This is a genomic window from Endozoicomonas elysicola, from assembly GCF_000710775.1.
Taxonomy (GTDB): Bacteria; Pseudomonadota; Gammaproteobacteria; order Pseudomonadales; family Endozoicomonadaceae; genus Endozoicomonas; species Endozoicomonas elysicola.
In genome coordinates, this window is sequence record NZ_JOJP01000001.1 from 2,000,343 (window position 1) to 2,090,367 (window position 90,025).

General features: G+C 46.8%; 75 protein-coding genes, 5 tRNA genes and 2 pseudogenes (1 of these 82 running past the window's edge). 48 read left to right on the forward strand and 34 right to left on the reverse strand.

The window, feature by feature from the left end:
- From nhaA to hemA, 4 genes are all read right to left on the reverse strand, one after another.
- A protein-coding gene (gene nhaA, locus GV64_RS08495; RefSeq protein WP_020580514.1) for a Na+/H+ antiporter NhaA crosses the window boundary here: on the reverse strand, positions 1 to 392 show its 5' end (the start). Its footprint begins 784 nt before the window's first position; only the first 392 of its 1,176 coding nucleotides appear in the window; its start codon is at positions 390 to 392; its stop codon lies off the left edge, out of view.
- Between the two features lie 194 nt (positions 393 to 586).
- The gene (gene prmC / locus GV64_RS08500; RefSeq protein WP_020580513.1) at positions 587 to 1,441 is read right to left on the reverse strand and encodes a peptide chain release factor N(5)-glutamine methyltransferase; all 855 of its coding nucleotides are present in this window, start codon (positions 1,439 to 1,441) and stop codon (positions 587 to 589) included.
- 3 nt (positions 1,442 to 1,444) lie between these two features.
- On the reverse strand, positions 1,445 to 2,530 hold the full coding sequence (prfA, locus tag GV64_RS08505) for a peptide chain release factor 1 (RefSeq protein WP_020580512.1): 1,086 nt from the start codon (positions 2,528 to 2,530) through the stop codon (positions 1,445 to 1,447).
- A gap of 48 nt (positions 2,531 to 2,578) precedes the next feature.
- Positions 2,579 to 3,898, reverse strand: coding sequence for a glutamyl-tRNA reductase (gene hemA / locus GV64_RS08510; RefSeq protein ID WP_020580511.1), 1,320 nt, complete (start codon positions 3,896 to 3,898; stop codon positions 2,579 to 2,581).
- A 496-nt stretch (positions 3,899 to 4,394) separates the two neighbouring features.
- Here hemA and GV64_RS08515 point away from each other — a divergent pair, with 496 nt between their 5' ends.
- The 6 genes from GV64_RS08515 (at position 4,395) to GV64_RS08540 (ending at position 11,004) form a co-directional block, all read left to right on the forward strand.
- Positions 4,395 to 6,227: a tetratricopeptide repeat protein gene (locus GV64_RS08515; RefSeq protein WP_020580510.1), complete on the forward strand. Its 1,833-nt coding sequence runs from the start codon at positions 4,395 to 4,397 to the stop codon at positions 6,225 to 6,227.
- 99 nt (positions 6,228 to 6,326) lie between these two features.
- The gene (lolB, locus tag GV64_RS08520) at positions 6,327 to 6,950 is read left to right on the forward strand and encodes a lipoprotein insertase outer membrane protein LolB (RefSeq protein ID WP_152553972.1); all 624 of its coding nucleotides are present in this window, start codon (positions 6,327 to 6,329) and stop codon (positions 6,948 to 6,950) included.
- 87 nt (positions 6,951 to 7,037) lie between these two features.
- Positions 7,038 to 7,982: a 4-(cytidine 5'-diphospho)-2-C-methyl-D-erythritol kinase gene (gene ispE / locus GV64_RS08525; protein ID WP_020580508.1), complete on the forward strand. Its 945-nt coding sequence runs from the start codon at positions 7,038 to 7,040 to the stop codon at positions 7,980 to 7,982.
- Positions 7,983 to 8,054: 72 nt separating this feature from the next.
- A tRNA-Gln gene (locus GV64_RS08530) sits at positions 8,055 to 8,129 on the forward strand.
- A gap of 156 nt (positions 8,130 to 8,285) precedes the next feature.
- Positions 8,286 to 9,227, forward strand: coding sequence for a ribose-phosphate pyrophosphokinase (locus GV64_RS08535; protein WP_026257966.1), 942 nt, complete (start codon positions 8,286 to 8,288; stop codon positions 9,225 to 9,227).
- 436 nt (positions 9,228 to 9,663) lie between these two features.
- On the forward strand, positions 9,664 to 11,004 hold the full coding sequence (locus GV64_RS08540; RefSeq protein WP_020580506.1) for a sodium/glutamate symporter: 1,341 nt from the start codon (positions 9,664 to 9,666) through the stop codon (positions 11,002 to 11,004).
- A 25-nt stretch (positions 11,005 to 11,029) separates the two neighbouring features.
- Here the strand turns inward: GV64_RS08540 and GV64_RS08545 are convergent, their stop codons facing one another.
- Positions 11,030 to 11,338 (reverse strand): PadR family transcriptional regulator, encoded by a 309-nt coding sequence (locus tag GV64_RS08545; RefSeq protein ID WP_020580505.1) that lies wholly within the window; start codon positions 11,336 to 11,338, stop codon positions 11,030 to 11,032.
- Positions 11,339 to 11,392: 54 nt separating this feature from the next.
- Between GV64_RS08545 and GV64_RS08550 the strand changes: the two genes are divergently transcribed.
- The 4 genes and pseudogenes from GV64_RS08550 to pth all read left to right on the forward strand — a co-directional run bounded on the left by GV64_RS08550 (position 11,393) and on the right by pth (position 14,322).
- Positions 11,393 to 12,088, forward strand: coding sequence for an ABC transporter ATP-binding protein (locus GV64_RS08550; protein WP_081622003.1), 696 nt, complete (start codon positions 11,393 to 11,395; stop codon positions 12,086 to 12,088).
- A pseudogene (locus tag GV64_RS08555) lies at positions 12,085 to 12,890 on the forward strand (ABC transporter permease). The gene GV64_RS08550 and the pseudogene GV64_RS08555 overlap by 4 nt, the downstream one beginning before the upstream one ends.
- 193 nt (positions 12,891 to 13,083) lie before the next feature.
- Positions 13,084 to 13,701: a 50S ribosomal protein L25/general stress protein Ctc gene (locus GV64_RS08560; protein ID WP_020580501.1), complete on the forward strand. Its 618-nt coding sequence runs from the start codon at positions 13,084 to 13,086 to the stop codon at positions 13,699 to 13,701.
- Between the two features lie 21 nt (positions 13,702 to 13,722).
- The gene (gene pth / locus GV64_RS08565; RefSeq protein WP_020580500.1) at positions 13,723 to 14,322 is read left to right on the forward strand and encodes an aminoacyl-tRNA hydrolase; all 600 of its coding nucleotides are present in this window, start codon (positions 13,723 to 13,725) and stop codon (positions 14,320 to 14,322) included.
- Positions 14,323 to 14,351: 29 nt separating this feature from the next.
- Here the strand turns inward: pth and GV64_RS08570 are convergent, their stop codons facing one another.
- Positions 14,352 to 15,353 (reverse strand): D-alanine--D-alanine ligase family protein, encoded by a 1,002-nt coding sequence (locus GV64_RS08570; protein ID WP_081622002.1) that lies wholly within the window; start codon positions 15,351 to 15,353, stop codon positions 14,352 to 14,354.
- A 352-nt stretch (positions 15,354 to 15,705) separates the two neighbouring features.
- Positions 15,706 to 16,932 (reverse strand): hypothetical protein, encoded by a 1,227-nt coding sequence (locus GV64_RS08575; protein ID WP_020580498.1) that lies wholly within the window; start codon positions 16,930 to 16,932, stop codon positions 15,706 to 15,708.
- 415 nt (positions 16,933 to 17,347) lie between these two features.
- Here GV64_RS08575 and trpR point away from each other — a divergent pair, with 415 nt between their 5' ends.
- The 7 genes from trpR (at position 17,348) to GV64_RS08610 (ending at position 20,891) form a co-directional block, all read left to right on the forward strand.
- Complete coding sequence (trpR, locus tag GV64_RS08580; protein ID WP_020580497.1) at positions 17,348 to 17,620, forward strand: trp operon repressor; 273 nt, start codon at positions 17,348 to 17,350, stop codon at positions 17,618 to 17,620.
- Between the two features lie 68 nt (positions 17,621 to 17,688).
- A complete protein-coding gene (locus GV64_RS08585) occupies positions 17,689 to 18,951 on the forward strand; it encodes an amino acid permease (RefSeq protein ID WP_020580496.1) in 1,263 nt (420 codons plus the stop codon).
- Positions 18,952 to 19,100: 149 nt separating this feature from the next.
- A complete protein-coding gene (gene ychF, locus GV64_RS08590) occupies positions 19,101 to 20,192 on the forward strand; it encodes a redox-regulated ATPase YchF (RefSeq protein ID WP_020580495.1) in 1,092 nt (363 codons plus the stop codon).
- Between the two features lie 174 nt (positions 20,193 to 20,366).
- Positions 20,367 to 20,443: transfer RNA gene (locus tag GV64_RS08595), tRNA-Met, on the forward strand.
- Between the two features lie 105 nt (positions 20,444 to 20,548).
- Positions 20,549 to 20,623, forward strand: a tRNA-Gln gene (locus GV64_RS08600).
- Positions 20,624 to 20,703: 80 nt separating this feature from the next.
- Positions 20,704 to 20,780, forward strand: a tRNA-Met gene (locus tag GV64_RS08605).
- A 36-nt stretch (positions 20,781 to 20,816) separates the two neighbouring features.
- Positions 20,817 to 20,891, forward strand: a tRNA-Gln gene (locus GV64_RS08610).
- 34 nt (positions 20,892 to 20,925) lie between these two features.
- Here the strand turns inward: GV64_RS08610 and GV64_RS08615 are convergent.
- Entirely contained in the window at positions 20,926 to 22,143 is a 1,218-nt protein-coding gene (locus GV64_RS08615; protein WP_020580494.1) for a dipeptidase, read from the reverse strand.
- Positions 22,144 to 22,499: 356 nt separating this feature from the next.
- On the opposite strand from GV64_RS08615, the gene GV64_RS08620 reads away from it, so the two are divergent.
- On the forward strand, positions 22,500 to 23,252 hold the full coding sequence (locus GV64_RS08620) for a hypothetical protein (protein WP_152553973.1): 753 nt from the start codon (positions 22,500 to 22,502) through the stop codon (positions 23,250 to 23,252).
- 164 nt (positions 23,253 to 23,416) lie between these two features.
- Positions 23,417 to 24,994 carry a hypothetical protein gene (locus tag GV64_RS08625; protein ID WP_020580492.1) on the forward strand — a complete coding sequence of 526 codons (1,578 nt, stop codon included), beginning with the start codon at positions 23,417 to 23,419 and terminating at the stop codon, positions 24,992 to 24,994.
- A 39-nt stretch (positions 24,995 to 25,033) separates the two neighbouring features.
- On the opposite strand, the gene GV64_RS08630 is transcribed toward GV64_RS08625, so the two are convergent.
- Positions 25,034 to 25,510 carry an Lrp/AsnC family transcriptional regulator gene (locus GV64_RS08630; RefSeq protein WP_020580491.1) on the reverse strand — a complete coding sequence of 159 codons (477 nt, stop codon included), beginning with the start codon at positions 25,508 to 25,510 and terminating at the stop codon, positions 25,034 to 25,036.
- 450 nt (positions 25,511 to 25,960) lie between these two features.
- The gene (locus tag GV64_RS08635; protein WP_033402518.1) at positions 25,961 to 27,457 is read right to left on the reverse strand and encodes a carotenoid oxygenase family protein; all 1,497 of its coding nucleotides are present in this window, start codon (positions 27,455 to 27,457) and stop codon (positions 25,961 to 25,963) included.
- Positions 27,458 to 27,603: 146 nt separating this feature from the next.
- Between GV64_RS08635 and GV64_RS08640 the strand changes: the two genes are divergently transcribed.
- The 3 genes from GV64_RS08640 (at position 27,604) to brnQ (ending at position 31,566) form a co-directional block, all read left to right on the forward strand.
- A complete protein-coding gene (locus tag GV64_RS08640; RefSeq protein ID WP_020580488.1) occupies positions 27,604 to 28,380 on the forward strand; it encodes a TSUP family transporter in 777 nt (258 codons plus the stop codon).
- Between the two features lie 93 nt (positions 28,381 to 28,473).
- The gene (gene cls, locus GV64_RS08645; RefSeq protein WP_020580487.1) at positions 28,474 to 29,940 is read left to right on the forward strand and encodes a cardiolipin synthase; all 1,467 of its coding nucleotides are present in this window, start codon (positions 28,474 to 28,476) and stop codon (positions 29,938 to 29,940) included.
- A gap of 294 nt (positions 29,941 to 30,234) precedes the next feature.
- Positions 30,235 to 31,566: a branched-chain amino acid transport system II carrier protein gene (gene brnQ, locus GV64_RS08650; protein WP_020580486.1), complete on the forward strand. Its 1,332-nt coding sequence runs from the start codon at positions 30,235 to 30,237 to the stop codon at positions 31,564 to 31,566.
- A gap of 127 nt (positions 31,567 to 31,693) precedes the next feature.
- Here brnQ and GV64_RS08655 read toward each other — a convergent pair whose 3' ends face one another.
- A complete protein-coding gene (locus GV64_RS08655) occupies positions 31,694 to 31,984 on the reverse strand; it encodes a PA4642 family protein (RefSeq protein ID WP_020580485.1) in 291 nt (96 codons plus the stop codon).
- 311 nt (positions 31,985 to 32,295) lie between these two features.
- On the opposite strand from GV64_RS08655, the gene GV64_RS08660 reads away from it, so the two are divergent.
- The 3 genes from GV64_RS08660 to GV64_RS08670 all read left to right on the forward strand — a co-directional run bounded on the left by GV64_RS08660 (position 32,296) and on the right by GV64_RS08670 (position 38,090).
- The gene (locus tag GV64_RS08660; protein ID WP_020580484.1) at positions 32,296 to 33,609 is read left to right on the forward strand and encodes an amino acid permease; all 1,314 of its coding nucleotides are present in this window, start codon (positions 32,296 to 32,298) and stop codon (positions 33,607 to 33,609) included.
- Between the two features lie 431 nt (positions 33,610 to 34,040).
- Positions 34,041 to 35,762: a hypothetical protein gene (locus tag GV64_RS08665; protein ID WP_160171779.1), complete on the forward strand. Its 1,722-nt coding sequence runs from the start codon at positions 34,041 to 34,043 to the stop codon at positions 35,760 to 35,762.
- 231 nt (positions 35,763 to 35,993) lie between these two features.
- Positions 35,994 to 38,090 carry a hypothetical protein gene (locus GV64_RS08670; RefSeq protein ID WP_020580482.1) on the forward strand — a complete coding sequence of 699 codons (2,097 nt, stop codon included), beginning with the start codon at positions 35,994 to 35,996 and terminating at the stop codon, positions 38,088 to 38,090.
- 103 nt (positions 38,091 to 38,193) lie between these two features.
- Here the strand turns inward: GV64_RS08670 and GV64_RS08675 are convergent, their stop codons facing one another.
- Positions 38,194 to 38,751: a hypoxanthine-guanine phosphoribosyltransferase gene (locus GV64_RS08675; protein ID WP_020580481.1), complete on the reverse strand. Its 558-nt coding sequence runs from the start codon at positions 38,749 to 38,751 to the stop codon at positions 38,194 to 38,196.
- Between the two features lie 493 nt (positions 38,752 to 39,244).
- Between GV64_RS08675 and upp the strand changes: the two genes are divergently transcribed.
- Both upp and GV64_RS08685 read left to right on the forward strand, forming a co-directional pair.
- On the forward strand, positions 39,245 to 39,871 hold the full coding sequence (upp, locus tag GV64_RS08680) for a uracil phosphoribosyltransferase (protein ID WP_020580480.1): 627 nt from the start codon (positions 39,245 to 39,247) through the stop codon (positions 39,869 to 39,871).
- A gap of 23 nt (positions 39,872 to 39,894) precedes the next feature.
- Complete coding sequence (locus GV64_RS08685; protein WP_020580479.1) at positions 39,895 to 41,184, forward strand: uracil-xanthine permease family protein; 1,290 nt, start codon at positions 39,895 to 39,897, stop codon at positions 41,182 to 41,184.
- A gap of 129 nt (positions 41,185 to 41,313) precedes the next feature.
- Here GV64_RS08685 and GV64_RS08690 read toward each other — a convergent pair whose 3' ends face one another.
- Both GV64_RS08690 and GV64_RS08695 read right to left on the reverse strand, forming a co-directional pair.
- Positions 41,314 to 41,658 (reverse strand): STAS domain-containing protein, encoded by a 345-nt coding sequence (locus GV64_RS08690; protein WP_020580478.1) that lies wholly within the window; start codon positions 41,656 to 41,658, stop codon positions 41,314 to 41,316.
- A 515-nt stretch (positions 41,659 to 42,173) separates the two neighbouring features.
- Positions 42,174 to 43,685, reverse strand: coding sequence for a PhoPQ-activated protein PqaA family protein (locus GV64_RS08695; protein ID WP_026257963.1), 1,512 nt, complete (start codon positions 43,683 to 43,685; stop codon positions 42,174 to 42,176).
- 186 nt (positions 43,686 to 43,871) lie between these two features.
- Here GV64_RS08695 and GV64_RS08700 point away from each other — a divergent pair, with 186 nt between their 5' ends.
- Positions 43,872 to 44,912, forward strand: a complete 1,041-nt coding sequence (locus tag GV64_RS08700) for a threonine aldolase family protein (protein ID WP_020580475.1) — start codon at positions 43,872 to 43,874, stop codon at positions 44,910 to 44,912.
- Positions 44,913 to 45,045: 133 nt separating this feature from the next.
- On the forward strand, positions 45,046 to 46,473 hold the full coding sequence (nhaC, locus tag GV64_RS08705) for a Na+/H+ antiporter NhaC (RefSeq protein ID WP_020580474.1): 1,428 nt from the start codon (positions 45,046 to 45,048) through the stop codon (positions 46,471 to 46,473).
- A gap of 46 nt (positions 46,474 to 46,519) precedes the next feature.
- Here nhaC and GV64_RS08710 read toward each other — a convergent pair whose 3' ends face one another.
- From GV64_RS08710 to GV64_RS08725, 4 genes are all read right to left on the reverse strand, one after another.
- On the reverse strand, positions 46,520 to 47,524 hold the full coding sequence (locus tag GV64_RS08710; protein WP_020580473.1) for a phospholipase A: 1,005 nt from the start codon (positions 47,522 to 47,524) through the stop codon (positions 46,520 to 46,522).
- A 130-nt stretch (positions 47,525 to 47,654) separates the two neighbouring features.
- Complete coding sequence (locus GV64_RS08715; protein ID WP_020580472.1) at positions 47,655 to 48,932, reverse strand: hypothetical protein; 1,278 nt, start codon at positions 48,930 to 48,932, stop codon at positions 47,655 to 47,657.
- Positions 48,933 to 49,275: 343 nt separating this feature from the next.
- A complete protein-coding gene (locus tag GV64_RS08720; RefSeq protein ID WP_081622001.1) occupies positions 49,276 to 50,607 on the reverse strand; it encodes an MFS transporter in 1,332 nt (443 codons plus the stop codon).
- Positions 50,607 to 51,026, reverse strand: coding sequence for a nuclear transport factor 2 family protein (locus tag GV64_RS08725; protein WP_020580470.1), 420 nt, complete (start codon positions 51,024 to 51,026; stop codon positions 50,607 to 50,609). The genes GV64_RS08720 and GV64_RS08725 overlap by 1 nt, the downstream gene beginning before the upstream one ends.
- 398 nt (positions 51,027 to 51,424) lie before the next feature.
- Between GV64_RS08725 and GV64_RS08730 the strand changes: the two genes are divergently transcribed.
- Together GV64_RS08730 and GV64_RS08735 are read left to right on the forward strand one after the other, a co-directional pair.
- On the forward strand, positions 51,425 to 52,798 hold the full coding sequence (locus GV64_RS08730; RefSeq protein ID WP_020580469.1) for a hypothetical protein: 1,374 nt from the start codon (positions 51,425 to 51,427) through the stop codon (positions 52,796 to 52,798).
- A gap of 107 nt (positions 52,799 to 52,905) precedes the next feature.
- Positions 52,906 to 53,571: a metallophosphoesterase gene (locus tag GV64_RS08735; protein ID WP_020580468.1), complete on the forward strand. Its 666-nt coding sequence runs from the start codon at positions 52,906 to 52,908 to the stop codon at positions 53,569 to 53,571.
- A 101-nt stretch (positions 53,572 to 53,672) separates the two neighbouring features.
- Here the strand turns inward: GV64_RS08735 and GV64_RS08740 are convergent, their stop codons facing one another.
- Positions 53,673 to 54,341, reverse strand: a complete 669-nt coding sequence (locus GV64_RS08740; RefSeq protein ID WP_020580467.1) for an NAD(P)H-dependent oxidoreductase — start codon at positions 54,339 to 54,341, stop codon at positions 53,673 to 53,675.
- Between the two features lie 159 nt (positions 54,342 to 54,500).
- On the opposite strand from GV64_RS08740, the gene GV64_RS08745 reads away from it, so the two are divergent.
- The 3 genes from GV64_RS08745 to GV64_RS08755 all read left to right on the forward strand — a co-directional run bounded on the left by GV64_RS08745 (position 54,501) and on the right by GV64_RS08755 (position 56,045).
- On the forward strand, positions 54,501 to 54,884 hold the full coding sequence (locus tag GV64_RS08745) for a winged helix-turn-helix transcriptional regulator (RefSeq protein ID WP_020580466.1): 384 nt from the start codon (positions 54,501 to 54,503) through the stop codon (positions 54,882 to 54,884).
- A 35-nt stretch (positions 54,885 to 54,919) separates the two neighbouring features.
- A complete protein-coding gene (locus tag GV64_RS08750; RefSeq protein WP_020580465.1) occupies positions 54,920 to 55,408 on the forward strand; it encodes an 8-oxo-dGTP diphosphatase in 489 nt (162 codons plus the stop codon).
- 163 nt (positions 55,409 to 55,571) lie between these two features.
- Complete coding sequence (locus GV64_RS08755) at positions 55,572 to 56,045, forward strand: Hsp20 family protein (protein ID WP_020580464.1); 474 nt, start codon at positions 55,572 to 55,574, stop codon at positions 56,043 to 56,045.
- A 3-nt stretch (positions 56,046 to 56,048) separates the two neighbouring features.
- On the opposite strand, the gene GV64_RS08760 is transcribed toward GV64_RS08755, so the two are convergent.
- Positions 56,049 to 56,864: a TatD family hydrolase gene (locus tag GV64_RS08760; RefSeq protein WP_020580463.1), complete on the reverse strand. Its 816-nt coding sequence runs from the start codon at positions 56,862 to 56,864 to the stop codon at positions 56,049 to 56,051.
- A gap of 178 nt (positions 56,865 to 57,042) precedes the next feature.
- Here GV64_RS08760 and GV64_RS08765 point away from each other — a divergent pair, with 178 nt between their 5' ends.
- The 3 genes from GV64_RS08765 to GV64_RS08775 all read left to right on the forward strand — a co-directional run bounded on the left by GV64_RS08765 (position 57,043) and on the right by GV64_RS08775 (position 58,782).
- Entirely contained in the window at positions 57,043 to 57,471 is a 429-nt protein-coding gene (locus tag GV64_RS08765) for a hypothetical protein (protein WP_152553976.1), read from the forward strand.
- Positions 57,472 to 57,686: 215 nt separating this feature from the next.
- The gene (locus GV64_RS08770) at positions 57,687 to 58,184 is read left to right on the forward strand and encodes a hypothetical protein (RefSeq protein ID WP_160171780.1); all 498 of its coding nucleotides are present in this window, start codon (positions 57,687 to 57,689) and stop codon (positions 58,182 to 58,184) included.
- Positions 58,185 to 58,230: 46 nt separating this feature from the next.
- Positions 58,231 to 58,782, forward strand: coding sequence for a copper chaperone PCu(A)C (locus GV64_RS08775; RefSeq protein WP_081622000.1), 552 nt, complete (start codon positions 58,231 to 58,233; stop codon positions 58,780 to 58,782).
- Between the two features lie 107 nt (positions 58,783 to 58,889).
- Here GV64_RS08775 and GV64_RS08780 read toward each other — a convergent pair whose 3' ends face one another.
- Positions 58,890 to 59,282, reverse strand: coding sequence for a DUF2750 domain-containing protein (locus GV64_RS08780; RefSeq protein WP_020580459.1), 393 nt, complete (start codon positions 59,280 to 59,282; stop codon positions 58,890 to 58,892).
- A 123-nt stretch (positions 59,283 to 59,405) separates the two neighbouring features.
- On the opposite strand from GV64_RS08780, the gene GV64_RS08785 reads away from it, so the two are divergent.
- The gene (locus GV64_RS08785) at positions 59,406 to 59,870 is read left to right on the forward strand and encodes a methyltransferase family protein (RefSeq protein WP_020580458.1); all 465 of its coding nucleotides are present in this window, start codon (positions 59,406 to 59,408) and stop codon (positions 59,868 to 59,870) included.
- Positions 59,871 to 59,987: 117 nt separating this feature from the next.
- Here the strand turns inward: GV64_RS08785 and GV64_RS08790 are convergent, their stop codons facing one another.
- Positions 59,988 to 63,584 carry a PI-PLC domain-containing protein gene (locus GV64_RS08790; RefSeq protein WP_020580457.1) on the reverse strand — a complete coding sequence of 1,199 codons (3,597 nt, stop codon included), beginning with the start codon at positions 63,582 to 63,584 and terminating at the stop codon, positions 59,988 to 59,990.
- A 226-nt stretch (positions 63,585 to 63,810) separates the two neighbouring features.
- On the opposite strand from GV64_RS08790, the gene GV64_RS08795 reads away from it, so the two are divergent.
- Positions 63,811 to 64,398: a hypothetical protein gene (locus tag GV64_RS08795; protein WP_152553977.1), complete on the forward strand. Its 588-nt coding sequence runs from the start codon at positions 63,811 to 63,813 to the stop codon at positions 64,396 to 64,398.
- Between the two features lie 203 nt (positions 64,399 to 64,601).
- On the opposite strand, the gene GV64_RS08800 is transcribed toward GV64_RS08795, so the two are convergent.
- From GV64_RS08800 to trhO, 6 genes are all read right to left on the reverse strand, one after another.
- Positions 64,602 to 65,432, reverse strand: coding sequence for a hypothetical protein (locus GV64_RS08800; RefSeq protein ID WP_152553978.1), 831 nt, complete (start codon positions 65,430 to 65,432; stop codon positions 64,602 to 64,604).
- 515 nt (positions 65,433 to 65,947) lie between these two features.
- The gene (locus GV64_RS08810) at positions 65,948 to 67,894 is read right to left on the reverse strand and encodes a hypothetical protein (RefSeq protein ID WP_020580453.1); all 1,947 of its coding nucleotides are present in this window, start codon (positions 67,892 to 67,894) and stop codon (positions 65,948 to 65,950) included.
- Positions 67,895 to 67,977: 83 nt separating this feature from the next.
- Positions 67,978 to 68,403 (reverse strand): DUF4345 family protein, encoded by a 426-nt coding sequence (locus GV64_RS08815; RefSeq protein WP_020580452.1) that lies wholly within the window; start codon positions 68,401 to 68,403, stop codon positions 67,978 to 67,980.
- 292 nt (positions 68,404 to 68,695) lie between these two features.
- Entirely contained in the window at positions 68,696 to 69,280 is a 585-nt protein-coding gene (locus GV64_RS08820) for a TetR/AcrR family transcriptional regulator (RefSeq protein ID WP_020580451.1), read from the reverse strand.
- Positions 69,281 to 69,468: 188 nt separating this feature from the next.
- Complete coding sequence (locus GV64_RS08825; protein WP_020580450.1) at positions 69,469 to 69,663, reverse strand: DUF4250 domain-containing protein; 195 nt, start codon at positions 69,661 to 69,663, stop codon at positions 69,469 to 69,471.
- Between the two features lie 105 nt (positions 69,664 to 69,768).
- Positions 69,769 to 70,797 (reverse strand): oxygen-dependent tRNA uridine(34) hydroxylase TrhO, encoded by a 1,029-nt coding sequence (gene trhO, locus GV64_RS08830; RefSeq protein ID WP_020580449.1) that lies wholly within the window; start codon positions 70,795 to 70,797, stop codon positions 69,769 to 69,771.
- A gap of 142 nt (positions 70,798 to 70,939) precedes the next feature.
- Here trhO and nfsA point away from each other — a divergent pair, with 142 nt between their 5' ends.
- The 7 genes from nfsA to GV64_RS08855 all read left to right on the forward strand — a co-directional run bounded on the left by nfsA (position 70,940) and on the right by GV64_RS08855 (position 77,509).
- Positions 70,940 to 71,677, forward strand: coding sequence for an oxygen-insensitive NADPH nitroreductase (nfsA, locus tag GV64_RS08835; RefSeq protein ID WP_033402558.1), 738 nt, complete (start codon positions 70,940 to 70,942; stop codon positions 71,675 to 71,677).
- A gap of 122 nt (positions 71,678 to 71,799) precedes the next feature.
- Positions 71,800 to 71,961 (forward strand): hypothetical protein, encoded by a 162-nt coding sequence (locus tag GV64_RS25505; protein WP_020580447.1) that lies wholly within the window; start codon positions 71,800 to 71,802, stop codon positions 71,959 to 71,961.
- Positions 71,962 to 72,023: 62 nt separating this feature from the next.
- A complete protein-coding gene (locus GV64_RS08840; protein ID WP_020580446.1) occupies positions 72,024 to 73,229 on the forward strand; it encodes an MFS transporter in 1,206 nt (401 codons plus the stop codon).
- Positions 73,230 to 73,356: 127 nt separating this feature from the next.
- The gene (locus GV64_RS08845; protein ID WP_020580445.1) at positions 73,357 to 74,697 is read left to right on the forward strand and encodes an amidohydrolase; all 1,341 of its coding nucleotides are present in this window, start codon (positions 73,357 to 73,359) and stop codon (positions 74,695 to 74,697) included.
- 82 nt (positions 74,698 to 74,779) lie between these two features.
- Positions 74,780 to 74,917 (forward strand): hypothetical protein, encoded by a 138-nt coding sequence (locus GV64_RS25225; RefSeq protein WP_020580444.1) that lies wholly within the window; start codon positions 74,780 to 74,782, stop codon positions 74,915 to 74,917.
- Between the two features lie 24 nt (positions 74,918 to 74,941).
- Positions 74,942 to 76,306 (forward strand): nucleobase:cation symporter-2 family protein, encoded by a 1,365-nt coding sequence (locus tag GV64_RS08850; RefSeq protein ID WP_152553979.1) that lies wholly within the window; start codon positions 74,942 to 74,944, stop codon positions 76,304 to 76,306.
- A 309-nt stretch (positions 76,307 to 76,615) separates the two neighbouring features.
- Entirely contained in the window at positions 76,616 to 77,509 is an 894-nt protein-coding gene (locus tag GV64_RS08855) for a LysR family transcriptional regulator (protein WP_020580442.1), read from the forward strand.
- Positions 77,510 to 77,588: 79 nt separating this feature from the next.
- Here GV64_RS08855 and GV64_RS08860 read toward each other — a convergent pair whose 3' ends face one another.
- On the reverse strand, positions 77,589 to 78,293 hold the full coding sequence (locus GV64_RS08860) for a phosphorylase family protein (RefSeq protein ID WP_020580441.1): 705 nt from the start codon (positions 78,291 to 78,293) through the stop codon (positions 77,589 to 77,591).
- 426 nt (positions 78,294 to 78,719) lie between these two features.
- Here GV64_RS08860 and GV64_RS08865 point away from each other — a divergent pair.
- A pseudogene (locus GV64_RS08865) lies at positions 78,720 to 79,736 on the forward strand (MFS transporter); the annotation flags it as partial.
- A 471-nt stretch (positions 79,737 to 80,207) separates the two neighbouring features.
- Here the strand turns inward: GV64_RS08865 and GV64_RS08870 are convergent.
- From GV64_RS08870 to GV64_RS08880, 3 genes are all read right to left on the reverse strand, one after another.
- A complete protein-coding gene (locus tag GV64_RS08870; RefSeq protein ID WP_020580439.1) occupies positions 80,208 to 80,609 on the reverse strand; it encodes an SMI1/KNR4 family protein in 402 nt (133 codons plus the stop codon).
- 81 nt (positions 80,610 to 80,690) lie between these two features.
- Positions 80,691 to 82,073: a DEAD/DEAH box helicase gene (locus GV64_RS08875; RefSeq protein ID WP_020580438.1), complete on the reverse strand. Its 1,383-nt coding sequence runs from the start codon at positions 82,071 to 82,073 to the stop codon at positions 80,691 to 80,693.
- 8 nt (positions 82,074 to 82,081) lie between these two features.
- Positions 82,082 to 83,443, reverse strand: a complete 1,362-nt coding sequence (locus GV64_RS08880; protein ID WP_020580437.1) for a DEAD/DEAH box helicase — start codon at positions 83,441 to 83,443, stop codon at positions 82,082 to 82,084.
- Positions 83,444 to 84,626: 1,183 nt separating this feature from the next.
- Here GV64_RS08880 and rsuA point away from each other — a divergent pair.
- Complete coding sequence (gene rsuA, locus GV64_RS08885; RefSeq protein WP_020580434.1) at positions 84,627 to 85,328, forward strand: 16S rRNA pseudouridine(516) synthase RsuA; 702 nt, start codon at positions 84,627 to 84,629, stop codon at positions 85,326 to 85,328.
- A gap of 58 nt (positions 85,329 to 85,386) precedes the next feature.
- Here the strand turns inward: rsuA and metG are convergent, their stop codons facing one another.
- Positions 85,387 to 87,444: a methionine--tRNA ligase gene (metG, locus tag GV64_RS08890; RefSeq protein ID WP_020580433.1), complete on the reverse strand. Its 2,058-nt coding sequence runs from the start codon at positions 87,442 to 87,444 to the stop codon at positions 85,387 to 85,389.
- A gap of 122 nt (positions 87,445 to 87,566) precedes the next feature.
- The gene (locus tag GV64_RS08895) at positions 87,567 to 89,783 is read right to left on the reverse strand and encodes a hypothetical protein (RefSeq protein WP_152553980.1); all 2,217 of its coding nucleotides are present in this window, start codon (positions 89,781 to 89,783) and stop codon (positions 87,567 to 87,569) included.
- Between the last annotated feature and the right edge of the window lie 242 nt (positions 89,784 to 90,025).

Genomic DNA, 90,025 nt, shown 5'->3' on the forward strand with positions numbered 1-90,025 from the left:
GCAGGTATGGCCCATCCTTTGATGGCAGTTGGATCTGTGTAATTGAAAGCCACATAAAAAAGGGCTGGAATCAGCATTCCACCAATAGCGCCGATGCCTGGTAGCATGATTTGGGCTGGAGAGCTGAGCTCGCCCTGAAGGACTTCCTGCTTTACTTCAAGGCCGATTAAGAGGAAAAAGACCGCCATGAGGCCATCGTTAATCCATAACAATAATGGCTTGTGAATATCCAGAGGCCCTACGGTAAAACGAATAGGTGTGGATAGAAGAAGGTCGTAGTACTCCGCAAAAAAAGTATTTGCGGAAAGCATCGCCAGGGCGGCGGCAATAAAAAGCAGTATGCCGATGGCATAGTCCTGCTGTAAAAAGCGATGTAATCGTCTGGCAAGCATGTTTTCTCCTGGTGCCCGTAGCTAACCGCCGTAAAGAGTTGTTATGCCCGAATTTATGATTAAAAAGTATACATTGGCATAATGGGCAAAAAATGACACCCAGTCTATATGTACTGCATGTCACTTGGTATTAAGGGGTACTACTTATGACGGCAGCATGGGCGCCACCTGTAGGGTGGGAGGGTATTAACGACCTATGTGGGCTTTTGTGCAAGCGAAACGCGATCATGTCCTGCCAGATCAACCTCGGTGCGAATCTGGGTGAATCCCTCTAAAGTCAGGATGTTTTGCACTGCTTTACCTTGGTCGTAACCATGCTCCAGCAGTAACCAGCCTCCAGGCTTCAGAGTCAGAAGTGATTCGCTGGCGATTGTGCGAATGTCATCCAGCCCGTCACTTCCGGAGGATAGTGCGGTCATGGGTTCATAGCGAACATCCCCCTCGTTCAGGTGGGGGTCATCATTGCGTATGTAGGGAGGGTTGCTGACAATCATGTCTATGGAGGCTTCAGACAGTGGGCTGCACCAGGAGCCTTCCATGAAATCAACATTGCGGATTCCGTTGCTGATGGCATTTTCCCTGGCAACGGCCAGTGCCTCGGCACTCTTATCGATTGCAGTGATCTTCCATACAGGGCGCTCTTTTGCCAAAGCCAGGGCAATGGCTCCGGTTCCCGTGCCTAAGTCTACGACTCTGATTCCGGATACCTTCTCTTTAGAGAGATTTGGATCAAGCGCCAGTTCCACCAGAAGCTCGGTGTCCGGCCTAGGTATCAATGTTGCTTCGGTAACTTTCAGCTGCAGACTCCAGAACTCCCTGAAGCCTGTGAGATAAGCTACAGGAACGCCCGATTTACGTTGTTCAACAAGGTCTTGAAAACTGGTCAGTTGTTCTGTGGTTAACAGTGCTTCAGGCCATGTAAAAAAATAGCTTCGTGGCTTATTAAGAGTGTGCGCCAGCAGTAGCTCTGCATCCAATCTTGGGGTTGGGCTGGCAGAAAGCATGCGTGATGCTTCTGCCAGAGATGAGTCTATACGGGTATTGCTCATGAGTTATTCGCCGGCCAGGCTTGCAAGCTGTTCTGTCTGGTGTTCCTGAAGCAGCGGGTTTATAACAGGATCCAGTTCGCCCTCAACAATTTCGGATAATTTATACAGAGTCAGGTTGATGCGATGGTCTGTGACTCGTCCTTGTGGATAATTATAAGTGCGAATACGTTCAGAGCGGTCGCCGCTGCCTACAAGGCTCTTGCGGGCATCGCTGATCTCTTTGGCGGCTGCGCTATCCTGGGCATCCTGTAATTTTGCTGCCAGCCAGGACATGGCTTTGGCTTTGTTTTTATGTTGAGAGCGCTCATCCTGACACTCAACAACAATGCCGGTTGGCAGGTGAGTGATTCGAATCGCGGAATCGGTGGTGTTGACGTGCTGACCACCGGCCCCAGATGAGCGGTATGTATCGATTCGCAGGTCTTCTTTACGGATTTCAATGGCTTGTTGTTCATCCGGTTCTGGCATGACCGCAACAGTGCATGCAGATGTATGTATTCTTCCCTGTGATTCGGTTTCTGGAACCCTCTGGACACGATGTGCACCGGATTCGAACTTCATTCGCCCATAGACATCACTGCCAATAACACGGGTGATGATTTCTTTGTAGCCACCGTGCTCTCCATCACTGGTGCTGATGACTTCAATTCGCCAGCCGCGTTTTTCAGCATATCTGGAGTACATTCTGAACAGGTCCCCAGCAAAAATGGCCGCTTCATCGCCGCCTGTACCGGCACGGATTTCCAGAAATGTATTCAGGCCATCCCGAGGGTCTTTGGGAAGCAACAGCACTTCCAGACTTTTTTCCATATCTGGCAGTTGTTCTGCAATGCTCTGTAGCTCTTCCTGGGCCAGCTCAGTCATATCCGGGTCACCTTCGGCCATCATGGCTTCGGCTTCAGACTTATCGCTGAGGAGTTGGTCATACTCTTTGAAGGCTTTTACCACGGATTCCAGTTCTGCGTATTCCTGGGAGAATTTTCGGAATTGGTCCTGGTTGCCAATGACCCCTGGGTCGCTTAACAGTGCGGAAAGCTCTTCAAAGCGTTCGCTGAGGTTTTCCAGCTTTACGAGGATGGACTCTTTCATGATGTCTGCAAAAGGTTTCTGTATAATAAAGGTGGACTCAGAACGTGATCAGGCGTCCTGAGTTGAGTCTGTTTTCTGGTTGCTATCCAGACCCAGAAGTTTTTCTGCCCATTCCAGTTTTTCCTGCTGCCCCATGGCTGCTGCATTTTTCAGCTGGACACTGGGCTGATGCATAAACTTGTTAGTGAGAGAGCGGGCAAACTGTTGCAGCACTTCTTCCGGGTTAGCACCTCTGGCCAGCCATTGCATTGCTTTTTCCAATTCCTGATCACGCATGGCTTCGGTGCTCTGACGGTAGTTGCGCAGGAGGTTGACTGCGTCAAGTGAGCGCATGCGCGTCATGAATTCAAACGTATCAGCCTCTATCATGCGCTCAGCCTTGCGTGCAGCATCTTTTCTTTGTTGCAGGTTGTCTTCAATGACATCCTGTAAGTCATCAACGGTATAGAGGAAAACATCGGCCAGCTCACTGACCTCGGGCTCAATATCCCGTGGAACCGCAATATCCACCATGAACATAGGCTTATGCCTTCGCTGCTTTAACGCCCGCTCAACAGCTCCTTTGCCAAGAACCGGGATGGGGCTGGCGGTAGAGCTGATGACGATGTCACTTTCATGCAGTACCTGCGACAAATCAGAGAGAAGCACCGGTCGACCTCCGAAACGATCGGTTAGAAGTCTGGCTCGTTCCAGGGTCCGGTTAGCCACAATGATATTCGATACTCCTTGCTGGCAAAGGTGGCGGGCGGTGAGCTCAATGGTTTCACCGGCACCTATCAGTAAAGCAGTATTTTCACTGAGGTCGGAGAAAATCTGTTTTGCCAGTCGGGTTGCTGCATAAGCAACGGACACGGGTTGCTCATTGATGGCAGTTTCAGTTCGAATCTGTTTGGCGGTGGTAAAGCTGTGTTGAAACAGACGGTTCAGTGCCGGGCCGGCAGTATCTGCTTCCTGAGCGCTGGCGTAGGCAGACTTGAGTTGTCCCAGGATCTGGGGTTCGCCCAGAACCATTGAGTCGAGTCCACAAGCGACACGCATCAGGTGGCGTATAGCCTCCTGGTCGTAAAAAAGGTACGCGTGCTCTGCCAGCAGATTACTGTTGGTCTGATGGCTGTTGATTTGATGGTAGTGGGTTAGCCAGTCAATCAACTTGCCGTAGTACATCTCAATAGTTTCAGCTGCAGAGCTGTGGAGTGCACAATAGATTTCGGTTCGGTTACAGGTAGACAGGATGGCAATTTCTTCAATACCAGTATGAGATCTGGCGCTCTGAAGTGCATCAGGTAGCTGGTCAGCAGAAAAGGCAACCTGTTCCCTCAATGTGATTGGTGCTGTCCTGTGATTGATACCGGCGGTAATATACCCCATCAGACCTCTGTTGCTGTCCTGGTTCACTGCTACTATAGATTGGCTGCCATACAGGCAGCTCAGCTTTAATTAGAAAATGTCTCTATGGGATTTTCCCGGCTCAGGGTTAAATATGCCTGACATTTTCTGCTCATGGCTGCTAGAGCGTTTTACAAATCCTGCTCATGGTTTTCCTGGCTTGTTGCCATATCCGATACCTCAATCGCAGCCGACAGATTCAGACTCTGACCAAAATAGGGAGAGATAATCTTTCAGAAGGTTGCTGGATTGATAGGTGTTTCGGCCGATCAATTCTGCAATGGAAAGCTTGCAACTGCAAACTCTCTTCATGTTTTTTTAAAGGATATTTTGCACAGTTTGTTGGTCTTTGGTGAGGGGTGGCTCTTTTTTTTGCTCAGGTTGTTTGGGCATGAGATCTATATCTGCTTATCAATTGGAATGAATCCATAGAGCGACTGCATTTATCAACCAGATAAGGGGAAAGGGCATACCATCCATGACCAGAATGACCATCAGGGCTGAAACTGTTAAAAAAGGGGCTGAGGCTCTTATAAAAAACTGTAAATCACTTCCTGTTGCCTTTGCTTTTTTTCTTTTTGGTTGCGCCAGTCAGAATGTTCAGCAAGAAGCTGCTGTGCTGGATGTTGGGACGGCTGTTGAAAATCAACAGGTTCAGGAAAAAGAGCCGGTCACTCCATTTGAGGCTGAGACGCTTTATGACTTGCTGGTAGCTGAAGTGGGGGGGCAGCGACAGCGTTACGATCTGGCGCTGGGGAATTATTTGAAACAGGCTCATAAAACCCGGGATGCCGGTGTCGCTCAGCGTGCTTATCAGATCGCTGTTTTTGTTGGTGCAAGACAGGCTGCACTCGATGCATCATTGTTATGGATTGAATTACAGCCAGAAAACCTGGATGCATTGCATGGTTCAGCCCTCGAACTGGTTTATGCAGGTCAGTTTGATAAGGCTTTTGAGCAGATGAAAACGCAGCTCTCTTTGGGTGGGAGTCCTGGTTTTGATGTGCTTGCCAGCGCGGCGGGCAGCTTGAGTGGAGAAAATGGTCAGGAGGTCCGGAGCCATCTTATCAGGCAGTTTGATGCGCTTATACCGGTATATCCAGACTTTCGTGTGATACCGCTGGGTAAGGCGATTCTTCTGCAGCAGGCTGGGGAATATGAGTCAGCCCTGTCTGTGGCTGATCAGTTATTGAAAAAGGATCGTGATTTTGTCCCTGCCATGATGGTAAAAGGACGTGCCCTGAACAAGCTGAAACGTGATGCCGAAGCAGAGGTGATGCTTTCTGAAGCGGTTCAGCGGCATCCCGGTAAAAACCGGCTTCGATTGCTGTATGGCAGGGTTCTGGTTCACGCGGGGAAGCTGGATCTGGCAAGGAAGCAGTTTGAAGTTCTGCTTGAACGTGCTCCTGAGGAGAGTGACATTGTATTATCGTTAGCGCTGATTACATTGGAAAATGGCATGGAGCAGGAGGCTGAAGAGTACTTTCAGCAGCTGTTGGCAATTGGTGAACGAAATAATACGGCTCATTACTATCTTGGCCGTTTAGGTGAAAAACAGAAAAAGTATTCAGAAGCAAAAGAACATTATCTCGCGGTTGGTCCGGGGAAGGAGTTTATGGCTGCGCAAGTAGCGATGACCCAGATGCTGGTTGAACAAGGTAAGCTGGATGAAGCGCTAACTCATGTTGGTGAAGCAAGAAATCGCAACCCGGCACGAATGGAGTCTCTTTTTCTGTTGGAAGGTGAGCTTTTGGTTAATGACCGTCAACTCAATAAGGCACTAATGCTCTTTGAGCGGGCGCTGAAAACCAATCCTGAGTCGGTAAGCCTTCTTTACTCAAGAGCAATGGTTTATGAAAAGCTGAACGACCTTGTAGGGTTGGAAAAGGATTTGCGCTTTATTCTGGAGTTTGATCCGGAAAATGCTGCTGCTTTGAATGCCTTGGGTTATACCCTTGCTGACAGAACTGATCGTTATAAAGAGGCTGAAGCTCTTATCTTGCAGGCTTATGGTTTGAACAGTGAGGATCCGGCTATTCTGGACAGTATGGGATGGGTGCAATTTCGCCTTGGAAATTTTGAGCAGGCAGAAAAGTATTTGAGGATGGCATACACTCAGTTTCCTGATGCTGAGATCGCTGCGCACCTGGGTGAGGTTCTCTGGGTCAAGGGAGAGCGTGAAGCGGCCAGATCTTTATGGGCAGAAGCTCTGCAGAAAAGTCCGGACAGTCAGATATTACAGGATACGATGGACCGCCTGACAGGGGCTGGTCTTGAGGATCAATCGGAAACGGTCAGTACAGCACAGTAATTTTTACTATGAAAACGTCGCTATTTCCGGCACTGTGGCTACTTTCATGGTTCGGGGGCTGCGACACTTTCCGCTTATGGTTGCTTGGTGTTCATTGGTATGGATGTTAATAAATCCTTTTTTGGGTTAAAAGTTTTACTGGCTCTGTCATTTTTTATCCTTGCTGGTTGTGCTTCACGATCCGTTGATACGGACGGGAAAGTGAGCGATGAAGAGAAAGAGTTTCGCTGGAAATTCCACCGTGAGCGCTTGAGTCAGCTTCAGGTTTGGCAAATGACTGGGCGTCTTAATCTCAGGGTGCCGGGGCGGTCGGGTACAATGTCCCTTGACTGGCGGCAGCAGGAGGATCACTACAAGCTGTTTCTTGATGGGCCTTTTGGTGCTGCGATTGCGCGTGTGTCGGGAGATTCGGGAGGGGTAACGGTTACTGCATCGAATGAAACCCGCTATGGCCCATCACCTGAAGTACTTCTTTATTCTCTTACCGGGTTGCAGTTTCCAGTCAGTAATCTAAGGTATTGGGTCAGGGGGCTTCCGGCTCCGGGCAGTAATGCTCTGATTCAACTGAATAATCTGGGTTACCCTGAAAAAATTGAACAACAGGGTTGGACGGTTGCTTATCAACAATACGGGCTTAGTAAGTCATTACGATTGCCTGCAAAGTTGAAGGTTACCCATGGCGATGTCACCCTGAGCTTTATGGCAAACAGCTGGCAGTTTTAGGGGATTTCTGGACTTTCCCCGATAGGATTTAATTAAGTCATTATTACAGGCTTTTTAGCATAACAATGTTTTTCTGGAGTCTTCTGGATGCTGACAGAATTGGTGTTGCCAGCCCCGGCCAAATTGAATCTGTTTCTTCATATTATTGGTCGTAGATCAGATGGCTATCATAATTTGCAAACACTTTTTCAGTTTCTGGATTTTGGTGATCGACTGACGTTTGTCTTAAACAATTCAGATGTCAGTCTTGCTTCCGATCTCGATGGTGTGGCTCCAGAGGAGAATCTGATTGTCAAGGCGGCTCGCCTTCTTCAGCAGGAGACCGGGTGTCAGCAGGGAGTCAATATTCTTCTGGACAAACAATTGCCTATGGGTGGTGGTCTGGGTGGGGGGAGCTCAAATGCAGCGACTACCCTGTTGGGGCTTAATGCGCTGTGGGAATTGGGCCTTACTATTGATCATCTGGCGGAACTTGGCTTGAGGCTGGGAGCCGATGTTCCGGTTTTTGTGCGTGGGCATAGTGCTTTTGCAGAAGGGATTGGTGAAGTTCTCACGCCGGTAGAGCCCGAGGAAGGCTGGTTTCTTGTCGTTGTTCCGGATGCGCAGGTTAATACTGCCGCTATGTATGGGCACAGTGATTTGACAAGAGATTCATTGCCGATTAAAGTCTGCGCCGCTCTTGACGGAGAGGGCGCTGTTCTTGATCAGGTTTCGCAGCAACAGCGGCGAAATGATTTCGAGCCTCTGGTTCGCGCACTGTATCCCAAGGTTGATAAAACGCTCTCTCTGTTGGATAATCTCGCAGATTCAAGCATCGGGCGGGCCATGATGAGTGGTTCGGGGGCATCAGTATTTGCCCGGTTTGCCAGTCGCGAACAGGCGTTAGCGGCACAGGCTGAACTGTCTCTTAACGTTTCTCGTCCTGAGATTGCGGATGACACATCAAAGCTACACAGCTTTGTGGCGCACGGTATTAATCGTTCGCCGCTGCATACAGCTTTGCAGCATGCAGGTTACCCCGTGATGGAGTAACGCTTGCAAATTTTTTGATGTTAACTACGATAAGTCGGCCTGGATTGTGCACGGATTGATAGAGAGATTTACTGGGGTGTCGCCAAGCGGTAAGGCATCAGGTTTTGATCCTGACATGCGGGGGTTCGAATCCCTCCACCCCAGCCAGCTCTTTGTGCAGAGTTTTATGCGTGTACCTTGTTATACCGAAAGCAATTCCCTCGTGTCGGCTTATGCTAGATTATCAGACAGTTTATTGTCTGACTCCCCTCTTTGTAATCGATTTTTCCACCTACGCCCAGTATCCAAGCAAGGTAATTTCCCGTGTCGAAAATGATGGTGTTTGCCGGCAACTCAAATCCGGATTTGGTTCATAAAGTTGTCAATCACCTGCATATCCCACTTGGCAAGGCTTATGTTGGCCGCTTCAGTGATGGAGAATGTGCCGTAGAAATTCAGGAAAATGTTCGTGGTCGGGATGTATTTATCATCCAGTCAACCTGCGCGCCGACCAATGACAACCTGATGGAATTGCTGGTGATGGCCGATGCCATGCGTCGTTCTTCCGCTGTACGTGTTACTGCTGTGCTGCCTTACTTTGGTTATGCCCGTCAGGATCGTCGTCCCCGCTCCAGTCGTGTGGCTATCAGTGCCAAGGTGGTTGCGGATATGATTGCTGGTGTGGGTGTGGATCGTGTGTTGACGGTTGACCTGCATGCTGACCAGATTCAGGGCTTCTTCGATATTCCGGTTGATAACGTTTATGGCTCACCAATTCTTCTCGATGACATTGAGCGCCGTGATTACAGTGATGTAATGGTGGTGTCCCCTGATCATGGTGGTGTGGTTCGTGCTCGTGCAGTAGCCAAGCGTCTGAACTCTGATCTGGCCATTATTGACAAGCGTCGTCCAGAAGCGAATAAGAGTGAAGTTATGAACATCATCGGTGATGTTTCCGGGCGCACCTGTATTCTTGTTGATGATATGGTGGATACTGCGGGCACGCTTTGTCAGGCAGCAGCAGCATTGAAGCAAAAAGGTGCCAAGGCGGTTTACGCTTATTGTACGCACCCAATTCTTTCCGGACGTGCACTCGAGAATGTTGCAAACTCTGAGCTGGATGAACTGGTCGTTACCAATACTATTCCTCTGAGTCCTGCTGCACAGGCGCTTGATAAAATTCGTCAGCTGGATATGTCTCCTCTGCTGGCTGAGTCTGTGCGTCGCATCAGTAATGCTGAATCTATCAGTGCGATGTTTCAGTAAGCTCTGAGCTAGATCATTATTTAAAAAGGCACTCAGAAATGAGTGCTTTTTTTTCACCTGTATGTTTACCCTTTCATTGTTTCCATTTACCGGTACCTGAATCATCTATTCTGAGTTTATCTGGATAGTGTCGTATGTGTAGTTGAAAGCCGTTGCTGGATAGGGGTTCTTGGCTTTGGTGGAGGCTCTAGTGCGTGATTTTGTCTTGGTTCTTGTCTTGAGTTGAGCGAAGTCTAGGTATTAATCGCGACGTTATAAAATGGCCAGACTGTTATTATGACGGAGTTAAATCTTTTCGGCCTTAATTCAATCTAAGGCTCAGTCTGGGATCCCATGGCCAGGCGCTCGGTCACCTGCTTTGGTGGCATCACTTATTTCAGGCGTGTGTTTTTCCGCGTTCTGCAATCATACAACTCAATTCTATAAGGACAGTTTAATGACAGAATGGGTCATGCTGACTGACTTCGCCCTGGCGGGTGTTCTTTTGCTTGCTGGTAAGGTTCTGCGCGTCTATTGTCCACCGATGCAGCGTATTTATATGCCTGCAGCAGTTCTTGCTGGCATATTCGGATTGGCACTTGGTCCATCCGGTACTGATATTCTTCCCTGGAGTCAGGGATTTGCTTCAAATGCAGGTATGCTGACCGCAGCGCTATTTGCTGCACTGGGTCTTGCTACCGATATTCCTTCCCCTAAAAGTATTGCTCAACGGGCGGGAAGCTTATGGGCTTTCAACCAGGTTGCAACCGTTTCTCAGTGGTTATTTGCTGCCATGCTGGGATTGTTTCTGGCGACGTTTATTTGGCCGGGCCTTAATCCTGGTTTTGGGCTTGTATTGTCTGCCGGTTTTATGGGGGGGCATGGTACATCAGTGGTGGTGGGTAATATTTTTGGAGATCTGGGTTGGAGCGATGCCTTAACGCTCGGCCTGACTTTTGCTACTGCCGGGATATTTGTATCGATTACGGTCGGTATGCTGATCTTGCAGCTGGCTCTGAAGCTGGGTTTGATTCGCAACTTTACCTGTTTTGATAAGATGGATGACTATCAGCGTAAAGGTTTGATTGCTCCAGGAAAGCAGCAGGCGGTCATGAAGGAAACACTATCGGCTTTATCAGTGGACTCATTTGCTATTCATGTTGCACTGATTGCGGTTGTAACTGCCTTTGCTTATCACAGTGCCAATTATCTCTCATCATTTTCTGACCAATTGCAGATACCTAATTTTGTCACTGCCTTTATTGGTGGAATGCTGGTTCGAAGTATTACCCGGTATACGGGGGGTAGCAGATACCTGTGTGATAATGTTTTTAACCATGCTGGCGCGACGACAACGGATTTTCTGATTGTGTTTGGTATTTCTGCGATTCAGATAACCATTTTGGCAAATTACCTGCTGCCCATGTTGGTTCTGCTTGTCGGTGGAATTTTATTTACATTATTTTTAGTACTTTGGGTTGCCCCGAGAATGCTTGGGGGTGATTGGTTTGAAAAAGGGATCTTTTCCTGGGGGTGGTTAACAGGCACGGTTGCCATGGGGATTGCCTTGCTGCGAATTATTGATCCCAAAATGAACGGTACTGTGTTGGATGATTATGCCATTGCCTATGTTCCCGGCAGTATCACTGATGTGTTCATTATCTCGTTGATGCCCGTAGCCATGGTGTATGGTTATTATGCAGAGGCGGTGGCCGTTGCCTCTGTTTATCTCCTGGTTGTATTGGCTGTTTGGCGATTTCTGTTGTGCAGGTCTGCAGGAAAATTGGCCGTCGAGTAAAAAGCGGTTGGCAGCTGCTGTGTATTCAATCTTCCATTTTTTTTGCCAGCTCCTGAATTTTTCCATTGGCTTCAGATAATACTTCCTGTCCCAATAGTGTGATGTGGTAATACTTGCGCTGTCGACCATCAGTGACCGTAACTTTTTTTGTGATCAGCCCTTCTTCTTCCATTTTGTGCAGAAGAGGATAGATGGTTCCGGGGCTGATTTTGTACCCATGGTCGTTCAGGTGCTCGATCAGCCAGGCACCGAAAAAAGGTTCCTGGTTTGCATGCCTGAGAATATGTATCTGGATAAAGCCCAAAAAAAGTTTTCTTAATATCTTTTCTTTCATAAGAGATTCAAATAACGTTCACAAATATCGACTTCTGATATTTGTGTGAGCCCCATGAGTGAGCCAAGAGTGCTTTGTCAGTTTAAAGGGGGGTGTGTAGGGGGTACCCGGATGCCTCTGCTCTCTGGTGTGGATTTAACCATAGAGGTGGGAGAAAGTCTGGTCTTTCATGGTCCCTCCGGGGGCGGGAAAAGCACATTGTTGAAGGCGTTGCTGGGTGGGCATCATGTGTGCAGGGGGGAGTACTGGTTTCAGGGGCAGCTGGTTAATGAGTCGGTGCTTAAAGCATTAAGGCGGGTGGTTGCGTATATCCCCCAACAGCCTGAGGTTGGTAAGGAAACGGTGCTTGATTATCTCAGGCGCCCTTTTGGTTGGAAGGCCTGGGGTGGAAGTGCCTTTGATCATGATGTTGCTGGTTATTGGTTTGCCCGTTTTGGTCTTGATCAGGAGATACTTTCAACGTTCAGTGACAAATTATCAGGAGGGCAGCGACAGAGGATCTCTATTATTCGTGCTTTGATGACAGGGCGAAAGATTCTGGTCGCCGATGAGCCAACATCGGCTTTGGATGATGAGGCCTGTCGGCAGGTCGTTGATGCGCTGTTGTTGTCCAATGAGTTTACCGTTATTTCAGCCTCCCATGACTTTCGCTGGATTGATCATTGCCAGCGCCGGGTGCTGGTGGCCAATGGCAGGGTTGGTGAATTTAAGGGGAGTACTGAAGATAATAAAAAGGTGGGCATCGTATGAGTGGAAGTGGTGCTGTCGGTTTGGTTCAGTTGGCGTTGTTTTATAGTGTTCTTCTGCTTCCCGGAGCCTTGTTGTGGTGGCTTGGTCTCAGAGGGCTGGTTAAAGGGCTTGCTATTGGTGTGGCTCGGATGACGTTGCAGTTGGGGCTTATTGGTATTTATCTTAAGTTTCTTTTTGATCAAGATAGCCTGTGGCTTAATGCTGTCTGGCTTTTGGTTATGCTAACTATTGCCAACCTTCATATCTTAACCAGGGCGAAAATGTCCAGGGGGCATCTGTTCTGGATTTCTCAGTTCAGCCTTTTGGTGGGCGTTGGACTGGTTCTTGGAGGAATGATTCTGGTTGTGCAGCCAGAACCCTGGTATCAGACAAGATACCTTATTCCACTGGCGGGAATGCTTCTTGGGAATTGTCTGACAGGAAATATTCTGGTGCTTGAGCGCTTTTACAGTGCTGTCAGCGAACGGTATGAGCAGTTTATGGCTGACCTGCTATTAGGTGCCAGCCTTTATGAAGCATTGCAGCCTTTTATTCGCGATGCGTTGCAGGCTGCCTTGAATCCGGTGGTGGCCACGCTGACAACCCTGGGGTTGGTAGCTTTGCCGGGTATGATGACAGGGCAGATTCTGGGGGGGCGGAACCGTTTGAGGCTGTGATTTATCAGATTATGATCATGCTGGGTATAGCCAGTAGTATGGTGATTTGTGCAGTGTTGAATATTTTGCTGAGTATTCGGGTTGCATTTGATGGCTATGGGCTATTGAATCGTTCGGTGATGTTGCAGGAGTCTGTCCGGTATTAGTGGGGGTAATGCTTTTTAAATGAATGGTATTCAGTAAATACCCAGTTCGATGCGGGAAACTTATTTTGCTTTTTAACGTCATGCCGGTATGATATCGCACCTTTGAATCCCTTTGTGGGGTTCTGTTTGAAGCTCTTTTAAAGAGCACTATCGTGCCTGGTCGCAAGGCGGCGATAGGTTATTGGAGATAAACATGTCTGAAGCAATCGTATTAAACGCAACAGCGCGTAAGGATATTGGGAAGGGTGCGAGCCGCCGCCTGCGTCGTGCTGACCTGGTGCCAGCTATCATCTACGGTGGTGAAGCAGAGCCTGTTCAGATCACTCTGGAAGGTAAAGCTATTCGTAAGGCTCTGGAAGTTGAAGCTTTCTACTCTCAGGTACTGACTCTGACTGTTGACGGTGCCAAGCAGCAGGCTATCCTGAAAGACCTGCAGCGTCACCCTGCTAAAGAGTTTGCCATGCACATGGACTTCCTGCGTGTTGATGCAGACCATGAAATCACTACTCATGCTCCTCTGCACTTCCTGAACGAAGAAGAGTGTGTTGGTGTGAAGGCTGGTGGTGCTATCGTACACAACCGTGTAGACATCGAAATCAAGTGTCTGCCAGGTGACCTGCCTGAGTTCATCGAAGTAGACATGGCTAATGTTGAAGTGGGTGGTCACGTTCACCTGAGCGATCTGACTATTCCTGCTGGCGTTGAAGTTATCGCTCATGGTCAGGATCTGGATATTGCCAGTGTTCAGGCTACTCGCGGTGCTTCTGACGAAGAGTCTGAAGAGTCTGCTGAAGAAGCTGGCGAAGAGTAAGCATAAGGAGGCGATGGCATTATGGCAAAATCTTCGGAACAGTCGATTCGACTGGTTGTGGGGCTGGGAAATCCTGGAGCACAATATGAAGACACCCGTCATAATGCCGGCTTCTGGTACGTTGAGCAGTTAGCAAGAAGCCATGGTGCGATCTTGCAGCCGGAGAAAAAATTCTTCGGCATGGCTGCTCGACTACAAATAGGTGGACAGGAAGTTCGCCTGCTTAACCCCACAACCTTTATGAATCGAAGTGGTCAGGCCGTTGGTGCTATGGCAACTTTCTTCAAAATTCCTCCTGAATCCATTCTTGTTGTCCATGATGAGCTTGATCTACCTGCCGGGGTTGGTCGGCTGAAGCAGGGTGGTGGCCATGGTGGTCATAATGGTCTCAGAGATATCATTTCATCCCTTGGTAATAGTCGTGAGTTTTTGAGGCTCCGTCTTGGTATCGGTCATCCGGGAAATAGCAAAGACGTGGTTAACTATGTGTTAACCAGACCTTCTGTCGCTGAGCGGCAAAAAATAGATGCCGTTATTGATGAATCTATTCGCGTTACGCCTGAAGCTTTGAACGGCAAGCGATCCAAAGCTGTGCAGGAATTGCATACTTTTTCAGCCTGAGAGGCTGCTTTTGATTTGAATAAAACCGGTTACTGAATTGATATATTCAACTCAGGGATTGGCCAGTATTCATTTTTATCAAACTGTTTTTCTTTTCGAAGCATGGCGTGATCAATCAGCCTGCATATCAGCGCTTCAAATTCTATTCCGGCATGCCTTGCTCCATCAGGAAACAAGCTGGTTGGTGTCATGCCCGGAAGGTTGTTGATCTCTGAAAAGATTGGCTCCCCGTCCTGGGGCACAATAAAGTCTGATCGACTGATATCCCTGCAGCGAACCAGCTGGTGAGCCTGTAGGGCTATTTCCTGTACTCTTTTCTTCTGCTCGTCAGAAATGCGGGCGGGGATAATATGCTCACTGAGGCCGGGGGTGTAACGGTGGGTATAGTCGTACCATGCATTATCGGGCGTAATTATTTCTGTGGTTGGAAGTACTTGTGTGGTGTCCAGCTCTAGTACACCGGCTGTGACTTCTTTGCCATGAATAAATGTCTCCACAAGCAGCTGCTCATCCTTTTCAAAGCCACTGCTGAGTCGTTCTGTCAGCTCCCTTTCTCCTTGAGCAAATTGAATACCGATGCCAGACCCCTGGGCAAAGGGCTTTATTATGACCTTTTCGCCCAGGGTTTCGAGGCAGTGAGTGACGGACAGGTTTAAGGGGGCCTTTCGGGATACAACGCAATCTTTTGCCATGGGAATGCCTGCCGCTTGCAGAATGCGCTTGGTCGTAACTTTATCGAGAGCACAGGCGCTTCCCAGAACTGTTGAGCCAACATAAGGGATGCCCATGACTTCAAGAAGCCCCTGAAGACATCCATCCTCCCCCATTGGACCGTGGGCAACAGGAAAAACTACATCAACCTGATGATGGATCAGGTTGGCTGGAAGCATTCCATCCAGTTCAAGTGTCACCACTTTTTGGTAGTTTTTCTCTAGCGGAAGGCTTATGCGCCCGGCTGAAAGTCTTGAAACATTGGCTTCAGGGGAGGGGCCTCCACAAACTATTCCCACAGTTATATTTCTGTCTGGCATCTAGTGATCCGCAAGCTTAAGAATACAATTCATCAAATGTAGTTGTTTTTGCAGTCCTGCATATTGTTAATTACTTTTCCGTTACATGAAGGCATTTCATGTAACAGGTGGGGTTAACAACCCCTATTGCGGTAGACATTAAGCATCTATCCGATAATTTATTTGTGTGCTTCGTGGTTCCAATTCAAGAACGGCAGCACGTACCAATCAATATGTCCACACCCGTTAATAAAAGCCACAAAATGAGGACAGGACCAGTGGCAGCAAGCAAAACATCCTTAATGTCTACCCTGGGAGGGTTACCAACTGGCTGGATGTATGTCCGGTTGATAACACTCCTCTAAAACAACCCCTAATAGTCAGTTGTTGCCCAGCGATAGAATCCCTTGGCTAAAATGAGCCCTAGTCCAAACTTTATGGCGGTATAGACGTAGGGAGAAGATGAAGTAATCCAGTTGCCAATAACATAAATGACTGTGGCTGTAGTCACTATTTCTACGGTTGCCAGAAGGCCTCCTGCAGCACCCGTCATGCCGGGAATGCTTTTCATGCCAAGGGTATGGCTGAGGGTTCCTGAAATCGGGCTTGTGCCCTTCCAGAGTTTGCTGACGTATGGGTGCCTCTGTGCATAATCAGGAAGGTCGTACAGTGATGGAAATTCACTGATCAGTTCCCAGTCATTTATAAGGGCCTTGAGGTGGTGCTGTCCATTGATAAGCGTGATGAGTGCGACAGGCTGTGCATCAAATTTCTGGTTGCCATTATTTTCTTCAACAAGCTGTAACTGTCTGGCGGTGTCAATGAGTTGAGTTATGTTATCGGAGTCTGGCTCAGCTTCTGTTTCTTCATTATAAAAGTGCATCTGGTTTCTAAGCAGTAGAGAGCTGGAAGCCGCATAGTCCCCTTCGGCGTCGAGATTACTTTCAGCTATCGTTGCAGTGGAGATATCTGTTGGTATTGTCGCCGCTCCTCTTTTGCTCAGAGAAAGAACAGCAACTGTTGGTTTGGGATTGATCACTCCATTTTCTATTTTGTGGCATAGAAGAGCATCAACCGTTGAGGTTCCATCGAAATTCAGCTCATTGAGTACTCTGATGATTCTTGGAGTAGCTAATCTCGCTTGTTGTCTGGCTTCGTCATCTTCAGTGTCGCTTTCTGGTTCCGGTTCTGGTTTGTTCTCTGGAATTAGAGAAAGGTGAGAAATATTTTTAATACGCTGATCGTGACAAAAATAATTGTTTGATGTTTGTGAGGCTTTTTCAGGTAAGACAATAGGGGGAGAGCATGGATCGATAAAATAATCAGCAGGAGCAAGGACTCGATCATTTCCAATGAGAATACCTTTAGCCATTCTTTTTTCTCTGGCCAGGGTGGAACCAATGCAGTGGTCAAAGTGAATGGTAATAACGGGTGGTGCATCGGAGTGTTTTTCAAGGGTGTATCCTGTGGCTCCGAAGTATGAAAATTGATGCTCACTGGTTTCTATTGGGAGGGTGCTGTCTTCTCCAGTTGCGGTTAGAGGAAAAGTTGCCAGTGTAAGTATCGCATTCAAAATGACGGTTTTAATAAATTGATTCACAGGATTTTCAACCTTTGGTTGTAAGAAAAGAGCTAGGGAGATGCACCTTTCAAAATTAAGAAGGCTTGAAGGCATGTGCTGGCCACAAACCGCTTTTTAGTGATTAGTTTTGGGCATTGATCGCTTGGACATCTTTTTGTACGAAAAATTCGATTCTTCGAGTCAACATGGCTTATTGATGTCTCATTGCATTCTTGGGGAGGGATGTGCGGTCTGGCGTAAAAAATGCCGCAATGAAGGCATAGGGGCATCCTGATGTGCTGAGCACGCAATGAAACGTCACAGGCCCTGGTAAATAAAGTCTGAGCTTCTGATTATTTTAGATGCAGTTGTTAGTATTTTCCGTAATATCGGTAATGTCTGTACTTTTGTACTGTTACATCAGTACAGGTGTTTCGGATGAATTGAACAAGGCATGAAAACTGAGTCCTGGTTTCAGGTTGTCAAACTGCTGAAGGAGCAGCAGGGTGTGGATGCGCTCCATGAGGTTATGAGGGTGTTACTGACTCAAGAAGAGCAGGATGCAATAGGTTCAAGGCTGGCCATAATGCGAGCCCTGCTTTCTGGAGAAGAGTCTCAGCGAGAAATTGCCAGGCGAATCGGGGTGAGCATCACCAAGGTGACCCGTTGTTCCAATTATCTGAAAACATTATCTGATACCGAAATGGCAATGATTGAACAAATCTAAATAGCCAGAGTCTTTATTAAAACAGCCTTGAGCGAACGAAAAAGTTCCATAAAGCAGTAGGAATAATAATGTCTGAAGCAGTTATAACGGAAAGTTCTGCGGATTCTGCCGGGAAGCAGGGTTCAGTCCTTGGAGGAACAGTGATTGTTGCTGGAACCGCGATCGGTGCTGGCATGTTTTCACTACCAGTAGCAACCAGTGGTCTCTGGTTTGGCTACTCTATGCTGCTGATGGTCTTTACCTGGTATTGCATGTACAGCGCTGCACTCTATCTACTTGAAGCCAACCTGCGTTTCCCGCTGGGAGCGAGCTTTGATTCTATTGCCGAGGGAACCATTGGTTCTATTGGGCGTGTTGTTAATGGCGCTTCTGTTGCCTTTCTCTGTTATATCCTGACTTATGCCTACATTTCCGGTGGTAGCTCCATTATCACCTATTCGCTGGAAGCGTTCGATGGAGTGTCTCTGTCCCCCCCTATGGCCAGCTTTGTTTTTGCCCTGGTCCTGTCTGCTATCGTAGTGACTGGCACCCGCGCGGTTGATCGTGTCAGTACGGTGCTTATTGGTGGGATGGTGATTACCTTCCTGTGGAGTATCAGTGGTTTGTTGAGTAATGCCTCTTCAGATTACCTGATGCCAGGCTTGTCATTTACTGAGGTATTCCCTTTCTCTTTTGGCGCGTTGGGCTTTTTGACGGTCAGCTTTGGTATGCAAACTGCGGTACCCAGTATTACCCGTTACCTTAATAAAGACGGCCAGAAGGTAAGGTTTGCTTTGCTGGTTGGTTCTTTGTTGGCTCTGGCATTTTATGCCCTGTGGCAGTTCAGCTTCTTTGGAAACCTGCCCCGTGAGGCGTTCCCGGCCATCATCGCTGCCGGAGGCAATATTGGCGATATGCTCGGTGCTCTTTCAGAAAGCGGCCTGAATATGAACCTTTCGTCTGTGCTGCAGTGGTTTGCCAATATGGCAGTAGCCAGTTCGTTCCTGGGTGTGGCGCTGTGTCTGTTTGATTACATTGCAGATCTGTTTGGTTTTGACAACAGTTTTTCCGGTCGTTTAAAAACAGCTGCAATCACTTTTATTCCTCCAACCCTGTTGGGAGTGTTTCTGCCCAATGGCTTTATCACGGCTATCGGGTTTGCGGGGCTGGTACTGGTCATTTTCTGTATTCTCTCCCCGGTTGTGATGGCCTGGATTGGTCGCCAGAGAGGTGAAGAGGGATATCAGGTTCCGGGTGGTATTTTGAGAATGGCACTGATCTTCCTGTTTGGTATTGCTGCCATGGTGCTGGCAGGTCTGGACCTGGTGGGAGTCCTGCCAAAGTTCGGCTAGTTCTTATTCAGGCTTGAATATATTGAGCGCCCGAAGATGGATTCTTGGGGCGTCTTTTGTCATATTTCCAAAATAAAAGTTCTGAAATTTTTTCTTCCAGTCTTTATAATTCGCTTCAATTAGATATTTCAGAAGCGAGCAGAAGCGCTATGGGTTTCAAATGTGGCATCGTTGGACTGCCAAACGTTGGTAAGTCAACGCTCTTTAATGCCTTAACCAAGGCGGGTATTGATGCAGAAAACTTCCCTTTCTGCACCATTGAGCCCAATGCCGGTGTTGTTGCTATGCCAGATCCCCGTCTGGATAAACTGGCGGCAATTGTTAAACCTCAGCGAGTGTTGCCGACCACAATGGAGTTCGTGGATATTGCGGGTCTTGTGGAGGGTGCTTCCAAGGGTGAAGGGCTGGGTAACAAGTTTCTGGCGAATATCCGTGAGACGGACGCTATCGCACACGTTGTTCGCTGTTTTGTAAATGACAACGTTATTCATGTGGCGAATAAGATTGATCCACGGGCTGATATTGAAATTATCAATATGGAGTTGGTGCTGGCTGATCTTGAAAGTTGTGAAAAGCAGCTGCAGCGTGTTGCCCGTTCCGCCAAGGGGGGGGACAAGGACTCAGTGGCCCAGAAGGCTTTGCTGGAGAAAGTGATTCCGCATCTTGAGTCGGGTAATCCGGTCCGCTCTCTGGATATGAGTGATGATGAGCGGAAGCTTGTTCGTTTGTTCCACCTGCTGACCATCAAGCCCACAATGTATATTGCCAATGTGGATGAGGATGGTTTTGAGGATAACGAATATCTTGATACTGTTCGGGAAATTGCAGCTCAGGAAGGCGCTGTGGTTGTGCCGATCTGCAACAAGCTGGAATCCGAAATTGCTGAACTGGATGATGAGGAGCGAGTAGAGTTTCTGGCAGATCTGGGTATGGAAGAGCCTGGTTTAGATCGTGTCATTCGTGCCGGGTATGAGCTGCTTGGTCTGCAAACTTATTTTACTGCTGGCGTGAAAGAAGTTAGGGCCTGGACTGTTAAGGTCGGTGCAACAGCGCCACAGGCTGCCGGCGTCATTCATACTGATTTTGAGCGCGGCTTTATTCGTGCTGAAGTGACCAGTTATGATGATTTCATCAAATATAATGGTGAGCAGGGCGCAAAAGAAGCAGGTCGTCTGCGTGTAGAAGGCAAGGCTTATATTGTTCAGGATGGTGATGTTATGCACTTCCTGTTTAATGTCTGATAGCCAGTTATGCGGTAAAAAAAGGCACGTTAAAATACGTGCCTTTTTTCTTTTGGGTATTGAAAAATAGCTGTTGGTATTTTGTCGTTTATTGAGAATTAAATCTGTCGGGCTTATATGCTTTTTGCTTGACAGTCTCGGGTGAAATCACTAAAGTGCGCACCATCTTTCGGCGGCTAGGTAGCTCAGTTGGTTAGAGCACAGCACTCATAATGCTGGGGTCGGCGGTTCGAATCCGCCCCTAGCTACCATCACTTACTTATTGATAAGTTATGTGATGGTTGCTAAATCGAGTTTTCGTATAGTAGCATCGAAGACATTGTAAGAGCGAAGTGTTTATTGTTCGCTTGTTTTGCTGGGGTGTCGCCAAGCGGTAAGGCATCAGGTTTTGATCCTGACATGCGGGGGTTCGAATCCCTCCACCCCAGCCATCATCTCTTTGTTGTGACAAAGGCTGGCATGTTTCTTGACATGAAGGATTTGAATCACGACAATAGCGATCCGGTTTTGTGGCTAGGTAGCTCAGTTGGTTAGAGCACAGCACTCATAATGCTGGGGTCGGCAGTTCGAATCTGCCCCTAGCTACCACTAATCCGGTTATTAGTATCGCATAAAGAGTGAAATTGGGGTGTCGCCAAGCGGTAAGGCATCAGGTTTTGATCCTGACATGCGGGGGTTCGAATCCCTCCACCCCAGCCATATAAAACCTTCCTGAGAAATCAGGGAGGTTTTTTCATGTCTTTATTTTTTCTTCCGGAAGATGTTTCATCAGAAACTTCTGAACGTTCTCTCCCATTACTTTTCTAATCTCTGTTTCAGAGAAGCCTTTCCTGATCATCAACTCTGTCAAAATAGCCAGTTCAGAAGCATCCAGACTGACCTTTGTCCCTCCATCAAAGTCTGAGCCCAGGGCAATATGATCCTCTCCCGCCAGATCAATCGCATAACGCAGGGTATTAACAATGCCTTCTGGAGATGTGTCGCAAATAGCATCCCAAAAGCCGATGCCAATTAATCCACCTTTCTCTGCAATACGCTGGATCAAGTCATCTGAAATATTGCGGGGTGAATCACAGGTTCCAAGAATACCAGTGTGAGAGATCACGACAGGATGCTTTGCCAGTTTCAATACTTCATCAACCACAGACTCTGAGGAGTGAGCCAGATCGACGATCATATTCAACTCTTCCATTCTAGCCAGTGCGCGGCGACCAAACAGGCTCAGGCGAGAACCGCTGACACCGTGCAGAGAACCCCCTAGGCGGTTATCGAAGAAGTGGTGCAGGCCAATCATACGGTAACCGGCATCATAAAGGCCTTTCAGGTTATCAAGATTGCCCTCAAGGGCATGGGCTCCTTCCAGCGCAAGCAATCCTGCAACTTTCTGGCTACCCTGCTGGCGTAATGCTAAGACAGCTTCCAGATCAGCCTGGCTGCGAATGATTTTCAGATCTTCCGGGCTGCTCTGTTCAACCTTATGAAGCTTTCTGGCTTGGTAGAGCGCTCTTTCATAAAGGCTATTCCAGGTGGCTGGTGGCCAGGCCTGGATCATGCTAAGCATGGTTATGCCATCAGCCGCATCGCTTTCATTCCGGCTGTAATTCTGGCCTCTTGGTGATTTGGTCGGAACTGCAAATGTTTGTACGGCAACATTTCCTTGCTGAAGTCTTGGAAGATCGACATGTCCATAACTGGCTTTCTGGCTCAGGTCTCGATTCCATAGCAGGCTGTCGGCATGAAGGTCTGCAACGATCAGCTGCTGATGGAGGCTGGAGGCTTTCTGTGAGATCGGGTAAGGGGAGTGAGCGCTGACAATATTCGTACCCTTTTCAATGGCTGCAGGAGCAAAGATCAGAGTGAATCCGATAGCAACAATAATGAACGTGGAGGAGATCGAGAGTGTGAGCTGCCAGCCCCTGCTAATGCGACGGTTGTGATGTTCTTTCTTCATAGCCTGAAGCCTGTATACGACAGATTGTTATTTTTATAGGTGATGTCAGGATGCGGAGTCAGTTTATCAGTGGGGCGCTGCAGAGTGCCAATAGAAAAACGGTTTATCTGATTAATTTTTTCTCTATAGCGGGCCTGGGCTTTAGATTTATAGGAGATATTAAAAGGCGGTTTTTAAATATCGAAATACACTGATGATTGTGCGTAATTCTCAATCCATTCGGTTGGAGTCGTATGATGCTGTCAGCCTTATCGCAAAAAAAAGTAGTCTGCTCTATCGCTTTTCTGTGTTCGCTTGTGGTCTCAAGCGTTTTTGCAGATCATCATGATGTTGTTCCTTTTCAGCAAAAGGGAGGTATGACGTTATCGGATAGGTTTGAGGCTCTGCAAAAGATCAGGCTTGCAGAAAGGTCATCGGATGGCACTGAAGAGCTTTTTTTGGTTCAGGGGCCTGACTACACTAAAAGGCTTTTTGTTGACAGTGGCAGTTTTGTCGCTGTTTCTCAGCATGTAGATCAGCAGGCGACGGAAGATGTTATCAATTCAACGCTGTTTGCTCAGCTGGCTGCCAGCCATGACTATGATAAAAATACCCAGCTGGTCCAGTGGTATGGACGGTATACCGATGTCATGAGCATTCAGGGTTGGGATATCAGTGATTTTGATGAAAGTTCACTCTCTTCAGCCTCTACTGACCTGAGTGTCAGTGAAGTGATCTTTGATATTCTAAAAGCAGCGCTCAAAGATCCCTCTGAACAGGCAATGGTGAATGCAGCTGTGGGCGCATTAAAACAACTGGAAAAGGAAGGGGCTTTTATTTCACTGTTTAACCACTCTGCCATTGGTGCAAACCGGGCGAATTTTCAATCATCCTTTGTAACCCGTGATAAACATGGCCTGGTGAGTATGAATCTGGGCTATTTAGTAGTTGGTTTCAAGGATATCAGCTCTACCATTCTCTTTCTTCGTGTTAAGGAAGGTGAGTCCTGGATAAAAAGCCATAGTGAAACGGTAAAGCTGGATTATGACGTTTTTAACCAGATACGTGATCAGATTATCGAAAAGCTGGGTGATAATGCGCGGTCTCAAGTAGCAGGTATTGATCTTTAACTGATTGAAATCCTGCTATTTATTTGTGTGTCTACTGGGTCTTTGTAAAAAATGGGGGGGTATTTTGTTCCTTGGTACTAGTTTAGGAACTTTTCCAGACTGACTGAGTCACATAATTATGGATTTATAAAATTATAAATAACTGTTTCAGGAGGTATTGACCGATGAACCCGGCAGCATCAGGATTTAATCCGCATCAATATATTGAGAATAAAATTAACAACGATGGTTGGTACATAACTCATAATACGTTGCAGACGCTGAATGGGGATACCGTACTTGTTGGGAGAATGGGTAGGGTCTCTGTTGTAAGTCAGGTTGACAGACGGAATGCTGGGGGGTGTGAAGCGGTAAAAAAAGCAGTACATATTGCCAGCAGGATTATATCGCGGCCAAATGCAGGAGCTTCAGGGGCTACTGGTACTGGTGTGGCAGCAAGAGGTCATTCAGGCTCTGCTGGGGCTGGATCTGTTTCGGGAGCATCCTCGGCAGCCGTTTCAAGAGGGGAGGTTACCACTGTTTATGTTCCTTATAAAGATAAGACTCCACAGCAAACCAGTGGGATACTTTTAGACGAGATCAAACGTAATGTGACAGGCGGTCGCCCATGTTTAATTGTCTATTCGGCGGGAAATATGGGACCTTCTGCAATTGACAGTGCCCATCATAATCCTCATATAAGTGCTGTTCAGGGGCAAGGTGCTCACGCCGTGATGCTCCAAGCTTTGTCTGGCCTGATGAACTCTTGTTCTGGTATGTGGTATCAAGCGTATGCAGATAAAATTCTTGCAGCTCCAGTTTCAGTTAGGAGTGATACGACGAGATACGATGTTGACAAAGCTATTAATTATTTAAAGCAAAAAAAGGATGAAGGCTATTGCATTTTATTGATTAAGAATGAAGATTGCAGTGTTGAATTCCCGTTTTGTTATGGAATGAAAAATCGGCGTATTTCATCTGATTTTGATGCAAGGATCGTCCAACAAGTTCAAAGAGAGCTAAAGTCTTTGTTAAATAACAATGGCCCTGTGGCTGGAGTAACTTCTGGTTCTCATCGTCAGGGGGCTTCAGGGAATAGCTCTCTTGATACACTTGGTCGAGATTTCAGGGCTGGAAGAGCCGGATCTGTAGGGGGCGATGACCTGCCTGTTCCCAGTCGTCGCCCCAGGGTGCGTCGTCTGGTTCGTGTTCCATCTTCCAGTAGTAGTTCCTCAGCCTCGAGGAGTAGTTCTCCAGCCTCGAGCAGCAGTTCTCATGCCACGAGTTCTTCTCTCCCAATTGCTCAAAGCCTGGGTATTAAGCCTAAGCCTATGTTTTGGAACAATCCTTCTAAAATTAAAGTCTTTGATGATGACCATAAGCATGTAAATGCTGTGAAGACTGGGGAGGCTCAAAGAATTCTTGGTGATGTGATCAAGCATGGTTGGTTAAGAGTTGTTCCAGAGAGTGAGCTTAAACATACTGATGAAATGGATCCGTTTTCTCAGGACCCTTTTAAAGAATGCTTATTTGGGGAGGTTTTAGCCTATCAGGTAAAACAGGGAAGTGATATTCGAAACTATTATATTAAAGCGGGTGATGTTGTTGGGTCGCTGTCTAGCCTATCAGAGCTTAGAGACTATTCTGGTTTGTTCTACCACATGTTCAGATGTCCGTTAACCCGTCAAATAGTTGCTTGTTCAGAGAGTGCTGACGATAAGGCTGTGGCGGGTCAAGATGCAATTCAGTTTGATGACAATTAATAGAGGTTTGTCTATTTCTGACCGTTTTTCTATCAGGCCTTACGGCCTGAGATGATTCAGCGGTAAAGCTGTTTTTCGAATTGGTTGCCGGAGAACAAAACTGGAATGTACACCGGTAACCCCCTGAATTCGTGTCACCTTATTAAGCAAAAAATCCTGATAGTAATTCATGTCAGGAACCATCACTTTGACCATATAGTCTGCTGATTGTCCGGTAATCAGCAGACATTCAATCACTTCATCATAACTGTCGATGGTTTCTTCAAAGTGCTCAAAACGTTCTGGTGTATGCCTGTCCATGCTGATGTGGATCAGGACAGTGAGACTTAGTCCTAGTTTATCGGGGTTCAATAGGGTGACGTGGTCTTTTATCAGTCCTGACTCCTCCAGCTGCCGAACTCTTCGCAGGCACGGAGAGGGGGTCAGCCCAATCAAGTCAGCCAGGTCCTGATTACTGATACTGGCATTCTTCTGCAGCTCTTGAAGTATACGGATATCGTAGCGATCGAGCTTCATGATATTTTCTTTTATTAGTCAGTTGATTTCTGGCAGATTATTGCGCTTTTTCGGTCTTTTATCCATTAATTCGCAATCTTTTGCCAAGCCGGTTTTTCTATAATTATCTCGTAGTCAAAAGCGTTGCCAAAAGTGACGCTCAGTCATCCCGGTCACAAGCTGATGATGAAAGAAGTGTTCCCAATCAGGAATGCTAATCAGGAAAACCCACAAGGTTTGATGGTGTAAGAGCAGAGAGCGTATTAACAGGCTAGGTGTTATGAGCTCAAAAGAGATTACGAACCGCTGATTATCTGGGGAGATGATCAGCGGTTTTTACTATATACGTCGCTTTTCAAGTTACTACTTTGTTGGCTGCATTCGCTCACTGGAGCGCCAGCTCGGCCTGGCTGCATAGCAACGTGAAATCCATTGGGTATACATGAAGGGTGTGTATCCGGATTGCCTTGGTTATCTTTTATCTGACCATGTGCCATGAAATGATAAGGGGGTGTGGTGACGTAAATGGATAAGAGCCAGTGGGCCTGCACTGACATGTGTGGCGTTCAGTATGGCAATAAAGCTTTTTCCTGTGTCGCCGTTCAGGGCCATTGAGAGTAGAAAACCTCTGTTTTCTGACATTCCTTCCGGTACATATATCGCCTCGCCAACATGAACCTTTTCACCGAAGTCATACTGATCCTGAGCACCGGTGTTTAAATCAATCCGGGTAATGCCACTGTGAAAAAACTGGCCGGGAGCGCCAAAGGTGGCGTAGCCAAACTGACATGCCAAGCCACCCAGTTTTGGATGGATAATGGGAAACTCAATATTTCCGTCGGTAATGAGTTCTTCCCTGAGTGTTGCCCGTTGCAAATTAATGATGTAACGGTAGGCCATGCCTGAGTGGTAAGTTCGGGTACATCTCCCCTGCATAATGGCCTTCATCTGTGGGTCCTTGCCGATAAAGTGGTCAGGTGCGTCATAGGCAATAAAATCAGCAATGATTTCACTGCCTTTTTCCCAGGCATTGAAGCTGTGCCACATAAATCGTGCCGGTGCCGGGAAGAATTTTACCGGTTGTCCGGAATCCCGGGGGATAACAATGATCTGATTGCCAAGGGCAGGGCTCCATTTCAGGCAATCGGTAAAGCTATACAGCCCTGCCAGCATGGGGAGTGGGTTAAACTCGATGGCATGGAGATCAATGATCGTAAAATGCTCAGTTGCAAAAAAATCATGGATATAGCAATCCCGCGGCATTGATACTTTTCGATGGTCGATCACTCGTCCGTTGGGAGATCTCACAATGATGTCCACGGAAGGAGCCAGTCCATGGCTCCAGCTAATAAATGTCCAGTTTCCGGTAGTTCCGGATTGTTTGGCATGAGCCTTCAGGTATATTGCTCCTCCTTTTGGTGAAATACGATGTTGCCCCATATCTTCCAGTGAATCAGGGTTTAGAGCGAAAGGTTGTCCCACTTCGTCATGGGCCGTCAGAATGCCATCCATCAGATAGGTTGTTACACCGGCCTGGGAGAAGGGAGGAGTACCGGGAAAATTCTCCCAAAGTTCTGGTGCCAGCGTTGTCCATGTTGGATAAAGAAAGCGTCCGGTAGCCTGCTCTCTGAGATATTTTGGGGTTCTTACAAAGTGATTGCGGTAGCGAGCCTTGCCATTCATCAGGTCTATTGCCTGAATCATGCCGTCACCATCCAGTATGTGCTGCTTTCTATAACCGGCACGTTCAAACAAACCAGGGCCATTTCTATAAAGTGTACCTTCCAAAGAGGTGGGGATTTCCCCTTCAATCTCTGCCTGGTAATCGTGCTCACCAACAAGGCTGACTCCCAGCAGAGCCTGCCATGGATATTCATTGGCCAGTTGTGTGGCAAGGCATGGAGAGGTGGCTGAGGCCAGAGCCATCAGTCCAAGAGATTGAATACAGTGCCTGCGTGTTATTGCCATTTCTATCCGGTGGGTCAGGAGGTGTGCGTATTACAGATAAGTAGATTCCACTGAGTGTTGAGTCAATTTTGCCTGAATATTTTTTTCTGGACGTTCTATTATTACGCCTCCACGAATCATCACCCTTATATTTGCAAGGATTGACCTTGGACGCGACCATCACACTGGAACTTGTCATTCTTCTTTTTGCCGTGGCCACGGCGGCCGGTTTTGTTGATTCTATTGCCGGGGGTGGCGGGCTGATTGCTATGCCGGCTCTTCTGGCTGCAGGGCTTTCGCCTGTTCAGGCGTTGGCGACCAATAAACTCCAGGGAACCGGAGGTACGCTTTCCGCGAGTTTTTACTTTATTTCCAAGGGAGCAGTGAACCTCAGGAAAATGCGTCTGGCAATAGTCATGACCTTTATTGGCAGTATGCTGGGGACGCTACTGGTACAGAAAATCGATGCGGGGGTTCTGGAGCAGGCAATTCCATTCTTGCTGATCGGCATTGTCCTTTACTTTCTATTTTCTCCTCGGCTGAACAGTGACCAATCACGACAGGTGATCTCTCTGTCGGTGTTTTCATTCACAGCTGCAGTGGTGATTGGTTTTTATGACGGATTTTTTGGTCCCGGTACAGGCTCGTTTTTTACCATTGCCTTTGTGAGTTTACTGGGTTATTCCATCACCAGCGCCACGGCTCATACCAAGCTGTTGAACTGCATCAGTAACATTGCCTCTCTGTTATTTTTTATTATTGGCGGACATGTGGTCTGGACGGTTGGCCTGGTCATGATGCTAGGGCAGATTATTGGTGCCCGGCTTGGTTCCACAGTGGTGTTGAGTCGAGGCCAGACATTGATTCGTCCCATGATCGTCTGCGTTTCTCTGGCAATGACCGCCAAACTTCTTTGGGGGAATTATGGACATTTGTTGTATTGAAAGGCATCTTGTCTGAAACCATTGTCTCTTTTTTTGCCTGCTGAGGTTACCTGCTCCCAGTTATCCTGGCAGGAATGTTCGGAACCTAAGTGCATGGAAACAACCTGGTATAGCTGGCTGTTTGGTGCTGCCTATTTGGGTGCCATTGTTGCGTTTGCGATTGTGGTTATCATGACTCGAAGGCCTGTGGGTGTTTCCCTGGCCTGGCTGGTGTTGTTGTTTGCTCTGCCGGTAGCCGGGTTTGTTCTTTACCTTTTGTTTGGTTCACCTCGTCTTGGCACCCGGCGTCTTAAACGCATGCGTGCACTTTATCCAGACTATGCTCAGTGGTATCAACACCTGTCCCGGATTATTTCAGATAGCGAACCATCTCGCTGTCCGGTCACTTCTCACAATGGTATTTTCTCACTGGCGGAAAAGAGCATGAGTGTTCCCCTTTTACCGGGTAATCATTTGCAGCTTTTTTCAGGCTTTGAAAACATTATCGACCACCTTCTGCGTGATATAGAAAGTGCACGCCACAGTGTGATTATTGAGTTCTATATCTGGGAGCCAGTCGGACGTGCCAAGGAGGTGGCGGACGCCGTCATCCGGGCTGCCAGACGAGGAGTGGATTGTCTGGTTGTATTGGATAATGTTGGTAGTCGGGGCTTCTTGAGTGGTATCTGGGCACGCCGTTTTCGTCTGGAAGGGATCAGTGTGACGGCTTCGATGTCGGGTGGCCCATTCCGAATGCTGGTGGAACGCATAGATATTCGCAATCATCGGAAGATTCTGGTTGTGGATGATCAGGTGGCCTGGACCGGAAGTTTTAACCTGGTTGATCCATCTCTATTCAAACAGGATGCCAAGGTAGGTCAGTGGGTGGATGCCATGGTTAGAATTGATGGGGTTGCTGCTCATGTGCTTGGTGCCATAGTCCAGTGGGATAAAGCGCTGGAAACCGGGCAGGGTCATCCATCATTCAATCGTCAGTATGAATATCCTTCCGCAAAGCACCGTGGGCGAGAGGGTGCGTGTGTTCATGTTCTGCCATCCGGTCCGGACGTAGACCGGGAAATGTTGCAACAGGTTCTATTGGCGGCCATTTATGAAAGCCGTGAAGAACTGCTGATCAGTACACCTTATTTTGTTCCGGATGAGTCATTGCTGACGGCATTGAAGTCAGCGGCGATGCGTGGTGTTGATGTACAGTTACTGGTACCCGCAAAAAATGACTCAAGAATGGTTCACCATGCCAGCCGTTCCTACTATCTGGAATTACTGCAGGCGGGGGTCAATATTCAGCAGTTTAATGGGGGGCTGTTGCACACCAAGTGTGTTCTGGTGGATCGTGAGACGGCGCTATTTGGTACTGTGAACCTGGATATGCGAAGTGTCTGGCTGAACTATGAGGTAACGCTGATTGTCTATGACGATGGGTTTGGTCAGCAGATTTTTCATGTGCTGCAGTCGTATATGAAGCAGGCTGAAGCAGTGGATATCAACCGTTGGACTCAAAGGCCCTTTCGGAGGAAGTTACTGGAAAATACCATGCAACTGTTAAGCCCGCTGTTGTGATTCGATCCTGGGCATAGGGTTGATAGTGATTACTATTGACGTTATGCGCTTCCTGCAGAAAATGTTTCTTTATTATCGTTTAAATCTCAATAAATCCTGTCTTTTTATTATTTTTAGGTGAAAGCACTGATACGGCTAAAGTCTTATCTGTGAAATAAAGGTTACCCTCAGGAGGCCCGATATTCAGCCTCTTTAAGCTCACTTCTAAAAAATATTCTTCCTGATTATTGGCTTAACTGTTGTCGTATGGTTAAGCCGTGGCTTTCCGGGAAGAATGGGTACAGGGGACTGGTTTTGCCGCAGACGTTAAAAACCACAGACATCATCGCTACGGGCCTGATGACTTTCGCTCTCTTTCTGGGAGCTGGAAATATTATCTTTCCCCCATTTCTGGGGCACATGGCTGGAACTGAGCTGATTGTTGCAATGCTGGGATTCCTTCTGACTGGTGTTGGTCTACCATTGCTGGGTGTGATTGCCTGTGCCCGTGCTGGTGGCGGTCTGGAAAAGCTGACGGCAATATTTCCTCCGAAGGTTGCCTTAACGTTTGCTGTTGTACTTTTCCTGGCTATCGGACCTCTGTTCGCCTCACCAAGAACTGCAGTGGTCTCTTATGAACTTGGTTTGCTGCCCTTTATGAGTGGCCCCAGCACACTTTCACTGGCTCTGTTCTCTGTCGCTTTCTTTGCCATAGCGCTCTACCTGGCGTTGTTCCCTGGCAGGTTGATCGAGACGGTAGGCAAACTGATCACACCACTGCTGGTGGTTGTTCTTGTTGTTATTGCCGTCGGTGCTTTCCTTTTTCCCCAGGGAGAAGCGGGTGCTGCCACTGAATCCATGATCAGCCAGGGCTTCTTTAATGGTTTCCGTGAAGGCTACCAGACCATGGATACACTGGGTGCTCTGGTGTTTGGTGTCGTTATTATTAATGCCATTCAGAATAAAGGCGTTACCGACACGCGACAGGTTGCGCGCTATACATTCATTGCCGGTCTGATTGCTTCTGTAGGGTTGTCACTGGTGTACCTGGTGCTGGGTTACATCGGTTCCACCAGTCATCAGCTGGTAGCGGCTCCGCAGAATGGTGCAGAGATCATCAGCCTGTTTGTTAATGCTGTATTTGGCTCCTGGGGTAAGGTGGTACTGGCGATCACGGTTATTCTGGCCTGTTTGACGACAGCTATTGGCCTGCTCAGTGCCTGCGGTGAATATTTCTCCCGAGTCTTTCCTGCTTTGAACTATCGCAGCTGGGTTATTCTCTGTGCTCTGGCCAGTGCTTTGATTGCTAATGTTGGATTGAATACCCTGTTGAAAGTGACCATTCCAGCATTGTTGATTATCTATCCTGTAGCCATTGCCCTGATTATGGTGACATTGCTGAAATCATGGATGGGAAACCCGAAACGGGTAATGACCTGTGTCCTGATTCCGGTGGGGCTGATCAGCATCGTGGAAGGCTTGCACGCAGCCGGCCTGTCTTTTGTTGGGCCTGCTTATGATTTACTTGCTTACCTGCCATTGCAGAAGGAAGGTCTGGTATGGTTGTTACCGGGCGTTCTGGGTGGTGTTCTGGGTATGCTGACATCTGTACGTTCTTCAGACGTAGCAAAGCCTGTTCAGGGGTAACATCCTCTACATAGCTATGAGTGAAAAGTGCTGTTCACTCAGAGCTGTGAAAGTGGCTACAGAACCCGAAAAAGCAGCATAAAAGTATCAGGCTACCTGAGTATTAATTCAGGTAGTTTTTTGGTTGTTAATGGACGCTGATGTCAGTAAGCACTTTGAGGTATGGTTCTCCATGTTGATGGTGAACGATGATTTCAGCCAGTGTTTTTCCATCACTGCCTTTTGCATTCAGGCTAAAACCTGCTTCCAGAAAGAATGGTACAAAGCGGGCAAAATCATCCGCTCTCAGGAAGCGATAGGCTCTTAACAGAATGTGATGATCTCGACTGCAGCCAGCTGTTGGTTGCAAGGCCAGTAACGCTTTCAAGCGCTCATCGGTTAATTCTTCTCCAATGACTTTCTGTTTATCTTTCTTCATGGCTTATTTCACTGCTCAGTTTTTTATGAGTAATGTGCGGCGTATGGCCTGTCAAGAGGCTGCAAGGTTCTCCATTGTACTGAGTAGACGATAAAGATATATAACCTTAATAGGATATTTTGAGATTAAAATAAGCAAAAAAAGCATAAGTGATGTTTCTAACTATCCGGTGATGAGCGTAAAGGGGAAAAAAAGGGGGGCAGTTAAAAACATATCAATTCAGTCACCATGACTATAATAGTTGCTGTTAAAAAGGAATTTTTGAAATTACTGCCTGGATAGCACCGATTTACCAGCAATTTGGGTGATATATGTCGGATGGCTCAGTAGACAGTCTTGAAAATCTGAAGTCTATGCAGAGTAAGAAACCAGATCAGGCTGCTGAAATGCGATGGACTTCCAGAGATACTGGCTGGATGCTGAATTTGTTTGGTACGGCGATTGGGGCTGGTGTTCTATATTTGCCGATTACTGCTGGTTCAGGTGGCATCTGGCCACTGGTGATTATGGCCGTTTTGGCAGGGCCAATGGTCTGGTTGGCTCATCGCAACCTTGTTCGTTTCTGTCTCTCTTCTACGAATCCGGAAGGCAATATTACCAGTACGGTTAGAGAGCATTTTGGTGAACGAGCAGGCCGATTATTGACCCTGGCTTACTTTCTTTCTGTTTATCCCATATTGCTTTTGTACGCGATTGGTATCACCAATGTCGCTATCAGCTACATGGAGCACCAATTGCACATGATACCGCCGGACAGGTGGTTACTGAGCTTAGGGTTGGTGAGCCTTCTGGTTCTGGCAATGCATGCTGGTGAGGGGTGGATGCTTCGATCGGTGAAAATAATGGTTTATCCACTGGTTTTTACCCTTGTGGCAGTGTCTCTGTATTTGATTCCCCAGTGGAATGGTGCTGTTTTTGATCAACCGGTCGATATTAAAGATTCATTATTAGTGCTTTTTATTGCAACTCCTTTGCTGATATTTTCTTTTAATCACTCGCCCGCATGCTCCTCGTTTGCTCATGCTTATCAGCGCTATTTTGTGGACAGCAGAGCTTGTCACAACAAAACGAGCCAGGTTTTAAAGCGGAATACCGTGTTGTTACTGGTAGTGATCCTGCTGTTTGTATTCTCCTGTGTGCTGAGCCTTACACCACAGGAGCTATTGCAGGCTCGGGAAGAAAATGTGCCTGTACTTTCTGTGCTTGCTTATCGATCGGACAATATGATCTTCTCCATCATTGCTCCCATCATTGCATTTCTGGCCATCGCCAGTTCATTCTTCGGGGTGTATCTTGGCGCCCTGGAAGGGCTTCAAGGTTTTATAACTCAGCAGTGGGTCCGTCATAATATCCATCGTCCATTACCTCATGGAGCTGTGCATAGAGGAAGTATTCTCTTTATTCTTCTGACATGCTGGGTGGCGGGTTATGCAAACTGGGATGTCATTGATATGGTGGAGATGCTGGTTGTACCGGTGCTGGCGACTATTCTCTATCTGATGCCAGTTTATGCTTTTTATCGTGTTAAGTTACTGAAACCATTTAGAAGCCCTCTTTTAGATGCCTTTATTTTCCTGGTTGGATTGATGGCTATCACCGGTTTTCTGGTGGGTAAATTGATTTGACTTTTTTTTGACGTTTGATGATTTTTTTAACTAAAACAATGGATTGTTTTCATAAGTTAACCAGTTATTGTTTCCTGCCTGCTTTTATTGTCTTAACCCCCCAGTCTGAAAGCTAAAATTGAAGGATAACCCGGCAAAAGGATTTTTTGGGGGATACAATGTCCGATGGAATGGGTGTTAGTGGTGGTTCAAATGTGCAATTTCAACCACCCGTGGATGCAGGAAATACTCAGTCTGCTGAGCAGGTGGGTAAATCGTCAACGGGTAGATCAATCTCGCCTGTTGAAGTAAAAAACACTGAAGGCTTAATCAGAACCGAAGGAAGTGAGAAGCATGGCTTTAAGCATTCTCCGGTAAAAGCATTGGCTAACAGAGTTATTCAAAAGGTTCATCAGCTCGGAAAGACCTGGGTGTCGGCCAGTGATTCTCAGTTGGGAAGGCTTGATCAAGTTAAAGATCAGAAAGTGAGTTCTGATGCAAAGACTGCGGCTACATCTCATAATGCCCTGGTGACTGAACTGAAGAGTTTAGAAGCAAAAGTGGCTCTGCTTGAGACTAAGGTGTCCTCTTTCAAAGAAGAATTTGGCGCTGCTACAAAATTTATGGATAAAAAACATCCAGGCTCATCAGATTTTCAGAGAGGAAAATCATTTGTTATTCCTAAGGCTGGCCTGGGTAGTGAACGTATAACAATTACTTCGCCAGATAAATCGACCAGAAAAGAACAGGTGCAAGATCTCCACAGCATGCTGAAAAGTGATCCTGGCGTTAAGGCTCGTTTCAGTGAACATAATCAGAATAAGCATAATCTCAAAGTCACTAAAGAGCTGATAGCTGAGAAGAAAGAAGAGTTATATCAGTCCCAGAAACAAACCAAGTCTGCGCTCAGTAAAGCTGAAAGTCAGCTATATAAAGAACAGAAAGCAGAGCTCAAAGCAACGCGAGATGCAGCTAGAGAACAGGTCAAACAAGGTTATGAATCCCAGAGGGATGTAAGGAAACAGGGCTATCAGGAAACCAAGCAGAATCTTCGTGCAGAATACGATAAGAAGCACGATGCGAAGGTTAAGGTAAGAGATCTAAAGGATTCAAAGAAGCAAGAGATCAAGGATCTGAATAAACAGATCAAAGGCTCAGAGAGCCGGCTTGGTAATTTAATGGCCAAAGCGGCCAAGAAACTTATGCCTGATGCGCAAAAAGATGCGGTTTTTAATGAATCAACCGCTGCAAAAGAGAAAATGAGCGCAACAAAGGATCCTTTAATCGCTAAAAAAGCTCAGCTTAAGCAGGAAAGAAAAGGTCTGAAGGCACAAGAGGCAAGTCTTAAGGAACAGCAGAAAAGTATTAACGATGAACTCTTTGATCAAAGAGAAAAACTCAAAGGTGCTAATGAATTTCAGGGTATAATGAAGGATGTTTTTGGGAGAAATATGAAGGTTGGGAGGCAAGCTTGGGGAGATCTTGGAAAACTGAAAGGTAAGAGAAACCAAGGCCTTGATCAGATAAAAGAGGATTATAAAGCGAGTAAGGCAGACGCTAAGAAAGCTAAAAAGCAGAATAAACAAGCCCTTAAAGATCTGGCCAGGGGTAAATTAAAAGAGTCTACGGACGCCAGACAATCGATGGGAATGCGTCCGGTCTTTCAATTTCGCGGAGATACAATTTTACAGAAGTTCAGTGATAATGCTTTTAAACAGGATCAGGAATGGAAATCTGATATTTCAGCCTTAATACAAAATGGGCAGACAAAAGAGCTTCGGTTGGTTGAAAATACACTTCTAATGTGGACCGCAGATCCTGAAAATTCGGGTGATTACACTGAAGCTCTTGAATTTATTCAAGGTCAGAAAAGTGCCGTCCAAAGTGCCCAAGGGGCAAGAACCGATGGTGTCTCTCCTTCAGCACCGGATGTTTCCTTAGTGGAGGAAACTCGTGGAGAGAGTATTGTTCAAAACTTTCGCCAGAGCTTTTATTCTGGCAATCTGGAAAATCAATGGAAAGCTGATATTAATGAACTAATTGATAATGGTGACTTTAAGAGTCTTGATATCGTTGAAGATGCTCTAAAGGAGTGGGGAACACGCGATGGCTATGAGGATTTCAGTCATGTGCTTGAATTTATTAGCGATCAGAGAAAGAGCAGGTCTCCCTAGAAATTAACTGAATGTATTTCAAGTAAATAAAAAAGCCCCTTGATAGGGGCTTTTTTATTTACTTAAAGTGGTTTGACTGTTTTTTGACAATTTTAAATTTTCAAATAAATCATATGGTTGTAATTGTTTTTGGTTTTCTTTGTTTTTTTGATCAAGCTTTTTAATGTTCTAAAGAATTGCTGGCTAGTATTAAAAGTAATCTTAATCCAAGGAGTGGAAGGAGTCGTAAATATGAATGTTTCAGGTAATACAGGACGTATTGATCAGAGCCAAACTCTACCGTTTGCTGTAGATGCAGATATTGTTAATCCGGAAGAAGGGTATCTGAATGGAAGCAAGGTTACCGTTCAGGCTATTGACCCAGATAAATATGTTGGTATCCAGGTTTCTACAAAGAAGTTTGCAGAACTTCCTAAAAGTACCAGACCTGTAAAGGTTGCCTTTAAAGATTTTCGTAAGTGGCTCAGAAATTGTCGCCCGGTTAAGGCCTTAGAGCATTTGTTGATGGGCAAAGGCAAGAGAATGGCGAAGAAGCAGAACTGGGGGCCAATCTCTAACAAGCAAGCGGAAGCTGCTTTGAAAGCCACTAAAAATCCTTTTGAACAGGAAACACTTGCAACAAGTATCAAGCAGTTTAATACAGACCTGAGACTGCTTGATCAGAAAAAAATGGATCATGATCGTTTCAAAATTGAAAATGATGAATTCAGGGAAAAGTATAAAACTATATTGGCTATAGCTGATGGGGATCTGACCTCTGCACGTATCGACTTACGTGAGGGTTTAGTCATCGTTTTACCGCCTGCTACTGCAGATGGTGATCCTCAGTGCGTACGTCTGGATAGTAAGTCATTGAGAGTTCGCAAAGATGCTGCGAATCAACTGGCTGAAACATTCAAGAGCAGTGATGCTTACAAGCAATATGACAAGAGCAAGGATCGTGTTTATAAGCTTGAGGCTGAGCGTGAAACGTTGAAGGCATCCCTGACCACTCAAGCCAAGGAACTCAAAAAAGCACACAAGGGGCTTATTAAAGAGAGAGTGAAGGGCGACCAGCAAAGAGTGGCTGTTGAGCATAAGCAACAGAAGACGAGAGCTACTTACGACATGAAGGTTGCTGAAGTCAATTATACTTCACAAATGAACGCCAAAATTCAAGCTAAAGTCAGTGAGGCTGATGCTCTGAGGCAACAGATAACTGGCTTTCAAGATCGTATTGGTGACAGGGAAGCAGATGTTGCCCAGGATCAGGCTTCCGTGAAGCGTCTGGAAGCGGGGATACGGTTCGCTGAAACTGGTGAATCTACTTTGGATGATGATATGCAGTCCATGTTTTTGAGCAAGGAAGGCATTGCTAAAGCCAGAGAGGATAAAAATTCACTGATTGGTGCTATTGAGCAAAACCAGCAAGAGCTTACAACCTTGTATGCAAACTTGAAAGAAGCTGAAGGTAAATACAAGCAGGCTTTAAAAGACGAAAAAGCTCTGCATGCGGAGAAAGATAAGGAGTTAACTGCTTTAGGTAAAGATCGCAAGAAGGTTGAAAAGCAGTATGACGATATGGCTGTGAAAATGAACAAAGCGCTTGAGACAGATGCTAAGACTGAACATAAGGCGGCAGCTGGAGTGTTCAGTGGCTCTGGATCAAAAGAGAAAGCAGCAGCACGGAAAGCAGCTAACCAGCCGAAGAGTGAACAGCCAGGGGAAGAGGCTGTTTACATGGATGGTCAAGAAGCAGTTGATCGTATTAATAAAGGTCAGGAGGAGCTTGTGCAGATAGCTGGTAAGGTTGCTCAGCGAGGTAAGCCAAAGCAGGAGCACCTTTACCCCGTCGAGGAGTTGGAGCAACTTAAGCGCGAGTACGGACCAACTGTTGACGAAACAATTGAAGGGCTGGCTGCAGACAATAAGGCGGCGGAAAGCGTAGTTGCTAAAGCCAAAGCAAGGACTGATGCCTTGAAAACTGAAAGGTTGCAAAAGGAGGCGCAGGAGGATGCAAAAGCTATGCAAGCGCTCGAAGAATGGGGGAATAGTCCAGTTTCTTCTCCAGAAAGTAAGGATATGGAAGAGCTTGCAGAGTGGGCGGCCAGACCGCTTACTCCACAGGAGCAGGCTCGGGCTGAAGCAGCTCGTTCAGAGAAGCCCAAAAAGAGTCGGAAGCAGAAAGTCGCGAGTGCATTCAAGAAACTGGATCCTAGAAAGAAGTCTTCCAAATCTGAGCAGCCAGACCTGATTGATCTGAGATCTGATGCAGAGCGGGCGCAGGCTCAAAAAGTAGCTAAGACTAAGGAAAATGTTGCCAAGGCACAGAAAGGTGGAAAAAAGTAATCCTATAGTTTGGCTATGAATGGGGGGCGGGAAACTGCCCCCTAAAATAAAAAAGCCTCCAATTAATTGGAGGCTTTTTTATTTGGAAGGCTTTGCAGATTTGTCAGTGGCCTTTCAGGGCATAAATGCCATTGGCATTCCGCCAATAGCCTTGGTAATCCAGACCATAACCAAAGATATAGCGGTCTTCGATTTCCAGACCGGTAAAGTCAGCTTTCAGACCTGGACGGGCTTTTCGGTCATGCTTTTTATCCACCAGAACAGCAGTCAGAACGCTGGCAGCGCCTTCTTCTTTACAGAAGTCAATAATGGCATCAAGGGTATGGCCTTCATCCAGAATGTCGTCGATAATCAGAACGGTTCGGCCCTTAATGCTCTGGCTTGGGCGAACTTTCCATTCCAGGCGACCGCCGGTCAACTGATCCCGGTAACGGGTTGCATGCACGTATGAGGCTTCCAGAGGGAACTGCATATGAGTGAGCAGCTTACCGGTAATGACCAGTCCACCGTTCATAACGCAGAACACCAGAGGGTTGCTGTCAGCCAGCTTCTCGGTGATGCTGTGTCCCATGGTAGCGATGGCGTCTTCAATCTGCTGCTCGTTATAGAGACAGTCGGCTTCTTCCATCACTTGCCGGATATGGTCGAGATCAACAGACATGTTTTGCAAACCCTGATCGTATGATTGGCTACCGTTCACTCTAATGAGTCGACTTATTTTGGAGGTCGGACATTCTGGAGTTCGGCATTCCATTTCTGGTCAAAAAACCATTTCGTGCTCTCCTGGAGAACGAAAAACAGTTTTCACGAATAACAAAGCAGGAAAAAATACCGTTCTTATCCCCAATGGGCAAGTGAAAACTACACGGTCATGATGGTTGTAAAAACCTATGGGCAGGTCAGACATCCTGTGGGACAATATGAAGGTTTAGGCTGCGCCACTGATTTATGGGGTTCATCTTTTCGTGAAAATGAAGGTGAGTCTACAGGTATAGCAACGGACTCAGTAGTAGGTTGCATTATACCATCTTCAGCAAAAGCGATAGTTGAAAGCTTTTGAATGATTGTTTTCTCTATGAGTTCTTCCTCAGAAACGTTTTTATCTCAGCCATTCACTTTCTTTGATCAATTCTCCATCATAGTTGAGGTCATGCATGAGCGTACAGGAAATCAAGCATCCGCTGGTACAACACAAGCTGGGACTGATGCGTTCCCACGATATCAGTACCAAGGGGTTCAGAACCCTGGCCAGTGAGGTTGGAAGCCTGTTGACCTATGAGGCAACTAAAGACCTTGAGCTGGAGGATACTGATATTGACGGTTGGAACGGCCGGGTCACGGTTCAACAGATCAAGGGTAAGAAAATTACCATCGTGCCCATTTTGCGTGCTGGCATCGGTATGATGAATGGCGTTCTGGATATGATTCCTAATGCCAAGGTCAGCGTGGTGGGTCTCTATCGAGATGAAGAAACGCTGGAACCCGTGCCTTACTTTGAAAAGCTGGTCAGCAATATTGATGAGCGTATTGCTTTGATTCTGGATCCTATGCTGGCAACCGGTGGCTCCATGCTGGCCACCATTGATATGCTCAAAAAGGCAGGCTGTAAGGAAATTCGCTGCCTGGTTCTGGTGGCTGCACCAGAAGGCATTGATAAAATTCAGTCCGCTCATCCGGATGTGAAAATTTTCACGGCGTCTGTTGACCAGGGGCTGAACGAAAATGGTTATATTATTCCGGGTCTGGGTGATGCCGGTGACAAGATTTTTGGTACAAAATAAATAACGTATAGGGATATCCAGAAATGAATCATTCAGCAGAGTTGGGGGAAACTCTCAATTCAGAGATGTCGCTCTGGCGGCAGGCACTGATGGGAGGGCAGATGCTGTTTGTTGCCTTTGGTGCATTGGTTCTGGTACCGCTGTTGACTGGACTGGACGCCAATGTGGCGTTCTTTACCGCTGGTATTGGTACACTGATTTTCCAGTTGGTTACCCGTCGGCAGGTGCCTGTTTTCCTGGCATCCTCTTTTGCCTTTATTGCGCCTATTACCTTCAGTATTCAATCCTGGGGGCTTGCCGCCACGATGGGGGGGATTATGGCGGCGGGCCTGCTTTATGCGGGGCTCAGTATACTGGTAAGACTGCGTGGATCTGGCATTCTGTATCGCCTGTTTCCTCCCGTGGTGGTTGGACCTGTAATTATGGTGATTGGTCTGGGCCTTGCTCCCGTTGCTGTTGGCATGGCAACGTCGCCTATTGAAGGATTGATTTCTGCGGATCAGGCTCTGTTTCTGGCGGCTATTTCTCTGCTGGCTACATTGCTGGTAGCCACCATGGCGGGTGGTATACTGAAATTGATTCCCATCATATGTGGCATTGGAACGGGCTATATTGCTGCTGTCATTATGGGCGTTGTGGATTTTCAGCCACTGATTGATCGTCCGTGGTTTGCTATTCCTAATTTCACTACTCCGGAGCTTAACTGGAATGCAGTGCTTTATATGATTCCAGTGGCGATTGCTCCGGCGATTGAGCATATTGGTGACATGCTGGCGATCAGTTCGGTGACCGGAAAGAAATATCTGGAAAAGCCAGGGCTGAAAAATACACTGTTGGGTGATGGTCTGGCAACGACAGCAGCCGGTATGCTGGGTGGTCCACCAAATACTACGTATTCCGAAGTGACTGGTGCGGTAATGCTGACCAAAGCCTACAATCCGGTCATTATGACCTGGGCGGCAGTGATTGCTATTGGTGTCGCGTTTATTGGTAAGATCGGTGGTTTCCTGTCTACAATTCCGGTTCCGGTAATGGGGGGCATCATGATGCTGCTGTTTGGTTCCATTGCTGTTGTGGGACTTAATACCCTGATCAAGGCAAGGGTTGATCTCAGTCAGCCACGTAACCTGGTGATCGTCTCACTTGTTCTGGTATTTGGCATCGGTAATATGGGGATCTCACTGGGTGAGTTCTCTCTGAAAGGTGTCAGCTTATGTGCTTTAACTGCGGTTATTTTGAACCTGCTGTTGCCTCATCGTTCAGGTGAAGATCGTTATCAGTCTTCTGAAGTGGGTAAAGAAGAACCGGTGTAAAGATTCGGTTTAACGCTAAGAGGTCGTCTGAAAGACTGTCCTTAGTAGTTACGTAACTTCTCAGGCGTTTTCCAATAAAAAAGCCGGTATTGAAAATCAATATCGGCTTTTTATCCTGTTCTGGGCTGGCTATGCAGGCTGTTGTTGCTGTTCTGCATTTTGAGCCTGAGTATTCATTTGTATAAAGTGAGTAATGCCGCTTAGCTCCATCAGTGAAGCAACATCACTAGATACGTTGTAGAGTGAAAGGTAGAAATGTCCTGCCAGCTGAACCTGGCAATGGAGAAGCAGGTTCAACCCATCACTGTTAATACTTTTTAATAAGGTACAATCAAGAACAATGTGGTTGTTATTGATTCTTGTTGCATTCCCTAAAGCATTCTCCAGTATTTGAATGGTACTGGTATTAATATCACCATCCAGCATCAGTAACGTGTAGTTTTGATAGCTTTCGAGATTAATGGTTAATTCCATACTTCTTCTCCCGGCTTCGTCCCTTAAGTTGGAGGAATATTAAGGGAGTGGGGACTGGTTTTGCATAACAGTCTGGTTATCAGGTCTGACAACCTGTCAGGGCTGTAGTTCATTTCTGGCAGGTGGCTTTTACTATTAGGTATTTCTAATCTATTGAAATATAGGGTTTTTAATTGCCTCTTTGTTATCATTCCTGTCAGCATTGTTATTGGAAATAAAGAGCCGTTCCCATAAGATTCTCTAAATCGTATTTAATGTAATGAAAAGGATGTCATTATGTTAGGAAGAATTCGAACAGGCGCTCAAATAATGATGACAGTGGTGAGTTTTATGGGATGCTATGAGGCAGGGATTGCATCAGAGTCAGTACTGGCTGCCCAGTACCGCAGCTTAACCCATCGATACGATACCAGAAGGCGCGATCACGAGGCTGAGCTTTCAGACTCAGCTTAAACTACGACTAAAGTCGGTGTTTATTGGTTTGTCTGCAAAACATTACCATGGTAGCCCAAATATTATTCCTCTGGGTTCAATGCTTTCTTATTTCCGCTTGCCGTTTTATCAGGGTAGTCATCCGGTTGGACAAATACCCGGGTAGTAAATACCAGATCTGCAAATGGGGCATTGTTAAAATGCATTTCAATAAAGCTCGCAGTCCAGCCTTTTTTATCTTGTGGCAGTTTGAGGTTACTGTTGCAGGTTCTGTCATGACATTTAAATTTCACCTTGGTACGAGTATAAGCAGAAAGGTCTTTATTTGATGTTACTCTGCGAAAGTCCCTTCCTGATGAATTAGTGGCCTGCCAGAGCCAAGCCTCTTTTGGTCGCCTTGACGTATTTATGTAGAGAGACTTTCCTTCCTGCTCCCATGTAACTCGGGGCAATGATCGACCTTGAAGAAAAGCACCGTAGAAAGATTCGGTCAAATCAGTGATTAAATGTGCGCTATCATAGTTGATATAATGTCCCTGATTCGGCAGAACTCTCATCCATTTATCTCCTGGTAATTTGTCAAAAAACACTTTGTTGGTATCGGGTGGAATGAAGTGATCTCCGGACGCAGTGACAAAGAACTTGGGAATTTTGAGAAAACGTTTGTACTGATAAGGATCAACGATAGAAATTAATTGATCCATTTCAGGTCTTTCGAACAGGGCTTTGAGAGGAAGGTAAGGTGATATAGCAGGGTTACCTTGTGGATAAACATTGAAAATATGATCAATCATCTCTTTCAAGTTCATAAAATCGGCAACCTGAGGGATTAAAGCCACGATTCGACTATCCTGAGTGGCAGTTAGAGAGGCTGTCCAGCCTCGCTTTGATGCACCAGCAATGACGAAATCTTTGATGGCTATTTTTTGCCGCTGCAGAATTTCTTCGCTGGCGTTCATACCGTAAATTGCGGCTTTCACCATAGGAAGTCGCAGAGGCCAGTTGAAATTTTCCTGCGGGTTATTCAAAAACTGCTTCCAGGTAAAAACGATCAGATTATCTTCTTTTAATGGAGGTGTATCTTTGAACTGTAGAAACTGGTTTGGTATATCTTTCAGGTCAATAACAATGGATTTTGTTCGAGCGGCTATTCGGGCAAAATCCAGCTCAGGTTCTGTGTTGATTTGCTGTAACTCGCCGGATGTGTGAATAATTCCACCATTGATGTATAACAGTGCTGTATTGTGCTTCAATTGATGAGGCTTAAAGATGGTTAATCGATGTTGCCATAAAGGGAAATCAACGGAAGCTTTCTCTCCCTGCTGCCAACGAAGGGAGACCAGGTCAGCATAGATGATGTCCACCTCTGTGGATAAGTCTTTATGCGTGACTTTTTTTGAAGAGGTCTGGGTTATAGTCCATCCGGAATCTGGCTCTTCTTTTATAAGGTAGCAGGGAAGAACGTGCTCCATATGATTGGTTAGCCACTCATTATTACACTGTAAGGGAGGTTCCCTGAGATTGTTTTCGGCTGATACATCCACAATGGAGATCATCTGGGTGCATATGAACAACCAGCGTATTATTTTTTTCATCGCATTATATTGCTTGCTAACTCGATCAAGCGGAATGTTAATAATTTAATTTTATAAGATAGCTTATTTTGATCGAGGCAGCTGGACACATATATCCGGTCTCTGGCTATTTGCTCATGATCCGAGTTTAAGTAATATTGACTGTTTCTCATATCAATTATAGATAGTAGGCAGGTCATAAGCGCCATGGCTCGATTTTTTACCAGTGATAATGCTTCGGGCGTCTGTCCGGAAGTGATGAATGCTTTGGTTGCCGCAAATATTGGTCATACTGGAGCCTATGGCAACGATGCCATGACCCATGAAGCCGTTGATATGATCAAAAAGGCTGTGGGAAAGCCTGCAGAAGTTTTCTTTGTTTATAACGGAACGGCGGCTAATACGCTGGCTTGCAAGGCAGTCCTGCGTAGTATTGATAGCATCATCTGCCCCGATAGCGCCCACATTGTGACTAACGAAGTGGGTGCTCCGGTGAATGCTACCGGTAGCCGGATGATTACGGTTACGTCTACCCATGGAAAAATAACGCCAGAGCAAATTCGCAAAGCCAGCCAGGATGAAAGCTGGTGGGGGATGCACGCAACCCGTCCAAGGTTGGTGAGCATTTCCCAGTCTACCGAGTGGGGAACGGTTTACTCACTGAATGAACTTGCAGACATAAAAGCAACCTGCACAGAGCTGGGCATGTTATTGCATGTGGATGGCTGCCGTATTTACAATGCTGTGGTGGCTCTTGATTGCTCCCTGACGGAAATGTGTGAGCACATTGATATTCTTTCGCTGGGTGGAACTAAAAACGGGTTGATGTTTGGTGAAGCGCTGGTCTTTTTCAATACTGAAGCTGCAGATGGTTTTCTGCATTTAAGAAAACAGGGCCTTCAGCTTCATTCAAAAATGCGTTTTATCAGTGCCCAGTTCAAGGCGCTTTTTACCGATGAGTTATGGAAGAAAAACGCAAGTCAGGCCAATCGCATGATGAACCTGCTGGTCGAAGGTTTGAGCGAGTGTCCGGATATTGAACTGGTTTGTCCGGTACAGACTAATCAGGCCTTTTTCTCAATACCCACAGACTTTGCTGTCCAGTTACAAGCGGTTAAAGACTTTTATCAAAATGGACCTCAGCCTGATGTCTATCGAATGGTCACCTCATTTGATACCACTGAAGAAGATGTGAGTTTTTTTGTTCGTGAAGTGATAGCTCTGAATGAGCAATGGCGAAAAGTTTGATCCCTGTGCTATGTATCGTCATGACAGTGAACGTACATAGCATGCTCCGGCAGGTGCAGTGATGCGTACAAACCGCTGCTATTGTTTTCTCTGTTTCTCAGGGTAGTTGACCCCGCCCCAAAGGAGTTTTGGTTTGACTGTATCGACACAGCCAGAAGCGTCATGGAAAGAGCCCGGTTTTCTCCACGCTTTTGCTACTCTCGCAGGTATTATCAGCGTCATCAGCATTGGTCTGTTTTTTCTGGAAGCAAGTCTGCACAGTCTGATTTTGATCTCATTATTGATTGCGTCTGTCAGCGCTTATTCACTGGGTTATGATTTCCGGTCAATTCGTGATGCCATGAATTCTGGTATTACCGGTGCACTCACTGCAATCTACATATTTATTTTGATTGGTGTGCTGATTGCGGCCTTTATTCAAAGTGGCACACTGGCAACGCTGATTTATTACGGTATTGAGTTCGTAAGCCCAGCAATCTTTTTACCAGCCGGCTTGATTCTCTGCAGTTTAATGTCTCTGGCAACCGGCTCCAGCTGGGGAACGGTTGGCACTGTTGGTGTTGTTCTGATGGGGATCGGAACGACGATGGGGATTCCTGCTCCACTGGTTGCTGGTATGGTGATTTCCGGTGCCTGCTTTGGCGATAAAATGTCGCCAGTGTCTGATACGACGAACCTTGCTTCCATGACCACAAAGGTTGACCTCTATTCTCATATTCGGAGTATGCTGTTTACCACAGGGCCAGCTTATATTCTTGCCCTGGTTATTTTCTCCCTGATGGGGTTTGGTTACGCAGACAATCAGTTGCCTGCTGAGCAGCTGGCCGCCATGCAGACGGCCTTGAGTGATACCTTTACGATTAATCTGCTCACCCTGTTGCCTTTAGTGGTTATGCTGGTGCTCAGTACGGCTCGCGTAGCAGCAGAGCCCAGCATGGTGATGGCATCTGCTGTTGCTGTGCTTCTGGCTATTTTTATGCAGGATCAGAGCCTGACGACGGTGCTTAACAGTCTCTACGGTGGGGGCAGTGTGCGTACTGGTTTGGAGAGTATGGACTCACTGCTTGGACGAGGAGGCATAACCTCGATGATGTGGACGCTCTCATTATCTCTGATGGCCTTGGCATTAGGTGGTATTCTTGAGCGGGGTAAATTTCTGAGAGTTCTGGTTCATACGGTTGTTACCCGAATAAAAAGAGCCTCGACTCTGGTTGCTACCACTGTTATTGCCTGCTTTACCGGAAATATGACCATGGGTGAGGCTTACATGTCTATCATATTGGGTGGTCAGTTGTTCAGTGATGCCTATGATCAGAAAGGAGTTGATCGTCGTGTGCTTTCGCGTTCTCTGGAAGAGGGGGCTACACTCACAACAGCTCTTATTCCATGGACTACCGGAGGTGCATTTTTTGCCTCGACCCTGGGCGTTGCAGTGATTGAGTATGCGCCCTGGGCTCTTTTGAACTGGTTTAGTCCGGTGCTTGCCATTGTATTTGCCATGTTGGGCTTCGGTCTGTTTCGCAAAGAGCCAGAGCCTCAACAAACCAGCCCTGCAGTGTGATGCTCACCTGAAAGGGAAGAGCCTTTCTCTTCCCTTGTCTACTGGTCTATAGCCAGTCGGTCAGCATAACTCCAACACTCAAGCGGTTGGCGCTGTCGTTGTAATCAATCAGGCTTTCTCCATAACCATTAAAATATTGAATATAGCCCCTGAATCTTTTGTTGATTGGAAATGACCAGTCCAGTTGCACAGCTCCCTTATTATCACGTCTCAGATTATTTCTTAATGTCATGCCCAGGTTGTGTTCCTGAATCTGATACCCAAGATGAAGTTCACCGTGTCCCATGTATTTTTCAATATCGGGATTATCATCACCTTTGGAGCTGTTTTCCTGACCGGGTTCCTTTTCTGGCTCCGGAATTCGCCACCAAGGTTTAATACTGACGGCAAAGTTGTCTCGGGAAAAAATGAACTGGGCGTAAATTCGGTTCCAGCTACGGGACAGTTCACCGCTACGGCCATTTGACTGGTGCGTTATACCTGCAGCAACACCATTCAGATCAAACCCCCAGAGCTGGTATTCAGTGGGAAAAACCATAAACACTTCCGGTTCATGATTGGTCTCACGAAATGGCGCGGAGTTACTGTTATAAGCCTGCCACCAGGAGGTATTGGTGTAGGCCACATAGATGTCACCATAACCATTGAACACACCCTGGGCCAGTGGAGCCTTCACACTGAGCTGAAACTTGATTTCGGTACTGGAGAAGTTATCAATATTCTGGACTTCAAATGGCGTTTCATTGGGGCTTTTATTGTAGGAAATGGGTAGAAGGTAGTTAGGCCTGTGGGGAGTGATGGCAAATCGGTTGTCCAGCGTTTCTTCTTCTTCCTGAACCCGCTGTTCAACGACACTCTCCACTTCTACAGGTTCCTTTTCAGTACTTGTTTGGCACTGTTGACGGATCTCTGCCAGCGTAAGTGAATCATCACCCTCTTTGAGTTGTTTGAATAAACAGTCTTCATAAGTGTCAGAGTAAGCAGTTACTGGGAGCAGGCACAGTGTGAGTACTGAAAGAACAGTACCTTTTTCCCGGGTCAAAGATGTCATTCTGAAACCTTATATTTATTATTCAAGGCAGTGTATGTATTTGTGTAATTATTATCAGGGCATGGTTGTGTGATTACAATAAAAGAGTTAGTCCGTTTCTTGCGCACCCCTCCTTTAGTATAAATGTTGGTTAGAGTGCAGTTTTACTCAGTTTTTCTGTTAGTAGTGTCGTTATTACTTTTTCTGGAACATTTGGGATCTCTTCATCGTTGCCGGCACTCTCTGCTTTAAGAATACCTAAATCAAGTTCGTCGTCTCCATGGGGAATTTCCTGTAAGTTAGTTGTGAATTGGATATTCTGCTGATCCACTCTTTCTTTGCACTCATTCAGACATTTGAACCAGTGACGTGGGTTCGTGACAGGGCTATTTTCGCTGCCTTCAAAGTACGGACAGCCGGCAACATTACTACGAATGACACAGGGAACCCCATTTTTCCGTACTGAGACAGTGATTTTTGATGCATCACCTTCATCCCGGGTATGGTGAACATTAAATCCAGCTTGATAGTCTGGGTTTGCCCGCTCCCAGCAGGCAGTTAAGAAAGCAGACGTTGTCTCAAAAAGAAGTTGGTTTCTAAATAACCCAAGTTGTCCATTTAGACATACAGGTAACTGCAGGGATAACTCATCATCCTGTCCCTTCCAGGCAATACTAAATTCTACATAAAGGTTTGATGGAGAAAACTCGTGAGAATTTCCAGTTGGGTACATATGAATTGCTGGCATAAACGGTCCAACATCCATGCCTAACTCGTTGAAGCACTCAGTCATTACCGTTAAAACTTTCATTTGCTTTTCAATATCAACCTGATTTGTAAATATCTCTAACCACTCAGTTAAATCTAACTCACATAAACTAGGCTCCGTTACTCCTAGTCTATCGAGTTGACTTTGCTCTCTGATAAAGAATGCTTTCAACTGTCTTATATTGTCCACCCACTGCTCAAAGGTAAGATCTTCATTTTCCTCTGGATTAATAAAATTACTAAACACCTGTTCACAGTACTCGGTAAATTCTTGCTTATCATCGTCAGGTACTTTATCAAACTCCTCCTTAAAGAAGTTAAAAAACTCTTCTACAGCACCAATATTTTCAAGAAAAAGGCTTGAGCTATCCGATTCATGCTCATTATCAAGGCTTTCAGGATGGGGATGGTCTGGTTGGCTCATTTTTACATCCGGGTTTTCAAGTACATCAATGCTATTAGCCTCAATATGAGTATTGTCAGAGAAAGTGACCCCTTCCAGTTTTTCAGAAAGCCCTTTTGTTGGTATAGGATCGTCCACAGAACTTTTCCGAAAACCAAATGCCGTTTCTGCCTGCTCATTATGCTCTTTTAGAGGCTGTGTTGGCTCTGGGTTACTAACAACAAATCCGGATTTGCCACTCTGGTTTGTGGATTCCATATTCTTTACCAAATTTTTTTATTAAACCTGAGTTTTGGACAGCCTTTTGCCTTGTCGGTTTCTTAGGAATCAGAAAAGCCTGGAATTTGGAAAAATACCCTGTATTAGAGGAGAGAGTGAAGTAATTTTCTGATTAATATTTTTATTAAGGCTTTGATAAATACATCAATACTAAAGATATTAATATCCCCCAGGCTTCTGAGGGAAAAGTATCAACTGATTTCTTCAAAGTCAGAGCCTATTTATCCTAATCTGAATAATGTCGTCTAAAGTATGAATGTCAGGGGGGCTTTTCTTAGATGAAACTGATTAATTTCTCTCCCCCTGTAATTTAAAAGACGATTTACTGACTGGACTTGGTTTCGTCAGCCTCATTATCAGTAACCAACTGAACATTTGGCCAGGGAATAAATAAGGCTATCAGGCTGATTACCGCAATGATAGAAAGATAAATAGCAGGCCCTGATGAATTATCAGAGTATTTAGCTAACAGTGTTGATGTAAATGGCGCAATACCACCGAAAATAGCAAACCCTATATTGTAACAGGTAGCAATGCCTGTATAGCGAACTTCTGTTGGAAAGAAGCTGATCAGTAGTGGTGGCAAAGCTCCTGATGCTGTTGCAGCTAAAAGTCCGCAGATCAGCATGATCTTATTAAGCTCTGCTGCAGGTGAAGAAAAGTACTGGAATGCAGGCCAGGATATAGTGGCAATAACAACCGCCATAACCCCAAGAATAAGCTTGTGATTAACCAGGTCAGATAGCATCCCGAAGATCAGGCATAATGGTGAAAGCATCAGGAATGCCAGAGTGGTGTGCCAGGCAACCGCTTCTCTGGGAAAGTTCAGTAAGGAAGACAGGTAGCTTGGCATGTAAATGCTATAGATGGTTACGGTTGCTCCGCACAGCCCAATAGTCATGAATCCGCAGATAACCCCACGGGTATGTTGTTTAAACAATAGAACGATGGGAATGGAGGCTCGTGCCTTGGTCTGGTCAAGAGCTTCAAATAAACCAGACTCAGAGAAGTGCTTGCGGATATGGTAGCTGATAACTCCGAGGGAACCTCCAATCCAGAACGGAACGCGCCAGCCCCACTCCTTCATATCATCAGGGTCAAGATACATTTCCAACATTCCGTGGACGAATGTACCGAAGGATATGCCGATCATGATTGCCAGAAAGAGGATGCCTATGACCAGCCCACGCCTTTCTGGTGTGCTCTCACTGAGGTACGTAATCGCACCGGGAATTTCCCCTCCAAGGGAAAAACCCTGAAGCAATCGCAATGCGATCAGCATCACTGGAGCTGCTGCTCCAATACTGTCCCATCCGGGGAGACACCCCATCAATGTGGTCGTCAGTGCCATCAGAAAAATGGAAAACGTAAAGGTTTTTTTGCGACCATAGCGGTCACCAAAGTGACCAAAGACAATGCCGCCCAATGGGCGGGTAAGATAACCAATGGCAAAGGTGGCAAAGGTACTAAGCAGTGATGTGATATGGTCTTCTGAAGGGAAAAAATTCTCGGCAATATAACTGGCCATCAAGCCATATATCAGAAAATCATAGATCTCCAGCATCCCCCCCAGTGATACAGAGCATGCCAGCCTATATTGGCTAGAAGATGCAGTGATGCATCGTTTAGATGGTTTGGATTTTGTTTGAGTCATCAGTCAGGTAAAAAGTGGGTGGGTGAAACATGCAGGTGATTAATAAACCATCGATCGTTGTGCTGTTTAAACAGATGGGTTGCCCGCAGGGATTGTTCTTCTTCGAGCTCCTCTTCTCCAAGCCTCCTCAAAGTGGATAGCACCCAGAGACTGCCGGACACGATGGTGCTTTCATCAGCATAGATGTCTTCAACCCGAAAGTTGACAGATTGGATATCAAATAACCTGAACAGTTCTTCGTACCAGAGCGTTAACTGGTCTATTGACGTAATGGTATCGCCCTCAGCATTCCAGAAAAGCAGGCTGGAATCACGATTGTAGTGACTAAGGATTGCGTCCAGGTCTTTACTGCAATAGCTGTGGGCTATTTCTGAAAAAAACTGATCAACCAGGTTAGCGGCGAGGTCGAGGTCAGCCATGGCTGTCTTCCCCCTGTCAATTTATTCAATGTCAAATGGTTATCGGGGTTGAAATATCGATTAAGAATAGCCCCCGTTTTGATAGCTGTTCTGAAAAATATGCGACGGTTATGGGAACTGGTTTACAGGGGCTCTTGGGCGAGTGGAGGGAAGTTATATATCTTTACGGAATAATGACGCTTTCATGTGGCTGACTAAACCAGCAGCATCTATCTTTCTTAGCATCCCTGAGGCCTGTTGCTGCAAGCTTTGGAGGCAGATATTGGCGTTAGCCATGTACTTGCAGATGAAATAAATCTATCGACTGCTTGTCTCATGGCTTGGAGGCTTTTCATTCCAGGACGGTCTACTCACCTTCTGTTTCCGGTCAGAGCAACTTCCAGAAAAGAAAACTCACCATGAGAACAAAGACCTTACCCTGGGTTTCACTGCTATTGCTGCTGGTGGCCAGCCTGTCGATTGTGGCTGAAAACCGACTGGATCCCATAAGGCTGTATATCCAAAAGCATTTTGCTGGTCGTCTGGAGATTACCCAGGAACAGATTGAGCAACTCTCATGGGTACTGGACAACCCGGTATTCACACCTGAGTTGTCCACACAGTCACCTTCGACGTCAATACATCGTGAGGTTCCAAGGGCTCTGTCCCGCTTGTATTGTCTGCAGCTGCTAAGAGCCGGATCACATGACGCTTATGAGGCGTTTGTGGCTCCCCAGACTAACCCTGAAATACCCAGGCTAACCGAGCCATCTTTCCGACAGCTTTCCAGAGAGATTGCCAGACTGGACTCAGTCTCTTATGAGGTTCTCCGGGCTGCAGCTATTCTTGACGCCGTCACACTCTCTCCGGAAGCGCGAAAGCGGGCTGGCAAAGTACTGGATAAGCCTGTTCCTGAAGATACCATGGATTTTCTCTCTGTAACTGCGCCATACGCAGATAAGATTTACCCGCTGGCACACTCGATTATTACAAAAGATCCCGAGGCGGCCCGGTTGTTTGACATTGTCTACCTGCCGCATAGCCATCTTCGCCATATGATGTATAACGAAGGCTCGCTGTCCATGTATACCGTGCTTAATACTGGAATACAGAACAAGAGCATCAGCCGCGCTGATCTGAATCTCTGGTATGACCATTGGGTGGTGAATATTGCGGGGTTCCGTGGCCATTCAGATCCGATGGGGTCAGTTTATTTAACCCAGAATACCTGGCGGTCAATGAATCAACTGAAGTTACTGCTGGATAGACTGTTCAGAGAGCCGAAGATGAACCCTATGCAGGTATACCTGCAAAAGCGGGGTCAATGGTTGCACCTGAATACATTGACCAGGAATCCCAATGAGTTTCTTGCCCTCGCTTCTCTTGGGGCTATGGCAAGGCTGTTCACACCTGCTGAGGGAAGAGCCTTGTATACCAGTTTTAAAAGCCTGCCCGAGAATGAGCAGAAGCAGTGGATTCAGTACAGCAGGAAGCAGTTAACTACTTTGGGTACGCCATCCCCGACTTATGGTCCAGCTGTCTATGCCAATGCGATTGCTGTCGCAGGGTTACCAGAAACGGTTCGTAAAGTACTGCCAGTTATGCTCAGGGTTTATGAAGAAGCGGACCGGATGAGGGCAGAGGGCCGGTTAGCTGCTGATATACCGCTGTCTTTTCGGGAACTGGCCCAGGAGCCGATGCTGGGCAATATTTTGAGCAGTTACCGGCAATTTACAACCTCAATCAACCCGGATGATGGAGTAGCTAAACTAGTAATGAGAGAAGAGCCCTAGGGCCTGTTGACAAAAGGTTCCAAACTCAGTGGTTCGTATAGTTAACAGAGCCTATGTTGACTTGTATATACAGACTTTAACTCTAATCAGAAATCCAGGGAGGATTTATGTTTTACCAGCATTTTCGCCAGAATGAAGTCGGCCGTGATTTTGTTATTGGTGATTTGCATGGAATGCATGATCTCCTGATGTCGTTACTGGCCAAGGTTGGTTTTGACTGGGAAAAGGACCGTTGTTTCAGCTGTGGAGACTTGATTGACCGGGGGCCGGATTCTGAAAAATGCCTCTCTCTCATGGCGGAACCTTGGTTTCACTGTGTTCGTGGCAATCATGAGCAGTGTATGATTGAAACGGTGCGGCATCCATCCTCACATGAGATAGCAAAGTGGGTTCTCTGTGGTGGGCGCTGGCACCTTCAAGTGTCTTCAGAAAAAATGAAGAAGTATGCTGATAAGGCGTCTGAGCAGCCAGTACTCATTTCTGTTGACCTTGCTGATGGCAGAAAAGTAGCCATTTGCCATGCTGAGTACCCGTTGCCAGTCTGGGCTCCGGATCAGGTTGAGTCTGATCCGGATTTAGTCTGGGCTATACAGTGGTCGAGAAATCGGATTCAAACCAATGATGACTCGTTGATTGAAGGTATTGACCACGTATTCTGTGGGCATACCATTGTTGATCAACCAGTCACCTTGGGAAATACTCACTTTATTGATACAGGCGGATTTGAGAGCAACCATCTGACGTTGCTCTGCCTCAGTGATCTTTCTAGGTGACTAAATAATCTTCTTAGAGCTGGTTTATGGCCTATTGCGAATAGCGAAAAAGGGGCGTTTTATCACTGTTTGCATCCCGCAGAAAGATCATGAACAGGCTATTAGTGCCACTCGACAACCGCTTCCTGTCGGTGGCGAGTTTTTGGGTAAGGCTCGTTTTCCCGGTAACCAAAGGCGACCATCACACTGACGCCAAACTCACTCATATCCAACAGGCCTTCCTGCTCCATTAGTGGCTCCAGCTTTTCACGATCGAAACCTTCAATCGGGCAGGAGTCAATACCTATTTGAGCGGCTACGCTCATCATATTGCCGAGTGCGATATAAGTCTGTTTGCAGGCCCAGTCAAACATGGCCCTGGGAGATTCGGTCAACCGGAAGTTACTGTTTTGAAAGTCACGATAGAACTCGCTGATCATATCCACAACATCTTCAGGCAGCTGTTTAACATTACGCATATGGTCCAGGATATATTCAGACTCATAATGCATGCTGTTTTCTTTGCGGGCTAGAATAATGACAAAATGACTGGCAGTTGGTAGCTGTCCCTGGGCTCCCCAGCTGACGGTTTTGATCTTTTCCCTTAAATCCGGATTCTGGATTACCAGGAACTTCCAAGGTTCAAAGCCAAATGAGCTGGGAGAAAGCCGTCCGGCTTCCAGAATGAAATCAAAATCCTCATCGGATATTTTCCGGCTTGCATCAAAGCTTTTGCAGGCGTGACGGAAGTTGAAAGCATCCAGAATTTGTTTACGCAGGGCAGTATTCATTGTTCAGACCATATACAACAGTAGTCGAGAGCTGCGCATTCTATTGGTGTCAGGATAAAATAGAAAGAAAGCACAAAAATGATAGGTAGTATATTGAATTGTGTTTAAGTATCAATTTTATACCATTAAATAGCTTTATCGACATCAGGAGTATCAGGGGTGCGGGGAGAACAGGAATATCTGGCAGGTAGTAAGCCATGCCCGGTGGAAGTGGCTCAGGAAATTATTGGGGGCAAGTGGAAAGGAGTGATTCTTTACAAGCTGCTTGAGTCTGGCTGTCTGAGGTTTAGTGAGCTGAAAAGACGTCTGCCCCGGATTACCCAGAGAATGCTTACACTTCAATTGAGAAGTCTTGAAGAAGATGGACTGGTTCTTCGAACGATTTATCCGGAAGTGCCTCCGAGAGTTGAGTACCGGTTGACGGAGCTTGGTCAGACTCTCAAGCCGGTTATTGATGGTTTGATGGCTTGGGGGATTCTATATGAGGAGGTAACCCAGACTGAAGGAACTGCTGTAGCAAAGGGTGAAGCTGCGATATGTTAACAGAACCTAATGCTGATTCAGGCAGGAAAATATTAATGCAATCATTGCGGGACATTGACTGGGATTCCTGGCAAGGAAAAGACCCAGCTACGCTGACGTTTATCATTAAAGGCGGGCAGATCCTGTTGATTCGGAAGAAGCGAGGGCTGGGTGCCGGAAAAATAAATGGTCCGGGAGGGCGCCTTGAACCGGGTGAAACCATGTTGGAGTGTGCCATCCGTGAGGTTCAGGAAGAACTTTGTATCACCCCCGTCAACCCGAAGTTCTGTGGTGAAAGTTTATTTCAGTTTACCGATGGTTATTCCATCCACGTTCACACGTATATGGCCGATGATTTTGAAGGTATCCCGGCTGAAACCGAGGAAGCCATCCCGCTTTGGTTCCCGCTTGATGGCATTCCTTACGAAGAAATGTGGGCAGACGACATTATCTGGCTACCTGAGATGCTGAAAGGGCATCAGTTCAAGGGACGTTACCTCTTTGATGGAGACCGGATGCTTGATCATCACTTGGATACTTTTTAAAAAGTTGGTTATTTTGACAATCTTTTAACAAGAGAGGGGTTGGAATCAGAATAAACGTACATATATTGAAGTTAACAGTGGCTCAAAGGAGCACTGTTAACCAAGGCTTGTTCATTGTGAAAAGCCATTGATATAAACCTATTGCTCGATTGAGGATATGGTAATGCGTACTTTTGATTTTGATTTCACCCCGCTGTACCGTTCTGCCATTGGTTTTGACCGTGTTGCTCATTTGCTGGAATCCATGAATGCCAGCCATGCACAGGTGACCAAAAATAATGGCTACCCGCCTTATAATATTGAACTGCTGGATGATAACGAATACCGCATCACCATGGCCGTTGCCGGCTTTGCAGAAGATGAACTGGAGATTGAGACCCGTGAAGGTGTTTTAATTGTTCTGGGCAAGAAAAAGACAGATGAAACTGAGCGAAAATATCTCTACCAGGGAATTGCCGAGCGTAATTTTGAACGCCGTTTCCAGCTTGCAGATTATGTCCGTGTAACTGGTGCAACCATGGACAATGGCCTTCTGCATATTGACCTGGAGCGTGAAATTCCAGAGGCGATGAAGCCGAGAAAAATTAACATCGGCCAGAACAAGCTATTGGAAGCGGAAGCAGCCGAAGGCGCTTAAACGTTATATGTTGAATAGTGTACGACAGTTATGAGAGGTGGCTTCTGCCACCTCCATCAAAGAGATACCTCTTAGCTCCGCCAGACACTCTGCAACGTGTTCTACCCTTCCTGGCTCATTCCTTTGTCCCTGATAGCCATTCAATGGCATATCCGGCGCGTCTGTCTCAAGCACAATACTGCCAATTGGCAGGGTGGCTGCCAGGTGTCTTGTTTTGCTGGCTCTTGGGTAGGTTATGCCGCCACCGAACCCCAGCTTAAAGCCCAACTTCAGGTATTCTTCTGCCTGTTGTTCACTGCCTGAAAAGGCGTGAATAATCCCGGCGCTTTCGGGCTTGAATCTTCGCAGTACTTTCAGAATATCGTCATGGCTTTTCCGGCTATGAATAATCAGTGGCATTTGATGCAGGCAGGCCAGTTCAACCTGACCAGTAAACAGAGCGAGTTGTTTGTCCTTTGTCTGAGGCGTCATGTTTCGGTCAAAAAAATCCAGGCCGGTTTCTCCTATGGCCACAACCCTGACGGGACGTTTTTCCAGCAGTTTGCCCAATAGATCAAGGTGCTTGAGATTATGCTCAGAAATAAACCAGGGGTGGATACCAAGGGCCGTTACAATGCTTACAGGGCTCTCGTTTGAAAGGACTTCTGACTCATTGATCAATGAGAGCCACTCGGTGTGCTTTGTGGCAGGAATACAGATGTTGCTCACTCCCTTTCTGGCCGAGCGGTTCAGCACCTGTACACGGTCAATATCGAAGTCTGAAAAATTAAGATGGCAATGGCTATCAAATAGAGACAGCTGATCGTTCCCTTGTAGCACGGTTCATTGTTCCCTTAATAGGCTGTAATTTATACAGAATAACAGTTTGCCAATTACATCCTCAGAATACTCCAGCTGTGTACATAAATACTTCTAAAAAAATAATCAATAGTATGAAAAAGCACTGGCAGGATGAGTGACCTATTATTTATCAGACACTAGACTTGAGGTATATAAAGTGAACGAGGACTTAACCACAGCTGAGCCTTGTGGAGGCTTAAATCATTTTTTAGGCCACTGGGAGCGCCTCCATAAAGAACCATCTGATACCAGAGGATTAATAGAAATCTATATATCGGGCACCAGAGGTAGTGTCTCGCATCCATTGCATCAGGTCAGAGTAACCTTACATTTTCAAGACCCTGATAACACACTTTCTTCTACGATTCAGGCCATCGGGACTCAGTTTAATGACTGGAATCATGCTTCTGACAGGCCAGTTGTGCTTGGACTGAATTTTTACGATAACGGCTACTTGGGAGAGATGTATATCATGGTCATGCCAGATAACCCGAAAAAAATGGGGTTGGACTGGGGGGCCAGAATTCCAAACAGTAACCAGCCCGGTTTCTATCAAACGAAAGTAGAGTTAAACAAAGTGGCATAGATGTTTTGTTGTTCTCCACGATTAAGTCATAGCAACACTCATTGCTATGAATTTGTACTTTTGGGGGGATTTTACTTCGTCAGAGGCTTCTCTCAAGAGATTGGGAAGGTGGATGGCATTTTGGGAACGGGTACTTAATATATTCAAAAGCGGCTAGGAAAGCCTATAATCCTGCTCAGAAAGTCAGGAATTTAATTCTAAAAATGATGAAAAACGTGTCAAAGCACTTATCCCAGTTTCTCCTCTCGATAGTACTATTGCTCGGCTTACTGCTGGTATTTTATGTATCACGTTCGCTGAACAAGAGTGAAATGCCTGTCGATAAGGAGGCGTTTCAAACCGTCAGTTACTGCAACACATTTAAAGGGTGCCAGACCAGGGTAGGGGAAGGTTCAATAACATTGAGCATTCTGCCAGCATCGATGCCGACGGGGCAGCCACTGGATATTAGAACAGACATTTCTGGGCTCAATGCTGAAAAAGTCAGCATGGAATTTGTTGGCCGTGATATGCCGATGGGGTTGATGCCATTCAATTTACAGAAACAGTCTGGACATGCCTCAGGCACTGACCTGTATACTGGTACCGATAGTATCACTTTTTGTACAACTGATAGCAAAATGGTCTGGGTCGCCAGACTGAAAATTGAAACCAGAGAAGCAGTTCATACCATTCTTTTTGAACTGGACAATATAGAAGCAAACTCACAGTAGATTGCTATTCTCCCATAATACTTCTAATGACGAGTGGAGTTGAGTAATGGAAGGTGGAACGATTTTGTATTCCAGAGTAGTCAGGATTATGCGAACAATCGTCAATAGTGTGATGGCTTTGATGGTGCTATTAACTGTGCACACTGCTGTGGCTGCACAGAATGACCACAGTCATTCGCATTCTCATGCTCACTCACAAGAACACTCTAAACAAGAGTTGCAGTTACTTAATGCCAGTGCTCGTGCTACCAAGCCCGGGATGTCCTCATCGGCTGCTTATATGACCATCAAGAATGGTACTCATGAGGCTGTTCAGATTCGGTCATTAAGCAGCCCAGTTGCCAAGAAAACAGAGCTCCACACCACAGAAATGAACAATGGCATGATGACAATGCGCCGTGTGGATAACGTTACCATCAAGTCAGGTGATAAGCTGGAGCTAAAGCCGGGCGGCTATCATGTGATGCTGATGGGGCTTAAGAAGCCCATAGCCACCAACAGTAAAGTGCCGGTGACCATTACCTTCAGTAATGGCGATAAGAAGACTGTCATTGCTCATGCAACGGATGAGATCAAAGGCCAGCATATGGCGCATTGAGTAGCAGAAGCTACTTCCTTGTAGCTCATTACAAAGGTACAGAACCTATGTGTTTCTGTACCTTTCTGTTTAATAAGAGCGCCATCTATAGAGCCAGTCTAATGGGCTTATCCCTGCTCCAGCTCACCCAGAATGGCTTCCTTCAATTCAGAAGGTGCCACAACAAGGCCTTCTTCTTCATCAACTGGAAATACAGCCAGCATGGTGTTATCCCTTTCGAGCCCGGGAGTCCAGCGCTCCAGCCACACTTCCAGAGTAATGGCTTTTGGCTGGCAGTCAGACCAGTCATCCACTGCCCAGGCTTTGGCGAAATCAGGATGGGGCCAAATGGGCAGACACTCTTCACCATCACTGGATGACAGCTCTACCCAACCCTCCGGGCTGTGCAGGCTCCAGATCTCTTCCCAATCAGCCACTTTTTTCAAGAAGTAGTCATAACGCTCATGGTCAGCCAGCTTCTGAATGGATTCGAACTGTTTGTCGTTGAGTTTGTAAGTCATCAGTCATCAACGCTAGTGCAGTAAATAGTGGTGGGAGTGTATTACCTGCGTAGGATTGAAAGCAAATGGTGCTGTAGAATGGTGTTCTAAATTCTGGATAAAAGATAAAACAAGGAAAATCCCGTGAAAAGCCTTGAACTGAAAATCCCCCCATTGCTACTGGTTTTACTGTTTGGGGCTGCCATGTGGCTTGCCAGAAAGTATATCTCTCTGGGGTTTGATCTGAGTCGTGAGATTCGGTTGGGGCTTTTTATACTGTTTTCCATGCTGGCATTTGGTGTGGCATTGGCCGGAGTGATGAGTTTCAGAAAACAGAGAACTACGGTTAACCCAGTCAATCCTGAGGCGGCATCATCCCTGGTAATTAGTGGTATCTATCAGTATACGAGAAACCCCATGTACCTTGGGTTTGCTATTTTTCTAATTGGCTGGGGGCTTTGGCTGACCAATATTGTGTCAATTGCATTGATTCCATGCTTTATCCTTTACATGACCCGTTTCCAAATAATGGCTGAAGAAAGGGCGTTGGAAGCGCTTTTTGGTGAAAGATTTCTTGTTTATAAGCAGTCTGTAAGACGTTGGCTCTAGGAGACTGTCCGAGAATAGACAGTCATCCCGGTTTGGGCGCTATTCTTGGGCCTCCTCCTGGAGGCGGTTCGTGAATAAGTCCCGATATAGCTTTGTACCGTACCGCTCCCAGATATTTTACTTTTTTTTCTGTTTGGGGTTGGCAGGTGATGTATCAACCGCTTTAGCGGTGAGAGGCTGTGCTGTAGGTGTGTCCGCCAGCATATTCGTCCAGCTGTCAATCATGCCAACCAGGCTATTATGGGCTGCTATTTTTTCCTCATCCTCTCCCGGGCCATTATCCATGAGGTCTGTCAGCTTTTTGGTAAAGACATTCCGCTCATGAACGGCTACGCCTTTTGATACTCCCAGGCCTATTCCCAGAACTCCGGCAGCTACACCGAGCATAGGGAGAAAGAAAATACCACTGAACGCTCCAATCAGTGCCAGTTTGAGGGTGCCAGATCGCCCTTCTGCAAACGTGTCGTTATGGGCAAAGTCCCCAACCCGTTTGATGGCGTAATGCTTCAGCAGTGCTTTTAACGCTTCAGGATCTTTTCGAACCTCAGCAAAGTTTTGCTTGGGCTTTTGCTCATTGGCAAATGCTGTGACGTCTTTCAACCATTCCTTTTTCGCAAAGCCACGTAAATAATACTCAAGTTTTGTTTCATTACCTGGGAGTGAGAATGCAAATGAAATCTCTTTGTTGGTACAGCCCGGCTTCAGACCAAGGTCTTTAATCACTTCTGTTCGGTTCTTTTTAAGGAATCGCTGAAAAGCAGTATCCCCAAACAAACCCAGTTTTCTTTTCTGTTTTCTGCCATAGTCTGGGCGCAGGACTTCTGATGTGGTTTGGGAAAGGTTCTGTAATTTACTGCGACGATCCCGGAAGTTCATGGCTGCAGAAAGAGCGACAAGTACCCCGGTAATAGTGGCGCCAACTCCCATTGCAGCGGTTCCCAGGGCGGGCATTCCGTACTTGCTCATTCCACTGGCCCTGGCAACTAGACTGGTGCTCAGCATCACGGTACTGGCTTTTAACAAACGTTCACCTTTCTCACGGTCAGTAACCATACTGGACAACAGTTCATCGACATCACCACTGCTTTTGGCACAATTTGCAATTTCGCTGTTCATGGCGTCGACCCGCTCTTGCAGCGCCTTGAGGACCCCGGGGTTATTAAAGGCTTCATCGATAGCCTTGCCCAGACGTTTACGGTTGCCAACGGTTGCCAACAGCGTAGCAACTGTCCCTGTTCCAGCTACACCAGCAGACACGCCACCAAATGCAGGCATCAATGGTGGAAAAAGCATACCCAGGGCCAGTGCCGAACCAGTTAAGCTGACTGTAGCACTGGCTCCCGCCATGATGGTGTCTTTGGTCATGGTTTTCAGCTGATTCTTTTTATAGAGGCTCTTCACTTCTTCAAGTGTTATTTTTTCCCCCAATGGTTTGCCCGCGTGCTTCTTACTGGTTTTTCGTTTTTGCAGAATTGCCGTCAGCTCCATGGCCTTAAGATGGCCCGGCATCAACTTGTCCTGATTTCGTATTTTCTTTTCATTCAGGAACCCCTGATAGGCACCGCCGGCAAGTGCCAGGGCTGCAGTAGCCCCTGCTGTGGCTGTTCCAAAACCTAACAGAGCTGATTGAAAGGCTTCGTCGCTTTCATAAAACAGACCCATTAACTTCAGGTCTGGGTTCAGCGCCAGCCCATCACGGTCTTCCGGTTTGAAAAAGCGGGGGTCGTTTGGCGATACCTGGTCAAGAGAAACCCATTTCCCTCCCGGGGTATTCATGATTTCATCAATCTGGTCGGTGGTGATATGAGGTGCGATATCGTCCGTTGAGAACTTACCGAACTCAAGGTCCATATCGATACCGTGCTCCATAATCGTCCGGTCTTCCCAGACACTGTCCAGCTGCAGGTTATGAAAGCCAACTTCGCCGCTACCGGCTTCGATAAAACGGGAGTGGTCAAAGTCCACGACTTTGAACCCCTCTGCGCGAATTTCTTCGATCGTTGGAGCACGACCCAGTTTGGATACCATATTGCTGTATTCATAAGAATCCAGTACGGCATCACGTCCAAAGGCATTTTCCAGCGCATCCCAGGGCAGGTTTCCCCGGTTTTCAAAATTCAGGAACAGTATTTCATCATGGTTGCCTGGCTCTTCCAGCCAGTCATTCATAGTCTCCAGTACATTATCCAGTTTGGGAATATTGTCATCGCTGACGGTAGCGTCGAAGATTCCACCGTGGTTGATGACGATTTCACCATTATGATTATGCAAATCAAGATCAAACCCCCGAATCGGGGTTTTGTCCAGCATATCCTCCAGATCTATATTTTGGTTGGTAGCAAGTAGTGGCAATGATCCTTTACCAGGAACCGCCTCAGTGTTGTGTGCGGCGAATATTTTTATTTGATCGATAGGTATATCTTTAGGAGAGATGTGATCAAACATGCTTGGATCATGGGGTGGTTGCAGTGCGCTGGCAGCCGCAACACTCGCTCCTGATGCTACGGCACCTGCTACAGCGCCAGCAAGTAATCCTTTTTCGAGTTTCTGATTACCTGCAGGTTCTTTAAATGCTTTGGCGGCGCGGGTGCTCTGGATTTTTTCGGCGAGTTGTTGGTTGAGTTGCTCCCTTTTTTTTGGAAACTTATCTTTTGGTATTGCTCGAAAGGTGGTTTGTCTGTCTTTCATTGAGTCAGGCGTGAACTTTTTCTCGAACCGCATAAAAACATCATCGGTGATGTCTGTAATTCGTCTCTCAATGCAATATTCCAACAGCTTTTCTTCTTTTCCTTTAGACAAATAAATAAGTTTAGGTAATTGGGTACTCTTGATTTCCTGGTTGAGCTTTTGGCTGAGTTGTTGGTCCAGCTGTTTCAGTTTGTTTCTGAATGTCTCTTTAGTAATAGGGCCTCGGAGAGCGGTTTGCCTGTCGTGCATTGAGTCAGGCTTATATTGTTGATCAAACTGTAGATAAACACGTTCAGTAATTTTTGCAATTCCTTCGTCAATGCAATATTGCAACAGCTTTTCTTCTTTTCCCTTAGGCAAAAATATACGTTCTGGTAATTCTTGTTTTTTCTGTTGTATTGGCTTTGGGTTTTGAAGATTATGATTCAGTTGATCAAGGCGCTCATGAATATCTTCAGGGCTATAAAGAGGAAGTTCAAACAGAGAAGCCTGTGTAAATAATCGATCTATATCTTCTTTTGGGTTTAAGGCATCGTTTTTTTCTTGATTCAACGAAAGGTAATCATCAAGCGTTACAGTCCGGCCCTCTATGACTGCAATATCCCTCAGTTCCTGAACTAAATCATCCGTCCAGAAGAGTGGCACATCAAGATGGCTTTTGTCACCAGAAGATGCTTCATTGATGAAGCTTTCTGCATTCTTGCAATAATTGCGGGTAAATCTGTCATCTTCAGAGATGGCACTATCAACAGAGCTTTCTGATGTGATCGATGCCGTGTCAGAGAACTCATCATCAGGTGATATTGAGGTTGTATCAGTTCCATAACCGTCGTCACTCAATGAGGAAATACTCCGCTCTGAGAGTTTTCTGCCCAAAGGTTGACCTGAACCGTCTGCTCTCTGGTATGGCTCACCAACCTTATGTGGTGCTAATTTTTTCCCATTTTTATACGCTGCTTGGTTTGTTTTTTTGGGGTTTACATCAGCTGGCAGATGTTGAACACCTTTTTCTGGCTCAATATTCACGGTAAACCTTCCCTGGTTGTGATGAATTTATATTTCGGCTGTCATTACGAAGTACTTATATCCAGTAATATTACGCTCTTTGCCAGAGGCTAAGTCAGTGACTTTATGTCAACAGAACCTAAGGCTAAGAATCTGACTGGTCTTGCCACAGTAATAGCGGTTATAGTCTACCCTCCTGTTTTATAAGACTGTTTTGTGATCTATGAAGTTATATGGTGCACCGCTGATGGCTTTTCTGTTGGCGGGTTTGGTTCTGGCAGCCAGAGAATTTTGCCCGTTCTGGCCCACCATGGCCTTCATGGAAGAGATTCTTTTTTTTCTTTCTGGGTTGATTGCAGGCATTCGACTGCCTGATCTGGATTTGTTGACTCCGGGGTTGTCCCATCGTTCTGCAATTACGCACTCCTGTATACCAGCACTTCTGTTTTGGGCTTTTGGTTTCTCACCCATTGCTGCAGGTCTGGCCTTAGGAATAGCCTTTCACCTTTCTTCTGACCTTCAGCCTAAAGCCTGGACTGGCGGGGCTCTGATTAAGTTCCCCCTGTTGGGCAGTATTGGGATGCTTTCGCCATTATGGCTGATTGCTAATGTGATTGGCTGTCTGGCTATTTTTATGGAGATGGTTTCCGGTGAGCCGATCGATGCCCGACAGATGATTCTGGCTCTGTGTGTTCTGGGAGCTGGCTGGTATTTTCTGCAGGAGGAAAAGCGACCACTGTTGCCATTGATGACCCTGGGGTTTGCTATTTTACTGGTTCATGCGGTTAGAGGCGGGACGTTATCTGTGAAGCTGGTGTGGCAGTATTTTGCATAAAGCCAGCTACTGATTTGTATCAGGGCTGGGGTGCCATTTAAAAAATATAATTTCCTGCCGGATATCAAAGAGGCTGTAACCGGCTGTTGCACTGTGAATCAAGGGAACTATTTGAATACTCTCTGTCACAGCTGGCCATAGTAGGGATGGTGACTATTTCACTGAGTTTCATTGATAAATACTATAACTCACCCCTAAATATATTAATTAAATGCTCTTGTAATTGGAAAGCATCGGCGTGAGGGTAACGGAGAGAAGGCGCCTGCATATGAGATATTGGTACCGAAGGAGGATTTTCCTGAGCTACTTGTTGTTTCCCAGAAAACAGCAAAAAGGTTATCTTTTTCATGCAAGCTATTAAAATCGCTGACGGCTTTTTTCAAAGCAGCAGCACCTGCATTCCAGTTTTCCATATCACCCTCATGTGGAGGGGAATTACCTGTCAGTATTGCAACAGCATGGGCTTCCGGTTTTAATTGCTTTCCAATTCCTTCCATGAATTGCAGTACTTTTCCCATTGGAATCCCACCACAGGTTTGCTCCTGACCAAAGCAGGAACATAAGACGGCTTTACCAATGATGAGTTGGTACTGCTTTTTTAACAGATGCTCCTGGCAGGCATCAACAATACAAAGGTTGTCTAATTGTCTGTATTTAATTCTGCTGCCATTCCAGCTGTGTACTGGTTCATAGCTTTCATCAATGGACCAGGCTGGTTTATCGGTTTTAATAATTTTCAGCTTACGAGAAGTATTATCTGCAATAGTCTCAGCGCTGATAGTACTTCTCAGAACCCTGTTTGAATCAGAAATCATCCACACCTTGGCGATTTTGTTCTTATCAATGTAAGAACATAGATTACCAATATGAGGTATTGTGAAATCAATGGGGGGAGCGATTGTTTTTTTTTCAATTTCTTTACATTTCCGAGTGTGCCTTTGAAATGCAGTGTACCTTGCATATCCTGATGACGGTGCAGTCTCTGTGTGCCCAGTTTCAGTCATAAGGGCGTATCTAAGATAGCTTCTTATCATAAATATCCATATTATTTATTTTATTAGATAGATCTGATTTTTTACTTTTAGTTCCTAAGTGCCAATTTTATTAATGCTTGTATATCCAATCGCCAATGACCCACAGTCATTAGCGAACTGATTATTCAGTGATTGGTAGTGAAAATAGGTTTTATGGAGCTGTTGCTCACTCTTGTTTACTGATATCCATCTCATCACACAGCTATTCCGGCGAGTTGCAGGTAAATCTGAGCTTTTCATTAACAATACCCAGAAGAATAAAAGGGTTGGGATGTTCGAATTCCATGATGGTTCTCCGCTCAAACCAACCTTTAGAACATAGCGTAGCCAGAGGGTATTCACCATTTCGAATGAGACCAGTTGAATACCCAAAGGGGGGAGAGACAATTGAACCAGATTCCTTTACAAGTCGTTCGACGCGCTGTGAGTGCATGTGCAAAGTGCCGTTCATAGTTCGTAGCATGCTGTGCTGCTCTCTGCTTATGTGGAACAAATATACCGCATATTTTGCGCCTTTATGGCCTTATCAGTTCAGGTTTGAATTCATAGAATTCAAGGCCAGCCCGCTCGGATAAATTGCACCAGGTTGATGTGGCAAAATATATTCTATTGCCGAGTTCTTCGGCATTCCGTATACCGTTTACACAGGGGTTGCCAAAGCCATTATTCGTGAGCGTATGTGGGATACCATCATTATCAAAATAGATCAGGTCTCCACCGGCAATAAACTCGTGGAGCCTGCCATTTCGTGTCATTTCTTCTCTTGCCCAGCTAAACAGGCTGGATGTCGGGCTGGTATCCCGGAAATGATCCCAGAATGGAACGGGAACAGAAAAACCAGGATAGAGCAGCATACGACTGGAGTCGGCTTCTGCCAACAGGTCGTGAACACCACTGAAGGCATCAAACAAGCCCCAGAAAAGGCGGCCGTCTTTGCTGAGTGATGTCCAGGAGTAGATATTGCCGAGATTTCCCATTCCGGCTTTGCCAAAGAGGGGCTTTACCCCCATATTGTTGGGTACGCTTTGCCACTTACCGTGTTCATTGGCGACTTGAAAATGCTCGTAACCGTAGAGCAGCTCAGGCTCTGTTTCTCCTGAGGCCATTTCATCCAGTTGCTGGAGGGGGATTCGAAAGATGGAGGTTGCACGCCACTGGTTTTGTAAGAAGGTCTGCTCTTGACTCCGGGTTTCTGTAAGCTGATTGTAGAGTTTGCTGTCCGCTATTTTGAAATGGCTGTGCCCTGCCTGAGTCCCCTGGTGATAGGTGCCAAAATACAATGTGTCATGATGGATATTGACGGTTCCCCACTTTGCGCCCCACCGACCTTTCTCATCAGGATCATAGCGATCCATACTGAAAATGATTTGGAACTGCATTGGACTTTCTGAGGTCCAGCCGCCCATCGGTATTTCCTCGGATAGCAACATAACCGACTCCTGTCGGTTATTGTCCCTTACGCCTGACTCCGGGTCATACAGCAACGGGTGCGCAGCTGATGACATAATCAGGCGTTCTGTTCCATCGACATGGGTAAACTGAATGAAGTCGCCAATCATACCAAAACGGTGGTTGAGCACTGGGGCGGAAACCACATCCCAGCCAGCCCCTTCGCCATTGAGCGTTTCACGATAGTTTCCTCCCTTGAATGGGTCTTCAGGTGTGCCAACCCAGCGCAGCATCACGGTAGACCCATTGCCATTCTGGGTCATGCCGGTTTCAGCACCCAGAATGGTGTAAAAGCCAGCATTCCCATCCGCGTCTTTAAGAACCTTGAAACGTCGTGTTGTATCTCCCTTGATATCCCGATAGCCAAGGAATGAACGTTCCCGGGCATTAAAGACCAGCAGCCTGATCCAACCCTCTCCACCTTTATGCAGGTGATGGCCGGCAAAAAATACCAGGTCTTTGTAGGTTCCAGCGGCGCGGAGTCCCATGATGGAAAAGAAGGACATTTCATCATGAGGCTCGAGAGCCTCTTTGAATAACGCACCTCCGGCGGTTAATGTATGTTCATTCACCAATTCACGCGTACCGCGTTCAAAGTTATAGATGTAGATCTGTGATTGACTGGACAGTACGCTCTGCGGTGAGCAACCGGTGTATGTGCTCTGGTAGGTACTGAGATAAAAAGGGTAATCCAGGTTTTGTACCGGCCAGACACACCAGCCCTGTGAAATGGTGCCAACCCAGACTTCCCGGTCATCGTACGTTGTGGTTGCCCATGGATAGGATGCATTTCGTTTTGCCTGAAAACCCTCAGGCATCTGGCTTATCCAATCTACACTGGCATCTTGAATATTATTACCGCTGGTGACACTGTCGAAGGCTTCATCAATAGGTGATCTGGCAGAGAGTTGAAATGGACCATCAACAGCATTCGGAATGCTAGCCTCTGTTCCAGAAGGACTGACCAATAAGCAAAGTGTCAGATAGGTGAGCAAAACCGTATTTAATTTCATGCTGTGTGACTTTTATTATTGTAAAAATGGCATTATCGATACTGGTTGAAACGGGAAAACCTGTTTCTTTGATCAACCTGTTTTCAACTGGATGCTTGGTATCGCCCGCTTGCTTTGTTGCTGGTGGTTTGACCCGAGAGTGAGTAAAGCCATACCAGCCCTGATATTCCCGCAAATAATTCATAACCCAGTACTCCCAGGGTGTAAGTAGTAAAACTGTCGTCTATAAACAGGCCGTAGGTTCGACTGAGCGCAAGGCAGGAGCCAATAACTCCCAGGGCATAGACGAACGACTTAAAGAAGCGTGGGTTAACAAGTGCATGAAGGGCCATCAGTCCCATGGCCAGCTGAAAGCCACCGTACATGGCCCTCATATCCGTTTCCCCGCTGGGGTGCAGGCTTTTAACGCCAATAATGTCTGTGACCAGAAAGGGGGCCAGTGTGCAGGCTAATCCCCACGGCGTCCAAACAGCGATATTGAAAATCAGATAGAGCGTTTTTTTATTCATAGTATTGTCCGTGTTTTTTTTAGTGTTGTTTAGGTTCTGTTGACATGAGGTTCCTTTCTCAGCTTAAGCCAGAATGCTTCTGGCTAGGCGCAAGGACGCAGGAATACTCACGTCTTTCAAGTTCTTGCAACAACGGCAGAAGCATTCTGGCTTGAGTCCGTAGGGTGGCTCGTAAAGCCGCCTTCCAGCTTCGTTGAGCTGGTTTGATGTAGAATCACTACACCTTCACCAGCCCGCCTCGTGGAATACGGCTTTACGAACCACTGAGCTTGGAACCTCATGTCAACAGAACCTAGGTTCTGTTGACTATTGCAGGCACCAGCATGGTTTCCAGGAATTGCCTCAGGGCTTTTTCATCATTAATGAACTGCGCTGGAAACGTCATAAGAGAGAGTGTTACCCGGCAAATCAACTCAGTGGCCATCTCAAGGGTTACATCGGGGCGGATGTTGCTTTTATCTTGCTCACGCTGAAAAAATGGCTCGATTATCTTTATTGTCATTGGTCGGAACATGTCCGGTGTCAGCCTGAGTTTGCTGTTTACATCGGACTGTTGGTTCTCAAAAAGGAGTTGAAAGACCGGACGATTTGATCTGCCACGCATAAAGAAAAGAATACTGTCTACCAGTGTGCTGGCCAGGTTGTTGTGGTAACGCATGGCCTGCTCACATTCCGTTAGACGCTCACCAGCATCTCGAATGAGTACCTGGTGTAACAGGTCGTCACCGTTTTTTATATATCGGTAGAGAGTCGTCCGACTGACATTACCCTTTCTGGCAACATCATCCAGTGTCGTTCGGTTAATCCCCTTTGCAAGATAGCAGGCCATGGCACTATCCAGTATATGGTGAAAGGTTTGCTGCGCCTTTGGGCTCATTATTGGCTGGAACTCTAACTATCAGGTAATGCAGATAGTGTATTTTCTATTTATTGTTTCTATATCCTCCAAAGATATTACAAACTTTCTTTTTTTGTAATATTTTTGGGAAGGTTGAATAGGGGAGTCGCAATATTGGGAAAGAGGAAAGAGCTTATTGGCAAACAACAAGCTCTAAAGAGCATCTGTTAGTCTTGAACAAACTGATTATTGAGCGGCTGATAGTGAAAACGGATTTTATGAAGCTGGCTCTCGATTTCCTGTTTGCTCATGTCCATCTCATCGGCCAGCTGATCCAGCGAGTTGCAGGTAAGCCTTAGCTTTTCGTTGACGATACCCAGAAGGATAAAAGGGTTGAGATGCTCGGGGTGTTCGAGTTCCATGGTGACTCTCCGTTCAAGTCAGCTGTTGATAAAAAATATCACCCTCTTCATTGCCCAACGAGGGTGGTATTTTTAGTTCGTGGCTGCCCTTAAACCATAGCTTAGCTAGTCAGTTTTGCCTGCCTGGGTTTTCAGCTGCTGTTGCCGGCGTTCGTCTTCCTTTACCTGACGACGGTGAACAACGGTTTCGGCAACCTCTTCCCCCATATGGGCTTCACCTCGAGATCTGGCCAACTGCATCTGCTTTTCACGCTCCATAAACCGCGCTTTCTGCTTTTCGGTCAGCCTGTCAAAACAGTGTGGGCAGCTGACCCCCTGTTGAAACTTTTCACTTTGTTTATCTGCTTCAGTAATCGGCAGGCGACAGGCGTTGCACTGGTCGTAGGAACCCGGCTCAAGGTCATGGTTAACTGTCACCCGGTCATCAAAGACAAAGCATTCGCCTTCCCAGAGTGACTCCGCCTTCGGTACTTCTTCCAGGTATTTCAGGATGCCGCCTTTCAGGTGGTAAACCTCTTCAAAGCCTTTTTCCTTGAGCAGGGCAGTGGACTTCTCGCAGCGTATGCCGCCAGTGCAGAACATGGCCACTTTTTTATGAGCCCCGGGATTCAGATTGGTGTCAACGTATTCCGGAAACTGCCGGAAAGCCTCCGTTTTTGGGTTGATGGCGTGCTTGAAGGTCCCGACCTGTATTTCGTAATCGTTCCGGGTATCCACAACAATGACATCCGGATCACTGATCAGGCTATTCCAGTCTTTGGGGTCGACATAGGTCCCCACGACTTGCTTAGGATCGATGCCTTCTACTCCCATGGTGACAATCTCATTCTTGAGTTTGACCTTGGTTCTTTTGAAAGGCATCGATGCGCTCAGGGATTCTTTGAATTCAATGGGGTTCAGGCGGGTATCCTGATTAAGCCAGGCCAGCAGTGCATCAATGCCTTCCCGGGTACTGGCTACGGTGCCGTTAATGCCTTCCTGAGCCAGCAGCAGCGTTCCTCTGACATGGTTTGCTTCCATGGTTCTGAGCAGGGGTTCCCGCAGGCTGGTGAAATTCTTCAGGGTAACGAATTTATAGAGGGCACAGACCACAATGTGGGCGTCTGTTTGAGCATCTTTTGGAGAGTGAGTCATTGTCTTTATTGTCCTTTAATCAGCGATCCGGAGCGTAAATCCAGAGCCAGGCTGGGAAGTCTAGCAGAGGCTTAAAGCCTTGAAAAATCGAGCCACTGCTATGATATTGCAGAATAATAATGACCGGATGAAGAATAACACCATGACTCAACCCGTACTTGAACTGCTCCGATCACACCGCTCCATTCGCAAATTTACTGAGCAGCCGGTTGAAGAGAGTTTGTTAAGAGACTTAATTACCGCAGGGCAGAGCGCTGCCACATCCAGTAACCTGCAGGGCGTCAGTGTCATTCGGGTTCGAAATCCTGAAACCCGCAGAGCAATGGCTGAGCTGGCGGGTGGGCAGGCCTATGTGGAGGAAGCTGCCGAGTTTCTGGTGTTCTGTGCCGACCTGAACCGATCTGGCTGGTGCTGTGAACAGTCGGGCAAAACCATGGCAGACGGTATGACCGAGCATTTTATTATTGCCACGGTTGACGTTGCGCTGTTTGCCCAGAACGTTGTAGTTGCTGCTGAGTCAGAAGGGCTGGGTATCTGTTATATCGGAGCCCTGCGCAATGACCCGCAACAGGTCAGCGATTTGCTGGCATTGCCGGACAATGTCTATCCCGTCTTTGGGCTCTGCCTGGGTTACCCGGATCAGGATCCGGAGTGTAAGCCAAGGCTGCCGTTGGATGCGATACTGATGGAGGAGCATTACCAGCCGGTCAATGCTGAGCGAATGGCTGAATACGATGAGACCATGAGAACTTATTACCAGCGGCGAACCGGAGGTAAGCTGGATCGGGTCTGGTCCCAGGAGATGTCAGCCTTGCTGGGTAAAGAATCCCGACCTCATATGAGAGAGTTTCTGGAGAAAAAAGGGTTTAAGATGCGTTGACCTCGAACAGTCAGCACAGGTAGGTATATGCTACATCCCCGGGTGAGCCAATTCGCAATGGTTTACCCATACCGGTAGCGATAGACTGCGCGTCTTTTTTAATCGCTGCCGGCTATTCCAACATGTTCTCTCAATCCATCCGGGCTCAGCTCTGTCGTATGACATTGCTGCTGGCCGTAACCCTGCTTGTGGTTCATAACACGCCCGGCCTGATTGATCTGCTGGCAGGTCAGGCTGCTTCTTCTGGCTGTCATCAGCACTCAGATACCTCATCCAACCCTTAAACTGACTGTCAGGGATTCTTACGCATTGCTGGATTCCCTTACTACTGAATATTGAGACCTTTATGAGTATTTTCCGGTTTCCCCTACTAGTATGGCTGGGTATAGGGATTCTGATTATCTGCCTTGGCATACGTCAGTCGTTTGGTATTTTCATGCTGCCGGTTTCAGAGCATTTTGGTACCGGCCGGGAATTTTTCAGTTTTGCCATTGCATTGCAAAATCTGATGTTCGGCTTGTTTCAACCTTTTGTTGGTATGGCGGCGGATCGCTTTGGTACTAAAAGAGTGGTTTTCCTGGGTGCGATTGCCTATGCGCTTGGACTTTATCTGACGTCTATTGCAACGGCTCCGGGCATTCTTTACCTCTCCCTGGGGACACTGGTTGGCCTTGGGCTGAGTGCCACCAGTTATGTGATTGTGCTGGGTGCCGTTGCCAAGGTGGTTCCGGCAGAACACTCGGCCAAGGCATTTGGTTTGACGACGGCAGCAGGTTCGTTCGGTATGTTTGCCATGATACCGGGTGCCCAGTACCTGCTGAGTGAATTTGGCTGGCAGCAGGCGCTGGCGGTGTTTGCAGCACTTTGCTCAATCATGGTGGCTTTTGCCCTGTTTATGAATACGGCAAGAGGGCAGCAGACGTCGACTCAATCAGCACAGCCTGAGCAAACGCTGAAGCAGGCACTGAAAGAAGCGTTTGCCCACAGAGGCTACTGGCTGATACATGCCGGCTTCTTTGTCTGTGGTTTCCATGTGATGTTTATTGCCACACATCTGCCCAGCTATCTGGCCGACAAACACCTGCCGGCTTCCAGTGCCGCCATGGCGCTGGCTTATGTTGGCATCTTCAATATTTTCGGTTCTTACTTCTGGGGTGTGATGGGTGATCGTTTCAGTAAACGACATGTGATGTCAGCACTGTATCTGATGCGTACGCTGGTGATTGGAGCCTTTGTTGTTCTGCCGGTAACGGTGGATACCGCCGCTATATTTGGTGCAGCGATTGGCTTCTGCTGGTTGGGCACGGTGCCACTGACCTCCGGGCTGGTTCGACAGATCTTTGGTTCCCGCTATATGTCGACATTGTATGGGCTGGTATTCTTTACCCATCAGGTGGGCAGTTTCCTGGGCGCCTGGGCTGGTGGAAGAATCTACGACTTTACCGGCTCCTATGAACCAATCTGGTGGTCTACAGTGGCGCTCGCCTTTCTGGCAGCACTGATTCATTTGCCGATAGATGACAGACCTGTGGTTCGACTGGCAACCGCATAATAACTCATGCCTGTGAACCTATCGGCCCAGCCGATAGGTTCTATCAAATCTTCACAAGAAATATCGTCAATAATCCCTTCCGACTTTTCCAATAAAGCTGAATAACAACGTGGTATCGGGGGATTCTATGTTAACTGAGCCAATGCAGGCAGACATCGCCATCACACAGGCTTATGTCCTGCCCATGAACGGACAGCAGCCGATCCAGAATGGAACGGTATTAATAAACGGTCAGAAAATTTCCGCCATTGGCGCTTCCGAGACACTGGGCAACTGGCAGGCCAACCGGGTCATTGATGTGGCCGGTAACGTGGTGATGCCCGGGTTTGTGAACTGTCATACCCACATCGCCTCTAATATCCTGCTCCGCGGCTTGAATGAAGATGCCAAGCTGTTTGAATGGCTTCAGTTTATGTGGAAGATGAAAAAGAATTTTGATCCGGAAATTCTTTACTGGGCGAGCCTGGCGGGACTGATTGAGATGACCCGTTCCGGGATGACCTGTTTTAATGAACACTTTGATGCCTATATTGTTGAGCCTCAGATTGAGGCCCTAAAGACACTGCCACTGAGAGCAACCCTTGGCTATGGATTTGCCGACAGGGGCCTGTACAGTGACATCACGGAAAGCTCCTGGAAGATACTGGATACTTTTGCCGAAAAGGTTGAGTTGCATCACCGCTCCCAGGATGGACGGCTGGAGCTGGCGCTATCCCCGCATGCCACCTACTCCTGCACCGAGAAGATGTGGCGTCTGAACCGGAAAGTGGCTGATGAGTTGAATGTTCCAATTCATACTCATCTGGCTGAAGGGGTTCAGGAGCTGAAGTTTGTCGGAGAAAATTACGGCACAACGCCTACCCAGTGGCTTGCATCGCTTGGCGTTCTGGGTCCTGATGTGACCCTGGCGCATTGCACAAAACTCAATGCCGAGGATATACGGCTGCTGGCTGATACTGGCGCGCATGTCGCTCACTGCCCGATCAGCAATGCCAAACTCTGTTCAGGAAATATGCCCATCAGGGAGATGCTGGAAGCCGGTGTCCAGATTGGCCTGGCGACCGATGGTCCTGCCAGCCATAACACGCTGGATATGTTCCAGGAAATGAAGTTCGCGGCCATTATTCATAAAAATAACAACACCAACCCAGAGTTACTGCCACTGCAGCAGATGCTGGAAATGGCGACCTGTCAGTCTGCCATTGCCATGAATCGAAATGAGACCGGCTATCTGGCCGAAGGTCAGGCGGCAGATATGATTGTGGTGGATATTCATCGCCCACATACCACCCCGGTCTACAACCCGGAAGCTGCCCTTGTCTATTCCAGCCGTGCAGATGACGTCGTGCACACCATCGTTGATGGCCAGATCCTGATGGAAAATAAACAGGTCGTCGGGATCAATGAGCAGGAGGTAATGACTGAGCTGAGAAAGCGTGCACTGGCACTGAAAGCCCGAAGCCTTTAGGAGGCCGTCCGAGAATAGCGCCCGTAGCGAGGATGGCAGAAAAAGGATTTTTTAGACCAATGTGCTGCCACCGCACGACTGCATGGATGCAGGAGCTAGAGCAACGCAGGAGCAGTTGCCGGTAGGGCAGTCTATCCTCGGTCAGCCTCCTGGGTCTGAAGTGGTGATTGCATCCACTGGGGAAGTGTCTGGCTATTGCATCTCCAGTGGTGACGTATAAATACGCTCATAAGAGAGAACAAGCATGTTTAGACAGAGAGTGAGTAAGCAAGAGGCAGTACGCCCTGTAGAACAAATGCTACCCCCTGGCCCATCGACGGCACTGGCTATCCAGCATTTGCTGGCTGCATATGCCAGTCTGGTGGTGACCCCCATGGTCATTGCCGGCGCACTGGGCTGGTCCTCCAGTGAGGTGGTCTTTATGATCAGTGCCTGTCTTGTAACCAGTGGTATCTGCACCATTATTCAATGCCTTGGTATTGGTGTTGCCAGAAACCATATTGGCATCCGTCTCCCGGTTGTTCAGGGTACCACGGTCGTCACTATTCCTGCCTTGATCATGATCGGCTCCAGTTATGGTTTTAATGCCATGTTCGGGGCAACCATTGCTGCAGGTGCCTTTACCTTTCTGATTGCGGGATACTGGAGCCAGTTATTGCGCTTCTTTCCTCCCGTGGTGACCGGCACACTGATCACGGTGCTTGGGGTATCCCTGTTGCCCATTGCCGCCATGTGGGTGGGAGGGGGAAAAGGTTCCGGTGCTCAGGAGGTTGCCATGGACGATTTTGTGCTGGCAGCATTCAGCATGATACTGGTTGCCACCATCATGATGTGGGGCAAAGGTGCGTTGCCACGTGTTGCCATTCTGATCGGTGTGATTGCCGGCTCGATTCTGGCGTTTCTGATGAGAAAAATCAGCTTTGACGGCGTCGCCAGTGCAGAATGGTTTGGTATTGTGACCCCGTTTGCCCTTGGGTTACCGGAATTCAAGCTGGCCGCCATTATCAGTATGTTACTGGCAATGCTGGTGACCATGATTGAATCCACCGGGGGGTATATTGCCATTGGAGAAGTTTGCGAAAAACAGGTGGGACCTGAAAATATTGCAGCGGGCCTCAGGGCAGAAGGCCTTGGCACGATGCTTGGCGGGATTATGTGCTCCTTCCCCTACACGACCTATTCACAAAATACCGGGGTCTTGAGGGTTTCTGGTGTGCGCAGTCGCTGGGTGGTGGCATTATGCGGTGTTTTCCTGATTGTGCTGGGTATCTTTCCCAAGCTTTCTGCCCTGGCGGCCTGTGTCCCTCTGCCGGTGCTGGGAGGTGCATCCATGGTATTGTTTGGCAGCATTGCCTGTACCGGTCTGAAAATCCTTGGTCAGGTGGATATGGACAATAAAAGCAACCTTCTGATTGTTTCTATCAGTCTGGGTTTGGCCATGCTCTCCATTACCAACCCGATTTTCTTTAACTTCCTGCCTGGCAGCTTACAAATGTTGCTGAACAACCCAATCACTCTGGCAGGTGTTTCGGCCTTGCTGCTGAACTACCTCTTTAATATTTTCCGACAGTCAGCGAATCACAGTGCGCCGTTAGTGGCTGATCTCTAAACTGGGATATATTCCGGCTCAATCGCTGTCCCTTTTCCTCATGCGCTGTGCATGGGTAAAAGGGGCATTGCAGCAACTGACGTACGTCAGAGTAACGGTATTGATAACCCACTATTCTTGCCAGCCAGACCTTTAAAACCAATGTGCTGATATACCCGTCGCCTTTCAAGTTGCTACTTTGTTGGCTACGTTCGCTCATCCCGATCACTTACGGTTTGTGAGCTCACGGGGCCTCGCTTACTTGTCTGTCGGCGCGTAGCAACTTGAAATCCTTTGGGTATAGCCACTCCTAACGGCTGGGGAAAAGAAATGGCATTGACGCTGGATCAGCTGTTAATCATAAAAACAGCGGCAGAATGTGGCTCCTTTTCAGCGGCAGCCAGAAGGCTGGGAAAGGCCCAGTCAACCGTATCGTCGACGATCTGCAATATTGAACGGGAAGCGGGGGTTGTTCTTTTTGAGCGGGGTAGTAAGTTTCTGGCTCTGACATCGGTTGGTCAGGACTTATTGAAGCACATCAACAATATCATCAGTCAGGCTAATAACCTTGAAGGCAAGTTAAATGCCTGTGCTGCAGAGATTGAAGATAACCTGTCCATTATTATTGATCCTGCAATCCCTTATACACTCGTTGCACCGACGGTTCGGGCATTCTGTGAGCAGTTTCCTTACGTAAACCTTCACATTGAAAGCATGAACCTGAATGATGCTTTGACCAGTCTCCACAATGGGAGGGTAAAGCTGGCTCTGTTGATTACGCTTCCGAATTATCCCACCGATATTGGTTTTTGTCGGCTGGGGACATTACAAATAGCGGAAGTTGCCCATATTCATCACCCACTGAGTCAACTGTCGTCAATCTCTTTTGCAGACTTAAGTAATTATCGTCAGCTGGTGTTCAGTCCCCACGGCGATAATCTGATTACCTCAGAATACCTTCGCTCTTCCCAGCGCATTTATATTGATAACTACACTACGTTGATCCAAATGACACTGGCGGGGTTTGGCTGGTCCATCCTGCCCAGGCCGATTGTTAATGACTATGTTGCCAGAGGGCAGATGGTAGAACTGCCATTGGAGTCTTACCCTTATACGAAATGGGAGGTGGGGGTAGACCTGTTATGGAACGTAAGAGCGCAGCTTGGACCTGCTGCTGTGTGGTTGAAAGAAATTTTTTCTACCCAATTTTTTCACACAAAGTGAAGAGAGTATTCAGTTAAGTTTCATTTTAAGGGGAGGATTTGATGCAGATGTTACTGCATCAAATCAGTTTTCCCCTGTACTAATCGATATTGGTTAATACTTTGATCAGCGTTTCACTCAGCTTGAGACTGGCCCGATTGAGATTCTCCAAAAACTGTTCTACATTATCCAGCTCAATATCGACATGGTCAGTAACCGATTTGATTGGGAAGAAATCAATACCATAAAGACTGGCCACTGCTGCAACCGAAGCACACTCCATCTCTTTTGCCATGCCCCGGTTCTGCTCAATGATTTGTCGGTCGACTTCTGGCATGTCCAGCGAATTACCGGTCGTTACCACCCCCAGTTTATGGGCAACGCCCTGAAAATAGTCAGGTTTGTACGTGACAGGATGATGGCCGGTTGCAAACTCCGAAAACCCTTCCATAGGCACCCGGTGGTCATGATACACCACGGGCTGGTCGGAAGTGATGATATCCGCGATGTCAGCATCGGCTGAAAAAGCACCACAGGTTCCCGCATTAATGATCAGATCCGGAGCAAACTCAAGAATGGCGGATTGAGTATTCAGAGCAGCAAACTCGGTGCCTATTCTATCGACACCATACTCACTGGATTTCCCATTGAGTGAGATGATGATCTCTTTACCCTCAAACTCACCTTGAAAGCGCGGGAAATTACCCCGAAGCGTGTGACTGTCTGCCAGGGCTGTTAGTCCAAGCTTCTCTATAACTGGTTTGGCCTCGGCTTCCATGGCCATAATAATCAGGATTCGTTTCATAGGGTCTCTATATACAGGGTACTCATTATCCGTACTATTTTAATACAAAATTACTTTTAATCGACTCTTGCTGAAGTGACTCTGTATATTCTCATTATGATAGTTATGTTTTTTATATTTTATTTCTGTTTTACAGCCAGTTATATGATTAATAATAACTTTGATAAAAATGCCATCAATAATTATTGTTTTATTTAAATTAATTAAAGAAAAATAATAGGTCAGGTATTAATCAGTTTTTCTCTATTTCATTTTTTGTTGAGAGTAAATTGATTTGTTGATTTGCCATTATTTTTTTGCGTTAAATCATTTTAATATGGATCAGTGGTTGTAAGTTATTTAAAAACGATTCAAGGTTTTTCCTAAATATCCTATTTGTTTGTCTGTTTCCTATACGTGCATGAAGTCCTAAAAGGGGAAGGTCACATGGGTAAATTGGATAATCTGGGTGGCCTGAGGGCGTGGATAATATGGAGCGTTACAACCCTCTACGTGATTACCTGCTTTGCAATATCAATCGCATATGGAGTAACCAGTACCTTTATTGCCAAAGACCTGGGCTTGTCCTTAGCCCAGGTCGGTATCATCGCTTCTACTTACACTTGGGCTGTTGCCGGTGTACAGCTGTTTTCCGGATCACTTCTTGACCATCTTGGTGTTCGTATTCTTCCTATTGTGAGTGTTTTCACGGTTCTGGGTGGGCTTGCATTTGCTAATGCTTCTTCTTTTGAAATGTTGGTTCTGGCTAATTTAATGCTGGCGATTGGAGGTGCTTTTGGATTTGTTGGTGCCGGTGTTGTCGGAGGAAAATGGTTTGGTTTAAAACGTTTTGGAATCATGTTTAGTCTGGTTCAGGCAGTGGGTGCCATTGGTTCGTATTTTAATCAGAATGCCATTCGCTATACCGTTGAAACCTTCGGATGGTCTGCAAGTTTAAATGGTTTAGTGGTTTTGATTACGGTCGTTTCTGTTCTTATGTTTATCTTTATCCGCGAACCAAGGCTGGAAAACAGCGAGCCTATTGTCTGGCCAGGGTTAAAAAAACTGGTGTCACAGGTGGCCCTGTGTATGGGGCGTGTCATGATCAGGCCCCGCTTGTGGTTAAACACCATTCATGCTGGCATGATTTTCGGCGCACATATGGCCGTGTGCCTGGTATGGGGTCCCATTTTTTTAACTAAAGTTGGAATGTCTCAGCCTGAGGCTGTGGCTATTTCATCTTTTGCCTTTGTCGGGATGTTGTTTGGCTGCCCTTTCTGGGTGTGGCTCTCTGAACGAATCCGGATGAATCGTCCCATCACTGTGATTTCAGCCATCTGTCATGCGTTGTCATTACTGTATCTGATCACCAGACCTGAGTCTGCTGGCTCAATGACCTTTTTTATTATCGGTTTCTTTTCTGCCGGTACGGCCATGAATTTTCCCATTGCCCTGGCTCTGGTTCCTGCGAAACTGATTGGCGCGGCCAGTTCTCATGTGAATACCATGCAGTTTTTCTGGACTGGCGTATTGATGGCTGCGCCCGGATTGGCACTCTCCGGTACTGGGTTCTGGGCATTTCTGGCGGGCACCGGAGGCATTGATGCTGGCAATCCATCCCTTGCGGATTTCCAGTCCTCCATGATGTTAATTGTCTTTGCTGTTTTAGTGGGTGCGGTGGCTGGGTTATTGACGAAAGAGTCGTTTAATCACAGGCTGGTTGATGCTGAACCGGAACCTGCATCCATGCCAGCCTGTGGTAGCAGGGAGCTGGTTTGAAGGACGATCTCGGCGTAGGTCGTTAGCAGATTACGTTTTGCCCTCGTTCCCACGCAAAGCGTGCGAACGAGGTTTTCGGAGGGTTTTGGAACAACCGTCTTTGCGGGAATGACAGTGGATGATATAAATCGGGATTTAAGGCTTTTGTCTGGACTATCAGCTTTCCATCCACACATCCCTGACCCAGAGCCAGATAGAAGGCCAGCTGTCGTCAGTTACTTCACCATCAGCCCAGCGAACGACCTCGCCTTCTTCTGAAATACCATAGTATTCGCCATTATGTTCACAGATAGGAATTAATTCTCTGGGCAGTCCCTCAGCCCAGGCGTTGGCAGCCACTTCTGGAAGGTAGGTGTGAGAGTGTGGATCGGTGACTGTTACGGGCTCAATTGAGCCATAAATAACATCACTGACTTGAAGCAGAAACTCTCTGAGCTCATAGGGCAGTGAGATCAGGATTTGCTCTTCTACCTCAACCAGTTGGTCTTCATCGGGTAGCTCCAGAGGAACAGCAACATCCAGAGCCCGTTCTCGAAGTTCATCAATGACATCTTCCATCGTATGCGACCTTATCACTCATTTTTCAGGAGCTACGTAAAACTTGTAAGGCTGCCCCCCGGACAGCCTTACAAACGCGACTCAAGACTTGCGTTTTTTTCCAGAGAAAGTTGAAGGCCTTTGTTTTCCTTTGGCGGCAGCACCAAAAGGTTTTCTGGCTCTCTCTTTCCCACTGTCTTTGCTGCTTTCTTTTGCAGAGCCAGGGCGTTTTCCTGTCTGACTCTTTCTAAATGTTTTTATAGCAGGCTTTCCAGCTTTGAGGTCAGGTTTTGACCGCTTTTTTCGGGTATTACTGAGAGGTTCAGTGATATCCGCTGCCCGCACTTCGCCATTTTCAAAGTAAGGAAGAGGCTCAATTTCCAGTGGCTTTTTAATCAGTTGCTGGATGCTGGTCAGTAACTTCTTTTCTTCCGGGTTGACGAGGGAAATAGCTCGGCCAGCTTGTCCAGCACGACCGGTCCGACCAATGCGGTGAACATAGTCCTGTGGCACTTTAGGCAGGTCATAATTGATGACCAGCGGTAGCTGCTCAATATCCAGTCCACGAGCGGCAACATCTGTAGCGACCAGAACATTGAAGTAATTGTCTTTAAAATCTTCCAGCGTACGAATACGCAGGTACTGACTTTTATCGCTGTGAATGGCCTGGGCATTGATGCCATCTTCTTCCAGTAATTCAGCAATTCTGTTGGCCGCTTTCTTGGTGCGGACAAAAACCAGGGCTTTTTTCCATCCACCGCCATTAATCAAGTAGCTGAGAATCTCTGGTTTATCCTGCTGGTCGACGGGATAGAAGGATTGCAAGACCGTTTTGGCTGCAGAATTCGGGTTTTCCAGTTCAACTTTTACCGGGTGGCGCATGAAATCATGAGCCAGCTGTTTAATATCTTTTGAGAAGGTGGCGGAGAACAGCAGGTTCTGGCGCTTTACGGGTGCGGTTTTCAAAATACGTTCAATATCTTCCCGGAAACCCAGATCCAGCATTCGATCCGCTTCATCCAGTACCAGAATTCGCAAACTCTCCAGACCAATATGTTTTCTATTGATCAGATCAAGCAAACGACCCGGCGTAGCAACCAGTACATCAACCCCTTCATTCAGAAGCTGAAGTTGTTCGTCAAAATCCACACCTCCATAAATGGCTGCGGCTTTAACGGAAGTATGTTTGCCGTAGGTTTGGAAGCTGCTATGAACCTGAATAGCCAATTCACGGGTAGGCACCAGTACCAGTGCACGAATAGCTTTACTGGCACGCATATGGGCAAGACGGTGGAGAATAGGTAAGGTAAATCCAGCCGTTTTACCGGTACCCGTCTGAGCCGATGCCATCAGGTCACGACCAGTCAAGGCCATGGGGATGGCTTTTGCCTGAATTGGGGTGGGTTGTTGATAGCCTGCCTCATGGACAGCCTGAAGCAGTGATTCATCCAGCCCAAGAGCGGAAAAAGGGGTGTTGTTACTCATGTTAAATATTACTTCCTGCGCTTGGGTGGTTCGAAACCAGAATCAATCGCTGCTGTGGTTACGTGTGTGGTGGTCGAAGGCTGAGGGGCGTCAGCCGATGTACGGCGTTTACCTACGTTCTTTTTAACCCGGTGACGCTGTTTCTCACTGGCGCCTTTTTTAGCCGGGTTTTTTTTGTCTGATTTTTTCTTACCGGCGGCTTTGCCAGAGCTTTTCAGCTTCTTGGGACCTTTGTAACTGCCAATAAGTTCTTTGATGGTGCGCTTTTCAAATCGCAGTTTAAGGTAGCGCTCGATGCTGGACATCCGGTTCCATTCATCCGGCCCGATCAGGGAAATGGCCAGACCCTGTTCTCCACCACGACCGGTGCGACCAATGCGGTGTACATAGTCGTCGCCGTTACGGGCCATTTCCAGGTTGATCACCAGCTGTACGCCTTTGATATCAAGCCCACGGGCGGCAACATCAGTGGCAATCAGAATGTTGATAGCGCCATCCGTCAGAAGACGCATAACATGCTTGCGCTCACGCTGATCCATGTCACCGTGCAAGATACCCGCCCTCAGCCCTTTGACCCGGATTTTTCCGATGAAGGTATTGGCCTGGGCTCTGGTGTTGGTGAAAATCAGTGCCTTTTCGTAGGTTTCATTTTCCAGCAGCCAGATCAGCAGTTTTTCTTTATGAGCCGTATCATCTGCCAGTAGAATCTGCTGGTGGATATTCTCATGTTTATCCCGGGCGGTTTTCAGGGTTATCCGGGTTGGGTCGTTGAGTACTTCTTCTGCCATTTTGCCCAGTTGGTTGCCGGTCAGCGTGGCAGAAAACAACAGTGTCTGGCGTTCTTTACGGCAGTCATTGGTAATGGTCAGAACGTCGGCACCAAATCCCATGTCCAGCATTCGGTCCGCTTCGTCCAGTATCAGATACTCCAGGTCGCTGAAGTCATGGTTATTGTTTTCCATGTGTTCGATCAGGCGACCTGGTGTTGCAATCAGGATTTCCGGGTTTTTCCGCAGTGTGTTGATCTGATGGCGGAAGTCTTCGCCACCCATAATAAGGCCCGCTTTGATGTAGGTATATTGAGCCAGTTTTTCACACATCTGGAAAACCTGCAGGGCGAGTTCTCGAGTAGGTACGAGAATCAGTGCACGGGTGGCTGAATGAGGAGCAGGGTGGCTGTGCATATGATTGAGCATGGGCAGCAGAAAGGCCGCTGTTTTGCCGCTGCCTGTTTCGGCACTGACCATTAGATCTTTACCAGCCATGGCCAGTGGCAGGGTTTTCTCCTGAACTGGCGTGGCTTTATCGAAACCCAGTTCAGTCAGGGCTTTTTGCACCCGTTCATGCAGGGCCAGTTCAGAAAATAGCAATGGGAAGTTCCTCGACCATAGGGGGGAAATACGATTTTATGTGGAAAGGGGTAAATGGTGGTGCATTCTATGACTGATTATATGAAAAGCCAATATTTATTATTTAAGGGTCCCCTTCGTGGTGAGTATATGGCAGCTTTTCATATTTAATCCAAAAGTTAATTTTCCCTGTGGGGTGATGAACTTTGAGAATATCAACGTGTTTTATCAATGAGATGGCATAAATTTTTTCATTTCGGTCATTCTGAATTGAACGGATTATTTAAGAATTAGGTATAAATATGTTTGAGGTTAAGTTAGGTGACGAATTCGGTTGGCTGTTCTATCTCGCATGATTTATTAACTGTTGATTCTGGATCGTTGTAACGAAATTTAGAAAATACTAATGTTTGTAAAGATATATTTCACTTTTATCAGGCTGTGAAAATTAATAATCCCCAGCTGTATGAGGCCTATTTTAAAATAGTGATCTAGATCACGATGAATCAAAAGGAGTTGAAGATAGAGATGTAAGGCTTAGGCTAGATGAAATTCTACCTCAACTAACTAAAAGGGATGAAGTATCTGAAATAAAGAAGCTTGGCTCTGAGTTGGTTCTCTTGGGGCAGGTGAGTTCTGGAAGTTATTTCGGAAGGATAAAAGTTACAGCTCTTAGCAGCCCAGTCAAATTGTTGAAACCAGCAGAGCAAGAGGGAGATATTAATTCTAAGCCTATTTTGGAAAGATCCATTTAGAGAATTGAGGATTTAATCCCTGATGATCATAAAGCATAAGCCAAATTAATTTTTAAATGTGGCTTATGTTTTTTTAAAGAAGTCATATTATCAAGGCACTATAATCGCTTGGCAGTATGGTTTTTTATATTCGGTTTATCATTATATATGATGATAAACTTGGTAATCACCTTAATAAAAAGGTGCCAGCTCTCATTACAGCTTAATCATTCCTGCTAAGTTTTAGCTGATCATCTCTCTGCTTAAGCATCGTAGAGAGGAACCCTTGTAGATAAAATTGTTGCAGGAACGATAGATGCTTGAAATTGCTATGCTGCATCAGGTTCAAGGTATCTGCCTCTATATTGGCAGAACATTAAGTGATAATCAGGAAGTCTTATTGGTTTTTTTAAGTAGTTGTTCTTTAAATTTGGTATTACTATCTGCACTTTTCACACAAAGCTGTCTCTATGCGTCTGGATAAATACCTCTGCGAAAGTACCGAGCTCTCCCGTGCCAATGCAAAAAAGTGTTTGCATCGTGGAGAAGTCACCTGTGACGGTATTGTGGTAAAAAACAGTGCTTTCAAGGTGTCAGATGACTGTGAAGTCCGCCTGCTGGGAGAGCTGGTTAAGGCCCGTGGGCTTCGCTATATCATGCTCAACAAACCGAAAGATACCCTCTGCTCTAATGTGGATGAGATATATCCATCGGTGCTCTCTTTACTGGATATTCCCAAAGCCTTCTCACTGCATATTGCCGGTCGGCTGGATGCGGATACCACCGGTCTGGTGCTGATTACGGATGATGGACAATGGTCCCACCGACTGACGTCACCCGTTAAGGTCTGTGGTAAGCGCTACCGTGTACAGTTGGCTGATCCTCTACCAGAGGCTCAGGCCGCAGAGCTGATTGAGCTATTTGCCACTGGCATTGAGCTGAAAGGGGAGAAGTCGCTGACCAAGCCTGCACTTCTGGAGATTCTTTCACCCACAGAGGTTTTGCTGACCATTACTGAAGGTAAATATCATCAGGTAAAACGTATGTTTGCTGCCATTGGTAATAAGGTGATTGGCCTGCATCGTGAGCAGGTAGGCGTTATAGGGCTTGATTCGTCTCTTAGGCCCGGAGAGTGGCGGTATCTGACGCAGGATGAAATTGATTCAGTCTGATCGTTCTGGAGACAAAATAAAAAAGCCCCGGTGAAGGGGCTTTTTTATGGGGGAGTTATTACATCACGCGCATGCCTGGCTGGGCACCTTCGTGGGGCTCAAGAATCCACAGGTCCTTGCCGCCCGGTCCTGCCGCCAGCACCATGCCTTCGCTGACACCGAACTTCATTTTACGGGGCGCGAGGTTAGCGACCATGACCGTATGTTTGCCAACCAGTGCTTCCGGGGCATAGGCAGACTTGATGCCGGCAAATACATTACGAGGTTCCGCTTCACCAATGTCCAGAGTCAGGCGCAGCAGCTTACCTGCACCTTCGACCAGTTCGGCATTCACGATCTTTGCGATACGCAGATCCACCTTGGCGAAATCATCAAACGCAACTTCATCGGCAATGGGGTCTTTTTCCAACCACTCTCCAGAAGAGGTGGGCGAATTACCTTCATTTTTATTGGATGATTCCATCTGGGCGAGCACCTCCTTGCTGGCTTCAATCATAGCCGCTACTTTATCGGCTTCCACGCGGGTCATCAACGGTTCAAACTTGTTGACGCTGTGATCCAGCAGCAAAGCTTGGCTGTCCTGCCAGTTCAACGGCGTTACATTAAGAAACGCTTCGGCTTTCACTGCCATGGCTGGCAGCACCGGCTTCAGGTAGATCATCAGTAAGCGGAACAGGTTGATACCTGTGCTGCAGATGTCGTGCAGCTCCTGATCCTTGCCTTCTTCTTTGGCAACCACCCAGGGCTTCACTTCATCAATCCAGGCATTGGCTTTATCTGCTAGGGCCATGATCTCTCGCATGGCTTTGCCAAACTCACGACCTTCATAGCAGTCAGCAATTCGACTGGCTGCTTCCTGGAACTCTGTGGTCAATTCAGGCGCAATATTATTGGCAGAGAGCTTCCCATCAAAGCGTTTCTTGATAAAACCTGCATTCCGGCTGGCAATATTCACCACCTTGCCCACCAGGTCCGAGTTCACTCGCTGGATGAAATCATCGGTATTCAGGTCCAGGTCATCAATACGACTGGATAGTTTGGCGGCGTAGTAATAGCGCAGATATTCCGGGTCGAGATGCTCCAGGAAAGTGCGGGCAGTGATAAACGTGCCACGGGACTTGGACATCTTCTCGCCATTTACAGTCAGATATCCGTGTACATTGACACGGGTCGGCGTCCGGTAGTTGGCACCGTGTAACATGGCTGGCCAGAACAGGCAGTGGAAGTTAACGATGTCCTTGCCAATGAAGTGGTGTACTTCACACTGGCTGTCTTTATTCCAATATTCATCAAAACTCAGGTCATCACGGCGCTGGCACAGGTTCTCAAAAGCGGCCATGTAGCCAATTGGCGCATCCAGCCAGACGTAGAAATATTTACCGGGTTCACCGGGAATCTCAAAGCCGAAGTAAGGTGCGTCACGGGAGATATCCCAGTCCTGCAGGCCCACATCCAGCCACTCTGCCAGCTTGTTGGCAATCTCGTTAGAGAGGGTACCCGAACGGGTCCACTGCTTCAGGAAGGCATCAAAATCAGAAAGTTTGAAGAAAAAATGCTCACTCTCTTTCTCAACAGGAGCTGCTCCAGAAATAGCAGAGCGGGCATTTTTCAAATCCGCTGGAGAATAGGTAGCACCACATGCTTCACAGTTATCACCGTACTGGTCATGGGCTCCACACTTGGGGCAGTCACCCTTGATATAGCGATCCGCCAGAAACATTTTCTTTTCCGGGTCGTAAGCCTGGACAATGTTGCGGCTAACAATATGGCCTTTTTCTTTCAGGGCCAGGTAGATGGCTTCAGAGAGTTTGCGGTTCTCTTGTGAGTGGGTGGAGTGGTAATTATCAAATTCCACATAAAACTCACCAAAATCCCGAACCCGCTCAATGTTAATACGGGCCACGGACTCTTCAGGCGTGATGCCTTGCTTCTCGGCATGAAGGCTGATGGCGGTGCCATGGGCATCGTCAGCGCAGACATAGGTGCACTGATTTCCAAAAAGCTTTTGGAAACGAACCCAGATATCAGTCTGGATGTATTCCACCAGATGGCCCATATGCAATGGGCCGTTGGCATAAGGCAGGGCACTGGTGACAAGTATTTTGCGTTGGCTCATTCGATTCTGTCTTGACGGTCGGGTAAAAAAACGGGAATGCGCCATTATACAAACTGTCCATAGGAAAGCCTATTCGGAACAGTCCCGCTTTTTACCCTTATCAGAGGTTTTAGGAATTATATTTAAAGACTGGTTGTTTCTGGATCCTCCCCTTCCCCTGCATGGACTGCTGCTTCTCCTTCTGATTCTCTAAGTGAGGTAATTAGGCTTCTTGCTATTTGTGCAGGTTCATCAGCACTGGATCTGGCTCTATATACTGATGCTCTCTCCGCTTCATATGAAACAGTCAGCGTAGGATCATCTTCGCTAGCCCCTTTCAGCCTTGAATTTACCTCAATACTCAATTTTTGCCAGCGCTTGAGTACGTCGGATCTAATGCTATTGATTTCTTTAGTAACACCTTCCTCTATCTCTTTTAGGGTCTTACCTTCAGGAAAATCAATGTGTTTATAAGGTTCCTTTTTATCACCAAGCTTAATTGTAACGGTGCGAATACGAGTGGTTTCTGCTGAACTTGTAGGCTCATTTACTTCAACTATTTGGGTATAGTCAGAATCTTTGCGCTCCATTTCACCGCCAATAGCCTCCCCTTTAAGGTCTTGCTCCCGAGTTTTGGAGAGAGATTCACGGTAATAATCATATATTGCGAACCCAGACTTGTTCGCTTCTGCAACTTTATCATCTTTCTTAAACGTTGTTTCCCACGTTTTCTCAGTTATAGCCCTCTCCGAATGTTCAGGCGTTAACTCGCTGCTTGCCTGAGGGGAAGATGTAGTAAGTTTAATTTCAGTTCGGTACCGTGTTGACTCCTTAACGGATGCTGGGTCAAGCTCAGTTGGTGGATATTGTTCTCTGAGCACTCTTAATTCAACGGCTATTTGCTCGTTACTCTTTTCACGTGCACTGAGGTCAGTGGGCTGGTTTGAGCCTTCTTTTTGCTCACTTTCCTGAATTTCAGTTTGACCACCTTGCTGAGTCACCGCAGGCGTAGCGGTTAAGCTCTGTTTGCCCAGTGGAACAGACACCGTCAGTGGTGAACTCATGAATCTCTCAGTACTGGATACATAAGTTTGTTTTTGCATCTCAAGAGATAAACGATTCATTTCCTCATCGCTCATAGGTGTTGTACCTGAATCGCGTTCACTCTCACTGGTTTTTATCTCAGTATCGCCTGTTGCTGTTGTTTCATGCGTTTTAGGTTTGACCTGGTCAGCCTCTGACCGAACATCTTCAAGAGCCTGCTCATCGGTAATTGTTTCTATGATTGTCGTTTCTTCAGTTTCCACATACTCTTCACGAATGGTCAGAACACTTACCCTTCCATCAGGATGAACTACTCGATCTGAAAAATCTTCTGGAACCTCCTGACCTTGTTCAAGGATTGCTGCTCTCTTTACGGGATCAGATGTTACGCGTGTAATGACTTCTCTGTGTTTTAATGTTGTGCTTGCTGAAGTTTCAGATTGAGCCTTATCCCTTAATTCTTGTGAAACAGAATCTACAGTATCATCTGTAACTCTGTCTTGCCCTTTGTTTGCAAACAGTGCTTCTAATGAACTATCCCCTGTGGCAAGTGTGTCTTCAGTTCTCTGTTCTGTGCCACCCATCGGGTCTACTTCAGAAGAAAGCTGTGCATCATTTTTACTTTGTGATGTTCGAGCGAACTGTATAGTCCGAGAAACAAACTGGCTGGCAGGTTGTTTCTCGAGCTGTTGTTCTGTTCGTTCAATAAATTGCTCCTTCTCATCAACTGTTCTTTTATCTCCCCCAGAGGTTACTCCCGGCTCTGGTTCACTCCTTTTCTTTTCACTACTGTCAATCACTGTTTGTGTGACACTCGGTGTTGAGCGTGGGACTACGTCGGTTGGCAGAGACTCTTCCCCGGTAAGGCTCATGCTCAGGGAATTATCAGCAGTACTCAGAGCATACCTTTGAGGTTCAAGCACTCTTTGCATGGAGCTTAATTCACCCCTAAGGTCTTCACCATAGTCCTGAAGATTTTCATCCTCGAAATGATCGCTATCATCACTGTTTATAACTGTAGAACCGGATTGATGTTGCTCTTTCACAAACTCTTGGATGTTTGTTGGCTCAGTTGAAGCAGCTGCAAGGTCGTAAATTCCTCTTGTTTCAGAGGACGATGATGAAGAGTCTCTACGCTGATGGGTAGTAACATCATCTGAAGTACTCTCGCTATGCAGTCTGGTCTGTTGCTGGCGTAATTCTTGAAGTCTACTCTCCATTGAACCGAGTTCGCTTTTAGCCTGATTTACACCATCTTCGATTGAATCGAGCTTTTCTTCAGAGCTACTGCTGACTAATGGTTCATTTATATCCATTTCCTCATCAGCAGCTTCGCCTTCAACCAGAGGGGCGATCTCGGGGAACGGAGACTGCCGGTCACGGGTACTCAGCTGCTCTTCGGTATCGGAGAGTTGCCGATCGTCGTCATGCAGGGTGGTGCCGTCATCCAGGGGGCGGTCACCGGGAGCCGGTGGCAACTGGCTGGGAGACTGCCGGTCACGGGTACTCAGCTGTTCTTCGGTATCGGAGAGCTGGCGGTCATCGTCGTCATGCAGGG

What these genes read in the sequence shown, in the direction of transcription:
- prmC (WP_020580513.1), bottom strand. Translation starts at nt 1,441, where the DNA reads ATGAGCAATACCCGTATAGACTCATCTCTGGCAGAAGCATCACGCATG.
- prfA (WP_020580512.1), bottom strand. Translation starts at nt 2,530, where the DNA reads ATGAAAGAGTCCATCCTCGTAAAGCTGGAAAACCTCAGCGAACGCTTT.
- hemA (WP_020580511.1), bottom strand. Translation starts at nt 3,898, where the DNA reads ATGGGGTATATTACCGCCGGTATCAATCACAGGACAGCACCAATCACA.
- GV64_RS08515 (WP_020580510.1), top strand. Translation starts at nt 4,395, where the DNA reads ATGACCAGAATGACCATCAGGGCTGAAACTGTTAAAAAAGGGGCTGAG.
- lolB (WP_152553972.1), top strand. Translation starts at nt 6,327, where the DNA reads ATGGATGTTAATAAATCCTTTTTTGGGTTAAAAGTTTTACTGGCTCTG.
- ispE (WP_020580508.1), top strand. Translation starts at nt 7,038, where the DNA reads ATGCTGACAGAATTGGTGTTGCCAGCCCCGGCCAAATTGAATCTGTTT.
- GV64_RS08540 (WP_020580506.1), top strand. Translation starts at nt 9,664, where the DNA reads ATGACAGAATGGGTCATGCTGACTGACTTCGCCCTGGCGGGTGTTCTT.
- GV64_RS08545 (WP_020580505.1), bottom strand. Translation starts at nt 11,338, where the DNA reads ATGAAAGAAAAGATATTAAGAAAACTTTTTTTGGGCTTTATCCAGATA.
- GV64_RS08550 (WP_081622003.1), top strand. Translation starts at nt 11,393, where the DNA reads ATGAGTGAGCCAAGAGTGCTTTGTCAGTTTAAAGGGGGGTGTGTAGGG.
- GV64_RS08560 (WP_020580501.1), top strand. Translation starts at nt 13,084, where the DNA reads ATGTCTGAAGCAATCGTATTAAACGCAACAGCGCGTAAGGATATTGGG.
- pth (WP_020580500.1), top strand. Translation starts at nt 13,723, where the DNA reads ATGGCAAAATCTTCGGAACAGTCGATTCGACTGGTTGTGGGGCTGGGA.
- GV64_RS08570 (WP_081622002.1), bottom strand. Translation starts at nt 15,353, where the DNA reads ATGCCAGACAGAAATATAACTGTGGGAATAGTTTGTGGAGGCCCCTCC.
- trpR (WP_020580497.1), top strand. Translation starts at nt 17,348, where the DNA reads ATGAAAACTGAGTCCTGGTTTCAGGTTGTCAAACTGCTGAAGGAGCAG.
- GV64_RS08585 (WP_020580496.1), top strand. Translation starts at nt 17,689, where the DNA reads ATGTCTGAAGCAGTTATAACGGAAAGTTCTGCGGATTCTGCCGGGAAG.
- ychF (WP_020580495.1), top strand. Translation starts at nt 19,101, where the DNA reads ATGGGTTTCAAATGTGGCATCGTTGGACTGCCAAACGTTGGTAAGTCA.
- GV64_RS08615 (WP_020580494.1), bottom strand. Translation starts at nt 22,143, where the DNA reads ATGAAGAAAGAACATCACAACCGTCGCATTAGCAGGGGCTGGCAGCTC.
- GV64_RS08620 (WP_152553973.1), top strand. Translation starts at nt 22,500, where the DNA reads ATGACGTTATCGGATAGGTTTGAGGCTCTGCAAAAGATCAGGCTTGCA.
- GV64_RS08625 (WP_020580492.1), top strand. Translation starts at nt 23,417, where the DNA reads ATGAACCCGGCAGCATCAGGATTTAATCCGCATCAATATATTGAGAAT.
- GV64_RS08630 (WP_020580491.1), bottom strand. Translation starts at nt 25,510, where the DNA reads ATGAAGCTCGATCGCTACGATATCCGTATACTTCAAGAGCTGCAGAAG.
- GV64_RS08635 (WP_033402518.1), bottom strand. Translation starts at nt 27,457, where the DNA reads ATGGCAATAACACGCAGGCACTGTATTCAATCTCTTGGACTGATGGCT.
- cls (WP_020580487.1), top strand. Translation starts at nt 28,474, where the DNA reads ATGGAAACAACCTGGTATAGCTGGCTGTTTGGTGCTGCCTATTTGGGT.
- GV64_RS08655 (WP_020580485.1), bottom strand. Translation starts at nt 31,984, where the DNA reads ATGAAGAAAGATAAACAGAAAGTCATTGGAGAAGAATTAACCGATGAG.
- GV64_RS08660 (WP_020580484.1), top strand. Translation starts at nt 32,296, where the DNA reads ATGTCGGATGGCTCAGTAGACAGTCTTGAAAATCTGAAGTCTATGCAG.
- GV64_RS08670 (WP_020580482.1), top strand. Translation starts at nt 35,994, where the DNA reads ATGAATGTTTCAGGTAATACAGGACGTATTGATCAGAGCCAAACTCTA.
- GV64_RS08675 (WP_020580481.1), bottom strand. Translation starts at nt 38,751, where the DNA reads ATGTCTGTTGATCTCGACCATATCCGGCAAGTGATGGAAGAAGCCGAC.
- upp (WP_020580480.1), top strand. Translation starts at nt 39,245, where the DNA reads ATGAGCGTACAGGAAATCAAGCATCCGCTGGTACAACACAAGCTGGGA.
- GV64_RS08685 (WP_020580479.1), top strand. Translation starts at nt 39,895, where the DNA reads ATGAATCATTCAGCAGAGTTGGGGGAAACTCTCAATTCAGAGATGTCG.
- GV64_RS08690 (WP_020580478.1), bottom strand. Translation starts at nt 41,658, where the DNA reads ATGGAATTAACCATTAATCTCGAAAGCTATCAAAACTACACGTTACTG.
- GV64_RS08695 (WP_026257963.1), bottom strand. Translation starts at nt 43,685, where the DNA reads ATGAAAAAAATAATACGCTGGTTGTTCATATGCACCCAGATGATCTCC.
- GV64_RS08700 (WP_020580475.1), top strand. Translation starts at nt 43,872, where the DNA reads ATGGCTCGATTTTTTACCAGTGATAATGCTTCGGGCGTCTGTCCGGAA.
- GV64_RS08710 (WP_020580473.1), bottom strand. Translation starts at nt 47,524, where the DNA reads ATGACATCTTTGACCCGGGAAAAAGGTACTGTTCTTTCAGTACTCACA.
- GV64_RS08715 (WP_020580472.1), bottom strand. Translation starts at nt 48,932, where the DNA reads ATGGAATCCACAAACCAGAGTGGCAAATCCGGATTTGTTGTTAGTAAC.
- GV64_RS08720 (WP_081622001.1), bottom strand. Translation starts at nt 50,607, where the DNA reads ATGACTCAAACAAAATCCAAACCATCTAAACGATGCATCACTGCATCT.
- GV64_RS08725 (WP_020580470.1), bottom strand. Translation starts at nt 51,026, where the DNA reads ATGGCTGACCTCGACCTCGCCGCTAACCTGGTTGATCAGTTTTTTTCA.
- GV64_RS08730 (WP_020580469.1), top strand. Translation starts at nt 51,425, where the DNA reads ATGAGAACAAAGACCTTACCCTGGGTTTCACTGCTATTGCTGCTGGTG.
- GV64_RS08735 (WP_020580468.1), top strand. Translation starts at nt 52,906, where the DNA reads ATGTTTTACCAGCATTTTCGCCAGAATGAAGTCGGCCGTGATTTTGTT.
- GV64_RS08740 (WP_020580467.1), bottom strand. Translation starts at nt 54,341, where the DNA reads ATGAATACTGCCCTGCGTAAACAAATTCTGGATGCTTTCAACTTCCGT.
- GV64_RS08750 (WP_020580465.1), top strand. Translation starts at nt 54,920, where the DNA reads ATGCAATCATTGCGGGACATTGACTGGGATTCCTGGCAAGGAAAAGAC.
- GV64_RS08755 (WP_020580464.1), top strand. Translation starts at nt 55,572, where the DNA reads ATGCGTACTTTTGATTTTGATTTCACCCCGCTGTACCGTTCTGCCATT.
- GV64_RS08775 (WP_081622000.1), top strand. Translation starts at nt 58,231, where the DNA reads ATGGAAGGTGGAACGATTTTGTATTCCAGAGTAGTCAGGATTATGCGA.
- GV64_RS08780 (WP_020580459.1), bottom strand. Translation starts at nt 59,282, where the DNA reads ATGACTTACAAACTCAACGACAAACAGTTCGAATCCATTCAGAAGCTG.
- GV64_RS08795 (WP_152553977.1), top strand. Translation starts at nt 63,811, where the DNA reads ATGGCTTTTCTGTTGGCGGGTTTGGTTCTGGCAGCCAGAGAATTTTGC.
- GV64_RS08800 (WP_152553978.1), bottom strand. Translation starts at nt 65,432, where the DNA reads ATGATAAGAAGCTATCTTAGATACGCCCTTATGACTGAAACTGGGCAC.
- GV64_RS08810 (WP_020580453.1), bottom strand. Translation starts at nt 67,894, where the DNA reads ATGAAATTAAATACGGTTTTGCTCACCTATCTGACACTTTGCTTATTG.
- GV64_RS08815 (WP_020580452.1), bottom strand. Translation starts at nt 68,403, where the DNA reads ATGAATAAAAAAACGCTCTATCTGATTTTCAATATCGCTGTTTGGACG.
- GV64_RS08820 (WP_020580451.1), bottom strand. Translation starts at nt 69,280, where the DNA reads ATGAGCCCAAAGGCGCAGCAAACCTTTCACCATATACTGGATAGTGCC.
- GV64_RS08825 (WP_020580450.1), bottom strand. Translation starts at nt 69,663, where the DNA reads ATGGAACTCGAACACCCCGAGCATCTCAACCCTTTTATCCTTCTGGGT.
- trhO (WP_020580449.1), bottom strand. Translation starts at nt 70,797, where the DNA reads ATGACTCACTCTCCAAAAGATGCTCAAACAGACGCCCACATTGTGGTC.
- nfsA (WP_033402558.1), top strand. Translation starts at nt 70,940, where the DNA reads ATGACTCAACCCGTACTTGAACTGCTCCGATCACACCGCTCCATTCGC.
- GV64_RS25505 (WP_020580447.1), top strand. Translation starts at nt 71,800, where the DNA reads ATGTTCTCTCAATCCATCCGGGCTCAGCTCTGTCGTATGACATTGCTG.
- GV64_RS08840 (WP_020580446.1), top strand. Translation starts at nt 72,024, where the DNA reads ATGAGTATTTTCCGGTTTCCCCTACTAGTATGGCTGGGTATAGGGATT.
- GV64_RS08845 (WP_020580445.1), top strand. Translation starts at nt 73,357, where the DNA reads ATGTTAACTGAGCCAATGCAGGCAGACATCGCCATCACACAGGCTTAT.
- GV64_RS25225 (WP_020580444.1), top strand. Translation starts at nt 74,780, where the DNA reads ATGGATGCAGGAGCTAGAGCAACGCAGGAGCAGTTGCCGGTAGGGCAG.
- GV64_RS08850 (WP_152553979.1), top strand. Translation starts at nt 74,942, where the DNA reads ATGTTTAGACAGAGAGTGAGTAAGCAAGAGGCAGTACGCCCTGTAGAA.
- GV64_RS08855 (WP_020580442.1), top strand. Translation starts at nt 76,616, where the DNA reads ATGGCATTGACGCTGGATCAGCTGTTAATCATAAAAACAGCGGCAGAA.
- GV64_RS08860 (WP_020580441.1), bottom strand. Translation starts at nt 78,293, where the DNA reads ATGAAACGAATCCTGATTATTATGGCCATGGAAGCCGAGGCCAAACCA.
- GV64_RS08870 (WP_020580439.1), bottom strand. Translation starts at nt 80,609, where the DNA reads ATGGAAGATGTCATTGATGAACTTCGAGAACGGGCTCTGGATGTTGCT.
- GV64_RS08875 (WP_020580438.1), bottom strand. Translation starts at nt 82,073, where the DNA reads ATGAGTAACAACACCCCTTTTTCCGCTCTTGGGCTGGATGAATCACTG.
- rsuA (WP_020580434.1), top strand. Translation starts at nt 84,627, where the DNA reads ATGCGTCTGGATAAATACCTCTGCGAAAGTACCGAGCTCTCCCGTGCC.
- metG (WP_020580433.1), bottom strand. Translation starts at nt 87,444, where the DNA reads ATGAGCCAACGCAAAATACTTGTCACCAGTGCCCTGCCTTATGCCAAC.
- GV64_RS08895 (WP_152553980.1), bottom strand. Translation starts at nt 89,783, where the DNA reads ATGGATATAAATGAACCATTAGTCAGCAGTAGCTCTGAAGAAAAGCTC.